Origin of the sequence: Enterobacter cloacae complex sp. IR5428 (assembly GCF_049238585.1) — a bacterium.
Lineage (GTDB): Bacteria > Pseudomonadota > Gammaproteobacteria > Enterobacterales > Enterobacteriaceae > Enterobacter > Enterobacter intestinihominis.
In genome coordinates, this window is the sequence record NZ_JBMKHV010000001.1 from 401,568 (window position 1) to 502,343 (window position 100,776).

The 100,776-nt window shown below is 53.2% G+C and carries 96 protein-coding genes and 2 pseudogenes (1 of these 98 cut by a window edge); 25 read left to right on the forward strand and 73 right to left on the reverse strand.

Annotated elements, in window-relative coordinates; genetic code table 11:
* Window positions 1-937, forward strand: the 3' portion of a protein-coding gene (gene ompC / locus ACOTXC_RS01820) for a porin OmpC (protein WP_022648258.1). It extends 191 nt beyond the left edge of the window; only the last 937 of its 1,128 coding nucleotides appear in the window; its start codon lies off the left edge, out of view; it ends in the stop codon at window positions 935-937.
* 33 nt (window positions 938-970) lie between these two features.
* On the opposite strand, the gene ACOTXC_RS01825 is transcribed toward ompC, so the two are convergent.
* The 3 genes from ACOTXC_RS01825 to ACOTXC_RS01835 form a co-directional block, all read right to left on the reverse strand.
* On the reverse strand, window positions 971-1,393 hold the full coding sequence (locus ACOTXC_RS01825; RefSeq protein ID WP_023300213.1) for a GFA family protein: 423 nt from the start codon (window positions 1,391-1,393) through the stop codon (window positions 971-973).
* Between the two features lie 3 nt (window positions 1,394-1,396).
* On the reverse strand, window positions 1,397-1,594 hold the full coding sequence (locus tag ACOTXC_RS01830) for a hypothetical protein (protein ID WP_022648260.1): 198 nt from the start codon (window positions 1,592-1,594) through the stop codon (window positions 1,397-1,399).
* A gap of 204 nt (window positions 1,595-1,798) precedes the next feature.
* Window positions 1,799-1,930 carry a hypothetical protein gene (locus ACOTXC_RS01835; RefSeq protein WP_421767356.1) on the reverse strand — a complete coding sequence of 44 codons (132 nt, stop codon included), beginning with the start codon at window positions 1,928-1,930 and terminating at the stop codon, window positions 1,799-1,801.
* Window positions 1,931-2,011: 81 nt separating this feature from the next.
* Between ACOTXC_RS01835 and ACOTXC_RS01840 the strand changes: the two are divergent.
* Window positions 2,012-2,197 (forward strand): annotated as a pseudogene (locus tag ACOTXC_RS01840) (tyrosine-type recombinase/integrase); the annotation flags it as partial.
* 48 nt (window positions 2,198-2,245) lie between these two features.
* Window positions 2,246-3,181 carry a tRNA 2-thiocytidine(32) synthetase TtcA gene (gene ttcA, locus ACOTXC_RS01845; protein ID WP_001186974.1) on the forward strand — a complete coding sequence of 312 codons (936 nt, stop codon included), beginning with the start codon at window positions 2,246-2,248 and terminating at the stop codon, window positions 3,179-3,181.
* Window positions 3,182-3,224: 43 nt separating this feature from the next.
* Here ttcA and dbpA read toward each other — a convergent pair whose 3' ends face one another.
* The 32 genes and pseudogenes from dbpA to ACOTXC_RS02005 all read right to left on the reverse strand — a co-directional run bounded on the left by dbpA (window position 3,225) and on the right by ACOTXC_RS02005 (window position 42,850).
* Complete coding sequence (gene dbpA / locus ACOTXC_RS01850) at window positions 3,225-4,598, reverse strand: ATP-dependent RNA helicase DbpA (RefSeq protein ID WP_032624171.1); 1,374 nt, start codon at window positions 4,596-4,598, stop codon at window positions 3,225-3,227.
* Window positions 4,599-4,655: 57 nt separating this feature from the next.
* Window positions 4,656-4,802: a hypothetical protein gene (locus ACOTXC_RS01855; RefSeq protein ID WP_369702450.1), complete on the reverse strand. Its 147-nt coding sequence runs from the start codon at window positions 4,800-4,802 to the stop codon at window positions 4,656-4,658.
* A 281-nt stretch (window positions 4,803-5,083) separates the two neighbouring features.
* The gene (zntB, locus tag ACOTXC_RS01860) at window positions 5,084-6,067 is read right to left on the reverse strand and encodes a zinc transporter ZntB (RefSeq protein WP_045308186.1); all 984 of its coding nucleotides are present in this window, start codon (window positions 6,065-6,067) and stop codon (window positions 5,084-5,086) included.
* Window positions 6,068-6,157: 90 nt separating this feature from the next.
* Window positions 6,158-7,288: a methyl-accepting chemotaxis protein gene (locus tag ACOTXC_RS01865; RefSeq protein WP_022648264.1), complete on the reverse strand. Its 1,131-nt coding sequence runs from the start codon at window positions 7,286-7,288 to the stop codon at window positions 6,158-6,160.
* A 313-nt stretch (window positions 7,289-7,601) separates the two neighbouring features.
* Window positions 7,602-8,090 (reverse strand): hypothetical protein, encoded by a 489-nt coding sequence (locus tag ACOTXC_RS01870; protein ID WP_165715961.1) that lies wholly within the window; start codon window positions 8,088-8,090, stop codon window positions 7,602-7,604.
* A gap of 25 nt (window positions 8,091-8,115) precedes the next feature.
* Window positions 8,116-9,447 (reverse strand): VasL domain-containing protein, encoded by a 1,332-nt coding sequence (locus tag ACOTXC_RS01875; RefSeq protein ID WP_421767357.1) that lies wholly within the window; start codon window positions 9,445-9,447, stop codon window positions 8,116-8,118.
* A gap of 23 nt (window positions 9,448-9,470) precedes the next feature.
* Entirely contained in the window at window positions 9,471-9,926 is a 456-nt protein-coding gene (gene tssE, locus ACOTXC_RS01880; RefSeq protein ID WP_126489914.1) for a type VI secretion system baseplate subunit TssE, read from the reverse strand.
* 419 nt (window positions 9,927-10,345) lie between these two features.
* Window positions 10,346-10,645, reverse strand: coding sequence for a hypothetical protein (locus tag ACOTXC_RS01885; RefSeq protein WP_233167255.1), 300 nt, complete (start codon window positions 10,643-10,645; stop codon window positions 10,346-10,348).
* 108 nt (window positions 10,646-10,753) lie between these two features.
* A pseudogene (locus ACOTXC_RS01890) lies at window positions 10,754-11,067 on the reverse strand (type IV secretion protein Rhs); the annotation flags it as partial.
* Between the two features lie 4 nt (window positions 11,068-11,071).
* Window positions 11,072-11,548, reverse strand: coding sequence for a type VI secretion system lipoprotein TssJ (gene tssJ, locus ACOTXC_RS01895; protein WP_417932811.1), 477 nt, complete (start codon window positions 11,546-11,548; stop codon window positions 11,072-11,074).
* Window positions 11,549-12,097: 549 nt separating this feature from the next.
* Complete coding sequence (locus ACOTXC_RS01900) at window positions 12,098-12,529, reverse strand: hypothetical protein (RefSeq protein WP_421767358.1); 432 nt, start codon at window positions 12,527-12,529, stop codon at window positions 12,098-12,100.
* 33 nt (window positions 12,530-12,562) lie between these two features.
* Window positions 12,563-12,982: a hypothetical protein gene (locus ACOTXC_RS01905; protein WP_233167257.1), complete on the reverse strand. Its 420-nt coding sequence runs from the start codon at window positions 12,980-12,982 to the stop codon at window positions 12,563-12,565.
* A 20-nt stretch (window positions 12,983-13,002) separates the two neighbouring features.
* Window positions 13,003-15,453, reverse strand: coding sequence for a type VI secretion system Vgr family protein (locus tag ACOTXC_RS01910; RefSeq protein ID WP_126489910.1), 2,451 nt, complete (start codon window positions 15,451-15,453; stop codon window positions 13,003-13,005).
* A 4-nt stretch (window positions 15,454-15,457) separates the two neighbouring features.
* The gene (gene tssJ, locus ACOTXC_RS01915; RefSeq protein WP_058677117.1) at window positions 15,458-15,982 is read right to left on the reverse strand and encodes a type VI secretion system lipoprotein TssJ; all 525 of its coding nucleotides are present in this window, start codon (window positions 15,980-15,982) and stop codon (window positions 15,458-15,460) included.
* A 35-nt stretch (window positions 15,983-16,017) separates the two neighbouring features.
* Window positions 16,018-17,100, reverse strand: coding sequence for a type VI secretion system baseplate subunit TssG (gene tssG / locus ACOTXC_RS01920; RefSeq protein WP_126489909.1), 1,083 nt, complete (start codon window positions 17,098-17,100; stop codon window positions 16,018-16,020).
* Window positions 17,064-18,833 (reverse strand): type VI secretion system baseplate subunit TssF, encoded by a 1,770-nt coding sequence (gene tssF, locus ACOTXC_RS01925; RefSeq protein ID WP_126489908.1) that lies wholly within the window; start codon window positions 18,831-18,833, stop codon window positions 17,064-17,066. Before tssF ends, tssG begins: the two co-directional genes overlap by 37 nt.
* Before the next feature lie 32 nt (window positions 18,834-18,865).
* Complete coding sequence (tssA, locus tag ACOTXC_RS01930; protein ID WP_058677120.1) at window positions 18,866-20,473, reverse strand: type VI secretion system protein TssA; 1,608 nt, start codon at window positions 20,471-20,473, stop codon at window positions 18,866-18,868.
* 19 nt (window positions 20,474-20,492) lie between these two features.
* A complete protein-coding gene (locus ACOTXC_RS01935) occupies window positions 20,493-23,864 on the reverse strand; it encodes an ImcF-related family protein (protein WP_126489907.1) in 3,372 nt (1,123 codons plus the stop codon).
* On the reverse strand, window positions 23,857-25,065 hold the full coding sequence (locus tag ACOTXC_RS01940) for a hypothetical protein (RefSeq protein ID WP_058677122.1): 1,209 nt from the start codon (window positions 25,063-25,065) through the stop codon (window positions 23,857-23,859). Before ACOTXC_RS01940 ends, ACOTXC_RS01935 begins: the two co-directional genes overlap by 8 nt.
* Window positions 25,066-25,067: 2 nt before the next feature.
* Window positions 25,068-25,331 carry a PAAR domain-containing protein gene (locus tag ACOTXC_RS01945; protein WP_058677123.1) on the reverse strand — a complete coding sequence of 88 codons (264 nt, stop codon included), beginning with the start codon at window positions 25,329-25,331 and terminating at the stop codon, window positions 25,068-25,070.
* A 106-nt stretch (window positions 25,332-25,437) separates the two neighbouring features.
* Window positions 25,438-25,806: a hypothetical protein gene (locus ACOTXC_RS01950; RefSeq protein ID WP_199033583.1), complete on the reverse strand. Its 369-nt coding sequence runs from the start codon at window positions 25,804-25,806 to the stop codon at window positions 25,438-25,440.
* A complete protein-coding gene (locus tag ACOTXC_RS01955; protein ID WP_126489905.1) occupies window positions 25,803-26,396 on the reverse strand; it encodes a hypothetical protein in 594 nt (197 codons plus the stop codon). The genes ACOTXC_RS01950 and ACOTXC_RS01955 overlap by 4 nt, the downstream gene beginning before the upstream one ends.
* Window positions 26,383-29,085 carry a hypothetical protein gene (locus tag ACOTXC_RS01960; protein ID WP_421767359.1) on the reverse strand — a complete coding sequence of 901 codons (2,703 nt, stop codon included), beginning with the start codon at window positions 29,083-29,085 and terminating at the stop codon, window positions 26,383-26,385. Before ACOTXC_RS01960 ends, ACOTXC_RS01955 begins: the two co-directional genes overlap by 14 nt.
* Before the next feature lie 14 nt (window positions 29,086-29,099).
* The gene (locus ACOTXC_RS01965; RefSeq protein WP_421767360.1) at window positions 29,100-31,541 is read right to left on the reverse strand and encodes a type VI secretion system Vgr family protein; all 2,442 of its coding nucleotides are present in this window, start codon (window positions 31,539-31,541) and stop codon (window positions 29,100-29,102) included.
* The gene (gene tssH, locus ACOTXC_RS01970) at window positions 31,538-34,186 is read right to left on the reverse strand and encodes a type VI secretion system ATPase TssH (RefSeq protein ID WP_421767361.1); all 2,649 of its coding nucleotides are present in this window, start codon (window positions 34,184-34,186) and stop codon (window positions 31,538-31,540) included. The genes ACOTXC_RS01965 and tssH overlap by 4 nt, the downstream gene beginning before the upstream one ends.
* Window positions 34,187-34,358: 172 nt before the next feature.
* Window positions 34,359-34,850 (reverse strand): type VI secretion system effector Hcp, encoded by a 492-nt coding sequence (hcp, locus tag ACOTXC_RS01975; RefSeq protein WP_009653685.1) that lies wholly within the window; start codon window positions 34,848-34,850, stop codon window positions 34,359-34,361.
* 5 nt (window positions 34,851-34,855) lie between these two features.
* Window positions 34,856-36,526 (reverse strand): OmpA family protein, encoded by a 1,671-nt coding sequence (locus tag ACOTXC_RS01980; RefSeq protein ID WP_126490297.1) that lies wholly within the window; start codon window positions 36,524-36,526, stop codon window positions 34,856-34,858.
* Complete coding sequence (gene tssL, locus ACOTXC_RS01985) at window positions 36,526-37,200, reverse strand: type VI secretion system protein TssL, short form (protein WP_058677129.1); 675 nt, start codon at window positions 37,198-37,200, stop codon at window positions 36,526-36,528. The genes ACOTXC_RS01980 and tssL overlap by 1 nt, the downstream gene beginning before the upstream one ends.
* Window positions 37,197-38,540 (reverse strand): type VI secretion system baseplate subunit TssK, encoded by a 1,344-nt coding sequence (tssK, locus tag ACOTXC_RS01990; RefSeq protein WP_126490298.1) that lies wholly within the window; start codon window positions 38,538-38,540, stop codon window positions 37,197-37,199. Before tssK ends, tssL begins: the two co-directional genes overlap by 4 nt.
* A 13-nt stretch (window positions 38,541-38,553) precedes the next feature.
* Entirely contained in the window at window positions 38,554-40,095 is a 1,542-nt protein-coding gene (gene tssC, locus ACOTXC_RS01995; protein WP_072202206.1) for a type VI secretion system contractile sheath large subunit, read from the reverse strand.
* A gap of 34 nt (window positions 40,096-40,129) precedes the next feature.
* The gene (gene tssB / locus ACOTXC_RS02000; protein WP_023300236.1) at window positions 40,130-40,621 is read right to left on the reverse strand and encodes a type VI secretion system contractile sheath small subunit; all 492 of its coding nucleotides are present in this window, start codon (window positions 40,619-40,621) and stop codon (window positions 40,130-40,132) included.
* Window positions 40,622-41,233: 612 nt separating this feature from the next.
* On the reverse strand, window positions 41,234-42,850 hold the full coding sequence (locus ACOTXC_RS02005; protein ID WP_022648286.1) for a peptide ABC transporter substrate-binding protein: 1,617 nt from the start codon (window positions 42,848-42,850) through the stop codon (window positions 41,234-41,236).
* Between the two features lie 183 nt (window positions 42,851-43,033).
* Between ACOTXC_RS02005 and mpaA the strand changes: the two genes are divergently transcribed.
* The gene (gene mpaA, locus ACOTXC_RS02010) at window positions 43,034-43,747 is read left to right on the forward strand and encodes a murein tripeptide amidase MpaA (protein ID WP_022648287.1); all 714 of its coding nucleotides are present in this window, start codon (window positions 43,034-43,036) and stop codon (window positions 43,745-43,747) included.
* Here mpaA and ycjG read toward each other — a convergent pair.
* A complete protein-coding gene (gene ycjG / locus ACOTXC_RS02015; protein ID WP_046619740.1) occupies window positions 43,738-44,703 on the reverse strand; it encodes an L-Ala-D/L-Glu epimerase in 966 nt (321 codons plus the stop codon). The two genes, mpaA and ycjG, sit on opposite strands and share 10 nt — an antisense overlap.
* 106 nt (window positions 44,704-44,809) lie before the next feature.
* Here ycjG and tpx point away from each other — a divergent pair, with 106 nt between their 5' ends.
* On the forward strand, window positions 44,810-45,316 hold the full coding sequence (tpx, locus tag ACOTXC_RS02020; protein ID WP_003856889.1) for a thiol peroxidase: 507 nt from the start codon (window positions 44,810-44,812) through the stop codon (window positions 45,314-45,316).
* 34 nt (window positions 45,317-45,350) lie between these two features.
* Here tpx and tyrR read toward each other — a convergent pair whose 3' ends face one another.
* The 3 genes from tyrR to ACOTXC_RS02035 form a co-directional block, all read right to left on the reverse strand.
* Window positions 45,351-46,892 carry a transcriptional regulator TyrR gene (tyrR, locus tag ACOTXC_RS02025; RefSeq protein WP_022648289.1) on the reverse strand — a complete coding sequence of 514 codons (1,542 nt, stop codon included), beginning with the start codon at window positions 46,890-46,892 and terminating at the stop codon, window positions 45,351-45,353.
* Between the two features lie 111 nt (window positions 46,893-47,003).
* Complete coding sequence (locus ACOTXC_RS02030; protein WP_023306373.1) at window positions 47,004-48,056, reverse strand: YcjF family protein; 1,053 nt, start codon at window positions 48,054-48,056, stop codon at window positions 47,004-47,006.
* The gene (locus ACOTXC_RS02035) at window positions 48,053-49,450 is read right to left on the reverse strand and encodes a YcjX family protein (protein WP_022648291.1); all 1,398 of its coding nucleotides are present in this window, start codon (window positions 49,448-49,450) and stop codon (window positions 48,053-48,055) included. The genes ACOTXC_RS02030 and ACOTXC_RS02035 overlap by 4 nt, the downstream gene beginning before the upstream one ends.
* Window positions 49,451-49,605: 155 nt before the next feature.
* Between ACOTXC_RS02035 and ACOTXC_RS02040 the strand changes: the two genes are divergently transcribed.
* Window positions 49,606-50,616, forward strand: coding sequence for a LacI family DNA-binding transcriptional regulator (locus ACOTXC_RS02040; RefSeq protein WP_022648292.1), 1,011 nt, complete (start codon window positions 49,606-49,608; stop codon window positions 50,614-50,616).
* Window positions 50,617-50,649: 33 nt separating this feature from the next.
* Here the strand turns inward: ACOTXC_RS02040 and ACOTXC_RS02045 are convergent, their stop codons facing one another.
* From ACOTXC_RS02045 to pspA, 15 genes are all read right to left on the reverse strand, one after another.
* Window positions 50,650-51,564 (reverse strand): OmpG family monomeric porin, encoded by a 915-nt coding sequence (locus ACOTXC_RS02045; protein ID WP_421767362.1) that lies wholly within the window; start codon window positions 51,562-51,564, stop codon window positions 50,650-50,652.
* Between the two features lie 66 nt (window positions 51,565-51,630).
* The gene (locus ACOTXC_RS02050; protein WP_022648294.1) at window positions 51,631-52,713 is read right to left on the reverse strand and encodes an ABC transporter ATP-binding protein; all 1,083 of its coding nucleotides are present in this window, start codon (window positions 52,711-52,713) and stop codon (window positions 51,631-51,633) included.
* 13 nt (window positions 52,714-52,726) lie between these two features.
* A complete protein-coding gene (gene pgmB, locus ACOTXC_RS02055) occupies window positions 52,727-53,392 on the reverse strand; it encodes a beta-phosphoglucomutase (RefSeq protein ID WP_022648295.1) in 666 nt (221 codons plus the stop codon).
* Window positions 53,382-55,661 carry a glycoside hydrolase family 65 protein gene (locus ACOTXC_RS02060; protein WP_421767363.1) on the reverse strand — a complete coding sequence of 760 codons (2,280 nt, stop codon included), beginning with the start codon at window positions 55,659-55,661 and terminating at the stop codon, window positions 53,382-53,384. The genes pgmB and ACOTXC_RS02060 overlap by 11 nt, the downstream gene beginning before the upstream one ends.
* Window positions 55,655-56,713 (reverse strand): Gfo/Idh/MocA family protein, encoded by a 1,059-nt coding sequence (locus ACOTXC_RS02065; RefSeq protein WP_154818338.1) that lies wholly within the window; start codon window positions 56,711-56,713, stop codon window positions 55,655-55,657. The genes ACOTXC_RS02060 and ACOTXC_RS02065 overlap by 7 nt, the downstream gene beginning before the upstream one ends.
* A gap of 11 nt (window positions 56,714-56,724) precedes the next feature.
* On the reverse strand, window positions 56,725-57,513 hold the full coding sequence (locus ACOTXC_RS02070) for a sugar phosphate isomerase/epimerase family protein (RefSeq protein WP_395036876.1): 789 nt from the start codon (window positions 57,511-57,513) through the stop codon (window positions 56,725-56,727).
* A 17-nt stretch (window positions 57,514-57,530) separates the two neighbouring features.
* Window positions 57,531-58,583 carry a zinc-dependent alcohol dehydrogenase gene (locus ACOTXC_RS02075; RefSeq protein WP_421767364.1) on the reverse strand — a complete coding sequence of 351 codons (1,053 nt, stop codon included), beginning with the start codon at window positions 58,581-58,583 and terminating at the stop codon, window positions 57,531-57,533.
* Between the two features lie 28 nt (window positions 58,584-58,611).
* Window positions 58,612-59,454, reverse strand: coding sequence for a carbohydrate ABC transporter permease (locus ACOTXC_RS02080; RefSeq protein WP_232934643.1), 843 nt, complete (start codon window positions 59,452-59,454; stop codon window positions 58,612-58,614).
* Window positions 59,441-60,322, reverse strand: coding sequence for a carbohydrate ABC transporter permease (locus ACOTXC_RS02085; RefSeq protein ID WP_022648300.1), 882 nt, complete (start codon window positions 60,320-60,322; stop codon window positions 59,441-59,443). The genes ACOTXC_RS02080 and ACOTXC_RS02085 overlap by 14 nt, the downstream gene beginning before the upstream one ends.
* Before the next feature lie 21 nt (window positions 60,323-60,343).
* Window positions 60,344-61,636 (reverse strand): ABC transporter substrate-binding protein, encoded by a 1,293-nt coding sequence (locus ACOTXC_RS02090; protein WP_421767365.1) that lies wholly within the window; start codon window positions 61,634-61,636, stop codon window positions 60,344-60,346.
* 13 nt (window positions 61,637-61,649) lie between these two features.
* Complete coding sequence (locus ACOTXC_RS02095) at window positions 61,650-63,347, reverse strand: sugar phosphorylase (protein WP_250116401.1); 1,698 nt, start codon at window positions 63,345-63,347, stop codon at window positions 61,650-61,652.
* 184 nt (window positions 63,348-63,531) lie between these two features.
* Window positions 63,532-63,756 (reverse strand): phage shock protein PspD, encoded by a 225-nt coding sequence (pspD, locus tag ACOTXC_RS02100; protein ID WP_006810818.1) that lies wholly within the window; start codon window positions 63,754-63,756, stop codon window positions 63,532-63,534.
* Window positions 63,757-63,768: 12 nt separating this feature from the next.
* A complete protein-coding gene (gene pspC, locus ACOTXC_RS02105) occupies window positions 63,769-64,128 on the reverse strand; it encodes an envelope stress response membrane protein PspC (protein ID WP_006810819.1) in 360 nt (119 codons plus the stop codon).
* Complete coding sequence (gene pspB / locus ACOTXC_RS02110; RefSeq protein ID WP_022648304.1) at window positions 64,128-64,352, reverse strand: envelope stress response membrane protein PspB; 225 nt, start codon at window positions 64,350-64,352, stop codon at window positions 64,128-64,130. Before pspB ends, pspC begins: the two co-directional genes overlap by 1 nt.
* Before the next feature lie 49 nt (window positions 64,353-64,401).
* On the reverse strand, window positions 64,402-65,070 hold the full coding sequence (pspA, locus tag ACOTXC_RS02115; protein WP_022651342.1) for a phage shock protein PspA: 669 nt from the start codon (window positions 65,068-65,070) through the stop codon (window positions 64,402-64,404).
* A gap of 151 nt (window positions 65,071-65,221) precedes the next feature.
* Here pspA and pspF point away from each other — a divergent pair, with 151 nt between their 5' ends.
* From pspF to sapF, 6 genes are all read left to right on the forward strand, one after another.
* Window positions 65,222-66,214, forward strand: coding sequence for a phage shock protein operon transcriptional activator (gene pspF, locus ACOTXC_RS02120; protein ID WP_421767366.1), 993 nt, complete (start codon window positions 65,222-65,224; stop codon window positions 66,212-66,214).
* A gap of 88 nt (window positions 66,215-66,302) precedes the next feature.
* The gene (sapA, locus tag ACOTXC_RS02125) at window positions 66,303-67,943 is read left to right on the forward strand and encodes an ABC transporter substrate-binding protein SapA (protein WP_022648307.1); all 1,641 of its coding nucleotides are present in this window, start codon (window positions 66,303-66,305) and stop codon (window positions 67,941-67,943) included.
* Window positions 67,940-68,905, forward strand: coding sequence for a putrescine export ABC transporter permease SapB (sapB, locus tag ACOTXC_RS02130; protein ID WP_421767367.1), 966 nt, complete (start codon window positions 67,940-67,942; stop codon window positions 68,903-68,905). The genes sapA and sapB overlap by 4 nt, the downstream gene beginning before the upstream one ends.
* Window positions 68,892-69,782 (forward strand): putrescine export ABC transporter permease SapC, encoded by an 891-nt coding sequence (gene sapC, locus ACOTXC_RS02135; RefSeq protein ID WP_003856843.1) that lies wholly within the window; start codon window positions 68,892-68,894, stop codon window positions 69,780-69,782. Before sapB ends, sapC begins: the two co-directional genes overlap by 14 nt.
* Entirely contained in the window at window positions 69,782-70,774 is a 993-nt protein-coding gene (sapD, locus tag ACOTXC_RS02140; protein ID WP_003856840.1) for a putrescine export ABC transporter ATP-binding protein SapD, read from the forward strand. Before sapC ends, sapD begins: the two co-directional genes overlap by 1 nt.
* 1 nt (window position 70,775) lies before the next feature.
* Entirely contained in the window at window positions 70,776-71,582 is an 807-nt protein-coding gene (gene sapF / locus ACOTXC_RS02145) for a putrescine export ABC transporter ATP-binding protein SapF (RefSeq protein ID WP_421767368.1), read from the forward strand.
* Here sapF and ACOTXC_RS02150 read toward each other — a convergent pair.
* On the reverse strand, window positions 71,579-72,169 hold the full coding sequence (locus ACOTXC_RS02150; RefSeq protein WP_022648309.1) for a TetR/AcrR family transcriptional regulator: 591 nt from the start codon (window positions 72,167-72,169) through the stop codon (window positions 71,579-71,581). The genes sapF and ACOTXC_RS02150 overlap by 4 nt on opposite strands.
* A 134-nt stretch (window positions 72,170-72,303) precedes the next feature.
* Between ACOTXC_RS02150 and ACOTXC_RS02155 the strand changes: the two genes are divergently transcribed.
* The 5 genes from ACOTXC_RS02155 (at window position 72,304) to pdeR (ending at window position 79,133) form a co-directional block, all read left to right on the forward strand.
* A complete protein-coding gene (locus ACOTXC_RS02155) occupies window positions 72,304-72,705 on the forward strand; it encodes a RidA family protein (RefSeq protein WP_063146366.1) in 402 nt (133 codons plus the stop codon).
* A 281-nt stretch (window positions 72,706-72,986) separates the two neighbouring features.
* Entirely contained in the window at window positions 72,987-73,775 is a 789-nt protein-coding gene (gene fabI / locus ACOTXC_RS02160) for an enoyl-ACP reductase FabI (protein ID WP_003856831.1), read from the forward strand.
* Window positions 73,776-73,928: 153 nt separating this feature from the next.
* On the forward strand, window positions 73,929-74,915 hold the full coding sequence (locus ACOTXC_RS02165) for an oxidoreductase (protein WP_032676207.1): 987 nt from the start codon (window positions 73,929-73,931) through the stop codon (window positions 74,913-74,915).
* Between the two features lie 88 nt (window positions 74,916-75,003).
* Entirely contained in the window at window positions 75,004-76,938 is a 1,935-nt protein-coding gene (locus tag ACOTXC_RS02170; RefSeq protein ID WP_023300251.1) for an exoribonuclease II, read from the forward strand.
* 206 nt (window positions 76,939-77,144) lie between these two features.
* The gene (pdeR, locus tag ACOTXC_RS02175) at window positions 77,145-79,133 is read left to right on the forward strand and encodes a cyclic di-GMP phosphodiesterase (RefSeq protein ID WP_032624132.1); all 1,989 of its coding nucleotides are present in this window, start codon (window positions 77,145-77,147) and stop codon (window positions 79,131-79,133) included.
* Here pdeR and ACOTXC_RS02180 read toward each other — a convergent pair.
* Complete coding sequence (locus ACOTXC_RS02180) at window positions 79,130-79,999, reverse strand: crotonase/enoyl-CoA hydratase family protein (RefSeq protein ID WP_022648314.1); 870 nt, start codon at window positions 79,997-79,999, stop codon at window positions 79,130-79,132. The two genes, pdeR and ACOTXC_RS02180, sit on opposite strands and share 4 nt — an antisense overlap.
* Window positions 80,000-80,190: 191 nt before the next feature.
* On the opposite strand from ACOTXC_RS02180, the gene ACOTXC_RS02185 reads away from it, so the two are divergent.
* From ACOTXC_RS02185 to osmB, 3 genes are all read left to right on the forward strand, one after another.
* On the forward strand, window positions 80,191-80,373 hold the full coding sequence (locus ACOTXC_RS02185; RefSeq protein WP_022648315.1) for a hypothetical protein: 183 nt from the start codon (window positions 80,191-80,193) through the stop codon (window positions 80,371-80,373).
* Window positions 80,374-80,410: 37 nt separating this feature from the next.
* Window positions 80,411-81,163, forward strand: coding sequence for a DNA-binding transcriptional regulator YciT (locus tag ACOTXC_RS02190; protein ID WP_022648316.1), 753 nt, complete (start codon window positions 80,411-80,413; stop codon window positions 81,161-81,163).
* Between the two features lie 262 nt (window positions 81,164-81,425).
* Window positions 81,426-81,644: an osmotically-inducible lipoprotein OsmB gene (osmB, locus tag ACOTXC_RS02195; protein ID WP_003856823.1), complete on the forward strand. Its 219-nt coding sequence runs from the start codon at window positions 81,426-81,428 to the stop codon at window positions 81,642-81,644.
* 104 nt (window positions 81,645-81,748) lie between these two features.
* Here the strand turns inward: osmB and yciH are convergent, their stop codons facing one another.
* The 5 genes from yciH to pgpB form a co-directional block, all read right to left on the reverse strand.
* A complete protein-coding gene (gene yciH / locus ACOTXC_RS02200; protein ID WP_045308898.1) occupies window positions 81,749-82,075 on the reverse strand; it encodes a stress response translation initiation inhibitor YciH in 327 nt (108 codons plus the stop codon).
* Window positions 82,075-82,812 carry an orotidine-5'-phosphate decarboxylase gene (pyrF, locus tag ACOTXC_RS02205; RefSeq protein WP_032624129.1) on the reverse strand — a complete coding sequence of 246 codons (738 nt, stop codon included), beginning with the start codon at window positions 82,810-82,812 and terminating at the stop codon, window positions 82,075-82,077. Before pyrF ends, yciH begins: the two co-directional genes overlap by 1 nt.
* 184 nt (window positions 82,813-82,996) lie before the next feature.
* A complete protein-coding gene (gene lapB, locus ACOTXC_RS02210; RefSeq protein WP_003856819.1) occupies window positions 82,997-84,166 on the reverse strand; it encodes a lipopolysaccharide assembly protein LapB in 1,170 nt (389 codons plus the stop codon).
* A 6-nt stretch (window positions 84,167-84,172) separates the two neighbouring features.
* Window positions 84,173-84,481: a LapA family protein gene (locus tag ACOTXC_RS02215; protein WP_006810839.1), complete on the reverse strand. Its 309-nt coding sequence runs from the start codon at window positions 84,479-84,481 to the stop codon at window positions 84,173-84,175.
* 148 nt (window positions 84,482-84,629) lie between these two features.
* A complete protein-coding gene (pgpB, locus tag ACOTXC_RS02220; RefSeq protein WP_032622464.1) occupies window positions 84,630-85,397 on the reverse strand; it encodes a phosphatidylglycerophosphatase B in 768 nt (255 codons plus the stop codon).
* 197 nt (window positions 85,398-85,594) lie between these two features.
* On the opposite strand from pgpB, the gene ribA reads away from it, so the two are divergent.
* Window positions 85,595-86,185: a GTP cyclohydrolase II gene (gene ribA / locus ACOTXC_RS02225; protein ID WP_013096372.1), complete on the forward strand. Its 591-nt coding sequence runs from the start codon at window positions 85,595-85,597 to the stop codon at window positions 86,183-86,185.
* Window positions 86,186-86,222: 37 nt separating this feature from the next.
* Here ribA and acnA read toward each other — a convergent pair whose 3' ends face one another.
* The 6 genes from acnA to topA form a co-directional block, all read right to left on the reverse strand.
* A complete protein-coding gene (acnA, locus tag ACOTXC_RS02230) occupies window positions 86,223-88,898 on the reverse strand; it encodes an aconitate hydratase AcnA (protein ID WP_023306390.1) in 2,676 nt (891 codons plus the stop codon).
* Window positions 88,899-89,063: 165 nt separating this feature from the next.
* Window positions 89,064-89,162 carry a small membrane protein YmiC gene (gene ymiC / locus ACOTXC_RS02235; RefSeq protein ID WP_032103392.1) on the reverse strand — a complete coding sequence of 33 codons (99 nt, stop codon included), beginning with the start codon at window positions 89,160-89,162 and terminating at the stop codon, window positions 89,064-89,066.
* Window positions 89,163-89,299: 137 nt separating this feature from the next.
* Window positions 89,300-89,464 carry a hypothetical protein gene (locus tag ACOTXC_RS02240; protein WP_162200559.1) on the reverse strand — a complete coding sequence of 55 codons (165 nt, stop codon included), beginning with the start codon at window positions 89,462-89,464 and terminating at the stop codon, window positions 89,300-89,302.
* Between the two features lie 8 nt (window positions 89,465-89,472).
* A complete protein-coding gene (locus ACOTXC_RS02245; protein WP_096168876.1) occupies window positions 89,473-89,613 on the reverse strand; it encodes a YmiA family putative membrane protein in 141 nt (46 codons plus the stop codon).
* 336 nt (window positions 89,614-89,949) lie between these two features.
* Entirely contained in the window at window positions 89,950-90,924 is a 975-nt protein-coding gene (gene cysB / locus ACOTXC_RS02250) for an HTH-type transcriptional regulator CysB (RefSeq protein ID WP_006810844.1), read from the reverse strand.
* Window positions 90,925-91,110: 186 nt separating this feature from the next.
* Window positions 91,111-93,708: a type I DNA topoisomerase gene (topA, locus tag ACOTXC_RS02255; RefSeq protein ID WP_022648322.1), complete on the reverse strand. Its 2,598-nt coding sequence runs from the start codon at window positions 93,706-93,708 to the stop codon at window positions 91,111-91,113.
* A 398-nt stretch (window positions 93,709-94,106) separates the two neighbouring features.
* Between topA and ACOTXC_RS02260 the strand changes: the two genes are divergently transcribed.
* Window positions 94,107-94,358, forward strand: coding sequence for a YciN family protein (locus tag ACOTXC_RS02260; protein WP_003856804.1), 252 nt, complete (start codon window positions 94,107-94,109; stop codon window positions 94,356-94,358).
* A gap of 35 nt (window positions 94,359-94,393) precedes the next feature.
* On the opposite strand, the gene sohB is transcribed toward ACOTXC_RS02260, so the two are convergent.
* Entirely contained in the window at window positions 94,394-95,440 is a 1,047-nt protein-coding gene (gene sohB, locus ACOTXC_RS02265) for a protease SohB (RefSeq protein ID WP_045621558.1), read from the reverse strand.
* 252 nt (window positions 95,441-95,692) lie between these two features.
* On the opposite strand from sohB, the gene ACOTXC_RS02270 reads away from it, so the two are divergent.
* Both ACOTXC_RS02270 and cobO read left to right on the forward strand, forming a co-directional pair.
* The gene (locus ACOTXC_RS02270; RefSeq protein ID WP_022648324.1) at window positions 95,693-96,454 is read left to right on the forward strand and encodes a YciK family oxidoreductase; all 762 of its coding nucleotides are present in this window, start codon (window positions 95,693-95,695) and stop codon (window positions 96,452-96,454) included.
* On the forward strand, window positions 96,451-97,041 hold the full coding sequence (gene cobO, locus ACOTXC_RS02275; RefSeq protein ID WP_421767369.1) for a cob(I)yrinic acid a,c-diamide adenosyltransferase: 591 nt from the start codon (window positions 96,451-96,453) through the stop codon (window positions 97,039-97,041). Before ACOTXC_RS02270 ends, cobO begins: the two co-directional genes overlap by 4 nt.
* Window positions 97,042-97,076: 35 nt before the next feature.
* Here the strand turns inward: cobO and rluB are convergent, their stop codons facing one another.
* Window positions 97,077-97,952, reverse strand: a complete 876-nt coding sequence (gene rluB, locus ACOTXC_RS02280; RefSeq protein ID WP_003856794.1) for a 23S rRNA pseudouridine(2605) synthase RluB — start codon at window positions 97,950-97,952, stop codon at window positions 97,077-97,079.
* A gap of 254 nt (window positions 97,953-98,206) precedes the next feature.
* On the opposite strand from rluB, the gene ACOTXC_RS02285 reads away from it, so the two are divergent.
* Window positions 98,207-98,506, forward strand: a complete 300-nt coding sequence (locus ACOTXC_RS02285) for a tyrosine-type recombinase/integrase (protein ID WP_232936025.1) — start codon at window positions 98,207-98,209, stop codon at window positions 98,504-98,506.
* Between the two features lie 262 nt (window positions 98,507-98,768).
* Here the strand turns inward: ACOTXC_RS02285 and ACOTXC_RS02290 are convergent, their stop codons facing one another.
* The 4 genes from ACOTXC_RS02290 to ACOTXC_RS02305 form a co-directional block, all read right to left on the reverse strand.
* Window positions 98,769-99,269, reverse strand: coding sequence for a hypothetical protein (locus tag ACOTXC_RS02290; protein ID WP_421767370.1), 501 nt, complete (start codon window positions 99,267-99,269; stop codon window positions 98,769-98,771).
* 86 nt (window positions 99,270-99,355) lie between these two features.
* The gene (locus ACOTXC_RS02295) at window positions 99,356-99,682 is read right to left on the reverse strand and encodes a DUF1493 family protein (RefSeq protein WP_032622440.1); all 327 of its coding nucleotides are present in this window, start codon (window positions 99,680-99,682) and stop codon (window positions 99,356-99,358) included.
* Entirely contained in the window at window positions 99,676-100,140 is a 465-nt protein-coding gene (locus ACOTXC_RS02300; RefSeq protein WP_421767371.1) for an STM2901 family protein, read from the reverse strand. The genes ACOTXC_RS02295 and ACOTXC_RS02300 overlap by 7 nt, the downstream gene beginning before the upstream one ends.
* Window positions 100,141-100,270: 130 nt before the next feature.
* On the reverse strand, window positions 100,271-100,531 hold the full coding sequence (locus tag ACOTXC_RS02305; protein ID WP_421767372.1) for a hypothetical protein: 261 nt from the start codon (window positions 100,529-100,531) through the stop codon (window positions 100,271-100,273).
* Window positions 100,532-100,776 lie beyond the last annotated feature (245 nt).

A 100,776-nucleotide genomic window follows, 5' to 3' on the forward strand; every position in this document is an offset into this window, starting at 1 on the left:
AACCCAAATCAACGACATGATGACCGGTTACGCGCAGTGGGAATACAACATTCAGGCTAACAACACCGAAGGCTCTGACAATCAGTCCTGGACGCGTCTGGCCTTCGCGGGTGTGAAAGTAGGCGACTACGGATCCTTCGATTACGGCCGTAACTATGGCGTCCTGTACGACGTAGAAGGCTGGACCGATATGCTGCCAGAATTTGGTGGCGACTCTTATACTTATGCCGATAACTTTATGACCGGTCGTGCAAACGGCGTGGCGACCTACCGTAACACCGACTTCTTTGGTCTGGTGCAGGGTCTGAACTTCGCGGTGCAGTATCAGGGTAATAATGAAGGTAATAACTGCGATGAGAATTTCTGCTCTACCAATGAAGGGACCAACAACGGTCGTGATACACGTCATGAAAATGGTGACGGTTACGGTATCTCCGCAACCTATGATTTCGGCATGGGCTTCAGCGCAGGCGCGGCATATGCTTCATCTGACCGTACTAACGATCAGGTAAATTACACTACTGCGGGCGGTGATACTGCGGATGCATGGACCGCAGGCCTCAAATACGATGCCAACAACATTTACCTGGCTGCAATGTATTCCGAAACCCGTAATATGACGCCGTACGGCGACAATGCAGATGCGGTTGCAAATAAAACCCAGAACTTTGAAGTGACCGCACAATATCAGTTCGATTTCGGTCTGCGCCCGGCTGTTTCCTATTTACAGTCCAAAGGTAAAGATCTGGGCAATGGACAGGACGATAAAGACCTGGTGAAATACGCTGACGTCGGTGCTACCTACTATTTCAACAAAAACATGTCCACCTATGTTGATTATAAAATCAACCTGCTGGATGAAGATGATTCATTCTACAAAAACAATGGCATCGGTACGGATGACATCGTAGCGTTAGGTCTGGTTTACCAGTTCTAATCCCGTTAGCCCGCAGCGATCTGCGGGCTAATTTTATCTCTGTTTCGCCTGTTCTTTGCGAAAAGAGAGATAGCCAATTACCCCGCTGTCGCCATCCATAGGGTGATTTATCCCATCCATTACCGCCACTTCCGGGAAGTCGAATGGCGTAACATTTTCCAGACAGGCGACATTCACACCATATTCATTGGGATTGGAACGTCGTTGATGGAACGTGTAAATACCGCAAACCGAGCAGAAGAAATGGCGCGCCGTGCCGGTGTTGAAACGGTACTCTGTGAGCGTGTCCGCGCCCTGCGTCACCTTAATACCCGTCAACGGCGCGGAAACCACTACTGCCCCGCGCATCCTGCAAAACGAGCAGCTACATCGCCGTGCGGTATTCAGGCCGTCCGTCAGCTCAACAGTAAATTTCACCGCCCCACAATGACACTGTGCATGACGAATTTCAGCCATCGCTTATACCCCTTTTCTCACTAACTCAGCCGCTTTTAAAAAGACCTCATCTTCGACACCATCCCCCTTCTGCCTGCCGAGCCTCACCAGCTCATCGACAATACTTTCACGGTTGATGATCTTCTGCGCTGAAACCAGCCCGATAACGGCGGCACCAATCGCCAGCCCAACTAATCCTGTCTGTTCGTCTTTATTTTTCATAGAAGCGCTCCCTTGTTCCCCTCAAAAGCGTAGCAGGAGAACTGTAAAACGTGCTGGAACGCGGGGAAGAGGTCGGTGCTTTATCTCACCTTCTCGTCCGGCAAAACAGGGGGTTCTGAGCGGGTATCGGAATATCGTGAATAGCGTTGCGCATAGCGAGGCCGTAATGGGTGTTAAAACCGCCTTCGTAAAGGCGGCTGGTCATTACTCTGGATCTTTATCGCCTGATTCAGGCGCTGAGCCAGGATCATCTTTCGGTTTTCTTCCATCCTTTCCCGGGTTATCCGGGCTGGGATTATAATCAGGATGGTCACCATTAACGGGACGGTCAGACATTTTCACCTCCGTTTTTACTGCGTAAGCTGTAAGTGTAGACAACCCGTTAGTCTTAACCAAACTTCTTTGAGGGGCTCATTTGTAAATCGTGCTGGCATTCGGCGCTGCAATCCGTACCATACACGACACACTTTCGCATGCTGGTTTTTACCGGTAGCCGCAAACCCGTCTTTTATCGCTAACCAGATGGGGCACGTAAATGCGCAGATGGTGTATGAAATCTATGCTACATGGATAGAAGAGATGAACACGAAGCTGACGCTTTGAAATCGTTTTCTCACCCTGTGCCCCATTTGAGATCTGAGTAACGAATAGATGCAACAAAATCAAGAGATTAACAAGAAAGAACAGTACAACCTGAATAAACTGCAAAAGCGACTGCGCCGTAACGTGGGCGAAGCCATTGCAGACTTCAACATGATTGAAGAAGGCGATCGCATCATGGTCTGCCTGTCGGGCGGTAAAGACAGCTACACCATGCTGGAGATCCTGCGCAATCTACAGCAAAGCGCACCGGTGAACTTTTCCCTGGTCGCGGTTAACCTCGATCAGAAACAGCCAGGATTCCCGGAGCATATCCTGCCGGAGTACCTTGAGAACCTGGGCGTTGAGTACAAAATCGTAGAAGAGAATACCTACGGCATTGTTAAAGAGAAGATCCCGGAGGGCAAAACGACCTGCTCGCTTTGCTCACGTTTGCGTCGCGGCATTCTGTACCGCACCGCAACCGAACTGGGCGCCACTAAGATTGCGCTTGGTCATCACCGGGACGACATTCTTCAAACACTGTTTCTGAATATGTTTTACGGCGGCAAAATGAAGGGAATGCCACCGAAGCTGATGAGTGACGACGGCAAACACATCGTGATCCGCCCACTCGCCTACTGTCGCGAGAAAGACATTGAGCGTTTCTCTCAGGCCAAAGCCTTCCCTATCATTCCGTGCAATCTGTGCGGTTCACAGCCGAACCTGCAACGTCAGGTCATTGGCGACATGCTGCGTGACTGGGATAAACGCTATCCGGGTCGCATTGAAACCATGTTCAGCGCCATGCAGAACGTGGTGCCTTCGCACCTCGCCGATGTTGAACTGTTCGATTTCAAAGGGATTAACCACGGTTCAGAGGTGGTGAACGGCGGGGATCTGGCGTTTGACCGCGAAGAGATCCCGATGCAGCCTGCTGGCTGGCAGCCAGAGGAAGAGGATGCGCAATTCGATGAACTGCGCCTGAACGTGGTGGAAGTGAAATAACCTGACTGCGTCTCAGACAGTGCTTCTGAGACGCTTTTTTCCCTTACTTCAGCAGCCGAACGCGGCAGGTTTTCCCTTTAATCTTCCCGCCCTGCAACTGTTTCCAGGCCTTATGCGCAACCGACTGGCGAACCGCTACATAGACATGTGCAGGATGGACCGTGATCTTGCCAATATCTGCCCCGTCGAGACCGATATCCCCTGTTAACGCCCCCAGAACGTCACCGGGTCGCATTTTGGCTTTTTTTCCGCCGTCGATGCACAGGGTGGCCATTTCCGCCGCCAGCGGAGCGATGCTGATATTACCTGGGGCATTCACCCAGTTGAGTTTCAGTTGCAGCATTTCCGCAAGAATGTTGGCACGCTGCGCCTCTTCAGGCGCGCAGAAGCTGATCGCGAGACCGCTGTTACCCGCACGCGCGGTACGCCCGATGCGGTGGACATGCACTTCCGGATCCCATGCCAGTTCGAAATTCACCACCAGTTCAAGCGATTTAATATCCAGGCCACGAGCCGCCACATCCGTTGCAACCAGCACGCGAGCGCTGCCGTTAGCGAAACGCACCAGCGTCTGATCGCGATCGCGCTGCTCCAGATCGCCATGCAGCGATAATGCGCTCTGTCCGGCATCATTCAGGGCATCGCACACCGCCTGACAATCTTTTTTGGTATTACAGAACACCACGCAGGACGCTGGCTGGTGTTGGCTAAGCAATTTTTGCAGCAGTGGAATTTTGCCCTGCTGCGACGTCTCGAAGAACTGCTGCTCAATCGCTGGTAACGCATCGACAGTATCGATTTCAATGGTCAGCGGGTTCTTCTGCACGCGCCCGCTGATCGCCGCAATCGCCTCTGGCCAGGTGGCAGAAAAAAGCAGCGTCTGACGTGTGGCGGGCGCAAAGCGGATCACGTCGTCAATCGCATCGCTGAATCCCATATCCAACATGCGGTCAGCTTCATCCATCACCAGCGTTTGCAGTGCATCGAGTGAAACGGTGCCTTTTTGCAGGTGATCGAGCAGACGGCCCGGCGTTGCCACAATGATATGCGGCGCGTGTTGAAGGGAATCGCGCTGCGCACCGAACGGTTGCCCGCCGCAGAGCGTTAAAATTTTAGTGTTAGGCAAAAAACGCGCCAGACGACGCAGCTCACCCGCGACCTGGTCGGCCAGCTCGCGCGTCGGGCAGAGTATCAGGGACTGGGTCTGAAACAGGGTTGCATCAATATGCTGCAACAGGCCGAGTCCAAATGCAGCCGTTTTTCCACTACCGGTTTTCGCCTGCACGCGCACATCCCGGCCTTCAAGGATAGCCGGCAGCGCGGCGGCCTGGACAGGGGTCATAGTGAGGTAACCCAACTCATTCAGGTTTGTCAGTTGGGCTTCAGGCAGAACGTTCAGCGTGGAAAAAGCGGTCACAATATACTCTCATGGTAATGATTGCAGTCAGATGGCGCGTATCCTCGCAGATCTCCGCTAACGATGCGACAATTTAATCGGTTCTTCGTCCGGTGGCGGATCCGGCATCGGCTGCGGACGCGGGATGGGATCGGGAATTGGGGTCGGATCGGTGGGCACCGGATCGGACTGCCATGTGTTCAGGCGTTGCAGGGCAAGTAGCATACTCATCTTTTCCTCCAGATTAGGGTGCTTACCCCTAAAGGGTAGACGCAGATAAACAGGAGGCAAAAAAAAGCCGACTATGAAGTCGGCGTCGTACGAATCAATTGTGCTATGCAGTAATTCAAAAAAAGGAAGTAAGACAATATGGAGCGCAACGCCCATCGCTTGACGTTGCATTCACCTGCGGGAGTCATATTGCACCTAACATGGTCTAAGTTTATTGACTTCGCTCAATTAAAATGTCGTTTTGAAGCAGTCGCTGCATTAGAAAATGCGTAAATTTACAGCCATTTACTACGATGCAACCACCATGCAACACCCCCAATCAAAACCACTAACATGATGCAAAACGTGGTGAAGCCATAGTGATATTCACCGCCGGGGATCCCCCCAAGATTGACGCCAAACAACCCGGTTAAGAACGTACTCGGTAAAAAGACCATCGCCATCAGCGACATGGTATAGGTTCTCCTGGCTAATGACTCCTGCATTACCTGTGCTATCTCATCCGCCATGACCGCCGTTCTGGCGATACACGAATCAATTTCGTCCAGACCACGTCCCAGCCGGTCAGCAATATCCTGCATTCTGCGACGCTGATCGTCATTCATCCAGCTCATGCGTTCGCTGGCCAGTCTCGCATAGACGTCGCGCTGCGGGGTCATATAGCGGCGCATAACAATAAGCTGTTTTCGCAACAACGCCAGAAAACCACGTGGGGGAATTTGCTGATCGAGCAGGTTGTCTTCCAGATCGATGATTTTATCGTGGAGTTCCTCAATAAACTCGCTGGCATGATCGGTCAGCGCATCACATACATCCACCAGCCAGCTTCCGCAATCCGTAGGCCCCGTGCCCTCTTTCAGATCGTTAATGACGTCATCCAGCGCCAGCACTTTTCGCTGACGGGTGGAAACAATCAATCGTTCATTCATATAGACACGCATTGCCACCAGCTGATCCGGACGCTCATCCGTACTGCCGTTTATGCAACGCAGTGTTATTAACGTCCCCTCACCCATCCGGCTGACGCGAGGTCTGAGACTTTCTCCCGCCAGCGCATCCCGAACGTTGTTGGGCAATAGCGGCGTGGACGCGAGCCACTCGGCGCTGTCCGGGTGCGTGTAGTTGAGGTGCAGCCAGCATGGGTGTTCGTTGTCGATGTGATCCTGATCTTCAAGCGGCCTTGCGCCCCCGCGCCCATCAAGTACCCATGCAAAAACCGCGTCAGGTACGTTAACTTCAGACCCTTTAATGCTCTCCACAGCGCCTCCACCGATTTATCTCTTTCGGTGTCAGTCTAGCTTTCGTCGAGGGTTAAGCAATAATTATGTGAGGCATCATCCTGAATATGCTCAGGAATTCACCACCCATTCGCGGCTTATTAACGCATTATCAGCCTGGTACTCGTTCTTCAGACGGAAATTACGTGTTCGTGTCTGAAGTTCAATCACCTGATTGCGCAGCACATCTGACGAACCGTTGAGTTCTTCAACCATCGACACATTGCTCTGTGTTACGCGTTCCAGCTCTGACAATGCCAGCGTGATTTGTGAAATCCCTTTTTCTTGTTCCGATGTTGAGGCGGAAATTTCATCCATCAGTCGGCTCACGTTGCCCGAGCCGGTAACGATGTCGTGCATGTTTTTTTCAGCTTCAGAGACTACGTTAACGCCCTGCGTCACGTTATGGCTGGTGACTTCAATCAATGACTTAATATTTTTTGCCGCTTCGGCGCTACGATGCGCCAGGCTTCTGACCTCACCAGCGACTACTGAAAATCCTTTACCATGGTCGCCCGCTCTTGCCGCTTCAACGGCAGCATTAAGCGCCAGTATATTGGTTTGGAAAGCGATACCGTCAATCAGCGAGATAATCTCTGTCATTTGCTGGGCGCAGTCGGTAATTGATTGCATATTGTTCGCGACCTGCCCCATTAACTCTCCGCCTTTACGCGCCTGCAACGTCGCGATATTCGCCTGTTCGCTGGCTAAACGGGTATTGTCGGCATTATTTTTTGTACTTGCAGCCATCTCTTCCATGCTGGCTGCCGTTTGCACCAGCGAAGCTGACTGCTGTTCTGTTTTAACGGAAAGCTGCGCGCTGCGTGAAGAAAGCTGATCTGACAGGGTCATCGCGGTTTGCGAGGAGGCGCGGATTTCACGGACCAGCGTTGCAATGTTGCTGGAGAGACTATTAATGCCCGGGATCAGTCGTCCCGCACAGTTGTTGCCGAATTCAGGGATCGACACGCCGAGATTGCCTGACGTCACTTCTTCAATACTTTTTTTCACAGTATTGATCGGCGTCACAAGATATTTTGTCATATACGCCCAGAGTAAAATTAAGGCGATACATTGTACGATAATGACTGCAATAAAAAGCGAAAAACTCCCTGAAAATAGCGCTATAACTCCATCACTTACCAAAAACACACATAAAAGGAAATAGACAATGAAGGTTCTGACACTAATATTTCTTAGCATAGTTTTTCCTACGACTTTATATTTTTGTGGGCTCTAAGGTTTATAGCATTGCCACAGTATTTTGTCCTCACGTTCGTCGTTGGTTTGTTGTTTTGCAGTTTGATTAGAGCAGTTTCGCTTAAGGCAGATAAAAAGCATGATATACGGTAAATATCCAGCTTGTAGTTTGGTTACCGCCCCCCCTTAAATATTAGCGCTTACCTATTTAAGAAGGAGTACCGTAGGGCAACATTGTTTAGTCATGCTTAATAAGTTAACGTAGTTAATATATATCAACTACGTTACCGTGACCTCCCACCAGGCTGGCTTACGTTCAGGCCAGACAGTCGACTGACTGGAAAAAATAGTCCTCCGTCATGAGAACATTCTCTTTCACACTTTGATGTCCGCGACGAATATACCAGCCTGTTTCAGGCGCCATGCTTAAATGGTATATCCTCTCCCCCGATATACTGCCGGGGGCATTAATGCACATTGTCATACACCCCTTCTCTGATCCCCTGATGATCTGTTCTGGCATAATGCTGACGCTGCGATCTCCATTTCGCAGAATGACAGTCGTGATGACATAACGACATATACTGCTACTGAGGCTGTAGCCGACCGTACTCAAATCGGTGATATGCTTTTGGGATAACAGGACTTCAATACCAGAACCCTCAAACCAAACAATAATTTGCTGTGCAAGATCATCCATCCGCTGACAAAAAACCCTGACTTCGGCTTCAGCCGAATTAATATGAATCGGTTTATTTACGTTATTCTGCTGCACTTTCTTAAAAAAACGCTCTCTTGCTGACATGTTAACTCCGTGTTTTTCGCCAGTCTTATTGTTCTTTTTTGTGCTTCAGCAGGGCGTAGCTGACAATCAACTTCTGAAGATGTTGTTCGACCTTGTTTTGCTGCGCTGCTGACCGGGGTTGCCCGGCAGGTAAAGTGGAAAGCAGACGAAGCTGCTCCTCAAGCGGTATGGTTTGGCTAAATGACTGCGACATGGCAAACACGTCTGATTTTAGTTCACTCACCGTTATGTACTTCCCCTTCTGTTCATCCAGTGCGTTCAGCTTGTTCGTCAACTGCTGCAACTGCGCCATACCCTGATGCCATCCATTCAGATCTAAATCTGCTAGCGCAGCGATACTCATCTGTTTCTGCCAATGTTGCGCCAGGGGTTTGGCCTCTTCCGGCCACAGCGTCAGCGCCTGCTGCACCAGACGGTCGCCGAAGCTCACTGCCCAGTCTGGTTTCAACTGTAAAAGCTGCGCTAACAGCTGTTGTGTCCTGCCAATCCCCGGTTCCGGTGACGGTGACGTTTGTTGCAGCGCCTCTAATTGCCCTGTAGATAGCCCTTGAGGTAGAGGAGCCAGAGCCGCGGCTAGCTGCGCTTGTGCCGAATCTGGCGCATGCAACATCTGCCATCCTCCTGCGACGACACTGGCTGCCACCAGCATGGTCAACATACCTGCAGCAAATGGCTTCCAGGGTTTCATCGACACCGGAGGTTCTTTAACCACCCCAACGTTCAGCACCGGCTCGGGCTCAACCACATAAACCCATTTACTACGCTCAGTCGGTCCGACGAGGTGAATTTCCGTAGCACCCAATGCGTCACCGTGCAGACTCATGTCCGTATTTTCGCTGTTTTCCAGACGCACTGCTGCGTTCTGCATCATCGTGCGCAGAGCATCAAGCTGAGTAGCATGCTTGAGTTCCATACGCTGCAAGACGTCCCCCAAAGCGCTCAGATGCTCTTCAGACTGATACAGCTGCCCTAAGTCAGCGTACGTCAGCGATAGCGTTCGTACTACCTGTTGCAGGCGCTTGCTGAGTGCACTAAGGATTTCGATTCGCGCATGGACAGGCTGTGGCCAGAGGTTTCCCCACTGGCGGGCTACCAGTGCAGCAAGTAACGCAAGCCCCTCATTCATACCGTACAATCCGGCCAGATGCGTACGGGCGAGCGTATACCAGGCAGCCGTTTGTAGCTCCACACCGTTATGCCCGAACAGTGACAGACAGAGCGTTTCCGCGTGTTGCCAGTTCACATCCGGGCGTGCCGGATGGGTGAGCTTGTTCATTTCTTCGCGCAAGGCAGCGTAACCCGCAAGCGTGCGCGGATCCCCGCCGGTTTTAAGTTGGCGTTCAGAATTTATTGTCATAACTGTTTTAACCTGAGTAATAACTAGATGGCGGCTCGTGCATCGAGGTATTGCTGTTGTTTCAGATGACGGATTAATACCCTGCCCTCGGGCATAAATTCCGTGCCGTAGCGCACCAGCCCCACCCCCTTCAGCTCCGCGTCAATGGCGTAGCGGAGTTCACCGGGCTGAATCTGTTCCTGCATCACCACGTTGATCCGGCTCAGGCGCGGCTCGTATTTCAGCAACACAGCCGACAGTGTGGTGATCAGCTGGTGGGCGGTCCCGGGCATTCCCTGGAGGATTTTTGTCATATCCGGCAGGCCGTAGTCTGGCAGGTGAGCCAGCGTACCAGCGCGGCAGTTGAGGATGCGCTGCATGTTATCGAGTACTGATAAAATCACCTGATTCTGTTCGCTGAACTGGTTGAGGTTCAGGCCACCTGAGAAATTGCCGCTCAGCATTTCATACAGCGATGGCGTATTATGTCCCTTTGGCATAAGTCATTATATAAACACATTCCGTTTGCAAAGCATCCATTGTTTAGACATTGACGGGTAGGGTTCAGCATTATTCCTGCTTATTTGCAGCTGCTATAACGCTGCCAGCCGCAATGTAATTCGCTGACTCACGCCTTATTTCCTTCGCGGCTTTAAGCCCAGTGACTGATTCAGGTGTAGCGAGTCCTGGTCTTACCTGTCTTTGTCATTACACTGGCCGCCAGAGCAACCTTTCAGTATTCACCTATTTGTTAAGATTTTATATTCATCCGTATCAGCGATTAGTATGACCGGATACTGATATGATCCTTACCGTACTTGCGGTAATAAGTCGCTATAGCCCATACTATTTCATTGCCTTAATCGCGTTCCCAGGTCAATTCTGACCAAGAGGGCGGAGGGAATTGGCATTTTAAACGTTAACCACACTCTGGAATTTTCCATCCAGCCCACCCTTCACTTGTTGGATACATTTCATATTGCCCGTGCCATTCTGGTGCAACTGAATCAGAGAACTGAGCTTGCCAAAAGTGCCATGCAGAGCTTTTTATTTTATTCCCATTGGAATCATATATAACAAAAAAAGATTGGTTGGAAAACAACCGTAATACTCTCCCGATACCACCATATGGTCGATAGTCAGGAATATAAGTAGTCAGTTCGCATTTATTATCTCGACTCCATATAGAATCATTCTTGATTGCGTTTTGATAAGCCATGATCTTAATCACCATTAGCAAAACACAAAAGAAGAAAACTGATATCAACATGAAGCAGCACGTTTTTTTATAAAGCTATGCATTTATATTCACCTCTTTCCAGTAAACATATTCCTCCAAATCTACCTTATTCAAATGAATGATAAGGTAGTGAGACTGGTCCTTTGAGGTGGTAGCCATTCCAGGCGGGTCACCATGCCGTGCACACTTTTGCCGCTCCGCATCCGGAAGGAGGCATATTTCATCAGCACCTGTTCCGGGGGGATGTTCGCCTGCCCGGAGGTGAACTCGATGTCCCAGCTGAACGGCTCGCTCAGTGCTTCCCTGCCGTAAAAACGCAGGACATCCGGCTTCACTTCACAGTCATTAATATCCAGAAAGTAACGGGTCTGTCCGTCAAAAAGCGCTGACCAGTTATCCATCACGTCACTCCTTTACCGGCACAAGACTGAGCCAGCCATCACCCAGTTCAATCGTGCGGGGCTTGTCCGGGTCGAGGTCGTCACGGGTCAGCACCAGGCGCCAGCGGTTGTCCTTCTGATCCGGTCGATTAAACAGCTCCACCACAGCCACGAACTGAGCGTCTTCATCCATTGGCATATTGAGCGTCACGCTGCCATTGGGCATCACCAGCAGCTCTTTTGATGCCAGTACGTCGTCTTTAAGTACCGTATCGGCCTTGCGCAGCAGCGTCTGGTAATCGGCGGCATCAACCGCTTTACGATCTTTGAGCTGCCAGACACGCACCATCGTCGCCAGCGGTGTCTGTGCGCCATCAGCGTTAATGGCCGTACGCGGGGTAAAATCCAGATACAGCGTTTTAATTTTCTTGTAGAAGATGGATTTGGTCATGCTGACGGGGCCATCAGTGACAGTCTGGGTCAGGCCGCAACCGGCGAGCAAATTTCATCAGTTATGTAACATTAAAAAATCTCTTAGCCCATTTGATATATTTTTTTGATGTAAATAAATCATCTTATCTTCTTCAGACAGAGCGTTCCAAAAAGGAGACCAATAGACATCCCACCAGAACTCTATATTTCCTTGCAAACTACCAAGAGACTCAAAATCAAAATCTGGAAAAACAACATCAGGTGCTGGTGGTTCAAGTTTTTCACACAGTATTTTTCTTATGAAATCAACATTATTTGTAATTATATCAATTACAGTCTGATCAAACTCCTCAAATTTAAAATAGTGCAGTGCTTTTCCCTTAAAGGAAATAAATTCCTTTTCCTGAGTTATTTCTTTGCAAAAAAGCGCTTTAACTGTGCCCTCTATTTTTTTAAGCCTTCAGGTTTAACCATAATTCTTGATGAATAAGCATATATATTATTCCTTTCTAAGGATCTAAAAAAAGGATATGAATACTTTAATTCAATCAGGGGGAAAAATGATGACCTTGGATAAATTTTTTGAAGAGCGTTTTTTTTCCTAAAAATACTTGATAAATTAATTTTCATCTATGTAATCCGCAACCCAATCTGCGCCGTAGTATCCGGCCACACCACATATTATCCCACCGATAAGCCCAGCAATTACGACACCAGGCCCTGTCTCCACCCCTACAGCCATACCGGTAGCGGTTCCTATTTTAGCTCCGGCCACAAATCCTCCCCACCCACCTACTTGCCTAATAACTTCTGCGCTGACAGGCTTTACACTTCCGGTTGTTATAGATTTTTCTGTTGCCTGCTCAAGATCATAAGCTGTTAACACAATCCCCACAACCTGAACCACTCGCCCTGCCTTTGCTATACCTTTTACAAATTTAAGCGATTCTGGTGTGAAGATAGCATTTGCAGGCACTTTCTCACCTTTAACCAATATTTCCTTATCTACATCTCTAACATACGCAGCAATTTTATCAATACGCTTTTCCAAGTGAGGGTTTTCTGCCTTGTATTCTTCAAATGCTTATAGTATTTCATCAGTTGTTATTAACTCCGCTCCTGATTTCAATGCTTTTTCAACATCAATATATATTGTTTTACCATCAAACCTGGGAGACCCTTCAGGAAAAGCTGAGCTTGTAGAAATATAAGGGGATTTATTATTACCCATAACATGCTCAGCAACACTAACTGCTGAATCAGTATTTTTAGGGATTAAGCCATATCTTTCAGGATCTGTCTCAGAAAGCATTCTGAGTGGTTCCAAGTCCATTTTCGAGAGGTAAGGATTAGCTGTCGATGCATATATTTTTCTTACTAAAAAACCATCTTTCCCTGGTTCATCAACAATTATAAAGAAAAACGCTCGAGCGGGCATTAATAACCCAGTTACATCGTACGTTGAATGTGGAGTTTCATTGGTTAAAGTTGATTGTTCAGTCATTTACCATTTCTCCAACGCTTCTATTCCCAGCCAGACGTAATCCTGGATGATTCCTTTGTAAAAACGCGTTTGCATAAACCTTGAGAATCGGTGACCCCTTTAAATGTTTCATTATATTCGTTACGGATAAAGTACGGGACGTTGACTAAAGGCTTGCCATTATCATCCAGCACTCGGAATTGTTCATCAAAGAATCCCGGTTTGCTTAAATCCTCAACTACATGCATTGTTTTTGAAGATGTTGACATTGTGGTTGAACTCGCAGCCATTGTCCTTTTCACCTTCCGCAGATACGTCGCTGTCGTGCCATACTCCACCCTCCCCGCCTCAAGCCGCAGGTAACTCCCGCCGCCAATCAGCGTGATGCGTTTTTTTCCGGCAAACGAGATATCACTTGCTGAACTCAGCGTCAGCTTCTTCTCTGCAAATAATCGCAGGCTGGCATTCTGCGCCTGCACCTCCACCGGCCCTTCTCCGGATTTCAGGCTCAGTTGACCGGTCCGGGCAAACAGCCCCAGCTTCTCTCCGGCCAGCGCTGTCAGATTGCCCATTGTCCCGACGCTGATATCGCCCCCGGCGTTAATGGCGACGTTTTTCGTGGCCGCCATTTGCAGGTGCTCGCCGCTGGTCAGCGCTATCCCTTCCGGCGCCGAGAAAAGCACGGCTTCGTTGAGCGGTTTCAGCCGTTGCTCAAACATCCTTATCTGGCTGTCGACATCCGCTTTCAGCGCCTGCGCCTTTTCTGCTGCCATTTCCAGTTTTTGCAGATGCTGATTGAGCCGGTCGATTTCCTTCAGCGCGGCGTTCATGTCCAGTGCGTCACCCTGCGCCTTCGCCTGTGCATCCGCACTGACAAACAGTCCCTTCCCGGCCCTCAGGGCTCCCCACTCGTCGGTGCGCAGCTCAGTGCCCTGGCCGCGACGTTGCCCCTGGCTGTCCACCAGATGCCCGCTGTTGAGCTGTGTCTTACCGTATTCTGTCGCGAGCTTGAAGTGCTCCTCACCACGCCTGTCTTCCATCCGCAGCTTATTGTTCGCGGGTGTACGCAGGATATTGCGGGTGTGGTTGTCCCGGTTAACGTGGTCCGGATGCTCAGAGTCGTGCAGCGCATACGCGATATAGGGCAGGTCAATATCGCCATTGCTGTACGCAACCGCCACTTCGGTCCCGTCGGTGAGCGGTGTGTGCCAGCCGAGTGTTTCACCGGCATATGGCTTCGCCATCCGCAGCCACAGGTAGCCGTAACCCGGCTCCGTCCCCTCCCGGTCGAAGTCCGGCTTCAACCGGTAGCGCCCCTGCTCATCCAGATGTGCGTAGATATCATTTTTCTCACGACTTTCAATCCGGGCCGGAAGTGTGCCGTGAATTTCCGGACGCGGGATTTCCACCGGGCGGTAACAATAGCGTTCGCTGTAAGGCAGGCCCCAGACCGACACATGCAGACGGGAATCCCGGGCGCCCCGGAAGGTCACCAGCGTGAGGAGGACGCCTTCTTTCAGGGCCGTAATGACATCCCCCTGCGGCTCCAACACCTGCCCCGGCGTAAGGTGGGCGGCATTGCTGAACAGGTGGATACGGGCTGATTTATTGAGTTCCCGCTCGTGATGAAGCCGGGCATAAAACGCGCCGGATTCGGTTTCCGGCTCAGGGCTGGCGTCATCACCCGCGTCACGATAAGGTGCGGCGTAGCGGTAATGTTCCCCGGTAGTGACCGCCTCATTACGCACGCTGACCGTCGCATCCATCGGCGTGGTGGCGGTCCGGTAGTTATAATCCCGCGTGGCGACGGTGCCGGTGGCAATGTTGTGCCAGGTTCGCACATCCCAGACCGATTCTGCCGCGCCGTCGAACAGACCCGATAGCTCGCTGTAGGGCAGGCGCACATCAAACCGGTAGTTCAGCTGGCTGTCGGCAAAAATGTACGTATCCAGACTGCGCACGTCGTCCATCTCCGTACGCCAGTAAATCCCCACCTCCGACAGAATGCGCCGGATGAACTGCAGGTCCGTTTCCCGCCACTGGGTGATAAGTTCACGCGCCGGGTAGCTGCGCTCCAGTCTGAATTCAAAATCAGCCCCGTCCAGTCCGTGTTTGCGCAGCACCTGCTCCACCACCTCCGGGACGGACTGGTTCTGAAATACGGTACACTGCCGGGTGTATCCCAGCAGCGCCAGCCGGGAACTGAGCGTGAGCCGGTAACGGGACTGGTCTTTTGATGTAGACAGCCATTCCAGGCGGGTCACCATGCCGTGCACATTTTTGCCGCTGCGCATCCGAAACGACGCATATTTCATCAGCACCTGTTCCGGGGGAATGTTCGCCTGCCCGGAGGTGAACTCGATGTCCCAGTTGAACGGCTCGCTCAGTACTTCCCTGCCGTAAAAACGCAGAACATCCGGCTTCACCGAACTGTCATTGATATCCAGAAAATATCGGGTCTGTCCGTCAAAAAGCGCTAACCAGTTATCCATCACGTCACTCCTTCACCGGCACGAGGCTGAGCCAGCCATCACCCAGTTCAATCGTGCGGGGCTTGTCCGGGTCGAGGTCGTCACGGGTCAGCACCAGCCGCCAGGCGTTGTCCTTCATATCCGGGCGGTTAAACAGCCCCACCACAGCCACGAACTGAGCGTCTTCATCCATGGGCATATTGAGCGTCACACTACCATTGGGCATCACCAGCAGCTCTTTTGATGCCAGTACGTCGTCTTTAAGTACCGTATCGGCCTTGCGCAGCAGCGTCTGGTAATCAGCGGCATCAACCGCTTTACGATCCCTGAGCTGGTAGATCCGCATCATGGTTGCCAGCGGGGTCTGTGCGCCATCGGCGTTAATGGCCGTGCGCGGAGTAAAATCCAGATGCAGTGTTTTAATTTTCTTATAGAAGATGGATTTCGTGATGCTGACCGTACCGTCCGTGACGGTCTGTGTCAGACCGCAGCCTGTGAGCAGACCACAGGCAATAAGCGTCAGCGCCCACCAGCGGGTTACTGTTGCCATTCAAAAGTTCCTTTATTGAGAATGTGAATATGTATTTAGTCGAAGCGGTAATGTCCGTCTTCAGCGGGAGGGAACGCAGAACACCGGAGCCCTTCATAGCAGCCCAGACTGACAGTCAGTGTTTCCCGGTTATCGCTGAGTCTGCCGTCCTTCAGTCCGAGCAAGCCGGTGCGCCCGAGCTGAATACGCTTGCCTTTGCCCAGGCGCGGCTCAGGCAACAACCACACGGGTACAGTGAGGCGCAGTCGGGCATTGCTGCGGTAACCAAGATAGACGCGCATCAGGACCAGCAAATCGGTATGGAGGATGCCACCGGGTAACCAGCCTTCGGCTTCGCCGGGATCTTCCGTGACCAGTGTCACCAGCACTCTGCTACAGGCTTCCCTGCCCGTTTTACCCAGCGTGGCCCGCTGTGAAAGACGGACGCAGTTTCCGGTACCCAGCCCACTGCGGTTATCAATATGGACCTTTACCGGATCCGGTTCGGTGATAAATACCCGGGTATTCGGTGCCAGCAGGCTCACCAGAGCACGGATGCCTTCAGCATTGCGGGTGGGCAATCGCATGGTCCCCAGCAGGGCCAGGAAGCGGGAAACCGGCGTTGCCACCCGATCAGCCGTGCCCGGTATACCGAGCCCCACCAGTCCCAGCAGACACTGCGAGGTAGCATCGTGACCACCCGCCTCAAAGGTGGCCGGATACGCGTATTTTCGCCAGATGCGGTAATACTGCGTGGTGATCCGGTGGCTGAAGATATCCAGAAACGAGGTGACCGCCTCATAGCCTTCCCGGCGCTGCGCAATGGCATCCAAATAAGACGTCGGCAGAGGGGAGTCCACGCCATACATCCCCAGAAATGTCGTGCGGACCGTTGGGGGCAATGTCGGGTGGTCTTCGTCGGTCTCAACCGCTTTCAGGGTGCTGACCGGGAAACCCATTCCCGGCCAGGGTCTGAAACGTACTGGGTCGTTGCCCGGATGGCTGGTGGTGCCCAGTTTTGGCGCGTCCGGATTTTCCTGCTCCAGCAACTGGCAGAAACGATAGAAATTGACCCGCCAGATGTCTTTATCAAGAGCTAACGTCAGCCCGGTACGTGCTGGCTGTGATTCTCGCGCCATCTCAGTCGTTTCCCTGTCGGTTGCAGTACCAGCGTGAGCTGGTTAAAGAGGTGAATATCGGCATAGAGCGCGAAGAATCGGTGCAGCATCTCGCCGAAGAGATTCACATCGCCCTCGCCTGCAAAATTGTCCATGTTCAGCGTGACCTCAATATCCACACCCCGGAGCATAAAGCCCTTCTCAAAACGGCGGATCAGAGTGTGTTTCACGGCGACGATTGCTTCAAGCCGACGGCGGTTCATTTCATCGTCGGTCCAGTCGTACAGCGCCAGCGTGCCCCGCAGGACCTCAGGATTGTCCATCATGCTGAGGAAGTTTGAGCCGAGGTGGCTCATCACTCGCCAGTGAAAGCGGTCGTTTGCAGGGGGATACAGCGGCATCGTCGGTGCTGTGAGGTTGAGGACCCTGACGGGCACCTTGCCGGATTTGACCACCCTGTCCAGCAAGGTACTTTCCAGTGCCTTACGCGGAAGCTGACCGTTGGTCCCGGTTATTCGCATCGAGAGTGACTCCGGTTTTTCGGACAACTGCTCCAGTTCAAACGAGCGGCCACCGAGAATTAACCAGGTGTCATACAGGCCAGAGGGACCGCGTTTCACGCGGGTGTGGTAATAACGTTCAGGGGCATCGTGGCGCATCATACCGCCCCGGTGTCGGAAGCTGGTGAACGGTACATAAGGATGCTTGCCATTCTTCACCGCGCCGTGAATATTATCGACGCTGTAAATCTCGGTGTGACCATCCTGAAGACGCAATGGCCTGAGCAGGTATTCGTTCTCCAGCGGGTTAAGCGTCAGCGGGTCAGCTTCCAGGGTAAAAAGGTTGATAACCGGCGCACAGTGCAGCCGGAAGTCTTCCGTCTCAAAGGGCAGATCGGATGACCAGGCTTCACTGAGTACAATGTCGATTTCAAACCAGGTGCTGGCCGCAGTGAGCCCGATAATGTCGAGACCGCGCAGCTCCACAAACATAAACTTTGGACGGAAGCTGAAATACTCCAGCAGCAACTGGTAACCACTGAAGGCCGTATCGGCTTTTTTCCACAGGCCGTCATTGTCATCGAAGCCCATGGGTTTGCACCAGCCATCAAACTGATGTCGTTCAGTATGCGTCCCGGCATGACGCGCATACATGGCATGTACACGCCGGGTCATTGCCAGATGCAGTGCAGAACTCACAGGACTCTCTGCGTTAAGGAATATGGCGACCTTGTCGATCCCGGCTTTACTCCAGTCCACTTTTTCAGGGCATTCGAAGCGCAGACGGATAGCAGAGCGGCCATCGGTTTCAGTATGCAGGTGGGCATCTGCAAGGTGCAGCGGTTGTAGCGGAACATCGCGAGTCGTCCGATACTGACAGGCGGTTTTATGCGGCCCGACAGGACGTGACAAAACGGAAAAGCCTTCAGCCAGCATTTCGGCCTGACGCAGACCACGCCAGTCAGGCGAAAACTCAACGATGCCCAGAGACGGGATAGTCCGCATATAGTGCGGCCACAGTAGACTCACCAGTCCTTCAGTCAGTTCCGGCAGATCATCATCCAGCTTTTCTCGCAGACGGCCCATCAGGAAGGCAAAGCCTTCTAACAGGCGTTCCACATACGGGTCCCGGGCTCCGGGCTTATCGAGATTGAGCATTGCCGCCCGGTCCGGATGTGCCCGGGCAAATTCTTTTCCTGCCTCGCGCAGATAGCGCATTTCGGCTTCAAAATAGCGCAGGGTTAAATCATCCATGCTCGGTATTCCTGATAGTTAACAGACAAAATTCAGCCACACAGCACCATGGCACGGGCAGGATCGATGGTAATCAGCCCCGCCAGCAGGGCATCCATCTCAGGCATCAGCCGGATTTTATCGGACTCGCTGCGACCGGCTTTCATGCGCAACAGTTTCAGACGGCGGGCCTGAACTTCGAACATCAGGCCCGGCTCCCAGTCCCCCATCGTCAACTGCGCCGCACCGGATGTCAGTTCAGCCAGCAGATGAAGCGCCATGTCGTTACGCCCGTATTGTTCCGCAACACGAGCCATCAGCAGACGTATCAGCCAGCGATTTCGCGGAGAGTCCAGTCCGGGGCGGGTCTGGAGCCACGTCAGAGCCGCTTCGGGCCCCTCACTGTCACCCTTCTCCATCGCCTCGGCCTCAAGTGACAGCACCTCATCCCCGTTTACCGCCGCGGACACGACCGGCTCGCTACCGAATGACAGCCCTTCCTCATTCACCTTTTCCGCAATCCATCCAGTTGTCACCTCATCGGCAAACGGGGTACCGTCATTCCAGGCCAGGCTTTCAAGCCCGGGCAGACGCCTGAGGAGGAACCGAAGATCCAGCAGGACTGACTCCGCCAGGTTCTCCCAAGGCTGTCCCGCATGGCTGAGTCCCTGCCAGAGGTACCACTGGAGATCGAGCCAGAAATGATTCACCCCTTCGCAGTACATCTGGCTGGCCTGCTCCACCAGCTCAGCCCAGTTTTTTTGCAGGTACAGACGCTTCAGCTGCGCCCGGTACTCTGGTTTAGGCGGAATCAGCCGGGTACGACCACTGCTGTCCAGCGGTGGAATTTGATCGACGGTATCCCAGCGAACGGTTTTCATCAGCCGGTGAGAGGCCAGCCACCCCTGGGGTTGTTCTCCGAGCCAGCGGGAGAGTACCTTTGCCTGATCCAGCAAATCGCGCCCCGACTTCACGTCCGTCAGCAGTGGCGACGGAGAAAAGGCAGCGTCATGCCCGGTATCCTGAGAGCTGCTGTTCTGGGGGATTAGCGCTGTCACCCCGCCAGAACGCGCCAGACGGTTTTCCAGCGCGCTACAAAGGCCAGCGAATGCGGGTTTTTCATTTTCAGGCCAGTCTGAGACCACCTTACTCAGCAGAGTGACCGCTCCGGCCGTCAGGCCGGCATCTTCCCGATCGACTTCCGGCCAGCGCGAGAACGTATCAAGTACTTTTGAACTGTTGAGCCACTCCAGCGCGGCTTTCCGGGCATTCGGGCGTAGCGGATGGCAGTGTCTGCCGTAGCGGGACAACATCGCGACCAGCAGCAGTATCCCTTCCGCCAGGCCTTTCTCGCCGTCACGGCTCAGCCGGGCCTGGGTATACCAGGTAACAACACGGATATCTTTGGCGTATTCACACAGTATTTTTTCCGCCAGCGTGCAGAGCAACTCCGGATCGGTGCCCGAAAGTTTGTTGATTTCTTCACGCATCAGTTGGAAATCATCGTCACAGGCCGGATCGTCACCCGTTTCCTCCCCAGGGCGGATCGGTTTTAACCAGTTCTCCCAGAGGGACAGGGTGCCGGAGGCGCTTTCAGTAAGGCGCAACTGCGCTTCGTGGTTAGTGGTGCATGCCGATAACAGGGCTTCCGGTGAACTCATGTTTTTCCTTGTCTTGTCTTTATTCGACATCTTCAGCGCTGGCCACAACCGTAAAGATGGTTTCAGGCAGCGTAAATCCCTGGAGCTTCAGCAGGGCAAGCGGACCGTCACCCAGCTCACTGCGCATAACAAACTTCAGCGGATTACCGTCGGGGGTGATCCAGACCAGCTGTGTGCGGCTTGCATCAAGAGGTGTAATTAATGCCTCATCCAGCAGCCGGATGAATCCCCAGTTCCCCTGGTTGCTGGTGTAGAGCTGCATCCCGCTGTTCACGCTGCGCCAGCGAAAGCTGACACCCGGGTAATACGTGTTTCCCGGCCAGGTAAAACTCTGCCAGCTTTCCATCTGGTTAAAGAAGTCCAGATTCTGCTCATCAAGCGTCAGCTGCATACGGGCCACATCGCGGGAAGGACGCGCCATTAATTCGAAGTGAACGCCCGCATCGCCCTGGGCAAAAACGATATCCGACAGTTCGGCCAGTTGGTTAATTGCCCGCAGGAAATCCGGGTTCACTTCCATTCCCTGGCTTGCAGAAGGATCCACCACCCAGCGATTCCCCTCCTGGTGGAGAATGCCGCCAAGGCTGGTTTTCAGGAACGTGGCGATGCGACCTGAATCGCCGCGCAGGAACTGAGCCAGCAGCGGTAAGGAGGCATCACTGCCGGTAGCTTTAAACGGATAGCGGCCGGCAAACGCTTTATTCCACTGTTCGACAATGGTCGTCTGCCAGCGGGTATTGAGGCTTTCTGCTGCCGGGGTCAGCACCTGCTGCCAGGCCAGATCCAGCGGCTGAACAAACAGTGACTGGCCGAACCCGCTCCACTCCTGGCCCAGACTCGCCGCCACCAGACTGCTGTAGTCACGCGTGTCGGTCAGGTCAATAGCCTTGCCCTGGAACACGGTCTGAGCCAGCATTTGAGACATCGCCTGTGGATCCGGCGCACTGGTGACCTGCTGGAGTTTCAGCCGTACCTGGGTAACACGGGCAAGCCAGGACTGAAAACTCAGGTTACCGTTACGTCCGGTCCCCTCTTTTCCCTCCATGAATCCCGTCAGCGGACCAAACACATCGTCCAGCGGACCGCGCGGCCCCTGCGCCTGTTCGATAAACTGCTTCACGTTCTTTTTCCGGCCAACCAGCTTTTTCGCCGAATCCACTATCGAATCCGCCAGCGCTTCCCCCTTCTCGCCGGTTTTTCCCTGCCATGCCAGGGTGTTCATCAGCGCCACAAGTGGCGACTGACGCACGTCACCGATCAGATTGAGCTGGGCGATCGCGTCAGAGAGCGAGGCCGCTTCGTGCCACTGGATGCTGTTGACCATATTCAGCCAGGCATTGCCGAAATCGGTAAAGTAACGTTCGGTCAGTCTGGACTTCAGCGCTTCCGGCGAAATATCGCTTCCGGGCTGATGAGTTTTATCCGTCAACACCCAGTCGATTTCATCGCGGCGGGTTTTAACCACCTCATCAATTTCATCCTGCACCTGTTCTTCCCAGGCCTGCCGGGTAAACATGCCCGGCACCACTTCTTCTGTACTGAAGACGGTGGAGGCATCCGTGTCGCCGGTCATATCGGCAAGCGTGAGATCCGGCCAGTTGCTGGCAACGCGCTTCAGCATGTCCTGATACAGCCCGGATTCAGCATTACGCTGGCCAATCTGTTTGAGCAGGATCTGACGTACCGTGCCGATTAATTCAGCATCGGGCTTAATTTTCCATTCCGGATGTGAAGGAAGATTCTGGGCGTAAAAGCCCAGCAGTTTGGGTGCCATTTCCTGCCACGCACCATCCGGCACATTCCGGCGTTTCGGCCAGGCTGCCAGCACGCTTTTTGCCAGCCAGCCCGCGTCCGCTTTGGCCGGTCTGACCAGCATCAGGTAACTTTTCAGCACATCGTAGGTACGCTGTGTGCCCTGTGCTCGGGCATCACTGGCCGGAGGAAGTTGCACAAAGGCATTCAGTTGCTGCCTGAGATGGTCTGCGGTGGCATCCCTCATCAGTTGCGCATTATTCTTCGCATACAGCGGCCAGAGCGCCGTCAGCATGTCGCTATCCTGGTTAAGACCAAAACGGGTGTACCACGGAGCGCCGGTCGCCTCACGATGTTGCAGGCGGGCAATGGATTGCTGTAATACGAGCTGGTTGTGCAGGCGTTCAACCAGGGGGAATGCCGTATCCGCTGCCTGCCTGGCCGTCTCCTGCGCCTGATAAATCTGGGTACGGTTAACGATGAGAGACAACAGTGTACCGGCCCCCCATAAGACCATCAGGGAAAGCAGGATTAACCGCAGCATCTTCAGCCAGCCGAAGCCCAGTTTCCTGGCGCTGACAGCTTCACAGTCATCAATAACGGCTTTCCATGTCGGTGTGTCGAGGTGCGTGTTCGGCACTGTTCCGGCAACGGCCAGTTCAGGGCTGAACATAACGCCGCGTAAACGCCAGGCCGCAGATCCCTGCATCAACCCGCTGAGAAAAACGGTCAGACTGGCTTTCAGTTCCTGCCGCAGAAGGGAAGACAACCGGAGCAGACCGAAATCAGCCGGATTATTCAGTACCTGTGCCATACCGGCTTTTTGCAGACGTTGCATCAATGTAGAAAATGCCTCGCCCGCCTCTTTTACAGTGCCTTCCGGTCCGAATATCACCCCTGCAGCAGTCGTTTCTGCGTCCTGCTGAGCACTCGTGGCTTTGTCAGTCAGCCACAGCCAGACAGGTGCCTGCCAGCCCAGCAGGTGGTCGGCTTTCTGGCGACAACGCAAAAAGGCATCCCGTTCGGTATCCGTCGGGAGGGCTGAGGTACTCATCACCTGAACGATGCCATCAACCGGCTGACCGGGACGCAGACGTTTCAGTTTTAAAAGAAAGATCTCATCCGGGAGTGACTGGGCGTCACCGCCATAAATCAGCACGTTACCGTCGCCTTCCTGCCAGAGGTCATGACACAGGCCCGGTGCTGCTTTCTGGACATCGTCCGTGTTGCCCGTTACCAGCAGGAGTCGCACCTTACAGTGCCAGCGGCGTCCATAGCGAAAGCGCAGGTGTTCGGAAATGGAGTCCTCGTTGAAGACGGGTTCATCGTCATCTTCTTCACTGGCAATAGTGTTCGTCACCGGAGCGACAATCTGAGCCTTTTTCTGCCCCCAGTGGAAATACAACCCGGATTTACCGGCGAAGTCGAAAGCCTTCTCTGTCAGCCAGCCGAGTAAAAACATTGCGGCAACCAGTATGGTGCAGAATGTGAGTATACGCTGGCCGTCATACGGCCCGAATCCAGTGGCCGAAGCCACGTTTTCCGGAAAGGCATAAAACAGAAATGCCACAATGACCGTCAGAAAAAACGCGACAGTCACAACGGAGCCGATGAGTGTTTTGACTTTTACCTTAGACATTCTTAGGCGATTCCTTGCGAACTTCTTCTTTGGTGATGACGGCGACCCAGATGTCGTCTTTGGCAGCGGCGGGTTGTGCGGCGATAACCTGCGGGCCATTACCGCTACAAGCAGAAGAGGCAAGAATAATAGCAAGCCAGGGGGCGGCGCGTTTGGCATATCCCAGAGCGGGATCAATACCATGATTGTCTTTTGACAAGCTGAATGTCACCCCGTTATCTTCACAAGCCATATTCCAGCCACTTCCGCTTGAAAGGATTGGTCCTGTATACCAGGCCGTTTTTAGTGCTTCAGGCGCTGTTGCGGCCCATAAAAGTGCCCTGCCCAGTGTTTTTACAAGCCGTGTTTCCTGGCCCCTTTCAGGGCGATGGAGACATACTGCATCAGGATAACCAACAGCTTTACGGTTGCTGAGCACCACAAGGGTAATAGCATCGGCGTCACCTTCATCAGGCTGAGCAGGCAATGAAAACGTCACTCCTGCAAGAATGCCTGGAGTGTCCCAGCGCTGGTCCAGCCAGGCATCAAACCCCGCAAGACCTTTGCCCGCAAGGAGTCTGAAGACCCGCCCGGTTCTGGCGATGAGTTCATTTCTGAAGTGCTCCTCCAGTCTGGGTCGGATATCGTCGTCACAGTCCAGCATCAGGCAGCAAGGAATATCCTTCGACAGGGTGTCGGTAATTTTTTGTACATGGGCGACAAGAGTTGACGTGGCGGCGATGAGTTCTGTATTCAGATCTGTCTGAAAACTGGCTAAGGCTGCATACCTGACAGCGGTTTTGGAACCACGTGGCGTTGAGGCCTCTGAAGCTGGAACGGTATAATTAAGTGCTCTCACTAGTGCACCAGGGCTATTTCCTGAAAAATGTTGAACGCATGTATCGAGTATCCAAGCACAGCGCTGACCCCGACAAATTTCGCGATCAATAAGCGTTTCGCGCTCCACATTCCGGGACTCGGCCCCCACCTGCTCTGCTTTGTATGCAAACCGGCGCAGGGAGAAAAGCAGTCCCCAAAGACAGAAAGGCAATCCCAGCGCAGTAAACCAGAAAATAAAGCCAGTGCGTTCTGTCGTCCAGTTCCAGAGCGTTAACGCAACCCCTCCTGACATGACAAATGCCAGGAACAGCAGCCAGCGGCGGGTATCAGGTCGTGGAACCTTCGCCGCCTTTTCAGGGATGGTATCCAGCAAGACTGGCATACTCAGGCAACCTTTGCTGGAGCAAAAGAACTGATCAATGTGCAGCCACAACCACATTTATGGCCGTGAAAGGCAACCGGGATCCCGTTATCAAGATAATCAGGGTTACCTTCAATAATGGTTGTCGGACCATGTCCAGGTATCGGACAGGAAACCATGTCACCTTTACGCGCCACGCCAATCCCACCAAATATCATGGTGCCAGAACAGGTCATGACTGAACCGCCGTGGGTAGTTTTGTCGCCTTTTCGAATAATTTGCAACATTTATATCTCCATCAATTTATTGTATACAGGGCAGAATAAATTAATATTTATTACTCAGGTAGTTTCAGAATCTTGACCAATGCAGCCAGAGGGTTGTTATGCCTGTTTACTGAATTAGCTTCATATAAAAGGTGAAAGGATATTTTTTATTCCCTGCTGCATTTGACCATATTCCTTTAAACTGCCCTTTCTCCAACAGACCATCAAACTTCTCCATTCCCTCAGGGACAGAGGCTGACAGCGTCAACCTATCACCGTCCCGACGACCAGTTACATTTATTTTTTTCTTCATTTTTTCATAAAAATAAAAACCAGAAGCATTATTATCATTATATTCGAGGTGCAAACCCATTCTAAATTTATCGTTCAACTTCCCGATATAATTAACTGAATCAAATTCTATATCACAACTACTTAAACAGCCAATATCATTCAAATTTATAGCATCAATATCTTTGCTATCAAGAGCAATCACAGAAAGCTGTTTTTTTCAACACCATCAGTAATTTGTGACAGATAAAATAAGATGTCATTTCCGGTATATTTATTTGGGCCGTATGATAGCTTATTTTGATTGACACATAATTCTGAAGCTACTTGTAATAGTAAGCCATCTTTTTTTTCAGGCATTTTCCCTGCTGATGTATCACATTCCTTGCCAGACCATTTCTTCACGTTGTTATTAAAATCAATAGAACTCTCAATGTAATAATAGTTTACAGGTGAAAGGTGTTTATTGTCATACTTAAACGAAATAAACTCTATAGCTTTGGTGCTATCAAGATACACTTTTGAAAAAACATATCTTTCTCCATACTTTTGCAAAGAGACACTTTCTGTTGTTTCATTCATATCAAAATAAGGGAATATGTTTTTCCCATTTTCAGCATCTGCCAATTCAACTTTGTAAGATATATCATCAACATTTCGTTCCATATTCAAGAAAACATCGCAAGAAATACTTTCCTTTAGAGAACAGTTCGTAACATCTAAGTCAGCGTTTGCATGTACATAAAAGGAACATACTGATAAAAGAAAACACCACACATTACTAAATTGTTTCATTTATTATCACCTCAAATAATTCAGCATAATCCTTAAACTCATCAGCCTTATCAGGAATACCATGTCGATAGCCATTGATGATTAACCTTGCATTAAAGTAATCCTTTTTACCTGATCCCAAATAAATATCTAATGTATGCCCGGCCCTGAAACCACCATCTTTCATACCTTTCATCATAATTGAAACAGCCGTGCTGAGCTCAAGACAGAGATCTGGACTAGTAACAATGTCTATACCTGTTATGGATTTAAATTTCTCATAGGAAATTTTCCATGTTAACTGAACTAAACCACGTCCGCGATATTTATACCCATCACCAATATTTGTATTGTGGTTCAACATAGCTCTTTGTCGGTTAGATGCCGTTGGACCTGAACCATAATCGACTTCCGCCTTGAAATATGAAATATTTTCACTAATTGGTTTAAAGAACAACCTTTGCCTATAGTCATAAGACTCTATTCTTATTGTAGCAAGCATATACGAGACAAATTTTTCATTAAAATCGTCAAAGTAATTATAATACTGTTTCTTCATTTCATTTAGAAGCTTTTGCAATGACTCTTCAGAGTCCTGAGTCAATGCTGGGATGGTTATTTTGTTTCCTCGATCATAGAACCCAAAAACTACAGAATGTTTTTCTTTATACTTTTGAATAAATTTTTCAATATCAAACCATTTAGATGAACTGTTCATCGCCTCCAAAAATACTATAGGATGCATATGCCACGGTTCCGGCCCCAGTGCCACATCCTTTTCGGACACTGCCTTCATCCATGTCATCTTATCCAGAAACGCTTCCAGGTACGTTTTCCATAACGGTGCGTCCGTGGTTAAAGTATCCAGGTATGTCTTCCAGAGCGAGTCATCCTTGCCGTAAAACCATTCACTGGCGTGCTTCGCTATCACACGGTACAGATGGTCGCGATACGACACATTATGAACCGCCTGAAGATACTCCTGCTCCCAGGAATGTCCATCCTGGTTACTGTCTATCAATTCCAGCAGCCGTTTATAGTTATACTTGTTCAGCGCGTGAGTGGTGCGGGTTTCCTCCTCTGCTGCTTTATACAACTGCTCCAGAATACCCTTCACCACGTTATTTGGTTGTTTTATCCCATCAATCAGGTCAAAACTTTCCGAAGCCTTATTCAGCGTAACAAATCCGAGCTCACCAAGCGCATATTGCGATACTTTCTGAACACTGGCTGCGGCCAGCCAGCCACCTTCAGGTCGTATCTGATAGTATGCCGCATCCTGGTTACTGGACAGCGTGTTCCCCTCAGCATCAACGCCTGGTACTTTTGCCAGTGTCAGAATACCCGGCCCCTTTGTTTTTCGACCGCCTGCTGTTATTCCGGTATCGCTCTTGTCAAACAACGGTGCATCAGCTTTCCAGGTCAGATAAACCGGCGCATCCTCTCCCGCCTTTCCAGGATTGGTGATGAACTTTTCCATATCATCCATGCTCAGGCACTCTATATGCACCTGGTAGCGCGAGCGTTTGCTATTTTCTTCCGGTAGCTGATAAAAACCCATATGCCCGAGACTGTCTCCGGCATTGACCGGTACAGGCGCTGAAGGTACATACACATCATCAAAAACGGGTTCACTACCGGATGCTGCCGGTGCAACCGACGTCAGACTGTCACCGTCTGATACTACCCATACCCGGTCGCCCTTTTTCAACTTATCCTTATCCCGGCCCAGAGTGACCAGACTGAATGTTCTTTCTGCATCACCGGAGTTCTTGCCGGGGCGGATGACCTGCTGTGCGGTATTACCGGGCTCGTATGAAAGCGGGAAATCGGCTACCAGACTGCCTGCATTTTTATATTGCAGAACATCGTCACTGCTCAGATAGTACGCCCAGTTTGTACGCGAAGTGCAGTTCACAACACCTTCTGACTCATTAGTGTAAGCCGGGGTACATTTTGCCCACCAGGACGGAACGGGCGCTGACGCCGCCGCTTTCAGAGAACCCCGGTCAGACACCGTCCAGACTTTCGTTCCTGCTGCAAGCGTTTCTCCTGCGGCATTTTTCGTCTCACTGGTAATGGTCACTTCAGTAAACTGACGCCCGTCGCTGCTGCGGGTCACTATGGCATCACTCAGCGTGACGGGCGTGTCTTTAGCCAGTTTTCCGGCTGCGCTCCCCGCCTGCAAATCTTCCGCGCTGGTGTAGTAACGCTGGACTCCTGCCACTTTTCTGTCTGACTGGCTTCCCTGCTGTTTATAAGCAACAAAGGGCGCCAGATTCATATACAGAGTGAAAAATGTCAGTCCACTTTCTTCTGTATCACCCGGCTGGATATAGTGTTTCACCAACACAAAGGATGTTGAAAGAAACAGTTTTTCACCGCGCCATTCAATCGCGGCCCCCTCATAATCCTTACAGACACGCCAGGCAACTATCTCACCATCAGCCATACAACGAATAAATTGCTCCCCTTTATAAGTTTCACGGCAATATTCTTTTTCGGGCTCACTATCTGTACTCAGGGCACACCAGGGAATGGTGGCATCAGTAATATGGATACCGCCATGCCACATTCCCTGGCTTCCCACCAGATATAGTCCCGACCTTTCGCGTTCAAGCTTCAATAATAGCTCTTCAGCAGAAGTAAACTCCTGACCTTTAGCATCTGAAGGGACGGGAAAACTCTGTTTAGGTATAACTGCTGCCATAAAAAACCTCCGTGTTAATCACATGCCCGTTTTGCAGAACCTTTGGCAGAATCGTTTTCAGGCTGATTCTGTCGATATTGATCATCATTTTTCGATGAGTCCGAATTATCCGTTCCTGGCTCGTTATTACTGTCTGGATTCAAAAAGGTTAAAGGAAAATCGGGAGTGTCGTAGGGAAGACTCGCAGGAGTACCGGGAACCAGATACATTGCCACTTTCATTATCATCATCCCTTCTGAGCCATGCTCTATCCCGTTCTGGTTCAGCCTCAGATACGACCCGCCGCCGTTCAGCGTCAGCGTTTCCGGGGTGCTGATAATGATTTCATCTTCGCTGCTCGTCACGGTCAGCTGCTTTTCAGAAAACAGGGCCATCGTGTTGTGCTGAGCCTGAATTTCAATATCTCCCTGATTCGCAACCAGCTTCGCCCCTTCTTTATGCACAAACAGTCCGAGGGCTTTTTCTGCCGTCACGGACAGATTCTTCATCGCACCGATATCAAGATGCTGACCGGTATTGATCATGGTGTTGCGGGTGCTGCTGAGCTGAAGGTGTTCACCTGAGATCAGTGCCACCCCCTGTGGAGCGCTACCCAGCAGGACCGCAGACTGGAGGTCTTTGATTTTGTCGGTCACAAAACTAATCTGGGTATTGATGTCAGAGACCAGGGCTCCGGCGGCTTCAGCGGCACTGTTCAGCGCCTGCATCTGGCTGTTGGCCTGGTTAATCTGGTTAATCGCAGGTGCCATTTCCAGCACTGGCCCCTGGGCTTTGGCCTGGGCATCAGCCGTCAGGAACAGGCCTTTTGCAGCACGTACAGCGCCATGCTCATCCGTTCGAAGTTCAAAACCGGCACCGCGCTTTTCACGCTGACTGTTGACCAGGTGTCCCATGTTCAGCTGCGTTTTGCCATATTCCGTTGCGAGCTTGATATGCTCTACCTGGCGCTTATCCTCCATCCGCAACTTATTGTTCGCCGGCGTGCGCCACACGTTCCGCGTATGATTATCACTGGTGACATGGTCCGGGTGTTCTGAATCATGCAGGGCATAAGCGATGTAGGGACGATCCGGGTCTCCGCCGTCAAAAACAACGGCCACTTCCGTTCCGTCGATAAGCGGTGAGTGGAATCCGTACGTATCACCGGCATAAGGCTTAGCCAGCCGCAGCCACAGATAGGCATAGCCCTGCTCAGCACTGTTGCGGTCAAAGTCCAGTTTTACCCGGTATCGCCCGTCCGGATCGAGCCAGGAATAGGTGTCACCTTTCTGTGTGCTTTCCACCCGGGCAGGCAACGAGCCGGATATCACCGGACGACTGAGCAGTGCCGGACGCCAGCAGACAGTTTCGCTGTAGGGGATACCCTCAAACCTCAGCGTAAAGCTACTTTTGCGTGAACCGCGAGTGCGCACCGTGGTGATGACGATGCCTTCCTTGACGGCATCGGGTAACGTGCCGTCCGTTTCCAGTACCTGACCCGGGGCCAGAAGCGGACTGGAAGAATGCCCGCTGACGCGATATTGCGCGTTCAGAATGCGTTCGTGACGTAGACGAGCGAAGTATGTCCCGGTCTCTGTACTTTCAGTATCACCTGCTGACAGGAAGGGTTCCGCGTAATGGTATGTTTCCCCGGTGGTGATCCCTTCCTTGCTGAAAATACTTTCGGCGCTGTCCTGAGGCGTCAGCGCTTCGCGGTAGTTGTAGTCACGGGTGACCACACTCCCGCTCACCACATTGTATGCGGTCTGAACACCCCAGATGCTCTCCTGGCCACTGTCACTCATCCCGGCCTGGCCGCGCAATGGCAGCGTGACGCCAAATTCATACTGCTGCTGGCTGTCCTGAAAAATCACCACATCCTGCTCAAGACGGCTGTCCATTTCATAACGCCAGTAAATACCGACTTCAGCCAGCAGGCGCTGAATAAATTTAAGGTCAGTTTCCCGCCACTGGGTGATGAGCTCCCGGGCCGGGTACTCCCTTGAGAGCCGGAACGCAAAGTCAGGACCTTCCAGGCCGTGTTTACGCAGTACCTGTTCAACCACTTCCGTGACCGACTGGTTGAGGAAAATCTGACTGCCCTTTGTAAAACCCAAAAGCGCGATGCGGGGAACGATCTTCAGTGCGTAACGGGTCTCGTCATTTGACGTGGAAATCCGGCGAAATGACTCCACCACCCCATAAACCGTCCGGACCGGCAGCGCCGGTGCCCCGTCAAACATCGGGGTCTGGAAGGTAAATGACGCCGGTTTCAGCAGTAACGTGTCGCAGGCAATATCCGCAGAAGAACAGGTGACTGTCACATCATACCGCCATGGCTGGCTAAGTGACTCAACCGCATTGTAACGCAGAACATCCAGGAAATCGCCGCATCCATGCACATCAACCCGGTAACGTGACAGGCCCAGCAGCTGCTGTACCGCATCGGTTGCCTGGTTGATCAGGGAACTGTTCATGGGGCTTCTCCTTCTGCTTGTTCGTCAAATGCCTGCACAATCCCCTCCTCCTCATCCCAGCCCAATGTAAGATGCTGCGGCTTCTGCCCCGCCGCCATATGGCTCAGCAGTTGCTGGCTCAGGACCGGCAGAATCTGCTGGTTCAGCAGGCTGTCAACATTGCGAGCCCCGGTGTCCGGCAGCAGGCAGGCGGCGGTCAGCGCGTCGTACAGGCTTTCGTGGATATCGGTCTTCATACCGTAATGCCGTGCCAGGCGCTGACTTACCTGGCCGAGCTTCATGCCGACAATCGTGCGCATCGCTTCCTGTGCCAGCGGACGGTAAATCACCGTCTGGAAGCGCGCCAGCAGCGCGGGCTGGAAGTGGTCCCGCAGGACAGGACGCAGCAGTTCATGCAGGTCCAGCTCTGTCGCCTCCGGTTGTTCCTCCAGCATCTGCATGATGAGGTCGCTGCCGAGGTTCGAGGTCATCAGAATCACCGTGTTACGGAAGTCAATTTCCCGCCCCTCGCCGTCGCGCATGAAGCCCCGGTCAAACACCTGGTAGAACAGGTTCATCACGTCCCGGTGTGCCTTTTCCACTTCATCCAGCAACACCACGCTGTACGGACGCTTACGGACGGCTTCGGTCAGAATGCCGCCCTGACCGTAACCCACGTAGCCCGGCGGTGAGCCCTTGAGCTGCGAGACGGTGTGTGGCTCCTGGTATTCCGAGAGGTTGATGGTGATAAGGGACTTCTCGCCGCCGAACAGTTCATCGGCCAGCGCCAGGGCGGTTTCGGTCTTGCCTGTGCCGCTCGGCCCCACAAGCAGGAACACGCCCTGCGGGCCGTTCTCCGGCGCCAGACCGGTTTTGCTGGCGCGCAGGCGCTGCGCAATGGCATTCAGTGCGCTGTCCTGGCCGACAACGCGTTTCGCCAGACTGTGTTCAAGGCTCAGCAGTTCCGTCTGCTCGTCCTTCATCAGGGAAGAGAGCGGTACGCCCGTCCAGTCGGCGATAACGGTGGCGACGGTACGCGCGTCCACATCCAGCCCCAGCAGCGGGGTATTCTGCTGCACGGCAGTAAGCTGCATCTGAAGGTCCGCAATCTCTCCCTGGCGGGAGATATCCGTGCGGCAGGCAAGCAGTTCTTCCGTGAGTTTCAGCTCCTGGCCGTACCGGGTTTCCCGTTCATCGAGCTGCAAAATGATGCCGACTTCTTCCTCTCCGATGGCGGCCAGACGTTCGCCGTGGGCGGTATTGCCCACCGCGATATCCTCCAGCAGCGCCTGTTTCTCCATGGCAAGTGCCGTGAGCTGCGCCTTCATCCTGGTCAGTGGCTCCGGCACCGTATCGAGGCTCATGCGGACACGGGCCGAAGCGGTGTCCAGCAGGTCAACCGCCTTGTCCGGCAGCTGGCGTCCGGTCAGATAGCGTCTGGAGAGCGTGACGGCCGCCCTGACCGCCTCATCGGTAATATGCACACCGTGGTGCTGCGCGTAACGTGGCTTGAGTCCCCGCAGCATCAGGCACGCGGTGTCGTCGTCCGGCTCGTCAACTTTCACCATCTGGAAACGACGCTCCAGCGCGGCGTCGCGCTCAAAGTACTGCTTGTATTCGCTCCAGGTGGTGGCGGCGATGGTTCTGAGCTCACCGCGGGCGAGCGCCGGTTTCAGCAGGTTGGCCGCATCGGCGCCCCCCGCCTGGTTGCCCGCACCGATAATGGTGTGCGCCTCGTCAATGAAGAGCAGAACCGGCAGGGGTGACTGCTGCACCGCGTCGATGATGTTTTTCAGGCGCTGTTCAAACTCACCCTTCACGCCTGCACCCGCCTGTAACAGGCCGAGGTCAAGGGTGCGTACCGAGACCGGCTTCAGCGCGTCCGGCACATTGCCTTCGGCGATGCGCAGCGCCAGTCCTTCCACGAGCGCGGTCTTGCCGACTCCCGGTTCGCCCACCAGAATCGGGTTGTTCTTGCGGCGCCGGGAAAGAATGTCCACCATCTGGCGGATTTCATTGTCGCGGCCATAGACCGGGTCGATTCTGCCCTCACGGGCGCGGGCGGTGACGTCGAGGGTGAACCTGTCCAGCGCATTCTGTAACGCCGGGTTCAGCTCTCCTTTTATATCCGCATTCACCGGACGGCCGACAAACTCCACCTCATCGCCCTGCGTAAGCTCCGCTTCCTGCTGCACCTCCGGGCGTTCATCCGACTGAGCATCCAGAAGCCCCCGCAGGCGCTCAAGCTGGCTCTGCGCCAGCGTCAGCAGCGGCCACAGGCCGTCGCAGCGCACCAGTTTCGGTTTGTCCACCAGGGCCATCAGGAGGTGAATGCTGCGGATGTGCTCTTCCCCCGACAGCGAGGCGTGCAGCCAGGCCTCCTGCATCAGAGCCCGGACACTGTCCGACAGCTGCGGACGGCTGCGCACCGAACATGGCAGGCTGTCCAGAAAACCCAGCATATCCTGCCATATCGTATCCATATCCCATTCGTAGCGCCGCGCCAGCACCGTCAGGTCGCCCTCACCCTGCTCCAGCAGCTTCAGCAGCCAGTGCTCGGGCAGGATTTCCGCATGGGCGCGGGTCTGGCACAGGGAAGCGGCCCCTTCCATCGCGCGGGCACAGTAAGGGTTAAGACGGCGTAACAGGATGGCTGGATTTTCCATGGGACTCTCTCTTTATCAGTTCCGGACACGCTACCGCCCGTCGCTGTTCCCTGTTATTCAGGAACCCAAAGCGCATCAGGTCGGGCAGGCAGATTGTGTTTTTCTTTGCACAGCGTCCGTGCATACAGACGCTGTGCAAAAAACTGCGGACAGGGCCCTGTCCGCATGCGACTTACGCGGTGGCGCGTTCGTTCCAGGAATCGGAATGAATGATGTTGCCGTCCTTGTAGGTCCAGGTGATTTTTTCGTAGCGCAGTTCAATCTGCTCGAGGTGGTTGTGCTTCTCGAACGCCGGATCTTTGATGTCGTGCATCTTCGGATTCACTTTCACCAGCTTCACGTTCTCAAGCTTCGTGTTGAAGTACTCCACTTCCTGGCCCGCGTCATTGATTCTGTACCACTTAAATTCCGCAGATTTCAGGGTCTGGCCGGTGGTCACCGCCTTGTACAGGTACGGGCTGGAGGAGTCGATTTCCTTGGTGAACAGGAACGGGGTGTGGATACGGGTACCGGTCAGCTTGCCGGTGTTATTGTCGGTCGGGATGTACAGGTTGTGCTCCTGGGCCACCACCTCGATGCTGCCTTCACGATCCTGAACGTCCACAGACCCTTTGATGTCCGCGCCGCCGTCGTCCTTCAGCCACAGATAGACTGGTATTGCCATGTTAATTACTCCGTTAAGTTGTTATCAGCGCCATCATCCTGCGATGACGCGGGGGTGTTGCCCGGCAGCTTGCAGGCGTTCGCCTGCGGCACCAGACTGATTTCGACACGGCGGTTCAGCGCGCGGCCTTCCGCCGTGTCGTTGGTGGCGACAGGTCGGCTTTCACCGTAGCCCTGCACCGCAAAACAGCTCTCCGGCACATCGCCGGTGTCCCGCATCCAGTCGCGCACCGACTCCGCACGCTTCAGGGACAGCACCTGGTTGGACTGGTCATCCCCGGTGCTGTCGGTATGGCCCGCCACTACAATCAGCCAGCCGGGCTTCGCCTTAATGCCCACCAGTGAGTTCACCAGCAGCTTTGTTGAGGCGGGTTTCAGCGCCCATTTGCCGGTATCGAACAGCGACATGCTGTCGAGGCGGATGATTTTCGGTACCGGTTCCATGGCGGGAGCCGGTGGCGGCACATACGTGTCAATCGCCTTCTGTAACGCCAGCCACAGACGCTGACCGGGGTAATAGCCCAGCGCATACCTGAGCGGTTCCCCCTGCCGCTGCCAGCGCTCCAGCAGAAGGGCGTCCTGTTTCAGTGCGGCAAGTGACTGCGCCTTCGGCTCATAATGGTTCATGGGGATGGCATACCAGCGCTGTAGATTCATTCCCACCTGGCGGATCAGCGCCGCGTTATTCATGGCAGAAAAACCAAGGGCAGCAAGAACGCAGGCCAGGACCCACACAATGAGACGGCGGGTGCGCTTCCCGCCCTGAACAGGTGCACAGTAAGGCTTGAGCAACGGTAGTACCGCATCAGGAAAACGACCGGATGCCTCCGCCATTTCGTCTGTCTGCGGCAGAAGCAGGTGTGTCAAGCGACAAAGCCAGAGTGCCCATAAAGACGTATTGCTGGCTGAAGCGCCGCCGCTTTTCAGAGCCACAGCAAACGGGTGGACCGGCGGAAATAACCGATCCTCTTTAGCCAGTTCATCCATAAGAAGGGTGCGCATAAAAGCAAAGCCTTCCCGCAGTACAGGCATCAGCGCCAGACGATTTGCCTGTTGCCAGTCGTCCGTAGCCTGTGGCGTCTCATCAACAGGGTAAACAACCGGTTTGTCACCATGGACAATAACCCACGGGGTTTCAGGGCCGGAAAACTCACCGCTCAGGATCACCGGCGGTGTGAATCCGGCGATCAGGCTCAGCTGTTTCATCTGCTGGCGCAACGCTTTCAGGGTCGCGCGCAGCACCGCTTCATCCTGGTGCCCGTCGGGGTGGGAAGCATACATAACGGCGATCTGTCCGGCCTGGCGCGGCTGCCGCTCCTGAATATCGCGCACGATATCAGTGAGCCAGCTGACGTCATTCACCCGCAGCCACCAGCCCTGCGCTGTTTTACGCAGAGCATGCTCCCCGAACAGGGCATCCAGTCTGTCTCCGCAGACAAGAACAACCGGACCCGCATCAGCAAGTACCGGCAGATCAAAACCAGACCCGCCATTGCCCTGAGCCTGGCTGAAACGGCTTTTTTGCCGGATCTGCCAGACGGCCAGCGCAACAATGCACAGCGTCATCACGCCTTTAAACAGCGTGCCTGCCGGAATGAAGCCCCACAGAAGCCATAAAAGCGTCGCGGCACCCGCCAGTACGTGGAATATCAGTGAAACCATGACCGATTTACGCATTACTGGGGCAACTCCGGTAACTGCGCGAACAGCAGAGCCTGGAGCCAGAGATGACCGCCCCACCATACGGCACCGGTAATTACCCCCGCCGCCGCGATCCAGAACCAGACAGAGCGCAGCAGGCTGTAACGTTGTTTTCCGGTCCTGCGAACCACCAGGGAAAGGCCAGCATCAAGTGGCGGAACCCGCTCAGCAAGCGCTTTCATTGCCTCTTCACGCTGGGTCTGGCTGACAGACCCCATGCTGTACAACCCCTGGAATCCCAGCGCGAGCACTCGGTGATAGCAGGTCAGAACGGCCATGTTTGGCGCTGGCTGGCGCAATACTTCCGCAATACGATCCCACAGGGCTTCACCGGCGTGCAGCGACCCGAAATAGCGCGCCTGTAGCGGCGCTTTTCGCCAGGCCACCTGGCCCGCATCAGCATCTGCCCCGTCATGCAGTTTTCTGCTCATCACCACTTCGTCAAGCAGCGCACACTGTGCATAAGAGATATGATCGATGCTGCTTTCATCATATCCTGCACGATCCAGCGCCTCGCGCACGCTTTCCACATGTTTGCAGCAGGTGTCGTACAGCACATTCCCGTCAGGCGTTGTTGCCCCCTGCTTAAGCAGGGCGACGGTGAGCCAAGTCTCCGCCATCAGGGCATCGATATCGGTTTCTTTTCTCATGATCGCAGTACCGCAAACAGTTCAAGTTCAAGCTGTCCCAGCAGGGCAGGCACATAGAACATACAGATCCCCTGCTCCAGCATGTCCCGTGCCGCAGCACTTTCCATGTCCAGCGCGAAGTACTGGTTCTCCATCCGCACCGGTAACGCAGCAGGCACGCGATTCACGGCAATGAGTGGGATCCCCTGCAGCGCAACGGTGGAAATCGCATTCACATCATCCGGGGAACCCGCCTTGCATAATGCCGGGAATTTCTCCGCCACCTGCCAGGCCGGAACGTCAGACCGGACAGAGAGCCAGAGATCGGCTTCTTCACGCAGCCGGATGTCGTGCAGCGAGGCTTTCCAGGTCTGGGCGTCAGGACGGGACATCTCCAGCGCTATCACACGGGACGGCAGGCTGGCTTCCAGTAAACCGGCGATCAGTTCAAACAGCGGCGGAAACGTCATTTCAGGCCGGGCGTGGTCATAGCCAGGGATTGCGTCCAGATCGCTGTCCAGAGAAAACGTCAGCATACTGCCCGCAAGCCGCGCAAGCTCCGCCCACACCTGTTCCGGATGGCGAGCCGGAAAACGTTCAAACTCCACCAGCACCCTGGCATGAGAGTTAAGCGCATTGAGAAGCCAAAAAAGAGAAACATCCGCCACAGCAAAATCCGCCAGGCGCTCATTACTTTCCCGACGCATGGACATCAACCGTTGGCGGCGGGAGCGAAGCTGGCGGTTCAGTAACACCAGCCTTTCCCGCATCGTCGGGCTGGCAGAAAACAGGGCCATAGGCGGAATGAATGCCGGATCATGACGCCAGCTCCCCTGCCCGTCCCGGATCAGCCGTGCAACCGGACAGCACTGCCACGACGCGTTATCCTCATGCTCAAAACGGATCGCCAGATTAAAGCGGGCAACGGCGACAGATTCCTCTTCGCTGCCAAACGCATCCTGAACATGAACCCACTCTTCACGGTAACGGAGCGGCCGATCGGCCACTGCCATTTCCTGGAGCACGTTATTTAACCCGGACTGCATCAACGGCAGGGCAATCACCACCGTAACCGCGTCTGAATGCTGCGATAAATCCAGCTCGCGCGGCTCCGGAGGCAGATCGCTGACTGACGTATCCACCAGCGTGCCATCCGGCAGCCAGACCCGCAGTTGTGTAATCTGAATCAGACCCGTACCCAGCAGCCTTTCATCAAATTCCACCTGCTCAACGCCCCACGCAAACGGCGAGGAGAGCGCTGCCACGCCTGTGCTGCGAAACGTTTCCCATTCGGACTGTTGCTGGAACTGTTGAGGGGACAGCAACGCCCCCTCGTTCCACAGCGGACGATAAATTTTCATCCCTGCTACCGCCTTACGCTTTCGCTTTCGGCATCTGGCTCACCAGAGACAGGTTCACATCCATGCCTTCCACCTGGAAGTGCGGCACCGCAAACAGCTTCACGCGGAAGAAGCCCGGGTTGTCTTCGATATCTTCCACCACCACCTTCGCGTCACGCAGCGGATGAGAAGCCTGCAACTCATCGCCCGGATCGGTCATTTCCGTCACCAGACTACGCACCCAGGTATTCAGCTCCAGCTCCAGCAGACGGCGGTCCTTGGTGGTGCCGATGTTCTCGCGCTGGATGAGCTTCAGATAGTGCGCAATACGCGACAGCAGGAAGATGTACGGCAGACGGGCATTGATGCGGCTGTTGGCCGTGGCATCTGCGGTGTCGTACAGCGCCGGTTTCTGCGCGGAGTTCGCTGAGAAGAAGCAGGCATAGTCGCGGTTTTTGTAATACGAGAGCGGAATAAAGCCGAGGTTGGCAAACTCAAACTCGCGGGTCTCCGGGATCATCACCTCAGACGGGATTTTCACCTGGTTGCCGGTACCCAAATCGTACAGATGAATAGGCAGATCTTTCACCGCCCCGCCCGCCTGCGGGCCACGGATCTGCACGCACCAGCCGTTATTGATGAAGCTCTTCACCATGTTTGACGCGAAGGAGAACGACGCGCTGGTCCACAGGTATTTCTCATGATCCGGGCCTTTCACCTGCTCAACGTAGTTAAAGCTGCGCACCGGTACGGTGTCCGGGCCATACGGCAGACGCCCCAGCACGCGCGGCATCACGAGGCCGATGTAGCGGGCGTCGTCAGTATCGCGGAAGGATTTCCACTTGATGTATTCAGCGCGGTCGAAGTAGTTGCCGATATCCTTAATCGCAGCAACCTCTTCCATAGAGTCTTTCAGGAAGAATTTCGGCCCGACAGAGCCAATAAACGGCATATGTGCGGCAGCTGACACTTTAGAGATGTTGCGCAGCAGCGCCACATCCTGGGGACTGGCGTCAAATTCATAGGATGAAATCACTGAGCCAATCGGCTCGCCGCCCGGGGTGTCGTATTCGGCGGTATAGGTGTGCCAGTAGAGGCCGCTCTGGATCAGTTCCGGTGCATCCTCAAAATCCTGGCGCAGGTCATCCTTGGAGACGTCCAGAATTTCGGTTTTCACATTCTGGCGGTAGTCGGTGTTGTCCACCAGCTGCTTCAGACCGCGCCACAGGGACTCCACCTTCTGGAACGCCTGGTGATGCATTACGGCATCCAGCTGACGGCTGATCTGGAAATCCAGTTCGGCGATATGGTGGTCAATCAGCGTTTTGTCGAGCTTCTCCACGGGCTGACCAGATTTGCGGATGCAGTCCATAAACACCTGCATCGCCGCCGTCAGGCGTTCACCCGCCGGCGCGTCAGAAAGCGCGGCATCATCCAGAAACGCATTGATATCACCCAGGCTGGAGGCCGGAGTCAGGTTGATTTTTTCAAACAGGGAGGCGTAAACGCCCTCTTTTTCCAGTACGATGGTCTGCCCCTGCGCGGAGGCGGTTTCACTATTCACAGACATCAGCATATTCCCGGTTAATCCATTAAATTACACATGCCGCTTATTTCGGGGCCAGTGCACTCATTTCGTCGCGTAATTCCTGAGACAGCGCCGGGTCTTTAAGAATTTTCTCGAGTTCTTTTCTGAAAGTGGCGTTATCAAGAAGATTGGATTTGAGGTCGCGTAATAAATTACGCATGGCCAGCATGGCGCGGAGCTGGGGGATCTGGCGGGCAACCTGTTCAGGTTCGAAATCCTTAATATCGGAGAAATTCAGTTTTATACTTTCCTCCGAACCATCGACAGCCATGGTGTTAGGCACCGTCAGATTAACCTCCGGGTTAAATTCCGAAAGTACGCTATTAAAGTTATTTTTGTTGACGTTGATTTTCTTCCTTTCGGACAATGGACGATTCTCTTTTCCATTACTGAAATCACCGACGGTGAGAAGTTTAAGCGGCAGTTCGACTTTCTTCTGCGCGCCGCCTGTATGCAGCGCCAGCTTTAAATTTATGCGTGCCTTGGGCACCTCATTCTGAAATGAATCGGCCATAGCAGTCCCTTTCTTTGCAAGAAATACGTGTTAAGTGAGTGACGGGTCTTTACAAAACCATATTAGAGCAAAAGCCCATTCATGATCAACTTTTCAGATCAAAGATCTGCATATGGATTTTTCTTAAGAATTTTCCACTAATCACTAGTATTTATAAATTCCAGATATAAGTGGCACGCAGAAAGTATTAACCATTTATTCACAATAGATTAGCAGGAACGTCTGCCTTGATAGAGAATATTGAATTCATTGCCACCTGTCGTTGAATAATTGATTTATATCAATGCTGATCTAAGCATCAGCTGCAAAATCGCAGAGACATATCATCTTATTCAATAAACCTCCTGAATATGGAAAAATCCTATATCGGACAAAAGTCAGGTTTTAAATAGCAGGAATTAAGCTATTACATGGAGGATGTATAAATGCTTGCACGCTTTTCAATAAACTGGAAAAGAGATGTCGCTCGAAGCATTCATCAAAAGAATAAATGATTTTTTATGAAAGGAATTTTGATAATAACTAGCCTGTAGGTACCATGAACCGTGTGTTCAGGCGCTTAAGCGATGTATAGCTATTTGCCAAAACCACTTAAGCGCCTTTCCTGTTTTTTTAATGCTTTTCAATATACATTGTACGACTGTACGCAACATCCTCTGGGTTATTTATCGGATACCCTTTAACCCAGGGCTTAATGAGGCGGCCATTGGTGTATTGATAAATAGGGGCTATCGGCGCTTTCTCGGCGAGGATCTTCTCGGCCATGTTGTAGTCTGCATTACGCGCTTTTTCAGTGGTTTCGAGCGTCGCCTGATGAATAATCTTATCGTAAGCAGGGTCGTTGAACCGTGAGATGTTGCCGGTGTGAGAGGACGTCAGCAGCGACAGGAATGTCGACGGCTCATTATAATCCCCTACCCACGACGCACGGATCACGTCGAAATTCCCGGTATTGCGGCTGTCGATGTAGGTCTTCCATTCCTGATTCTGCAACTTAACGTCAACACCCAGATTTTTCTTCCACATAGATGCGACGGCAATGGCGATTTTCTGGTGGTTTTCAGACGTGTTGTACAGCAGCGTTAATTTCAGCGGGCGCTGGGGACCATAGCCTGCCGCCTGTAATAACGTTTTCGCCTGAGCATTTAGCTCCTGCTGCGACATCTGCTCAAATGGCGAGATTTCCGGTGTAAAACCGGCAGTGACATCGGGAGTGAAATGCCAGGCCGGTTTCTCACCGGTTCCCAGGACTTTTTCCGCCATAATACGTCTGTCGATAGTCATGCTGAGCGCCAGACGTACGCGGGCATCCGCAGTTGGGCCTTTTTGTGTGTTAAACGCGTAGTAATAGGTCCCAAGCTGTGGCGGTGTATAAACCTGTCCCGGAATATCTTTAAGCAGCTTCTGGTACATGTTTTTCGGAAACGATTCTGTAATATCGATATCGCCCGCCAGATAGCGTTTGGTCGCTGAGGACTCCTGGTTGATTGGCACAAAGGTGACTTTTTTAAGCACCGTGTTGGCGTTATCCCAGTAGTGAGTATTCGGCTCAACCACCAGTTTTTCATTCACCACGCGATCTTTCAGCACATACGCACCGTTGCCGATGAGCGCGCCAGGGCGCGTCCATTCTTTACCGCTTTCCACGTTTGCCTTTTGAACAGGATAGAACGCAAAGCTAGCCGTGAGGTTGCTGAACCATGGCAGCGGTTTATCCAGCTGCACGCGCAGCGTTTTAGCATCGACTGCCGTCACGCCGAGCGTTTCCGGTGCAGCTTTACCATCGATAATGGCCTGCGCATTATTAATACCCGCCAGCGCTGCAAACCAGGCGAAAGGTGACGTAGTTTTAGGATCAACCAGACGACGCCAGCTGTAGACAAAATCTTGTGCCGTCACAGGGGTACCGTCAGACCACTTCGCGTTATCCCGCAACGTAAACGTCCAGACACGGTTATCGTTGCTCTGCCAGCGCGTCGCCACGCCGGGAACCAGCTCCCCTTTTTCGTTCTGATTCACCAGCCCTTCATAAAGGTCGCGGATCACCTGTATCTCGGGTAAACCCACCGCTTTTGCCGGATCGAGCGAGGCGGGTTCATCTTTAATGTGTCGAACCAGCTCCTGCTTTTGCGCCAGCTCCGTTCCCCTGGGAACCTCCGCGGCATATGAAAGTGAAGAAAACCCGCACAGCCACAGCGCAGTACAAAGAAGCGAAACAGGATGCTTCATACGATCCCCTTAATGATGTCAGGTAACAGGCAGATGCGTAATTATTTGTTTCGAAACGGAGAAATGCAAATGCTTCCTCAGGAAAGTTGATGTCAGGCAATTTTACACACAGACGGAAACTATTTGATTAAGCGCGGGTTTTGCACAACACTGCCAGAAGCGACTTCATCATCAGGGTTTATTATGGCAACCACCCGACCAAGAACGGAACGCGGCGCCTTCCCGCCCGGGACTGAACATTATGGCCGCTCATTTTTAGGCGCCCCACTGATCTGGTTTCCGGCTCCCGAGCCCGATCGCACAAGCGGCTTAATCATTGCGGGCACACATGGCGATGAAAACTCGTCCATAGTGACGCTTTCGTGCGCGCTACGTACGCTGGCCCCCGATTTACGACGACATCATGTGATTTTGACCGTCAACCCGGACGGATGCCAGCTTGGATTACGGGCGAATGCACGAGGCGTTGACCTTAACAGGAACTTTCCGGCAGCAAACTGGCGTGCCGGTGAAACGGTGTATCGCTGGAACAGTTCGGCGCAGGAACGAGATGTGGTCCTGCTTACGGGAGAAAAACCGGGTTCCGAGCCCGAAACCCAGGCGCTGTGTCAGCTTATTCATAAGATCCACCCGGCCTGGGTTGTCTCTTTCCACGATCCCCTCGCCTGTATTGAAGATCCTCGTCATACAGCGCTCGGGCAGTGGCTGGCGGATGCGTTTGCTCTACCTCTGGTAACCAGCGTCGGGTATGAAACGCCCGGGTCGTTTGGCAGCTGGTGCGCGGACCTCAGTCTTCACTGTATCACCGCAGAGTTTCCGCCTATTTCCTCGGATGAAGCGAGTGAAAAATACCTCAGAGCGATGACAGATCTTCTGCGCTGGCAGCCTCAAAGATGAAGTACGCCGGAGGTAAAACTCAGGGCGGGTGAAACGTCAACCGCCAGCCAGGTTGGGCCATCCAGATCGGCAAAACGCACGCTGTTCACCAGCGGGAGTGCAGCACCGATCGCTCTGGACGTACACAACATACAGCCCAGCATCAGGGAAAAGCCTTGCGCCTGGGCATCTTGTGCCAGTGCCAGGGCCTCGGTTAACCCACCCGTTTTATCCAGCTTGATGTTCACCATCTCGTAGCGGCCCTTGAGGGCTGACAGGCTCTCACGGGTATGACAGCTTTCGTCTGCACAGACGGGAAGCGGATGAATAAAATTCGCCAGCGCGGCATCGTCTTCTGCCGGGAGAGGCTGCTCCAGCATGGCAACGCCCAGATCGGCAAGCAGCTGACAACGGGCTGCCAGCCCTTCGCTGTGCCATGATTCGTTCGCATCGACGATAAGGGTGGCATCAGGTACCGCCGCACGAATGGCGACCATGCGTTCGCTAATCAGACGATCGTCGAGCTTCACCTTTAATAAGGTTGCACCGGTGGCATACAACGCCTGAGCGCTGGCGGCCATTTGCTCTGGTTCACCAATGACCACCGTTTGCGCGGTGACGATCAATTGCGGCAGCGTAACGTCCAGCAGCGAAGGTAGCGGTTTTTGTTGTTTCGCCGCTTCCAGACTCCAGAGTGCGCAGTCAATCGCGTTACGTGCCGCGCCGGCCGGCAACCTCTGCTGAAGAGCCTCACGCGTCAGGCCCGCCTGCAACTCGGGCACCACCGTCATAATTTGCGCCATGACTGACGCCAGGCTTTCTCCGTAGCGAGGATAAGGGGTACATTCCCCGACGCCTTTTACGCCGTCCTCTTCACATTCAACCACGACCACGCAGGCCTCATTACGGCTGCCGCGCGAGATCACAAACGGGGTGTGCAATGGCCAGGCTTCTTCATAGACCTTAACGCTTCTCATCACTGACTCCTTGCAGGCCGGAAAGGCAGAAAATTGGTTTGCCGTGCTAACTGCGGATGACATACACTAGCCACGACGTTAACTATTTGTAAACAGGAAGATATCTATGTCACAACTCGTTCATTTCCAGGGCAACCCGGTTGCTGTTGCAGGTTCCATCCCACAGTCTGGCAGCAAAGCACAGCCTTTTACTCTGGTGGCTAAAGATCTGTCTGACGTCACGCTGAGCCAGTTTGCTGGCAAACGTAAAGTCCTGAACATTTTCCCAAGCATCGATACTGGCGTTTGTGCTGCATCAGTGCGTAAATTCAACCAGCTGGCGACCGAAATGGACAACACCGTAGTGCTGTGCATTTCTGCTGACCTGCCGTTTGCCCAGTCCCGTTTCTGCGGCGCTGAAGGCCTGAGCAACGTCATCACCCTTTCCACTCTGCGCAGCCCGGATTTCCTGGAAAAATACGGTGTTGCCATTTCCGAAGGCGCGCTGAAAGGTCTGGCTGCTCGTGCGGTGCTGGTGATCGACGAAAACGACAACGTTGTTTTCAGTGAGCTGGTTAACGAAATCACTACCGAACCGGATTACACCGCTGCACTTGAGGCACTTAAAGCCTAAACGTAAAAAAGCCTCTGCAAAGAGGCTTTTTTATTTATTCGTCACCCTTCTTCTGATTTAACCCATACTCGCGCAGCTTATTCGCAATCGCGGTATGTGACACCCCAAGACGTTTAGCCAGCTTGCGCGTGCTCGGATAGCTGCGATAAAGCTGCGTTAACACCGAACGCTCGAAACGGCTGGTGATGTCATCCAGCGAGCCTTCCATTGCCTCTTCGCCTACCGAGACCGTCCCGGCATCGTAATCCGGCAACAGAATATCCTGAGGACGCAGTTCATACCCTTCAAGCTGAGTTAATGCGCGATAGACCGCATTTTTTAGCTGACGAATATTGCCCGGCCAGCCGTAACGCGTCAGCACGGTACCCAGGTCGGCAGAGAGCTTCGGACGCGGCACGCCCTGCTCGTCGGCAAAACGGGCGACGAACAGTTCCGTCAACGGCATGATGTCCTGCGGGCAATCGCGCAGCGGCGGAATATTGAGCGTCAGAACGTTGAGACGATAGTAGAGATCTTCGCGGAATACCCCTTTCTGCACCAGCTCCACCAGGTTTTTCTGGGTGGCGCAGATGACGCGTACATCCACGTGCACTTCATGATCTTCCCCCACGCGGCGGAACGTGCCGTCATTGAGAAAACGCAGCAGTTTCGCCTGCATGCGTGGCGACATTTCACCAATCTCGTCCAGCAACACCGAGCCGCCATTCGCCTGTTCAAAGAAGCCTTTTTTGCCTTCCGGCGCATGCCCGAACAGTTCACTTTCCACCGCATCTTCAGGAATAGACGCGCAGTTCAGCGCCAGATACGGTTTTGCCGCACGCGGGCTGGCCATATGCACAGCATGCGCCAGCAGATCTTTCCCCGTACCGGTATCCCCGGTAATCAGCAGCGGTGCCGTAAGATTTGCCAGCTTGCGCGCCTGGTCGAGCACATGACGCATCTTCGGGCTCACCGCAATAATCTGGCTGAATGCGCCGACGTCCTGGCTGGAAAGGTTCTGTAACTGGCGTCCCATGCGCACCGTGGAGCGCAGCATGATTACCGCGCCGGTGAGCACCCGCGCGGCATTTTCCCCTTTCAGGTAGACCGGCGTGATCTCCATCAGAAAATTCTGTCCATTGATGACGACGTGCTCGCTATGGGTATTTTGCGGGTTGCTGTCCAGCCAGCGCTGGAAATTAAAACCTGGGATCAATTGCGTGGCGTAATGACCGATAAGCTTTTCCTGAGTCTGCGCAAACAGCTGGCAACTGGCCTGGTTAACGCGCTCGACTTTGTTTTTCAGATCGAGAGAGAGAAACGGCTCCGGCATTGCTTCCAGCAGTGCGCTCAGCGCAAGGTGTTCCCGCTCGGATGGCATCCAGGGGATGGTGCGTACATCCGTAACGCCAGCGATACGGCGGATTTCGGCCATCAGGCTACTGAAGGTATTAAATTCAATTTCGGCAAAATTGAGGTAAATTCGCCCGACAGGGTCGATCTCTATGCCACGTAAATCAATGCTACGTAAAACAAGAAGATCGAGTAACTCGCGGGTCAGACCGAGACGGTCCTCACAAAAGACTTCCAGACGCATGGGAAATTCACCGTTTAAGCCAATAACAGTAAAATGATATGTCAGATCACGGTATTCGGGAAGGTGGCTGTCAACAAATATTGACAGCCCGCACGATTAGTAAACGAAACCTCACTGAGCAGGTTTTTTATTGAGCGTCTCTTTAAGCTGACCAATCAATTCGCGACGGAAATCCCCCAGCCGCGGCTTATCGCCATCGATCCAGGGGAGTGGACGACAAACCTCCATCGCTTTGATTCCTAAGCGTGCCGTCAGCAGACCGGCACCAATCCCCTGCGCCGCCCGGGCAGAGAGACGCGCCGCAAGATCCTGCGACATCCAGTCCATCCCGACCTCCCGCACCAGTTCGCTTGCCCCGGCGAAGGCGATATTCAGCAACACCAGTTTGAACAGGCGCAGTCGGCTGTAATAGCCAAGCTCAATGCCATACAGTCTGGCGATGCGGTTGATCAGGCGCAGGTTGCGCCAGGCGATAAAGGCCATGTCCACCATCGCCAGCGGACTGACGGCAATCATCAGGGTGGATTCCGCCGCCGAGCGGCTTATCTCACGACGAGCCTGCGCATCCAGTACCGGCTGAACAATGTGCGCATAGAGCGTGACCACTTCCTGGTCATTCTGGGTTTCGTGGATCGCCGCATACCAGCGCTGAAGCGCCGGGTGAGAGTGATCTATCCCGGCCTGAGCCGCAAGTTTTTCACAAAAAGCACGCCCTTTTCCGGTGCCGTGACTGTGCAGCAGATCCCGCGCTTCATCGCGTTCGTGCGCACGCTGACGCAGACGCCAGAGGCGACGCCACTCGGTCACGACCGAGCCGACGCCCGCACCAACGATCAACGCCCCAGCGGCGCATCCCCCCAGCGCTACCCAGTCCTGGGTTTGCCAGGCATTGACGCCCCACTGCACGCCCTGACCAATTACGCTCACGCCAAAAAGGGCTAACCCGGCGGTCACCATCTTACGCCACAGGCTGCGTTTCGGGCGCAGTGCCGCATCAACGACCGCTTCCGCCTGCCCCTCTTCAACCAACGGCTCCTCTGCCAGCACGGGAGCAAAGTTGTCGGCCTGCGGACCGCTGAAGGTTTGCGCTGTTTTAAACGCCTCATGCGGGGACTGCTCAAGCTGGCCGGTAAAATCAATGCGGGGCTTTAACGGTTCCGTCATCGTAATTTATCTCCAATTAAAAACTCCAGCGCGGCATCCAGACGGATATGCGGCAATGGCTGGTCAACGTTCATGCTCTGCGGACGGAAGTCTTCGAACTGAAAACCCTGGCTTTGCCAGAAAGCCTGGCCCGGCAGACGTGGGGGAACTTCGCCCGGATAGACCGTGAGCGGCTCACCGTCGCTGAGTCGGTTGCCCCGCAGGGCCGGAATTTTCTCGCCATTCACGTCAATCAACCCACTCTGCGTAGCCTGTACGGACGCCAGACCCAGACAATCCATACTAATCCCTTCGAACGCCGCGTTCTGCCAGGCATCCTGTACCAGCTGTTGCAGTAGGGATACCATGTTGGCGTGCTGATCGACCGTCACATGATCAGCTTTTGTGGCGGCAAACAGCAGCTTGTCGATGACCGGCGAGAATAAACGGCGAAACAGCGTACGCTGGCCATAATGAAAACTTTGCATCAGCTGCGTCAGCGCCAGCCGCATATCATTGAACGCCTGCGGCCCGCTGTTGAGGGGTTGCAGGCAGTCCACCAGCACGATCTGGCGGTCAAAGCGTAAAAAATGATTTTTATAAAAACCCTTAACCACCTTCTCACAGTAATAATTGTATCGCTCGCGGAGCATACCGGCGTTGGTGGTCTTGTCTGCCTGTGCCAGCTTCGATTCGCCGATGCGGTCAACGTCCGGCCACGGGAAAAACTGTAGCGCGGGAGCACCGGCTAGATCTCCCGGCAGAACAAAACGGCCAGGCTGAATAAAATGCAGCCCTTCCTGCTTGCACTGATGCAGGTAATCCGTCCAGGCCTGGGCTATGACAGCCAGACGGTTTTCATCCGCCGGTGCCAGCGGATCCAGCCCTTCGCAAAGCTGGCGCCATTTGGTCGACCACTCTGCCCGCTGCCCCTGCAACAGACCGGTCATCTGCCGGGACCAGCTCAGGTAATCCTGCGCCAGCATCGGTAAATCGAGCAGCCATTCTCCCGGATAATCCACAATTTCGAGATACAGCGTGGACGTTTCTTTGAAGTGACGCATCAGGGATTCATTCGAGCGAAAACGAAGCGCAAGGCGAATTTCGCTCACGCCACGCGTCGGGGTGGGCCAGGCGGGAGGCTCCCCGTATAACTGTGCCAGACCTTCATCATAGGTGAAACGGGGGATGCCAAAATCACGTTGCGGTACGCGTTTTACGCCTAACAATCGCTCCTCGCGCACCGCGCTAAGCAGTGGCAGGCGCGCCCCAGCATGCAGGTTCAACAGCTGATTGACCATCGCCGTAATGAATGCCGTCTTACCGCTGCGGCTCAGCCCGGTAACGGCAAGACGCAGATGGCGATCAACGCCACGGTTCACCAGAGAATTGAATTCGTTTTTAAGTCGCTTCATCGCCGTCCTTCATTGTCTGGAACCCTGAACAAAGTCACTTCAGAATACAGTAAATTGGGGCAGATCGTTGATTATCAATTCTTAATTATTGCTATTGCCGTTTTCTCTCCAGTAAGATGGACGCAATTGCTGTCCGTCTGGAGTGAGTAAGGTGTATGTCACCCACCATCTATGATATTGCCCGCGTTGCTGGCGTTTCGAAATCAACCGTGTCACGCGTTCTGAATAAACAAACGAATATTTCTCCTGAAGCGCGTGAAAAGGTGTTGAAGGCGATAGATGAGTTAAATTACCAACCTAATAAACTTGCCCGCGCACTCACCTCTTCTGGCTTCGACGCCATTATGGTTATTTCGACCCGCTCAACCAAGACCACTGCAGGAAATCCCTTTTTCTCAGATGTACTGCATGCCATTACGGCAAAAGCAGAAGAAGAAGGTTTTGATGTTATTTTACAAACGTCCAAAAGCAGTGAAGATGATCTGCAAAAATGCGTGGGTAAAATAAAGCAGAAGATGATCAAAGGCATCATCATGCTAAGCTCGCCGGCGAACGAGTCGTTTTTCTCGACGCTGGATGAATACGGTGTGCCCGTGGTCGTCATTGGTAAAGTGGAAGGAAATTACCAGAATATCTACTCTGTCGACACGGATAATTTCCGCGACAGCGCCATATTAACAGACTCGTTTATCACGCATGGCCGCACCAAAATTGCCTGTCTGCATGCCCCGCTCGATTATCACGTCTCTATCGATCGCCTGGCGGGTTATAAATTCAGCCTTGAGAAACACGGTATCGAAATTAACCCGACCTGGGTTATCGATGGCGGCTATACCCATGAAAGCGCGCTTCAGGCGGCCTGCCAGCTACTCTCCTCAGACAACCCGCCCGATGCGGTTTTTGCGACTGACAGCATGAAATTGCTGAGTCTTTATCGTGCCGCGGATGCGCTAAATCTGGCGATCCCGGAACAGGTCGCAATGGCAGGATACAGCGACCCGATGCTATCTCTCATTTTAACCCCTGCACCAGGCGGCTTTGATATCCCCACGAAAAAGCTGGGCGAAGAGAGCTGCGATTTGTTGTTCAGGTGTATTGCGGATAAACCTGCGCCGCATAAGGTATTGGTTGAAACACATTTTTCAGATGCAGCTTCGTTACGCTAAAAACCAGGGGCAAACGCCCCTGGTATAACGTCATCAGAACGCGTAATTGACGCCGACACCCGCATAGTGGAAGCGGTCGCTTTCGCCTTCGTCATGATTTTCCCATTCGTAGGCATACTCGAGCGTCATGGAAAGGCCAATCGCAAAGTCATAAGCATAGAGCAGACCCAGTCGATTGAAGTCATGCCCTTCACGAGTTGGATCGTCCTGCCAGTCCCAGTTTGACCAGCGATCGAGCCCCAGACGGGTGTAAGGTGTAAGCGTTGTCTGGCCTAATGAAACAGGCAGGTAGGCACGAATCTCCTGGGTGGAGAATTCACCGTTATTACGTGAACTATCCATATTGAAGCCACGCTCTAAATAGTAGTTAACTTTTGCAGAGACGGTTTCGTTTATTGTCCAGGTAAATCCGGTTTCCGTTTCGACGCGGCTGTCAGAATAACCGGTTTTTCCCAGGTCATTCGCAAACTGGTACATGGCAAACCAACCGCCAAAACGCCAGTCATCTGTTAATTTCACATCCCAGTCAGGCTGAATTTTATAGCGCTGCATATTAGCACTACCGTCTTTCGCACCGTGCTCATCTTTAAAATGATATCCATAATTACGGAATCCGCCCGTAAGACCCAGCGTAAAATCCTCTGTGCCAATGAAGCGATACCGTAATTCAAATTCAGGACGATCGAAATAGGTGCCGCGCGTCATGCTGCTGTAATCAACCGGGCCTTCCTGATACATCGCCAGTGAAATTGTCCACGCATCATACGTGGCGTTAAACCACACGGAAGGTTCATATAATCCATCTTTATCGTCGCCCTGCCCTTCGACGTTTTCAATTTCATACATGGCACCAATATTAAATTCCCACTGTTTGGTTGACTCTGTTGCTTGCGCGCAGCTTACCCCTGCGCACAAAACGAGCGCAGCACTTCTTAGTAGAGTACTCATTAAAATATTCCTTTATAATTAACATACAAAAAAACCGGAAACTTTCATTTCCGGCGAATACCTTTCTTATCTAATAGCTGCTTCAGTATCAGCATCGAAGAAATGGCACTTACTCATATCGAACTGGATGCCGATATTATCTCCTGCAACGTAATCATCCGCCGCTCCCGCACGGACAACCAGTTCATGCCCGCCCACGTTGGCATAAAGCATAAATTCTGCCCCAGTCAGCTCAGCGACGCTGATCTTCGCCGCGATGTTTTCACCGCTGCGCTGTAGCGTGAGAATGTCTTCCGGACGGATCCCAAAGACGACCGCTTTGCGCTGGTAACCTTGCGCATTCAGTACGGCCAGCTTCTCCTCCGGGATCTCCAGACGCAGCGTTTCCGTCACGAAGTATCGGTCGTCGATCGCGCCACGAATGAAGTTCATCGCAGGTGAACCAATAAAGCCTGCAACGAACATATTCGCCGGCTCGTTGTAAACCTGCTTCGGCGCGCCCACCTGCTGAATGATGCCGTCTTTTAAAATCACAATACGGGTCGCCATCGTCATGGCTTCCGTCTGATCGTGCGTCACGTAAATCATGGTGGTGTTGAGCTTCTGGTGCAGCTTGCTGATTTCAGCGCGCATCTGTACACGAAGCTTGGCATCGAGGTTTGACAGCGGTTCATCCATCAGGAAGACCCCTGCTTCACGCACTATCGCCCTGCCTAACGCCACGCGCTGACGCTGACCACCTGACAATGCGCCAGGTTTACGCTGGAGATAGTCGCGTAAACCCAGGATCTGGGCCGCCCAGCTAACACGTTCTTCGATGATGGAAGGTGCTATTTTTTGCATCTTCAGACCAAACGCCATGTTGTCGTAGACCGTCATATGCGGATAGAGCGCATAGTTCTGGAAGACCATTGCGATATCACGGGACTTGGCGGGAACATCATTCATGCAAACCCCGTCAATAATCAGTTCACCTGCGCTGATCTCCTCAAGGCCGGCGATCATTCGCAACGTCGTGGATTTCCCACAGCCCGATGGACCGACGAAGACGATAAATTCTTTATCTTCAATCTCGAGATTGAAATCCTTAACCACGTGGACCTGGTTATCATAGATTTTCTGAATGTGTTTCAGAGACAGTTGAGCCATTATTAATTCCTTATCAATACGCCCGGGATGCCCAGAACGCCGTCAGGCGTTCCCAGGTCAGTTCCTGCGTTGAATGAAGTTGTAATCCCGCATGGTTCAGGCCAGGCCCAATCCCGACCGACAGCATTCCTGCAGCGTTGATCGCATCTACCCCTGCGGCGGCATCTTCGATACCAATGGCCTCTTCAGGACGCACGTTCAGTCCTTTACAGGCTGCAAGGAAGATCTCCGGGTCCGGCTTTGAGCGGCAAATGCGCGAAGCATCGGCGCAAAAATCGAAAGCCTGATGAATGCCCAACGCGTGCAAAATCCCAGGGGCATTAAGCGATACGGATGCCAGCCCAATTTTGACCTTCGCGGCGCGAATATCCGCCAGCACGTCGCGAATACCCGGGAGCAGCGAATCCTGCGTCAGTGATGCCAGCGACTGGACGTAAAGCGCGTTTTTTTTCGTCGCCAGCGCCAGGCGCTGCTCGTCACTGAACATCCCCTCTTTCCCGCCATGTTTCAGAATGCGCTGGAGGGAGTCCATACGGCTTATTCCCTTCAGCTGTTCGTTAAATACTTCATCGAAGGTAATACCAATCTCCTCCGCCACGGCGCGCCAGGCCAGAAAGTGAAGATGCGCGGTATCGGTGATCACCCCGTCCAGATCGAATACAACAGCGTTAAGCGTCATGGCGCCCCTCCGTGGTAGCGGTCCCATTAACAGGTGCAAGAAAGTCCTTATGCGCGCAGACTTTTCGCCCTGATACGTGCAGCGTTTTACCCCACAGCGTCAACGTGACAGGTGCGGTAGTCTCAATGGTTAACTGGTCATTTTCACAGGTAATGTGCATTGTTGCGTCCCGCCACCGCAGCGGGAAGGCGAGTTTCTGCCAGTGAACAGGCAGTTTCGGTGCAAGATGCAGCTCCCCTTCGCTAATGTGCAGGCCAGCAAACCCCTGAATAGCGCCCAACCAGATCGCACCGGTGGCGGCGGCATGAATACCGTCATCACTGCTGTGTGGGTCGTCCCCCAGGTCGATGGCGATACCGTCACGCCAGAAGGCATACGCCCCCTCGGTGTCACCGCAGCGTGCGAGCACAATGCCGTGAATGGCTTTACTCAGGGATGAATCATGAATCGTGCGTGGCTCGTAGAACGCAAGATTGGCGGCACATTGCTGCGGCGTAAACCGTTCCGGCAGCAGGTAGTTAAGCATCACCACATCGGCCTGCTTCAGGATCTGCATCTCGTTCACTTCCGCGCGAGAGTAATCAAGCAGAATGGTTTGCTTACCCGCTTTGGCTTTATAGCGGCTCAGATCGATGGCAGGTTTTGCCATGAAGGTATCATCCTGCGGGATCACACCGTCTGCGTCGGCCTCTGGCAGCCACAGGCGCGCCAGGAACTTCCCGGCATTCTCCGTAAAACGCGCATCTTCACGGCCAAACATCGCCATAAACTGACGCGCGCAGGCAACGTTGTGCCAGGCCAGATAGTTGGTGTAGGCGTTGTTGTTGACATGCTCGGTGTATTCATCCGGTCCGATCACGTCATGGATCTCAAGACGACCATTGATTTCCGTCGCGCGTCCCATCCAGAACGAAGCGGTTTCCATCAGTAGCGTCAGCCCCTCATTCCGCATAAAGGCATCGTCGTGTGTTGCCTGCCAGTAAGCGACCACGGCCCAGGCGATATCAGCCACGATGTGATGTTCAGCGAGTGCGGAAGCCACCTTCTGGCGAACCCCGGTGCGGATGTTGATTGCCGCGAATTCTGGCGTCTCTTCCTGTCCGCTGGCCGCACTTTCCCACGGGAACAATGCACCCGGCCAACCGTTACGGCGCGCTTTTTCCCGTGCGCCTGCCAGATTAAGCCAGCGATAGCGTAGCAGGCTGCGGGCAATCTGCGGGCGGGTAAACAGATGGAACGGCAGCAGGAAAATTTCGGTATCCCAGAAGACGTGCCCCTTGTACCCCTCACCCGTCAGCCCTTTCGCCGCAATACTGCTTCGCTCATCATGAGCAGGCGTCATTGTCGTCAGATGCCAGACGGCGTAATCCAGCGCCAGCTGATCCTGTTGCTCTGTGGAAGTCACTTCCACACGTGCGTCGCGCCAGACATCTTTCCAGGCATACGCTGAGCTTTCAAGCAACGCCTCATAACCTCTTGCCGCACAGACTTTAAGATCGGCCAGCGCGTTGCGCGCGAATGACTCCTGCGACAGCGCTTTCTCGCTACGATGAGCCACCCAGACGATCTTTTCAAGCGTGACAGTGTCACCTCGAGCAATCGTCAGCGAATGATGCACGCTGAGACGGCGGTTTTTGGCGGTGAAACAGCTGTCGCTCTTCGTCGAGAGCTGGCAAAACGCCGAAACCACAATCTCAGACGCCCGGTCCTGCGTTTCATACACGCCCTGCATGTAATGCTGGTCAAAGACCCTGACCGAGATTTCATCCAGATGCTGCCTGCCGCTGTTCGTTTGTGTCGCATCTATGCCGGTTTTCAGCACGGCCTGAGCGTCGCCATCAAGCGGTGTGATCGAGAACTGCATTGCCACTAAGGGCAACTGGTCCAGCGAAACAAAACGACGGCTCTCCAGCCGATAACGTTTCCCGTCGGGTGCACGCCAGACAACGTTGCGATGCAGTTCGCCGTTAGCAAAGGCCAGCTCGCGCTGCCATTCAAGAATTTCGCCTGACAGGAGCGTGAAATTGACGCCATCAAGCTCAACATCAATACCGGTGATATCCGGCAGATTGACCAGCTCAGTAGTCTCGTTGCGACCCGCGCAATGATAAAGCCCCGCGAGATACATGCCTCTGGTCTGCTGGGTGTAATCTTCTTCATGCGTAGCGCGAATGCCCATGTATCCATTCCCGCATGTCATGACAGAGGCATATTTGTTCAGGCTGTGAGGACAAAAGCCCGGATCGTTTAATACAGACACGTTCAGCATAATGTCACGCTTTCCCCTGTTTCTGCTGATTCATAAAGCGCGGCAACAAGCTGTTGTATAACCAGACCCTGTTCTGCGTCAGCGATCATAACTTGCTCTCCCAGCACATGACGCACGAAGGCATCCATACTGCGCAGATGGCGCTGATCGTCCGCCTCTTCACGATGGATAAGGGTTTCTAAAACACCGGCTTCGTCGTTATAGATATGCGCCGGGAACAGCGTTGCGCCTGCCTTTTCACCGCAGAAAGAGACGTTCATGATGGACTGCTCGCGGATGTTAAGCGCAAAGGAGGTGTCCAGACGCAGAACGCCGCCGTTGCAGAATTCAATCGTGCCAAACAGGGCATCTTCCACGGTAAACTGCGTAGGATCCCATTCGCCAAACTGACCGTTGTGTTTCCGGTTCCCCAGTCTCTGGAAGCTGTGCGCGGTTACCCGCTTCACAGCCGGGAAGCCCAACACGTACATCGCAGCATCCAGCATATGAATGCCGATATCGATAAGCGGCCCGCCACCCTGGAGCGATTTATTGGTGAAAACGCCCCACCCCGGCACACCGCAGCGACGCAGCGCCTGCGCGGAAGTGAAGTAAATTTCACCGAGTGTGCCGTTCATTACCGCATCGCGCAGGAGCTGGGTGTCCAGGGCAAAGCGATGATGAAAATCATACGCAAGGACTTTTCCTGCCTTGCGCGCCGCGATGCGCATCTGGTCGGCCTGTTCCGGCGTCATTGCCGGCGGCTTTTCACACATCACATGGCAACCCGCTTCGAGAGCCGCCATCACATGTTCAAAATGGAACCGGTTAGGCGAACAGACGCTCACCACATCCGGTTTTACTTTCTGCAACATCTCGTGAGCGTCCTGCCATGCCGATGGAATGGCATAACGTTCCGCGAACGCCTGTGCCTGCTCAAGGCGGCTGTCCATGACAGCCACCATTTGAACATCACTGCGCGTGGCGTAATACGAGGCATGCACTTTGTCTGCAACCTGCCCGGCGCCAATGATGGCGACGCGCAGAGGCAAAGGTGTAGAAGCACTCATCACGCTCGTCATCCTTAGCATTCACGCAGGTAATTGAGTGAGTCCTGATAGGCTTGAGCCGGCTCGTCGGCACGAACCCGGCACTCGTACACCACATAACCCTGATAGTTATCAGCACGCAGCTGACCGAACAGGCTGGCGAAATCGAGGCTGCCGCTGCCCGGCTGATAGCGGTGGTTATCAGCAATGTGCACATGACCCAGCAGGTCGCGGTTGTGATGCAGCGCTTCCGTCAGTGAGTCTTCTTCAATGTTCATGTGGTAGAAATCACCGATGATCTGCACGTGCTTCAGGCCGTTCTCTTCGATATAACGACGCGCGTCGGCCAGGGTGTTGATCATATGATCCTGATAGCGGTTCAGCGGCTCCAGGTAGACGGTAGTACCGGTGCGCGCTGCTACCTCATCCAGCCAGCGCAGGGAAGCGCTGACCGCTTTGCGATCGCCATCCAGGCTACGTGGCGAAGTCATTGGCGGCAGACGGAAGGTAAACATCCCCCAGGCAGCCGGGACGATAATCCCTTTGCCGCCCACTTCTGCCAGCGCTTCCAGAATGCGTTCAATCTGCTGGAGACCGTTCAGGCGGCGTTCTTCGATGAAATCCCCGATCCAGCCATCGTATCCGCCACACGCCGTCGTAACCGGCAGACCGGTGGCTTTGATAGCGGCTTTCACTTCGTCGAGATGTTCAACCAGCAGCCGGCCATCTATTTCGTAGCCATCAAATCCCATCGCTTTGATGTATTTGAATTTTTCCATGATAGTGGTCGGGAAAAAGGCCTGGTTTTGTGTTGCGATTTTCATGATTTGCTGTCCTTAGCTTAAAAAGTAACGCCCATTTTGATACTGAGTTCCGGGTGCTGATCGACATACTTCATGTAGCTTTCCGGGCTGGTGGTGAAGGTGACGACCGGGTCGATCAGATCTTCACAATTGAGATAACCGTTCATCAGCAATTCCCAGCAGGTCTCTTCAATACGCTTGCGACTCCAGCGTGGATAATCCGGGTTGGGTTCACTGCATGCGCGGGAGAAGACAATCTTCGCGTTGTTGAAGTGTGCTTCGCGGCCCAGGTTGAAGCCTGCCGCAAAAGGTTTGGCGAAAGCCACGTAAGAGATCGTGCCGCCGTAGGCGAGTCCGCGCAGCGCAGATTGCAGCGCATCTGCAAAGCCGCTGGTTTCGATGATCACATCCGCGCCCTGCTTGCCGGTCAGTTTCTTAATTTCAAGACCGACATCGGTACCGATTGGGTTCAGGCAGTGGTCCGCACCGTGACGGCGGGCGATCTCACAGCGATGTTCAATAGGATCGACACCAATAACCACTGACGCGCCAGCTTTTTTCGCCAGCTGAATCGCAATCTGGCCAATAGCGCCCAGCCCGACAACTACAACGAAATCCCCTACGCGGACGTTAGCATCACGCACGCCGCTCATGGCGAACTGAGCCGGATCGTAACAAACGGCGTTTTTCCAGGATGCGCCCTGCGGCATTTTGCGCAGCTTATAGTTGTTCACCGCGTTGACGATGACCGTTTCCTGCAATGGACCGTAGCAGCAAACGCTGTCGCCGATCTGGTATTCCGTTACGTCCGCACCACATTCGATGATGTCGCCGACGATCATGTTTCCCAGCTGGAAATTACCAAATTCGATGCCGCGTGCTGCCCCCTCTTCACGTGGGGTAAACATCTGCCACTCGGCGTTAAACTCTTCATCAATGAACGGGCTTGCCGCGCGGAAATCCACAACTTCGGTGCCGTGTTTCGGGGCGCCATAACGGGCACGAATCTTCACTTCATGTGCTGCAACAGGACGATCTTCGTATTCCACCAGCGCCGCTACACGAGGCGCTGTCGCAACTAATTTTTTCATGACTCACTCCTTGTTAAAATCGGCCGCCTCAGCCCTTTACGCCGCCGGCGGTCAAACCACTTTTAATAAAACGTTCAGACAGGGCATACATAATGACAACGGGCAGTGCGGTCACCAGCGATGCCGCCATCATGCGACCCCAGATGTAATCTGGCGTACTGAAGAGCGTGTTCAGCCCCACCGGCAACGTGAAGTTGCTGGCGCTGGACAGGAAAATGGAGGCGAACAGGTAGTCATTCCACGCCACCATGAAGCAGTAAACGAAGACTGACACCAGACCCGAGATCGCCAGCGGCACGGTGATGCGGAAGATGATTTGCAGGCGGTTCAGGCCGTCCATCATCGCGGCTTCTTCTATCTCATCCGGGATAGTGTCGAAATAGCTGCGCAGCATAAAGACCGCAGTCGGCAACGTCTGCGTCACCATGGTGATGATCAGCGCCAGCTCGGTGTCATAAATGCCGAGCGCGGTGATGATTTTGAACAGCGGCACTACCAGCAGGATCCCGGAGAACATATAGACGGTGTAGAAGCTCGCATTGATCGTCGTGCGCCCTTTAAAGCGCAGTTTGGATAATGCATAAGCGCCCAGCGTACCGAGAAACACCGCAATGACCGAGGAGGTCAGTGACACCAACATGCTGTTACGGAAATAATCCACAAACGGGAAAATCAGCGGGTTAAAGATGTCGATGTAGTGCTGTAACGTCCACTCCTGCGGCAGGATAGTCGGGTGCAGTGAGATCGCCTCTTTCGCGCTTTTGAACGATGTCATCAGCATCACAAAAAACGGAAACAGCGTGATAATCAGGAATACCGCCAGTCCCAGATAAAAACCGATACGGCCCAGAACGCGTTTATTTGTTGCCATTGAGGTTTACCCTTTTTCTGGTCAGCAGAATGACAGCGAATATGATCACAAACAGCACAACGGAAATGGCGGCTGCTTTACCCAGGTCATTGAACGCAAAGGCGGTTTTGTAGAGATATACGCCCAGAATGTCGACCTTGGTGGTGAGCAGATAAACATCCGCAAACATGTAGAACATCCAGATGGTGCGCAGCGTGACCACCGTGGCCAGCACCGGCATGATGGCGGGCAACGTCACGATACGAAAACGCTGCCAGGCATTCGCCCCGTCCATCTCTGCCGCTTCGTACAAGGATTTATCAATGGTCTGTAGAATCGCGAGGAACGAGATAAAGGCATACGGGAAGTAACGCCAGATGGCGAACAGCACGACCAGGACAAAACTGCTGCCAGGGTTATCGAACCACAGCGGCGCCTGATCGTAGAGATGCAGCAGATCAACGCCAAGATAGTTCACAATTCCGTAGCCGTTGTTGAACATGTATTTCCAGGCAAATACCAGTGAAATAGACGGCGTCACATAGGACAGTATCACCAGTGAACGTGCCGTTTTCCGCATGCGGAATTCACGGTTAAAGAAGATCGCTACGGCCAGCCCCAGTCCGGTGCTGCCGATCACCACCAGCGCCGTATACCAGAACGTCATCCACAGGGAGTGCCAGAACGCAGCATCGCCCAGGATGCGAATGTAGTTATCCAGACCGACGAACACCGCATCAATACGCGGATTCAGCGGTAAACGTAAAAAACTGATTTCAATGTTAGAAATCATTGGCCAGGCCACCAGGCCCCCCAGCAAAATCAGGCTGGGGGCCAACAGCAGCATGGCGAAAGGCATATCTGAACGACCAGAAAACAACGTCTTCATAATTCCCTTCGCAAAGCGCTCCTATCGTTGTGATATCAGGTCAGTCAGTTTCTTCTGGCTGTTGCTTAACGTCGCATTGAGATCTTTTTGTCCCACCGTCACGTTATGCACCATGGAACTGATAATGCCGGACCCGGTAACATCTCCCATGCGGGTAAAGTTCTTGTCGCCCACGGCACCAAACACCTGGACGTTCGGGAACTGCGCAATCAGCTCGTAAGGCAGTTGACCAAAGGCCTTGATAACGTCGTTGTTTTTCCAGGAATCAGTGCCCACCACGAGTTTATTGACCGGTAGCGCGGCGCCCGGAGACATCATGACCCAATCAGAGGCGTTCTGAGCCTGCTCCATCCAGGTGACAAATTTCTCGGCGGCCTGCGTTTCCTCTTCGGTCTGGCCGGTAGTGATCGTCAAAGAAGTGATCATGCCGTACACGGCTGATGATTTTTCCGTCGGGACAACGAACCCCAGGTTGGCCGGATTGCCATCTTTGAAGACCGCGGGCAGGATATAGGTAGAGTAAACGGCCATAGGCGCAGAACCGTTCATGAAGGCGTCTTTGATCTCCATGACATCATTCGAGCCCGGCATGGTGTTCGCGGCCAGTGCCCTATAAAACTCCAGCGCTTTCGACATCTCAGGGGTATCGATTTTCACGCTGCCGTTTGCATCAAAGACGTTGGCCCCTCCTGACAAAGCAAATTGCGAGAAAGCCTGCTCCGTCATGACGCTTTCTGCGGTTGGAAGCGCGATACCGTAATGTTTTTTAGCCGGATCGTTGAGCGCCTGACTGGCTTTCAGCAGTTGCTCCCAGTTGTGCGGCTCTTCAATACCCGCTGCCGCGAGCGCATCTTTGTGATACCAGACGCCGGACAGCCAGGCGCTAACCGGCACCCCCGTCCATGCCCTGCCATCTTCCGTGCGAACAACGCGTAAAATACCGTCGTAAAATGTCTCCTCGCCCACCGCCTTGACGGCGCGGCCGATGGCGTCACGATCCAGCAACTGCTCTTTATCCATGACTTTGGCGTAGTCATGACTGATCTCTATCACCTCCGGTAGCGCACCGGTACGTGCCAGAGTAATAACCTTGGTGTTGTAGGCATCTTCTTCAACGGGTACCTGCTTCACCGTAATTGACGGGTTCTCTTTCTCGAATTTCTCGATCAGTTTCGTTATCACCGCCTGGCGTTCCTGTTCAACCGACGAGTGCATAAACTCAATGGTGACCTGAGATGCTTTATCGTCCTTACAGCCTGATAACAGGGCGCACGAAACCAGTGCTGATAACAGCACAATTTTGGGCATTTTCATTTTAGGGTCCTTTTTAGTTTTCTTTAATCCACATTACCTGCCATGGATTGAGGGTCAGATCCGTACCGCTAATATGTTGTCCTGATAGTAATTCCTTACCAGATAGCGTTTGCTCATAAACGGTCTGCATTTTATTGCTAAAATTAAATAATGCTGTAATACGTTCGCCATTTTCAGCAACACGGATAATTTTAAGAATTTGTTCACCTATTGCGTCGAAAACAGCCTGACTGTCTGGATGGAATGCGCTTTCCCCGCGACGAATAGCGATAAGCCCACTCAAACGAGAATAAATTTGAGAACGAATACTTTTCTTATTATTCAGTTCGCTATCGACCTGCCCCGCCATGTATTTTTTCCGGTTAATCGCGCGGTTATATCCGAGGCGTTCGACGCCTTCATAATCGTTCCGCGAACCAAGAATGCTCTGAATATAAACAGCCGGGACGCCTGGGAAACTTAACAACACAGCATGCGCGAGGAGGAACCTTGCAATACGTTCCTCATCTGAACTGTCTTGTAAACTTAACGCATCAAGATAGGTGACATTAATTTCATAAGGGCTTCGCGTTCCGTCAGGATTATTTTTCCAGTTGACCAGCGCGCCTTCCTGCTGAAGATTTTCGACCAACGAGAGGATCTCTGATTCCGGAAGAATGCCGCGCAGCGGATTCAAACCGATACCATCATGCGAGGCCAGGAAATTAAACCATGTAGTGTGTGAAGAAGGCAGTGCCAGCGACCCCGCCCATTGGCAAAGTGCTTTCACATCCTGACGATGAACGGCATGCAGCACCAGCGGAGGTAAGGAAAACTGATAGACCATCTGGGCTTCGTTTTCACCATCACCGAAGTAAGAGATGTTGTCTTTGTGCGGAACATTTGTCTCAGTAATGATCACCGTTCCAGGTGCCACGGCGTCCGTAATGGCGCGGAACAGCTGAATAAGGCAATGGGTTTGTTCCAGATGGATGCAGGTTGTTCCCGGGATTTTCCACATAAACCCGACCGCATCCAGACGAATATAACGCGCCCCTTCCATGAGGTAATGGAGCAGAACGTCAACCATTGCAATCAGCACCTGCGGCGAGGCGAAATTGAGATCGATCTGGTCATCGCTGAATGTAGTCCATAAATGACGTACGCTGCCATCATTAAGCGTAAACGGCGTCAACAGCGGTAAAGCGCGTGGGCGCGTCACCGCGGATAAATCGGTTTCCGGGTCGACAGAAATAAAGAAATCTTCATAACCAGGCTTCTGCGCCAGATAATTCGCAAACCATTCGCTTTTCGCTGACATATGATTGCAAACGAAATCAAACATTAAGCTGGCTGACTGTTTTAATTCCGCGACATCGCGCCAGTTTCCCGTTTCAGGTGCAACGGTATGATAATCAATAACGGAAAAACCATCATCTGATGACCACGGATAGAAAGGTAAAAGATGGACATGAGAAAAAGTACGAGAAAGCCACTCATTATAGAACCGGGTAAATACCGGCAATGCTTTCTCCCCTTTCGCGGAGATCTGATCGGCATAGGTAATCAGAACAACATCTTTTTCATCCCAACCTGACTTACGCTTCTCCGTAATATTAACCGCCGCCTGTTGAAGCTTAGTTAATAACACGTCAAGGTGTGCATCTGAAAATGATTCACCGTAAATATGATTGATAAGGTATTTAATTTTTGCGTTCACATTATTTTCCATGGTAGCGGTCCCACGGAGTGGCAATCTACTCCCATGAAAAATTTCTGTCAACGGACCTGGGGGCTGAAAAAGGCATTCTCAAAGCAGCGCAACGCAGTAATGTGAGCTGCCGCAAAGAAAGAGAAAAAGCAGAGGGGGAATTCATGCCCTCTCTCAGCGCGAGAAAGGGCTTATATGAGCGGGATTAGCGTGAAAAGTAGCGACGTGAAACGCGTTTTGCCAGTTTTTGTAACAGCGGCTCCAGGGCGACCGCCAGCAACATTCTGACCGGCTTACGGGCAACAGACTTGATCGCCCAGCCCGCCACACCAGCCGGACCATAACGTAACGCCGTCATCAGAACCAGTTTACCTGCGATTTTCAGGCCGGGTTTTACCTTCTGACCGGCCTGTTGCCAGTTTTGTTTCATGTAAGTTCTCTCTTAAAGCTGACGGAAACGACTTCTCAGCGTAAAGGTATCGGAGGTGACATAACGTTCCATCTCGCGCAATCGCTTCTCCCCTGCGCTCAGCTGTTCATCCACCGCGTTAAGAAGATCGCTGCTGGTTGGCGTGTTTTCCGCATCCAGCTCACCTTCCGGCATCGGATCAAGTACAAACGACAGAATGATGTAAGCCACCAGTGTAATAAAGGCCAGGCCAAAGAAAATCGACAATACGGTGACCACACGTACCAGTTTTACCGGGACATCCAGATAGTGTGCCAGCCCGGCGCAAACGCCCCGAACCATGCCCTGCTGCGGGATGCGCCACAGTTTTTTATTCAGATTTAGTCCAGCCATTAACGCTCCCTCCAGTTCGGGTGTTCCGCATCCAGGATGGCTTCCAGCGCCTGAATACGTTCGCGCATTTTGTTTGCCTCAGAAGAGAGCTGCGCCAGCCGCTGTTGCTCGCTTTGCGACAGCTCCCCGCGAGAAGAGCGGTTGCTGTAGTGCAGCCATAACCAGATGGGCAGAACAAACAGCACGAAAATTGTCAGGGGTATTGCCAGAAAAAGCGCGCTCATGTGTACTCCTTGTCTTGCGATGCGGCACGCTCAGGTGCCGCAGGATTTATTATTGGTTGTCTTGCTTCATTTTGGCTTTCAGCGCCGCCAGCTGCTCGCTAATTTCATCATCGGCTTTCAGGTCAGCAAACTGCTGATCCAGGGTTTTCTGCTTACCGATGCTGTGGCTTTCGGCTTCCGCTTCCATGTGGTCGATACGACGTTCGAACGATTCGAAACGCGCCATCGCTTCATCCAGTTTGCCGCTGTCCAGCTGGCGACGCACGTCGCGGGACGAACTTGCAGCCTGGTGGCGCAGCGCCAGCGCCTGTTGACGTGCACGGGTTTCGCTGAGTTTGTTTTCAAGCTCACCAATCTCTTTCTTCATACGCGTCAGAGTATCATCCACCAGCGTCACTTCATGTTCCAGCGTGGCAACCATATCGGTCAGCTTCTGCTTCTCAATCAGCGCAGCGCGGGCCAGATCTTCTTTATCTTTGCGCAGCGCCAGTTCAGCTTTTTCCTGCCACTCGTTAAGCTGGGCAGTCGCCTGCTCGATACGACGCGTTAACTGCTTCTTCTCTGCCAGCGCGCGGGCGGAGGTGGAGCGTACTTCAACCAGCGTGTCTTCCATCTCCTGAATCATCAGGCGCACCAGCTTCTGCGGATCTTCTGCTTTCTCCAGCAGCGAGTTGATGTTGGCGTTCACGATGTCGGCAAAACGAGAAAAAATACCCATAATTAAATCCTCATAGTTCTGTTATCGGGCGATGCCCTGCTGAGTAGTTAATACAAATCCCATGCCAACTTTTTATCTTATTGATTTTACTGAGTGTGATTGATATTTATCCATCCAGCGGCTATTCTCACCTGGTGAATATCACTAAGGAGTGGTTAATTTCATCATGGCTGAATATAAAGACAATTTGCTTGGCGAGGCAAACAGCTTCCTGGAAGTGCTTGAGCAGGTATCGCGCCTGGCGCCGCTGAATAAACCGGTGCTCATTATCGGTGAGCGCGGAACGGGTAAAGAACTTATCGCTAACCGTCTGCACTTTCTGTCTGGCCGCTGGGACGGGCCTTTTATTTCGCTTAACTGCGCGGCGCTGAATGAAAATTTGCTAGACACGGAGCTTTTCGGTCATGAAGCCGGCGCGTTTACTGGCGCACAAAAACGGCACCCCGGTCGTTTTGAACGTGCCGACGGCGGAACGCTCTTTCTCGACGAGCTGGCGACCGCGCCAATGCTGGTGCAGGAAAAGCTGCTGCGCGTCATTGAGTATGGCGAACTGGAACGCGTTGGCGGAAGTCAGCCGCTTCAGGTTAACGTTCGCCTGGTGTGCGCCACTAACGCCGATCTGCCCGCGATGGTGGCAGAAGATAAATTCCGCGCCGACCTGCTGGACCGGCTGGCTTTCGATGTCGTCCAGTTGCCGCCGCTGCGTGAGCGGCGCAGCGATATCATGCTGCTGGCCGATCAATTTGCCATTCAAATGTGCCGGGAACTGGGCCTGCCGCTCTTTCCGGGCTTCAGCGAACAGGCCACCGAGACCCTGCTCGGTTACCACTGGCCGGGGAATATCCGTGAACTGAAAAACGTGGTGGAACGGTCTGTTTACCGTCATGGCAGCAGCGAGACCGAACTGGACAACATTATTCTCGATCCGTTTCGGCGCGAGGTTAAACAGCCCCTTGCTCCGGCGGCGCGCCAGCATGATCCGGCGTTGCCGCTCGATTTACGCCAGTTCCAGCATCATCAGGAGCAGCAACTGCTGGAACGGAGCCTGAAAGAGGCGAAATATAACCAGAAACGGGCAGCTGAACTGCTGGGTCTGACCTACCATCAGTTAAGGGCATTGCTCAAAAAACATCAAATGCGCTGACATTATCAGCACTTACCCCCAGACATTTTTACGAAGCAGGCGTAAGTGCGATACACTTTGCAGATCGAATCTAAAAACCTTAAAAACTATGCGCCTGGTTTTATCATCCCTGTTTGCACTCGGTCTGTTCAGCAATCTGGCCTTTGCTGCGCCCGATCGTACTGCGCCTCCTGATATTCGTGATAGTGGTTTCGTCTATTGCGTCAGCGGGCAAGTTGATACCTTTAACCCGCAAAAGGCGGGGAGCGGCGTGATTGTTGATACGCTGGCCGCACAGATTTACGATCGCCTGCTCGACGTCGATCCTTATACCTATCGGCTGGTTCCGGAGCTTGCTGAAAGTTGGGAAGTGCTTGATAACGGCGCCACGTACCGCTTCCGTCTACGCGATGATGTGGCTTTTCAGCACACCCCGTGGTTTACCCCAACCCGCAAGCTCAACGCGGATGACGTGGTTTTCACCTTCCAGCGCATCTTTAACCGCAACCATCCGTGGCATAACGTCAACGGCGGAAACTTCCCCTACTTCGACAGTCTGCAATTCGCGGACACGGTGAAAAGCGTTCGTAAACTGGATAACCGCACGGTTGAGTTTCGCCTGACGCGCCCGGACGCCTCCTTCCTCTGGCACCTGGCGACGCACTACGCGTCCGTCATGTCAGCCGAATACGCGGATCAGCTGACGAAAAAGGATCGTCAGGAACGTCTCGATCGTGAGCCTGTGGGCACAGGACCCTTCCAGTTAGCTGAGTACCGCGCCGGACAATACATTCGCCTGCAACGACACGATCATTTCTGGCGCGGCAAACCGCTGATGCCGCAGGTTATTGTTGATCTGGGTTCAGGTGGAACAGGCCGCCTCTCCAAACTGCTGACCGGTGAGTGCGACGTCCTTGCGTGGCCTGCGGCCAGCCAGTTGACTATTTTGCGCGACGACCCCCGCCTGCGCCTGACCCTACGCCCGGGAATGAACATCGCCTATCTGGCGTTTAACACCGATAAGCCACCGCTGAATAATCCGGCCGTGCGCCATGCGCTGGCGTTAGCGATCAACAATCAGCGTCTGATGCAGTCGATTTATTACGGCACCGCGGAAACCGCCGCCTCTATTCTGCCCCGCGCCTCCTGGGCCTATGACGGCGAGGCGAAGATCACGGAATATAATCCGGCGAAAGCGCGCGAACAGCTTAAAGCACTGGGGGCAGAAAACCTGACGCTTCAGCTGTGGGTACCCACCAGCTCTCAGGCGTGGAACCCCAGCCCGCTGAAAACCGCCGAACTGTTGCAGGCAGATATGGCCCAGGTGGGCGTGAAGGTGATCATCGTTCCTGTCGAAGGCCGTTTCCAGGAGGCGCGTCTGATGGACATGAATCACGACTTAACGCTGGCTGGCTGGTCTACCGACAGTAACGACCCGGACAGCTTCTTCCGTCCGCTGCTGAGCTGTGCGGCGATCAACTCCCAGACCAACTACGCGCACTGGTGTAACCGGGAATTTGATGCTGTGCTGCAAAAAGCCCTCTCATCTCAACAGCTTGCTTCACGCATTGAGGCCTACGATGAAGCGCAAAATATTCTGGCCAGAGAGCTTCCCGTGTTGCCGCTTGCCTCTTCCCTGCGCCTTCAGGCCTACCGTTACGATATAAAAGGGCTGGTACTCAGCCCGTTTGGTAACGCCTCCTTCGCGGGCGTGACTCGTGAGAAAGAACAAGAGGTGAAAAAACCATGATTATATTTACCTTGCGGCGGCTGCTGTTACTGCTGGTCACCCTGTTCTTCCTGACCTTTGTCGGCTTTAGCCTTAGCTACTTTACGCCGCACGCCCCGCTTCAGGGCTCATCCCTCTGGGACGCCTGGCTGTTCTGGTTTAACGGCCTGTTGCACTGGGATTTTGGCGTGTCCAGCATCAACGGACAGCTCATCTCTGAGCAGCTGAAGATGGTTTTCCCGGCCACCATGGAGCTGTGTATACTCGCCTTTGGCTTTGCCCTCATGGTGGGGATCCCGGTGGGGATGCTGGCGGGAATTTATCGCAATAAATGGCAGGATAAATTCATCAGCGCGCTTGCCTTAATTGGCTTTTCCATCCCTGTTTTCTGGCTGGCGCTGCTGCTTACCCTCTTCTTCTCACTGACGTTAGGCTGGCTTCCGGTGTCTGGCCGTTTCGACCTGCTGTATAACGTGCAAACGGTGAGCGGCTTCGCCATCGTTGACGCCTGGCTTTCCGATTCAATCTGGCGCGACGAAATGATCGTGAGCGCCCTGCGCCATATGGTGCTGCCAGTGCTCACGCTGGCCGTCGCACCGACGACCGAAGTGATCCGCCTGATGCGCATCAGCACTATCGAAGTCTTCGATCAAAACTATGTGAAAGCCGCCGCCACACGCGGACTGTCTCGCCTGACGATTCTACGTCGCCATGTGCTGCACAATGCGTTGCCGCCGGTAATCCCACGGCTTGGGCTGCAATTCTCAACCATGCTGACGCTGGCGATGATCACCGAGATGGTTTTCAGCTGGCCGGGCCTTGGACGCTGGATGATCAACGCCATTCGCCAGCAGGATTACGCTGCGATCTCCGCCGGAGTGATGGTGATTGGCTCGCTGGTTATTATTGTTAACGTTGTTTCCGATATTTTGGGTGCCATGGCCAACCCGTTGAAGCATAAGGAATGGTATGCCTTACGATAACGTCTACAGCGAAAAGCGCACGCCTGGTGCGCTACGCACCGTGTGGCGTAATTTCTACGGCGACACCACGGCGATGATCGGCTTTTACGGCTGCATTGGCCTCGTGTTGCTGTGTGTTTTGGGTTCGTGGTTTGCGCCGTATGGCATCGATCAGCAGTTCCTTGGTTATCAGCTTTTACCGCCATCGTGGTCGCGTTACGGGGAGGTTTCGTTCTTCCTAGGGACTGATGATCTCGGACGCGACGTGCTAAGTCGTTTACTGAGCGGCGCCGCACCTACGGTAGGCGGCGCGTTCGTGGTCACCCTGGCCGCCGCGATATGCGGCCTTGCGCTGGGCATTTTTGCCGGCTCAACCCACGGGCTGCGGTCTGCCGTGCTTAATCATATTCTTGATACCTTGCTCTCGATTCCTTCGCTGTTGCTGGCGATTATCGTCGTGGCCTTCGCGGGGCCGCACCTCACACATGCGATGTTCGCCGTCTGGCTGGCCATTCTGCCCCGCATGGTGCGATCGGTTTACAGCCTGGTTCACGACGAACTGGAGAAAGAGTATGTCGTCGCCGCCCGTCTGGACGGTGCCACCACGTTTAATATTTTGTGGTTTGCCGTGCTGCCTAACATTGCCGCCGGGCTGGTGACGGAGATCACCCGCGCCCTGTCGATGGCGATTCTGGATATCGCAGCGCTGGGCTTCCTGGACCTGGGCGCACAGCTCCCCTCCCCGGAATGGGGCGCAATGCTCGGCGATGCGCTGGAGCTGATTTACGTTGCGCCGTGGACGGTCATGCTGCCGGGCGCGGCCATTATGGTGAGCGTTCTGCTCGTTAACCTGCTTGGCGACGGGATCCGCCGCGCAATCAATGCGGGGGTGCAATAATGCCGTTACTTGATATCCGCAACCTCACGATCGAAATTAAAACGGGCGAAGGCTGGGTTAAAGCGGTGGATCGCATCAGTATTACGCTCGCTGAGGGCGAAATACGCGGGCTGGTGGGCGAATCGGGTTCCGGTAAGAGTCTAATCGCCAAAGCCATTTGCGGCGTGGCAAAGGACAACTGGCGGGTGACCGCCGACCGTATGCGTTTCGACGACATCGATCTGTTGCGTCTCTCCCCACGCGAACGCCGTAAACTGGTGGGCCATAACGTCTCGATGATTTTTCAGGAGCCGCAATCCTGTCTCGATCCGTCCGAGCGCGTCGGGAAACAGCTGATGCAGAATATCCCCGGCTGGACCTATAAAGGCCGCTGGTGGCAGCGTTTCGGCTGGCGTAAACGCCGTGCCATTGAGCTATTGCACCGTGTGGGGATCAAAGACCATAAAGACGCGATGCGCAGTTTCCCCTACGAACTGACCGACGGTGAATGCCAGAAAGTGATGATTGCTATCGCCCTGGCCAATCAGCCGCGTCTGCTGATTGCGGACGAACCGACGAACGCGATGGAGCCAACGACTCAGGCGCAGATTTTCCGCCTGCTCACGCGTCTGAACCAGAATAACAACACCACCATTTTGCTGATCAGCCATGACCTGCAAATGTTGAGCAAGTGGGCGGATAAAATTGACGTGATGTATTGCGGACAAACGGTAGAAACCGCGCCAAGTGAAGACCTGGTGACGACGCCGCATCATCCCTACACGCAGGCGCTGATCAGGGCGATCCCTGATTTTGGCAGCGCAATGCCACACAAGAGCCGTCTGAATACTCTGCCTGGCGCGATACCGCTGCTGGAATCGCTGCCCATTGGCTGCCGTCTGGGTCCGCGTTGCCCGTATGCTCAGCGTAAATGCATTGAAACACCGCGCCTGACAGGGCCGAAAAATCATCTGTTTGCCTGTCATTTCCCGCTGAACATGGAGAGAGAGTGAAATGGTCGAAACCTTACTGGAAGTGCGTAACCTGAGTAAGACCTTTCGCTATCGCACCGGCCTGTTTCACCGTCAGACCGTCGAGGCGGTTAAACCGCTGAGCTTTACGCTGCGCGAAAAGCAGACGCTGGCGATTATCGGTGAAAACGGCTCGGGCAAATCGACCCTGGCAAAAATGCTCGCGGGTATGGTTGAGCCAAGCGGCGGTGAAATACTGATTGACGATCATACTCTGGAATTTGGTGACTACTCTTTCCGCAGCCAGCGCATTCGGATGATTTTTCAGGATCCGTCAACGTCCCTCAACCCGCGCCAGCGTATTTCGCAGATCCTGGATTTCCCGCTGCGGTTGAATACCGACCTGGAGCCGGAAGCGCGTCGCAAACGGATTGTCGAAACCCTGCGTCTGGTAGGTCTCCTGCCCGACCATGTCAGCTATTACCCCCACATGCTGGCTCCGGGCCAAAAACAGCGTCTCGGACTGGCCCGCGCGCTGATCCTGCGCCCGAAGGTCATTATCGCCGACGAAGCGCTGGCGTCGCTGGACATGTCGATGCGTTCGCAACTCATCAACCTGATGCTGGAGCTACAGGAAAAGCAGGGGATATCGTATATCTACGTGACTCAGCACCTGGGCATGATGAAGCACATCAGCGATCAGGTGCTGGTGATGCACCAGGGTGAAGTCGTTGAGCGCGGCAGTACCGCTGACGTGCTGGCCTCCCCGCTCCACGACCTGACAAAACGCCTGATTGCCGGACACTTTGGTGAAGCATTGACGGCCGATGCGTGGCGGAAAGATCGTTAGCCGTTGCGTAACCCGCTTGCCAGCAGAGTAAACACCTCGATGGCATGCGGCAGCGTCTTCTGCGGCTCGTCACTCGCGGCAATCATCAAGGCAGCATTCAGCGCAACGCCGTTCAACAGATGGGCTGCGACTTTCGCATCCATTTTTTTAAGCACGTTGCGTTCGATTAATTTTTCGATGGTCTGGCGGGTCGACTCAAGACAGCTGTTCTGGCTGGGCCATTGCGCCGGATCGCCCAGAACGGCCGGACCGTCAAGAAGCACGATACGCTGAACTTCCGGAACGAGCGCCATGTTGATGTAGGCGATGCCTTCCGCCAGCAGTCTCTCCCAATCATCGTCTGTGGCCGCGGCAACGGCTTTCGCGTTGCCCGCCATTTCGCTGTCTATCTGCGCGACCACCGCCGCCAGTAACCCTTTCTTATCTCTGAAATTATGATACAGCGCACCGCGCGTTAACCCCACGCTTGCCGTCAGTTCATCCATCGACGCTGCAGCAAAGCCTTTCTCAGCAAACGCCTTTCGCGCCGCATGAATCAATTTTTCGCGATTTTCCTGAGCTGTTTCAGCACGACGTTTTGTAGCCATAGAACTTCCTATAAAAGCGATATTTTTAATTTGACATACGAGGCGTATGTGAATTACATTTTTTTTCACATACATTGCGTATGTTACTTCTCTTAAGTAACCACAACAACGCCTCTGACAGAAAAGGAAATGCCATGCATCCACGTAATCCTGTCTTCCCTGCCAATCGACATGCCCTTTATGAGGAGCATGGCTATTCGGCTGCTATTCGCTCTGGCGATCTGTTATTTGTTTCCGGTCAGGTCGGCAGCCGCAGCGATGGCACGCCTGAACCTGATTTCGCCGCTCAGGTGCAGTTGGCATTCGATAATTTACACGCGACTTTGGCCGCCGCAGGATGCACTTTTGACGATCTGATTGATGTCACGACGTTTCATACCGATCCAGAAAACCAGTTCCCCGTCATCATGGAGGTGAAAAAACTGGTGTTTCCACAGCCACCTTACCCAAACTGGACGGCTATCGGCGTTAACTGGCTGGCCGGATTTGATTTTGAAATTAAGGTTATTGCCCGAATCCCCTCGCCAGCGAATTAATATCCGGCCGTCTTAGCGTGAAGCTTCTGGCCAACCTCTGGTTGGATGAGGCGAACCCAGCCCCCGGTGATATACTGCTGGAATACACACGAAATAGCCTGATAAAGAGTCAGTTCAACGTCTTTCGTGCGCCCAGTCACGGCACGTGAGCGAGAAATATCGTGACACAAGGGGCTGTGAGTGGGCTATAATTTCGAGCTAATTTCGAATGATTTTGAAATACTGCCTGTAACGCTATGAATTACAAGGCAAAATAAGCAATGAATATAAGGATTAAAGCTATGGGTTTTCTTTCCGGTAAGCGCATTCTGGTAACTGGCGTTGCCAGCAAACTGTCCATCGCATACGGCATCGCACAGGCTATGCATCGCGAAGGCGCTGAGCTGGCGTTCACCTACCAGAACGACAAGCTGAAAGGCCGTGTTGAAGAATTTGCCGCGCAGCTGGGTTCCAGCATTGTTCTGGAATGTGACGTTGCACAAGACGAAAGCATTGATGGCATGTTTGCTGAACTGGCAAAAGCATGGCCGAAATTCGACGGTTTCGTTCACTCCATCGGCTTCGCTCCGGGCGATCAGCTGGACGGCGACTACGTGAACGCGGTTACCCGTGATGGCTTCAAAATCGCTCATGACATCAGCTCCTACAGCTTCGTTGCGATGGCAAAATCCTGCCGCGCGATGCTGAACCCGGGCGCAGCCCTGCTGACCCTGTCCTACCTGGGCGCAGAACGCGCTATCCCTAACTACAACGTTATGGGTCTGGCGAAAGCGTCTCTGGAAGCCAACGTGCGCTATATGGCGAACGCAATGGGTCCTGAAGGCGTGCGTGTTAACGCAATTTCTGCGGGTCCAATCCGTACTCTGGCCGCTTCCGGTATCAAAGATTTCCGTAAAATGCTGGCACATTGCGAAGCGGTTACCCCGATTCGTCGTACCGTTACCATCGAAGATGTGGGTAACTCTGCGGCATTCCTGTGCTCTGACCTTTCCGCAGGTATCTCCGGCGAAGTGGTTCACGTGGACGGCGGCTTCAACATCGCTGCCATGAACGAGCTGGAAATCAAATAAGTCTGTTACTCTCTTCCCGCCTGGGAAGAGAGTTTTCTCCCCTCCCCGCACTTCGTTATTCCGTTCTGCTATTTGTTATCACCTAACAATATTTTTCCCCTCATCCGCCTTACGCCAGGATATTGATCGCCATTTTGAGATCAAGGAACGCCCATGGAACAACGCCGTTTTTCCGGCAAAGGCCACTGGTATCACGAAACCCAGTCGAATCATTCGCAGACGGACGTTCTGCCGCTGGTGCCTGAAGCCGCTAACGTCGACGATCGTTTTTTGCTCGATTTAGCCCTGCCTGACGACATTGCCGCAAGCTGTTGTGGGTGGCTTACGCCAGCCCGAACCTTGTGCCGCCTCTTATTCCCGCTCGATACTCCCGTAAACCGTCTGCACACGCTTAGCGCCTACGACAGACTGAGCACGGCGTTGACGGTTTCCCAGGCGTGTGGCGTCCAGCGGCTCTGTAACCACTACGCGGCGCTCCTCGCCCCCCTTCCGGGCCCCGACTCTTCCCGGGAAAGCAATCGACGCCTTGCAGAAATCACTCAGTATGCCCGCCAGCTGGCGAGCTCTCCGGACGTCATTGACGATAAAGCGCAAACTCAGCTTGATGAGGTGGGACTGACAACGTATGACATTGTGCTTATCAACCAGATCATCGGCTTTACTGGTTTTCAGGCGCGGGCGGTTGCAGTGTTTCAGGCGCTGCTTGGCCATCCGGTACGCTGGCTACCGGGACACCACATTCAGCCCCATACACTACCGCTGAGCTTTACCCGATGGACAGCCACCCAGCCCGTAGTCGAACTAAAATATGCCAGTGCGGTTCAACTTGAGGCGCTCTCACGCTGGCAGGCCGAACCTGCGCTTTCAGCGCTCACGCCGGTTCTCTGCCATGAGCCGATGCTGCTGAATCTGACGGGCGAGATACTGGTTAACCACCCACAAAGCGAAGCCCAGCCATCTGCATCGCTCTCAGCCGCCCATGCGCTGCTGCTTACGTCTCCCGATCGTTTTAGCGCCGCCCAGTTAACGCCTCTCACGGAGGCCGGTATCCCGCCGGGCAAGGCAATTAACCTGTTAACCCACGGCGCTTTTAATGGCTGGCTGGACCGTCTTCGCGTGGCGCTTGGCAAAGAGGAATAACCACACGCTTTACCTAAAGAGCGCTTGCTGTAGCAGTGAGAATCGCGTAAAACTGTCAGCCGCTCAATGGCTACGAAAATAGAACATTATGTTTCAGGACAACCCGCTGCTAGCGCAGCTTAAACAGCAACTACATTCCCAGACGCCCCGTGCAGAAGGGGTCGTAAAAGCCACGGAAAAGGGCTTTGGCTTTCTTGAAGTTGACGGACAGAAGAGCTACTTCATTCCGCCTCCTCAGATGAAGAAAGTGATGCATGGCGACCGCATTTCGGCCGTTATTCATACCGAAAAGGAACGAGAGTCTGCCGAGCCGGAAGCACTGATCGAACCTTTCCTGACCCGCTTTGTCGGGAAAGTGCATAAAAAAGACGATCGTCTTTCTATCGTACCGGATCATCCTCTCCTGAAAGATGCCATCCCTTGCCGCGCTGCGCGTGGCGTTGAGCATGACTTTGTCGAGGGTGACTGGGCGGTTGCCGAAATGCGCCGTCATCCTTTAAAAGGCGATCGTGGTTTCTACGCCGAGCTGACCCAGTTCATCACCTTTGGCGACGACCATTTCGTCCCATGGTGGGTGACGCTGGCGCGCCACAACCTCGAAAAAGAAGCGCCGGATGGCGTAGCGACCAAAATGCAGGACGAAGGTCTTGAGCGTCGCGATCTGACAGCGCTGGACTTTGTCACCATCGACAGCGCCAGCACCGAGGATATGGACGATGCGCTGTATGCCGAAGAGGCAGCGGATGGCAAAATGCATCTGACCGTCGCCATCGCCGACCCTACCGCATGGATTGTCGAAGGCAGCAAGCTGGACGAAATGGCCAAAGTGCGTTCGTTCACCAACTACCTGCCGGGCTTCAACATCCCGATGCTGCCGCGCGAGCTTTCCGACGATCTCTGCTCCCTGCGTCCCCATGAAGTGCGTCCGGTACTGGCCTGCCGCATGACCATCGCGGCTGACGGTACCATTGAAGAAGATATCGAATTCTTCGCCGCCACTATCGAATCCAAAGCTAAACTGGCTTATGACAACGTGTCCGACTGGCTGGAAAATACCGGCAGCTGGAAGCCTGAATCCGATAATATCGCTGCGCAAATTCGTCTGCTGCATCGCGTCTGCCAGAGCCGCAGTGAGTGGCGCCAGACCCACGCGCTGGTATTTAAGGACCGCCCGGACTACCGCTTTGTGCTGGGGGAAAAAGGCGAAGTGCTCAATATCGTCGCCGAGCCACGCCGTATTGCCAACCGTATCGTTGAAGAAGCGATGATCTCCGCCAACATTTGCGCCGCACGCGTGCTGCGCGACAAGTTAGGCTTTGGCATTTACAACGTGCACACCGGCTTTGACCCGGCTAACACCGAAGCGCTGGCCGCCCTGCTCAAAACCCATGACGTCCACGTCGATCCGGAAGAGGTGCTGACCCTGCCAGGCTTCTGCAAGCTGCGCCGCGAGCTGGACGCACAGCCGTCAGGTTTCCTTGACAGCCGCATTCGCCGCTTCCAGTCCTTTGCGGAAATCAGCACGGAGCCAGGCCCGCACTTCGGTCTCGGTCTTGAGGCTTACGCCACCTGGACCTCCCCGATCCGTAAGTACGGCGACATGGTTAACCATCGTCTGCTGAAAGCGATCATCAAAGGGGAATCTGTTGCCCGCCCACAGGATGAGACTACGTTGCAGATGGCAGAGCGTCGCCGTCTGAACCGTATGGCGGAGCGTGATGTCGGCGACTGGTTGTACGCGCGTTTCCTGAATGATAAGGCAGGGACTGACACCCGTTTCCCGGCTGAAATCATTGACATCAGCCGCGGCGGTATGCGCGTGCGTCTGGTGGATAATGGCGCCGTTGCCTTTATTCCTGCCCCGTTCCTGCATGCCGTTCGCGACGAACTGGTTTGTAGCCAGGAAAACGGGACCGTGCAAATTAAAGGCGAAACGGTTTACAAAGTCACTGACGTGATTGATGTAAACATCGCTGAAGTCCGCATGGAAACCCGCAGCATTATCGCGCGCCCTGTCGCCTGATAACCGCGTAGACTCCCGGCCGTTCCGTTCAGGGATGGCCGGGAGTTCTCCCCAGTATTATCTCTCGCAAAATCATCGTTTTTTCTCACACTTTTCTGTTTCCTACCGCCACATTTCGCCAGAATTATCTACAGTAAAAAGAGCCGTCATAGTCGACTGCAAATGAATAATTTGTGCGCTACTCAGCAGCCGCGGGAGAAAACGGGATGGACGATCTGGAGCAGAATTTGCTGTTTCGTTACATGGGTACGCATAGCCCCTGGTGGCGACTAACAGCAGACAGCAATGCTCTGCATCTTGCTGCCAGTGAAAGCGCTGACATCGTTCAGGTGGTTGCGCTGGACGATGAGCAGGCTGCTCTGATTCGCCAGCTCACCGTTATCACCGCCAGCATTGCCATGACCCTTCCCTTGTATGGTTTGGACGTTCCCGTCCATCTTGTCGGTCGTAAAATTAACAAAAATGAGTGGGCGGGAACGGCATCAGCATGGAACGACACGCCTTCCGTGGCGCGCGATCTGGCGCAGGGACTCTCCTTCGCCGAACAGGTGGTGTCCGAAGCTAACTCCGTAATTGTCATCCTCGACCAGAACGGGAATATTCAGCGCTTCAACCGTTTAAGTGAAGAATATACGGGCCTGAAGGAACAGGAAGTCATCGGGCAAAACGTGTTTAAACTGTTCATGAGCCGCAGCGAAGCCGCGGCCTCAAAACGCAACATCACCGGTTTTTTTCGTAACGGCAGCTCCTACGAAGTCGAACGCTGGATCAAGACCCGCAAGGGGCAACGCCTGTTTCTCTTCAGAAATAAATTCGTTCACAGCGGCAGCGGGAAAAATGAAATTTTCCTCATCTGTTCGGGTACCGACATCACGGAAGAGCGTCGGGCCCAGGAGCGCCTGCGCGTTCTCGCCAATACGGATACGATTACCGGTTTGCCTAACCGAAATGCCATCCATGAGCTGATCTCCGACGCCATCACCTCCCGGGGTGAAACGCAGGTGGGCGTGGTTTATCTCGATCTGGATAACTTTAAAAAAGTGAACGATGCCTATGGGCATATGTTTGGCGACCAGCTGCTACAGGCCGTTGCGCTGGCGATCCTGAGTTGCCTGGACGACGGACAAACCCTGGCGCGCCTGGGTGGGGATGAGTTTATCGTGATGGCCACCGATACCTCGCAGGGCGCTCTGGAAGCTATGGCGTCGCGCATTCTGACCCGACTGCGGCAGCCTTTCCGCATCGGGCTGATAGAGGTTTACACTGGCTGCTCGCTTGGTATCGCGCTTGCGCCCCAGCACGGTAACGATCGGGAAAGCGTCATTCGCAATGCCGACACCGCCATGTACACCGCCAAGGAAAATGGCCGGGGTAAATTCTGCGTCTTCTCGCCAGAGATGAACCAGCGCGTATTTGAATATCTGTGGCTGGATACCAACCTGCGTAAAGCGCTGGATAACGATCAGCTGTTAATTCACTACCAGCCAAAAATGACCTGGCGCGGCGAAGTCAGAAGTCTGGAGGCGCTGGTGCGCTGGCAGTCACCAGAGCGTGGCCTGATCCCGCCGATGGAATTTATCTCCTATGCAGAAGAGTCAGGGCTGATAGTGCCCCTTGGCCGCTGGGTTATGCTCGATGTGGTGCGCCAGGTGGCAAAATGGCGCGACAAAGGGATCAACCTGCGCGTCGCGGTCAACGTCTCCGCCCGTCAGCTGGCGGACCAGACCATCTTCAGTGACCTGAAGCAGGCGCTGAAAGACCTGAATTTTGAATACTGCCCGATTGACGTGGAATTGACCGAAAGCTGTCTCATCGAAAATGAAGAGCTGGCCCTGTCAGTGATCCAGCAATTTAGCCGCCTGGGGGCGCAAATTCACCTTGATGACTTTGGTACGGGGTACTCTTCCCTGTCGCAGCTGGCGCGCTTCCCTATCGACGCCATCAAGCTTGACCAGTCCTTCGTCCGGGATATCCATAAGCAGTCCATTTCACAGTCGCTCGTGCGCGCGATAGTCGCCGTGGCACAGGCGTTGAATCTGCAGGTCATTGCTGAAGGGGTGGAGAGTGCAAAAGAAGACGCCTTTCTGACGAAGAATGGCGTCAACGAACGGCAGGGTTATCTTTTTGCTAAGCCCATGCCCGCAGCCGCATTCGAGCGATGGCTAAAGCGCTATCAGGCCAGGAATGTCCGTTAGCTGGCTTTGCGTAAGCCCGTCGCCTGATGGCGATTTTGCAGCATAACCAGCCGCTCCATGTAGGCGATATCCTTCGGTTCAAGGCAGAAGGCGGCATCCACCCAATCCTCTGTAATGTCCATCAACTCGCTTCGCGGAAGTGGCAGAACACGCGTACGCGCGCGCAGCATGGCCCTTACGCCGTTCAGCTTCGGCTGTAGCGTGTCGATAAACGTCCGTACCGAAACATAGCTCTGTAACGGCTCGAATAAGAGATCCACAAGACCGTGTTGTTCATACCATTCCGCCGTATGCGACTCACCTTTATAAATCAGCGCCTCTGCCATTTTCATGCCGGCACGACGCGCCACCAGTGAATAACCGCCCATGCCCGGGAACAGATTGAACGCGATTTCCGGAAAGCCTAATCGGGCATCGCGCTGGGCCAGAATGAAATGATGCGCGAGCGCGGCTTCAAACCCGCCCCCTAACGCGCTTCCTTCCACCATCGCCAGCGTGACAGCACCGGTATCGAACCCTCGTGAGGCGGCATGAACGCAGTCCACACAGGCCCGGGCATAGGCGCGTAACGCTTCGCGTCGGTTGTTTTTGATGCACTCAACGAAGAATTGTAAATCACCGCCGGTATTGTAGATGTCAGGGACCAGCGATCCGGTGACCCAAAAATCAACGACATATCCGGACTGGCGAACCAGCCAGGAGAGATTCATGATCTCCTCGATCAGCGCATGATTGAAGCAAGGCCGTGGCGTGGCACGTAACATCATCCACACCGTGCGCCGTTCGGCCTCATAATAAGCCGCCAGTTGAGTGAATCGTTCAGCATCAGTAAACAATGTGCAGGTTGTCTGGTTGATAACTGTCATAGTCGAATTCCTCTTATAAAAAAGCGCGTTGCGCGCAGTTTTAGACTAATCTACCCCTACAACCCGCAGCATACGGGGGTTAAATTTGTCACTTTCATTTATGAACTTTGGTTATTGCATTTTTTACCTTCTCTTTTGAATCAATTTTCTGCATCATTGATAATATTAACTTTTCGCTTCAGGGTGAGCTTATGTCTAACATTGATGCAACAGCCGTGGCACAGCGTATTGATACTGTGCTGGATATTCTTGTCGCGGGCGATTATCACTCTGCTATCCGTAATCTTGAGATCCTCAAGTCTGAACTGCTGGCTGAGAACGGCACTGATAACGCATCAGAATCCACTCAACCAAAAGCCCCGTGGGAAGTGTAACCACGTCGTTTTCGCCCTTGCCTTTTAAATGGATGCTATGAATTCCCGACAACAAATCATTTTGCAGATGGTGATCGATCAGGGACGCGTAAGCGTAGTCGATCTCGCTAAAGCTACCGGCGTTTCTGAAGTCACCATTCGTCAGGATCTGAATCTTCTGGAAAAACAGAGCTACCTGCGGCGTGCGCACGGATATGCCGTTCCACTGGACAGCGACGACGTTGAAACCCGCATGATGAACAATTTTGCGCTCAAGCGGGAACTGGCGGAGTTTGCTGCATCCTTAGTGAATAACGGTGAGACCGTCTTTATTGAAAATGGCAGCAGTAACGCCCTTCTGGCGCGCACGCTTGCCGATCAAAAAGACGTTACCATCATTACCGTAAGCAGCTATATCGCCCATCTGTTGAAGGAAACTCGCTGCGAGGTCATTCTGCTGGGCGGCATTTACCAGAAGAAAAGCGAAAGCATGGTGGGGCCATTAACGCGTCAGTATGTTCAGCAGGTTCACTTCAGTAAGGCATTCATTGGCATTGACGGCTGGCAGCCCGACACCGGCTTTACCGGTCGCGACATGATGCGTTCAGACGTGGTGAACGCCGTACTCGCCAAAGAGTGTGAAGCGATTGTGCTGACCGATAGCTCTAAGTTTGGCGCCGTACACCCTTATACGATGGGTCCGGCTTCGCGCTTCAGCCGTGTGATCACGGATGAGCGTTTACGCGATGAATATCGCCAGCAATTAGAACAAGACGGCCTGACTGTCGATATTGTGAAAAAAACGGCCTGATTATCCTGCAGCGCCCGAATAATGGGCGCACTTAAACCTTTCTCTGAGAGTATTCCGACCCTTCCTTTAAGAGTTTTTACCTGTTGAAACTGTTCTAAACACGTAAAATTAATATTAGCGATATAACAGGAAGTGACTATCACCTGCGTGATGATGTAACGCCTGCGCGACCAGCTTTCACGGGAACAGAATTTAAGTATGGATATTGTCTATACTTAAAGTGCATTCCTTTCCGTGAATCGATAATTCAGGAGAAAGTATTATGACCTTTACCAGCAAAAAATTAGCCGCCGCTGTTCTGGCAATCACTGTAGCAATGTCTCTGAGCGCTTGCTCTAACTGGTCTAAACGTGACCGTAACACCGCGATTGGTGCCGGTGCTGGTGCGCTTGGTGGTGCAGTATTAACGGATGGTAGTACGCTGGGTACATTAGGTGGTGCTGCCGTAGGTGGTATTATCGGTCACCAGGTGGGCAAATAATCACCATAACGGCTCTCACCGGTATAATAATATATTTTGTATTTTCAGGTCTGACTTACGCACGTAAAAAAAAGAGCCACGGCAATGTCCGTGGCTCATTTATTTTAACCGCCCGCCAGTTTGACTTTCATACCTTTGGCTTCCAGGAGCGTTTTAATTAAATCCCGCTTATCGCCCTGAATCTCAATTATGCCGTCTTTTAGTGCCCCACCGCATCCGCACTTCTTTTTAAGCTCAGCGGCGAGCTTTACCAGCTCTGCATCATCCAGATCAATGCCGGTGATAAGGCAAACGCCTTTCCCTTTTCTGCCACTGGTCTGGCGCTGAATACGCACGATTCCATCACCTTTCGGACGTTCAACTTTCTCTTTTGGCTCTTCAATGCGCCCGGTATCTGTTGAATAGACCAGACGAGTGTTGGCATCACGCATTATGCCCCCTTTTTCAGTGATGCATTAATCGCTTTCAGAGTCTCTGCCGGATAAGCGGATTGCGTCACCGGGCGACCAATTACCATATAGTCTACCCCCGCGCTCAGCGCCTGCTCTGGCGTCATGATGCGTCGCTGATCCCCTGACTCGCTGCCTGCCGGACGGATACCTGGCGTCACCAGTTTAAATTCGCGGCCTAACTCAGATTTGAAGCGAACCGCCTCCTGAGCTGAACAGACCACGCCATCAAGCCCACACTGTTGCGTGAGGCGCGCCAGACGCTCCGCATGTTCGGCAGGTGACAACGTCACACCCAGGTCACGAAGGTCAGATTCATCCATACTGGTCAGCACGGTGACGGCGATAAGAAGCGGAGCGTCATTGCCAAACGGCACCAGCGCTTCGCGCGCAGCCGTCATCATACGTGCCCCACCGGAGGCATGAACGTTAACCATCCACACACCCAGTTCAGCCGCCGCAGCAACGGCGTGGGCAGTGGTATTCGGAATATCGTGGAATTTCAGGTCGAGGAAAACGTCGAAACCACGCTGGTGCAGATCGCGGACGATTTGCGGACCGAACAGCGTAAACATCTCTTTGCCTACTTTAAGACGGCAATCCCGGGGATCAATACCATCAACAAAGGCCAGTGCGGCGTCACGGTTATTGTAATCCAGAGCAACAACTACAGGAGAATCGGTAACTACGCGGGAAGTGGAGGAAGTAACAGACGTCATGACCAGCCCTTTTCGTCTATGGGCGCGCAGCGGCGCGGAACAGATAAACGGCGTGCATTCTACCTGCCCTCGGGGTAAATGAACAGAATCGAATGCTTTTCCTGCTGAACCACAGACCGCATGGTGCTGAAAGAAATAATGCACTCTTTAGTATGTTGTAACTAAAATGGAGTGTTTTAAAAAATCACTGCCCGTCCAGACCACGAATTGGCTTGATGGTGGACCAGGCCCGGCAGGAAGGGCAATGCCAGTAGAGCGAATAGGCGGTGAAGCCGCATTTCTGGCAGCGATAGCGCGGCTTGCTCCGCACCTGTTCACCGACCATGTCTCGCAGCACCATCAGGCTCTCTTTAGCGCGCCCTTCTTCTGCATCGTTAAGATGATAATCCATCAGCTTGTGGAAGACGCGCATCGTCGGATGGCGCTGCAACTGACGGGTAATGTATACCTGGGCGGTATCACTCCCTTCGTGCTCTTCGACGACATCCGACAGCATCAGCTCGGCTGTGGCACCGGTGTTTTCTTCAACACAGCGGCGCAGGAATGCAACCCACTCGTCCTGCTTACCTAACTGCTGATAGCAGGTTTGCAGCATTTCCAGTGTTTCGCTGACCAGCTCTTTGTCCTGATCGATAACGCGAAGCAGGCTTTCCACGGCTTTGGCGTAATCACCATTAGCCATAAAGACCCGCCCCATCATTATCGAGATGCGGGCGCTGTTGCGATCGGCCGCGGCGCCTTTTTTTAGCAATGCCATGGCCTTATCCATGTCATCGCTACCCATTTGCTGAAGGGCCAGCTCGCAGTAAAAATGGGCAATTTCGACGCGCTGTTTGTCTTTGCCGAGTTTGACCAGCCGTTCGGCGGTATCAATCGCTTTTTGCCAGTCGCTGGTTGCCTGGTAGATTTGCAGAAGTTGCTGAAGCGCACCGATACGGAAATCGGTCTCATCCACCAGCTGAGAGAACATATCTTCTGCGCGATCGTACAGGCCCGCCGCCATGTAATCTCTGCCCAACTGCTGCACGGCCAGCAACCGTTGCTCATAGGTCAACGATGCGCTTTCCATCAGGGTCTGGTGGATACGGATGGCACGGTCAACCTCTCCGCGCGAGCGGAACAGGTTTCCCAGGGTGAGATGCGCCTCTACGGTGCCGGTATCCTCTTTGAGCATGTCGAGGAACAGATCGACCGCTTTATCCTGCTGATTGCTCAGCAGGAAGTTCACCCCCGCAACGTAGTCACGGGAGAGTCGGTTTGCTTCATCCTGTTTTGTTTGTTGCGCGCTTCTGCGGCCCATATACCAGCCATAGGCTGCGGCGACAGGCAAAAGCAGAAACAACAACTCCAGCATATTCGATTATTCCTTGACTACCGGCACACCAGAGCTCGCCGGAATGTCAGTCGCAGGCGTAAGTTGATGTTCAAGTCGTTTAATTTTACGTTCAGCGCGAACAAGGGAAACACGAACCTTAAGCCAGAACAGGCCACATACAAGCCAGCCGATGACAAAACCCGCTGCGAATAACACAGCCAGCAGGCTCGACACCCGGTACTCGCCCTGCGCCAGCAGATAGTTGAAACTTACCTGTTGATCGTTTTGCGCGCCCAATGTGACTGAAATGACAAAAATCGCCAACACCAGTAAGAAAATGAGTAAATATTTCACATGACTTCCCGTTATGTGGTTCGAGCGTATAAAGCGTGTTCAACTCACTGCAATCAGCCTTATAAGCTACCATTTTAGTGGCGGGCGCGAAACGGAAAAAGTAATGCGCCCTTCATGGATTTATGGTCAAAATGCGGAATATCAAGCTTCAGGTTCCGCCAGACTCCCTTTCGGCTATTTCTTCCTTCTCTTCCTGCGGTGGCGTCAGAGGCCCACAGAAACGTTGTGCAAGCCAGGTCGCCAGCGTAACCAGTACCCACGAAATCAGCGTAGCCACCACCAAATCACGCGGCCAGTGCATCCCCAGCAGCATCCGGCTGCCCATTACGCCTGTCGCCCAGACCAGCAAAATCGCAATCGTGAGGGTACGTCGACGTGGCCAAAGCAGCCCCACGCCGAGTAGCGCCCAGCTGGCAGCAAACATCGTATGTCCGGAAGGAAACGCAAAGCCGGTCTCTTTTTGCCAGTGTTTGCGTAAAAATGTCGGGATATCCTGCTGTTCCGCAAGCTGTTCTTTCACCAACGCCCCGCGATCCTTACGCTTTAAAGTGTAGAACTCATCTACCGGAATATGGTGCGTTTTTTCCAGCCAGATAACAAAGGGACGGGGTTCCTGCACGCGATCTTTCACCCACGACTTCACCCCCTGCCCGACAAGAATGGCGCCTCCGAGAATGGCAAATAATACCAGCGCCGCGCGAAGACGAAAGCGCAGGCACCACAGGAACCAGGCACAGAGCAGCACGTGCGTTATAATCCCCCAGGGCTGGGTGACCGTCTCAGTTATCCAGTATAAGGCTTTCAGCCACGTCTCGTTTTGTCCGGGCTTCCACATCCAGCCGGAGAACCAAACGATCAGGGGTATAACAAGCAATACGGCGGCGCCTGCGGCCGTGCGTCTGGCAATTGAAAGCATGTCCTCTCCTTTTTCACTAAGCACCACAATCATAACTGAATTTCCACCTTCTGGTGGATATGTCGGATCGTGCGTTTAACGTCCGTATAGCGTGGTGGTGATTAGGTGAAGTAGCCGGGCTTGTGGCAAAATAGTCCAATACAGAAAGCAAAATGGGGCAAAGGCACGAAACGTGTCAGCCTGGTATGGAGAATCACATGCAGCTTAAACGTGTGGCAGAAGCCAAACTGCCAACCCCATGGGGCGATTTCCTGATGGTGGGTTTTGAAGAACTGGCAACCGGACAAGATCACGTCGCCCTGGTATACGGTGACATTTCGGGGCAGACGCCGGTACTGTCCCGCGTTCATTCTGAGTGTCTGACCGGTGACGCGCTCTTCAGCCTGCGCTGTGACTGCGGTTTCCAGCTCGAAGCCGCTCTTTCTCATATCGCAGAGGAAGGACGTGGCGTGCTGCTGTATCACCGCCAGGAAGGACGCAATATCGGTCTGCTGAATAAAATCCGCGCCTACGCGTTGCAGGATCAGGGCTATGATACCGTCGAAGCCAACCATCAGCTCGGCTTTGCTGCTGACGAGCGCGATTTCACCCTCTGCGCAGATATGTTCAAGCTGCTGGGCGTGGACGAAGTGCGTCTGTTGACCAATAACCCGAAGAAAGTGGAGATCCTCACTGAAGCGGGCATCAATATCGTTGAACGCGTGCCGCTGATTGTTGGCCGCAATCCGAAAAACGCGCACTACCTCGATACCAAAGCTGCAAAGATGGGGCACCTGCTGAGCGAGTAAACGCAAAACGCCCGGCACTTCTGCCGGGCGAGATTTATCAGTCCAGCATTTTACGAATCACATAATGTAAAATGCCGTCATTCTGGTAATAGGTTAGCTCTGTTGCCGTATCAATACGACACCGACAATCCAGCACTTCTGTTGTACCATCTGCCCGCGTTAACTTCACCGGAACGGTTTTACCCGGTTGCAGATTTTGCAGACCGCTGATATCAATCTGCTCTTCCCCGGTCAGACCCAGCGTTTTACGCGTTATGCCCTGCGGGAACTCCAGCGGCAGGATCCCCATCCCGATCAGGTTTGAGCGGTGGATACGTTCAAAGGATTCGGCAATCACCACGCGAACCCCGAGCAGACGTGGACCTTTAGCCGCCCAGTCGCGACTGGAACCAGAGCCGTACTCTTTACCGGCAATAACGGCCAGTGGCGTACCCTCCTGCTGATACTTCATGGCTGCGTCATAAATTGAAATGACCTCTGTATCTGGCAGGTGGCGCGTCATGCCCCCTTCCACGCCCGGGACCATTTCATTACGAATGCGGATGTTAGCAAATGTCCCGCGCATCATCACTTCGTGGTTACCGCGGCGCGAACCGTAGGAGTTAAAATCGCGACGTTCCACGCCACGGCTTTGCAGATACCGACCTGCCGGACTGTCCGCTTTGATGCTCCCCGCTGGTGAGATATGGTCAGTGGTGACGGAATCGCCCAGCATCGCCAGAATGCGCGCGCCGTGAATATCTTTCAGCGGTGCAGGCTCCGCCAGCATCTCATCGAAGAAGGGCGACAGACGAATATAGGTGGAATCATCCTGCCAGTCATAGGTATCGGAACCCACCACGTCGATCGCTTTCCATTCCGCTGTACCTTCGAACACTTCCGCATACTCTTTGCGGAACATCTCGGTGGAAACTTTCTCTACCGCGCGCGCAATTTCACGCGATGATGGCCAGATGTCTTTCAGATAGACAGGTTCGTTTTTGCGATCGTGACCAATCGGATCGGTCGCCAGGTTAATGTTCATGTTTCCGGCCAGAGCATAGGCTACAACCAGCGGCGGCGAGGCCAGCCAGTTGGTTTTCACCAGCGGATGAATACGCCCCTCAAAGTTTCGGTTACCGGAAAGTACCGCGCCAACGGTCAAATCACCCTGCTTGATCGCCACTTCAATAGGCTCAGGCAGTGGACCAGAGTTACCGATGCAGGTCGTACAGCCGTAGCCCACCAGGTTAAAGCCCAACTCGTCGAGGTACGGCGTGAGTCTGGCCTGCGCCAGGTAATCGGAAACCACTTTCGAACCAGGCGCCAGCGACGCCTTAACCCACGGCTGTGGCTTGAGCCCCAGTTCTACCGCTTTTTTCGCTAGCAGCCCGGCTGCCATCAGCACACTCGGGTTGGACGTGTTGGTACAGGAGGTGATAGCGGCGATCACCACGGCGCCGTCAGGGAGCTGATACTGATGCCCGTTCAGAACATAGTCCACAGGACGGTGATCTTTTTGCGCGGCGTTAACCTCCAGCTCATTGCTGGCGGCAAAGGCTTTCGGAACGTTGCTCAGGGCGACGCGGTCCTGCGGTCGTTTCGGCCCTGCGAGGCTTGCCTCAACGGTGCCCATATCCAATTCCAGCGTGCTGGTAAATACCGGCTCGTCACCCGGGTTACGCCACATGCCCTGCGCTTTGGTGTAGGCCTCTACGAGCGCCACCTGCTCCTCGCTGCGACCACTGAGGCGCATATACTCAAGCGTAACGCTATCAATCGGGAAAAAGCCGCAGGTCGCACCATATTCCGGCGCCATGTTGGCGATGGTGGCCCGGTCCGCCAGCGGCAGTGAATCCAGACCATCACCATAAAATTCAACGAATTTACCCACCACGCCATGCTTACGCAGCATCTGGGTGACCGTCAGAACCAGATCCGTGGCGGTAATGCCTTCGGACAATTTACCGGTCAGCTTAAAGCCCACCACATCGGGAATGAGCATCGATACCGGCTGGCCGAGCATGGCCGCTTCCGCTTCAATACCACCGACGCCCCAGCCCAGAACGCCAAGGCCGTTAATCATGGTCGTGTGTGAATCGGTGCCCACCAGCGTATCCGGGTAAGCCACCCACTCTTTATCCTGCAATTCACTCCAGACGGCTTTGCCGAGATATTCCAGGTTGACCTGGTGACAAATGCCGGTGCCTGGTGGAACAACGCTGAAGCGGCTGAACGCCTGCTGACCCCATTTGAGGAAGACATAGCGTTCATGGTTACGTTCCATCTCCAGACGGACGTTTTCACCGAAAGCATCGTCGTCGCCGAAGTGGTCGACGGTGACGGAGTGGTCGATGACGAGGTCTACCGGTGAGAGCGGGTTCACCTTAGCCGTATCGCCCCCGAGACGCTTAACAGCTTCACGCATGGCGGCCAAGTCCACAACCGCCGGCACGCCGGTGAAATCCTGCATCAATACCCTGGCCGGGCGGTAGGCAATTTCTTTGTCTGCATGAGCATTTTTCAGCCACCCTGCCAGAGCCTGGATATCCTCCTCGGTAACCGAGTCGCCATCTTGCCAGCGCAAGAGGTTTTCCAGTAGTACTTTCAACGACTTGGGTAACCGCGAAATGTCCCCAAGCGTCCTGGCAGCCAGCGGTAAGCTGTAGTAGCGCCAGGTTTTATTTTCCGCCTGTAATGTGTCCTTACTGGCTTCGCGTAGGGTTAACGACATAAGCTCCTCCTTAAAAACAGGGATGTCCTGACAATCATCAGGGCTGTAATTAAAGATAACACAAAGATGTCGTAACGTTTTGATAACAACCCAAATTGATAAATTTAGGAATGGTCCAACGCGAGGGATTAAACAAAAAACCCCGCCGTGGCGAGGTTTTACGATTTAGTGTAAGGCCAGCCAGAGGAGCTGACACCAGAAGAGGATCGACGCTGAGAATACGCCGAGCCATGACCAGTATTTTACGGTTGTCATGTTATTCATCATAGGGACACCAGACTTTAATTATTTAAGGATGCGAGGTCTGCCCTCGTTCTATATTGCTGATGTGTATTTATTAAGGAGTACAAAAGTGCACAGTCTTTATTCAGACTATTTGCATCATTACGCAAAAATCAAAATTATTGTTTTTTGGGTTCGTCTTCTGCGAACACATCAATAAAGGCCTGCTGCTGTGGCGTCAGTTGCCAGGAGGCTGGCACGCTGGTTCCTGGCGCCTTACGCGCTTTGTGAGCATTGTCACGAAGCTGACACATCTCTTTTCTCGCGTCAGTACGCACCGTCATGACCATATTCAACCCCAATATTTCCAGACGAGAAGAGCAACAACCACCCAGAACAGGGCAGAGCCGAGAAAGACCGCCAGCCAGGCTTTACGCTTAAGCGCGGGATCCCTTTGCGGTTCTTCACTTCCTGACGGCATTGCTAACCTCATACAATCGATATCGCTTATCATTTAGAGACCAAACAATTGGCACAAGTAATCATCTGATGAGATAAATCCTAAAGAAACTTTAGCCGAAAAGCCAGTGAATTTACGAATCTGAGCCTGGGAAAATTCAATCTTTTGACCAGAAATAAATAATTGAAAAGAATAATTTGCACACCTGTAAATTAGTTTCTACTTTTGTCGCAAATTTGCGACAGTAAAACCCTATTCATCAAATGGGTTATGACGATATATGACAGTAGGCGCAGATGAGGTTAATTCTAATTTAGATTTAAAGGGGGAAACCGGTATCTTTCCAGAAGAGAAAGATACCGGGTGTAATTATTTGGCAGGAAGTTTGATGTCTTTAAACATCTCTTCGATGTCTTCATTGGAGCGTAACGCCACGGCCGTGTCGACCACGTCACGTGTTAAATGCGGTGCGAAGCGCTGAATAAAATCATACATATAGCTGCGAAGGAACGTGCTGCGACGAAAACCTATCTTGGTGGTGCTGTGGCTGAAGATATCATGCGCGTCCAGACGCACCAGATCCGGGTCTGATACAGGATCCACCGCCATGCTGGCAATAACGCCTACGCCCAGACCCAGACGCACGTACGTTTTAATGACGTCCGCATCCGTTGCAGTGAAGACGATCCGTGGCGTTAATCCGGCGCGGTTAAAGGCGGTGTCTAGCTCAGAACGGCCCGTAAATCCGAACGTATAGGTAACCAGCGGGTATTGCGCCAGCTCTTCGATTGTCACTTCGCCCTTCCCCGCCAGCGGATGATCGGGGGTCACGACAATAGAGCGGTTCCAGTGGTAGCACGGGAGCATGACCAGATCATCGTACAGATGAAGAGCTTCCGTCGCGATGGCAAAATCAGCATTGCCTTTAGACACGGCCTCTGCGATTTGCGTCGGTGAGCCCTGATGCATATGCAGGGAAACGCGGGGATAGCGTTCGATGAAACCTTTGATCACCCCGGGAAGCGCATAACGCGCCTGCGTGTGCGTGGTGGCAATATAAAGGGAGCCTTTATCCGGCCAGGTATGTTCCCCGGCGACGGATTTAATGGCGTCGACTTTGGAAAGCACTTCTCGTGCGATGCGAATGATTTCCTGCCCTGCCGGCGTGACCTGAGTCAGGTGCTTACCGCTGCGGGCAAATATCTGAATACCTAATTCATCCTCCAGCATACGCACCTGCTTACTGATGCCAGGCTGCGAGGTATAAAGACCTTCTGCGGTGGAAGAGACATTGAGGTTATGATTGACGACCTCAACGATATAGCGAAGCTGCTGTAATTTCATGCCAGACCATCCGATTTAGCGCATGCGTCAATCGCTTAATACGATTTGATAATAAGAAACGGGTTAACTATAACCACTATATCATTTATAGCCAGGCTGTATAGTACGGAACAAAAAATAATAACAACGTAATAAAAAAGGGCCGGAAGTCCGGCCCTTTCAAAGGTAAGTTACGGTAAGTGAAGATTATTTTTTACCTTCAACCCATTTCCCGTCGACAAAGAAGGCTGACCAACCGGTCGCTTTACCCTCTTTCTCTGCCGCCACGTACTGCTGCTTCGTTTTACGGCTAAAGCGCACCACGGTTTTGTTGCCTTCCGGATCCTGCTGTGGCGCATCGGCCAGGTAACGCAGTTTCTCCGGCAGACGGTCGCGGAAGCGGTACAGCTCTTCTACCAGCGGCGCACGGGTTTCGCGCGATTTCGGGAAGGTGTTGGCCGCCAGGAATACCCCGGCAGCGCCGTCACGCAGCACGAAATACGCATCTGACTTCTCGCACGGCAGCTCAGGAAGCGGAACCGGATCTTCCTTCGGCGGCGCAACTTCACCGTTACGCAGGATCTTACGCGTGTTTTTACAGTCGTCGTTGGTACATGCCATGTACTTACCGAAGCGTCCCATTTTCAGGTGCATTTCGGAACCACATTTCTCACACTCAACGATCGGACCGTCATAGCCCTTAATGCGGAACTCACCTTCTTCGATCTCATAACCGTCGCAGGTTGGGTTATTACCGCAAACGTGCAGTTTACGTTTTGGATCGATCAGGTAGCTGTCCATCGCCGTGCCGCATTTCTTACAGCGGCGCTTGGCGCGCAGTGCGTTGGTCTCCGCATCGTCACCTTCCAGCACGTTGAGAACTTCGTTCTCCGGCACGAGGTTGATAGTAGTTTTGCAACGCTCTTTCGGCGAAAGCGCATAACCAGAACAGCCGAGGAACACGCCCGTGGTTGCGGTACGGATCCCCATTTTACGGCCACAGGTTGGGCAGTCGATGCTGGTCAGTACCATCTGGTTAGGCAGCATGCCGCCTTCTTCAGGATCTTTCTCAGCTTTCTCAAGCTGGTTGGTAAAATCGCTGAAGAAGCTGTCGAGAACTTTCTTCCACTCGGCCTTATGGCTGGCAACCTCATCGAGACTGTCCTCCATCTGCGCGGTGAAGTCATAGTTCATCAACTCACGGAAGTTAGCTTCCAGACGGTCGGTAACAATCTCACCCATTTTTTCAGCATAGAAACGACGGTTCTCAACGCGAACGTATCCACGATCCTGAATGGTCGAAATGATTGACGCATAGGTAGACGGGCGACCGATGCCGCGTTTTTCCAGCTCTTTTACCAGCGACGCTTCGCTGAAACGCGCAGGCGGCTTGGTGAAGTGCTGGGCCGGTACCAGATCAACCAGCGACAGCTCGTCGCCTTTGTTGACGGAAGGCAGCGTTCTGTCTTCATCACCTTTACGCAGCGCAGGCATCACTTTTGTCCAGCCGTCGAAACGCAGAATGCGGCCGCGCGCTTTCAGGCGGAAATCACCCGCGCCAACGGTCAGCGTAGTGGAGTCGTATTTCGCTGGCGTCATTTGGCAGGCCACGAACTGGCGCCAGATCAGCTGATACAGCTTCTGGGCGTCCGCTTCCATATCTTTAAGAGATTCCGCCAGAACGGAAACGTCAGAAGGACGGATCGCTTCGTGCGCTTCCTGAGAATTCTCTTTGCTGGCGTACTGATTAGGACTGTCCGGCAGGTATTTCTTACCGAAGTTGTCCTCGATATAGCCACGCACCATGCTGACAGCGTCCTGGCTCAGGTTGGTGGAGTCAGTACGCATGTAGGTGATGTAACCCGCTTCATACAAACGCTGGGCCATCATCATGGTTTTCTTCACGCCGTAACCCAGACGCGTACTTGCCGCCTGCTGAAGCGTTGACGTGATAAACGGTGCGCCAGGCTTGCTGCTGGTCGGTTTGTCTTCACGATCCAGAACCTGATAACGCGCTTTTTCCAGCAGCGCTACGGCGGCCATGGTCTGATCGCGATTTTCAGGACGGAACGGTTTGTCGTTGTGGTGGCTCACCTGCAACGGCAGCGCATCGCCGCCCGGCGTGGTGACATTCGCATCCACTTCCCAGAACTCTTCCGGGACAAACGCTTTGATCTCGCGTTCACGTTCGACAACAAGACGAACAGCCACAGACTGCACACGCCCCGCAGACAGGCCGCGAGCGACTTTTTTCCATAGCAACGGCGAAACCATGTAGCCTACAACGCGGTCCATAAAGCGACGCGCCTGCTGAGCGTTAACACGGTCGATATTCAGTTCACCCGGCTTTTCAAACGCCTGACGAATCGCATTCTTTGTAATTTCGTTAAACACTACACGGCTGTAGCGTTTGTCATCACCCCCAATCACTTCCCGCAGGTGCCATGCGATGGCCTCCCCTTCGCGGTCAAGGTCGGTTGCGAGATAAATGTGGTCTGCTTTTTCAGCAAGCTGTTTCAGCTCGTTAACGACTTTTTCTTTGCCTGGCAGCACTTCGTACTGTGCATCCCAGTTGTGCCATGGGTTAACACCCATGCGGTTGACAAGCGCGCTACGTTCATCCTTTTTAGGCTTTTTAGCCCCTTTGGTGGAGGTAGAGTCTGCGCTCTTTTTGCTGGCTGAGCCACTTGTCGGCAAATCGCGAATGTGACCAACGCTGGACTTAACCACGTAGTCATTGCCCAGATATTTATTGATCGTTTTGGCTTTTGCCGGGGACTCAACGATGACGAGAGCTTTACCCATATTCACCTTTACCTAATTTAATTCTTCCAGGAATACGCCGCACGTTGATTTCCCTTCCGCTGACGACGAGCCATTGATATTGCGACGTCGTCAGCGGATATCAACCCCTTTGTCTTACCGAACGTCAGTATGGCGACATCCAGGTCATTGAGTTTTCGGGTATTTTTCTCACATCAAAGTTCATTCGTGACGAATTCCCGGTCGAATGTCAAGCAATTCTGTTGCCAGAATGACGAAAGCGCACACTGTACCTGATAAAATTCGTTACGCAACTTTATTAGCATGCAAAAGCAAATCCCGCCAGCCAGCCCCTGTTCCTTATACCCGCGAATAGCAGGGAAAATTTGCCCCCGAAGCGACCCAGGCGTAGACTATTGTCACTGTTTAAGGAGTGGAATATGCAGAATACGACCCAACCCATTGACCGAGCTTCACTGCTTATCGAAGCAAACAAACTCATTCGCGACCATGAAGACACCCTGGCGGGGATTGAAGCGACTGGCGTGGAACAACGTAATGGCGTGCTGGTGTTCAGCGGTGAATACTTCCTTGATGAACAAGGGTTACCAACCCCGAAAAGCACCGCCGTGTTTAACATGTTTAAATACCTGGCGCATACCCTCTCAGAGAAGTACCACCTGGTCGATTAAAACGAAAACGCGAGGCATCTGCCTCGCGTTTTTCTTTACAGCAGCGGCTTTTGTCCGCGCTGCAACCAGCGTATCAGCAGGCGATCCGCGCTTTCTGCCGCACTATTGGTTAAACGGTCGAGCAGGCGCTTACGTCGTGTGAAGCGCACCCCCACCAGCTCACGACCTTCCATCAGGTTGAGCAGGAGGTCGTCGCTGGTACCCACTTCATCCACCAGCCCTTTCTCCTGCGCCTGCGTGCCGTACCAGTGTTCGCCCGTAGCCACCTGCTCAATGTCCAGCGTTGGGCGCATGCGGTGCACGAAATCCTTGAACAGATGGTGGGTTTCGTTCAGATCTTCCCGGAACTTCTGCCGTCCCTCTTCGGTATTTTCGCCGAGCAGCGTCAGCGTACGTTTGTACTGACCCGCCGTATGCAATTCGATGTCGATCTCTTTATTTTTCAGGAAACGATTGAAGTTAGGGATCTGCGCAACCACCCCAATCGAGCCGATAATGGAGAACGGTGCTGCGACGATTTTATCCGCCACGCACGCCATCATATAGCCGCCACTCGCCGCGACCTTATCTACCGCCACGGTGAGCGGGATCTGTTTATCCCGCAGACGTTGTAACTGCGAAGCCGCCAGTCCATACCCATGCACTACGCCGCCCGGGCTTTCAAGGCGTACCACCACCTGATCCTGGGCTGTCGCCACGGCCAGCACCGCTGTCACTTCCTCACGCAGAGAGGAGACTTCATGCGCATCCATGCTACCTTTAAAATCGAGCACATAGACGCGCGGTTTTGCGTCAGCCTGTGGCGTGGCGAGCTTAGCTTTCGCCTTCGCGGCTTTGGCGTCCTGCTTATGTTTTTTCTTCTGGGCTTTTAGCCACAGCTTCTGTTGATGATCGTCAAGCAGCGCCAGAGACATCTCTTCCCGCATCTCTTTATACTGCTCGCTCAGGCGGGTAATGCGTAACTCACCACGCTGACGCTTACGCTGCGTCAGGTTGACAATCAGGACGGCAATCACCGCGACAGCAATAACCACCGTCGCGATTTTGGCCAAAAACAACCCATACTGAGAAAGTAATTCCACGCGTTCCACCTTGATTTAACCACGAATCTTTCACGCCAGTGTACAACAGCCCTGCGCAGGCGTCTCGCTCTGGACATTAGCTCTGCGAGGCGGCTTCAGGAATCCCCCGTTTCTGGTTTAAATCTTTGCAAATTGTTAATTTCCCAGCGTTCTGTCCTGTAGACTGATTGAATTCTGACGCGGTTTCGGGCATAAAGCCGAAAAGTCATAAATAAAGGTGCAAGTCACGCCCAATGCGCCTGAGGAGCCACCGTGCATTATCAGCCACAAAAAAACCTTCTACAGAACCGCATCATTCTGGTTACCGGTGCCAGCGACGGGATTGGTCGCGAAGCGGCGCTGACTTATTCTGAATACGGTGCGAGCCTTATTCTGCTGGGACGTAATGAAGAAAAGCTCAAAGCCGTTGCCCGTGAAATCGAAAACGCCGGCGGTACCCCCACGCCCTGGTATACGCTCGATCTGCTGACCTGTACGTCAGCGTCATGTCAGGCCCTTGCCCAGCGCATTAGTACGCATTATTCGCGTCTGGACGGCGTACTGCACAACGCGGGGTTACTGGGCGAAGTGCGCCCGATGGATGAACAGGATCCGGAGATTTGGCAGCAGGTGATGCAGGTTAACGTCAACGGGACGTTTTTCCTGACCCAGGCCTTGCTTCCTTTATTACTTAACTCAGATTCCGGTTCGCTGGTGTTTACCTCCTCCAGCGTGGGGCGTCAGGGTCGTGCGAACTGGGGGGCTTACGCCGCCTCAAAATTTGCCACCGAAGGAATGATGCAGGTGCTGGCCGAAGAGTATCAAAACCGCCATCTGCGGGTTAACTGTATTAACCCTGGCGGTACGCGCACTAAAATGCGTGCCAGCGCGTTCCCGACAGAAGATCCGCAAAAGCTTAAAACCCCGGCCGATATTATGCCTCTTTATCTGTGGCTAATGGGTGACGACAGCCGTCGTAAAACCGGAATGACATTCGATGCTCAGCCAGGCCGCAAACCGGGGATATCGCAATGAATGAAGACCGTCATCAGCAGCGCCAGCAGCGTCTCAAAGAACAGGTTGATGCACGCGTGGCGGCCGCTCAGGACGAGCGCGGGATCCTCATCGTGTTCACCGGCAACGGCAAAGGCAAAACCACCGCCGCATTTGGGACCGCCACCCGCGCAGTCGGGCACGGTCAGAAAGTGGGCGTGATCCAGTTTATCAAGGGTGAATGGCCCAACGGCGAGCGTAATCTGCTCGAACCGCATGGCGTTGAGTTTCAGGTGATGGCGACCGGTTTTACCTGGGATACCCAGAACCGGGAAACAGATACCGCAGCCTGCCTCGCCGTCTGGGAGCATGCCAAAAGAATGCTCTCTGACCCGTCGCTGAACATGGTGTTGCTGGATGAGATCACGTATATGGTGGCCTATGACTACCTGCCGCTGGAAGCCGTGCTGGAGGCCCTCAGGAACCGCCCTGCACACCAGACGGCGATCGTCACGGGGCGCGGGTGTCATCGGGACATTCTGGAGCTGGCCGATACCGTCAGCGAGCTGCGTCCGGTTAAGCATGCGTTCGATGCGGGTATCAAAGCGCAAATTGGGATTGATTACTGAAGAAAATAGCCCGGTATATTCACCGGGCTTTTAGATTAACCGTTGTTATTACGACTGCCAGAGCGGCGATTGCTGCTAACCTGGCTGTGACGTTTAACCGCACGGCGGATCTGATTCGCCTTCATACGACGACGATCTTTCTCTACCGCCACTTTCGATGTGGTTTCTGGCGTCAGGCCAACCAGATCGCGCAAGTAGTTGGTTTGCGTCAGATCCAGCTCGGTATAGCCGCCACGTGGCAGGCCTTTCGGCAGCAGGATGTCGCCATAGCGGACACGAATCAAACGGCTTACCTGGACACCGACCGCTTCCCACAGACGACGCACCTCGCGGTTACGTCCCTCTGTCAGGGTAACGTTGTACCACTGGTTAATGCCTTCACCACCGGTAAACTTGATGGTTTTGAACGCCGCTGGGCCGTCTTCCAGCTGAACGCCACGCGACAGATCGCGCAGTTTGTTCTCATCAACCTGACCGAAGACGCGCACGGCGTATTCACGTTCCACTTCACGACTTGGGTGCATCAGGCGGTTTGCCAGTTCACCATCGGTGGTGAACAGCAGCAGGCCACAGGTATTCACGTCCAGACGCCCTACGGCAATCCAGCGGGCGCCACGCAGTTTTGGCAGACGGTCGAACACCGTCGGGCGGCCTTCCGGGTCGTTGCGGGTACACAGTTCGCCTTCCGGCTTGTAGTAAGCCAGTACGCGGCAGATCTGTTCAGCAGACTCTTTCACGGAGATAAGATGGCCGTCAATGCGGATCTTCAGCCCCGGTACGATTTCAACGCGGTCACCGAGCGTGGCGATTTTACCGTCCACACTCACGCGGCCTGCTTCAATAATGGCTTCGATTTCACGGCGCGAACCGTGGCCGGCGCGCGCCAGCACTTTCTGTAACTTCTCGCTCATTGAGCTTCCTCAGGTGTCGCCTTCACAGGCGTCTGGTATACTTTCTAAAACAACGAGTTAGCTAATACATCGACTTAACTCACTGATCTGTAACTCTTTCATGGTACACAGCATGGCAAACAACGTGTCACACAAGCTGTCACACACAATGATTCGTGGGCGCACATACTACACTAACTTTAGACTAAATGATTCAACAAGTTTTGTGCGTCTGAGTCTCGGTACTGATAGAGACACAGCTTCGCGGCGTGGATATGCGATCCTGGCGCTGGGATGAACTGGACATTGGTAGCAAGGTATTGCGTATCACCCACGACAAGACCAAAGAAGCGGTAGAAGTGGAGTTGACGGAGACAGCAAGGGAGGTGCTCAAGGCTCGTTATAACGAGCGCGGGGATAACGTGTATGTATTCCAGAATGACAGCAACCGGACCAAGGGTAAGCCGATTAGCCGTTCCAAAATCCATGCTGAGATTGAGTATGCAGTGGACAAGCTCAAAATGCGGGGGCTTGCTTCCACAGGAAGCAGTGATCAGTATGCACTCGTCACGTAAGACCGTGGCTGCTATCGCTCACGCCCACGGCGAAGATCTTGAGGTGATTAGTAAGATGTTGGGGCATCGCTCCACCGAACATACCCGCGCCTACCTGGGGATTACTCAGGCCAAAGTAGACGCACTACGAACGAAGTATTCAACGGGCATTAAGAGAGGGACACGCACTTAGGGCATTTCATATTGATATCATGAGTGCCCAATGTTGGTAATTGAGATGGTATAATGCATACCAAATAGAATAAGACTTCGTGGAGTGTATTTATTTCACTGCAATACTCTGGATTAAAGACGTAAATTTTGAATCCAATCTTTTATTATTTGCTTTTAATCTCTCCAATTCAGAGTTAAAAACCTTATGATACTCCGCAATTTCATCTTCACTTAATGTATCAAAGTTATCTATTAATTTTAGACAAGTTGCTTTGGCGTCAAGCACACACTGTTTATAGAATGTGTCACGCTGTGAAATCAACTCATTCAAAATTACATTCTTTGGCTCTGCAAAGAGCCTGTTATTTCCTTGCAATTCTTTTATAAAGCCATCTATCTTATCATATGAATCTTGAAAAGCAATTTCAAATTCCCGCGCCTTGAGTAAGGTTTCCGTCTTAAATTTATAAAGAGCATCTTTGTCGTTCTTCTTTTTTACTAATTTACTGTTCCTATAACTCATGAAAGATAACACTAATGCAGCTAAGGAAAAAATCAATCCAATATTATTTACAATGAAGTTAACAACCTCTGATGCCAACTCAATCATTTCTTAATCTCCTTTTAATCAATATAAAGAATTCTTAATTTTATTACGGCTAAATAAGTCAGCATTTACTGGGGGCGGTGCGCCCCTCATTCGTACAACCATCTTCCGGCTTTAGCTGATTCGATCAGCATACCAACATTGAAATCTGGTACAGGAGTAGGCTCTGTTTTCTTAAATGGATTCCATGAAACAGGCTGGTCAGGATAGTAAGTTTCTATTTTAAAGTTTCCCCGTTCAACCTTGAACGCATCGAAAAACTTATCCATTAACTCACCAGCTTCAAGCTCATCAAGACTCAAATCAGTATCAAGATCCGTTTCAGGTGTTAGCTCTACTTTCTTGAACTTGAATAGGTACGTGCCAGCGTAAGGCCGTACAAGCTCATAAACGCGCTGCTCAACATTGTTTACCATAACTTATCGTTACCCCGCGCTATAGCGTTGTAGTCTCGGATAGTGCGATAGGTGATATGAGAGATATCAGAAGCTAAGATAACCCACCCCACGACAGGAATAGCCCTGCCCGTAAAGGTTCCAATGTTAGCTACCGCCCTGATTCTGATTGTAGAAGGTGGATAACCCCCAATAACGGAAGGTAGTTTGATACCGAAAGGGAACTGCGCTTTTTTGAACACTTTTCGCGAGGCTTTAGACGCATAGGATGTTCCCTTTTCAGCGCCGTTTGGTTTTGCCCTTGTAGGGAGAGTATTACGCCCAGATACAATGGCAACTACAGCACCGAAATCAACAAGACCTAAACCAAGTTGATCAACAACATTTTCACAGAAGACCATGAAAAATAGCTCGGAGGCGGTGAGGTTTGAACGCCCCGCATAGAAGTATGTTCCGTTGAGTTCCTCGACTGTATCCACGTCTCAATCCTTTTGACTCTGAATGTATTGCAATCATAACGGCTGATCTACAGACAGTCACCCCTAAAACATGGCGTTAGCAGTATGGGTTAAGAAGGCAATACGAGGGAGCGTAATGCCCCCTTTTCAATTATACATCCCACGGATTTGTTTTAATTTTTCTCATTTTGTATTCGATGCCACACACGGTGAAAGTGAGTTTCTCAGTGTCGATCACTCCCTCAACTTCTTTGTAGTCGAATGGGAATTTCACTTTATTGTCATTGATTTTGTATAAACCGCCTGGAATGTTGGGACCATGGTTGACATGCAAATAATCGCCCTTGACTGTCCAACGCCCTTCTACGTGGTATTCAATGGCACTACCATGATCAGTGAAGTAAATGCTCATGATGATTCCTTATGGTCAGAGTTTACCTTTCAGTGGATGTTCTCTCGTCAATCCCGCAACACTACGTGATGTCACATAACAAATAAGTAGATCAGCGGAAGAGCGCGAAGTGACAAACTGAATCGCCACGGGTTTAACAGACACCTCAGAGTCATTTAAGATGACTTAAAGAGAGGTGCCCATGAGCGGTAAGCGTTATCCTGAAGAGTTTAAAATTGAAGCAGTCAAACAGGTTGTTGATCGTG

Coding starts and splice junctions, on each gene's coding strand:
- ACOTXC_RS02290 (WP_421767370.1), bottom strand. CDS start 99,269: ATGATTGAGTTGGCATCAGAGGTTGTTAACTTCATTGTAAATAATATT.
- tssH (WP_421767361.1), bottom strand. CDS start 34,186: ATGGAAAATCCAGCCATCCTGTTACGCCGTCTTAACCCTTACTGTGCC.
- mpaA (WP_022648287.1), top strand. CDS start 43,034: ATGGCAACCACCCGACCAAGAACGGAACGCGGCGCCTTCCCGCCCGGG.
- sapC (WP_003856843.1), top strand. CDS start 68,892: ATGCCTTACGATAACGTCTACAGCGAAAAGCGCACGCCTGGTGCGCTA.
- ACOTXC_RS01835 (WP_421767356.1), bottom strand. CDS start 1,930: ATGTCTGACCGTCCCGTTAATGGTGACCATCCTGATTATAATCCCAGC.
- topA (WP_022648322.1), bottom strand. CDS start 93,708: ATGGGTAAAGCTCTCGTCATCGTTGAGTCCCCGGCAAAAGCCAAAACG.
- cysB (WP_006810844.1), bottom strand. CDS start 90,924: ATGAAATTACAGCAGCTTCGCTATATCGTTGAGGTCGTCAATCATAAC.
- acnA (WP_023306390.1), bottom strand. CDS start 88,898: ATGTCGTTAACCCTACGCGAAGCCAGTAAGGACACATTACAGGCGGAA.
- hcp (WP_009653685.1), bottom strand. CDS start 34,850: ATGGCAATACCAGTCTATCTGTGGCTGAAGGACGACGGCGGCGCGGAC.
- yciH (WP_045308898.1), bottom strand. CDS start 82,075: ATGCGTGATGCCAACACTCGTCTGGTCTATTCAACAGATACCGGGCGC.
- ACOTXC_RS01830 (WP_022648260.1), bottom strand. CDS start 1,594: ATGAAAAATAAAGACGAACAGACAGGATTAGTTGGGCTGGCGATTGGT.
- ACOTXC_RS02005 (WP_022648286.1), bottom strand. CDS start 42,850: ATGAAGCATCCTGTTTCGCTTCTTTGTACTGCGCTGTGGCTGTGCGGG.
- ACOTXC_RS01960 (WP_421767359.1), bottom strand. CDS start 29,085: ATGGCAGCAGTTATACCTAAACAGAGTTTTCCCGTCCCTTCAGATGCT.
- ACOTXC_RS02085 (WP_022648300.1), bottom strand. CDS start 60,322: ATGAAGACGTTGTTTTCTGGTCGTTCAGATATGCCTTTCGCCATGCTG.
- fabI (WP_003856831.1), top strand. CDS start 72,987: ATGGGTTTTCTTTCCGGTAAGCGCATTCTGGTAACTGGCGTTGCCAGC.
- ACOTXC_RS02095 (WP_250116401.1), bottom strand. CDS start 63,347: ATGGAAAATAATGTGAACGCAAAAATTAAATACCTTATCAATCATATT.
- ACOTXC_RS01825 (WP_023300213.1), bottom strand. CDS start 1,393: ATGGCTGAAATTCGTCATGCACAGTGTCATTGTGGGGCGGTGAAATTT.
- ACOTXC_RS02190 (WP_022648316.1), top strand. CDS start 80,411: ATGAATTCCCGACAACAAATCATTTTGCAGATGGTGATCGATCAGGGA.
- ACOTXC_RS02030 (WP_023306373.1), bottom strand. CDS start 48,056: ATGACGGAACCGTTAAAGCCCCGCATTGATTTTACCGGCCAGCTTGAG.
- ACOTXC_RS01855 (WP_369702450.1), bottom strand. CDS start 4,802: ATGCTACTTGCCCTGCAACGCCTGAACACATGGCAGTCCGATCCGGTG.
- ACOTXC_RS01965 (WP_421767360.1), bottom strand. CDS start 31,541: ATGAACAGTTCCCTGATCAACCAGGCAACCGATGCGGTACAGCAGCTG.
- ACOTXC_RS02075 (WP_421767364.1), bottom strand. CDS start 58,583: ATGAAAAAATTAGTTGCGACAGCGCCTCGTGTAGCGGCGCTGGTGGAA.
- ymiC (WP_032103392.1), bottom strand. CDS start 89,162: ATGAATAACATGACAACCGTAAAATACTGGTCATGGCTCGGCGTATTC.
- pgmB (WP_022648295.1), bottom strand. CDS start 53,392: ATGACGCTTAACGCTGTTGTATTCGATCTGGACGGGGTGATCACCGAT.
- lapB (WP_003856819.1), bottom strand. CDS start 84,166: ATGCTGGAGTTGTTGTTTCTGCTTTTGCCTGTCGCCGCAGCCTATGGC.
- ACOTXC_RS02245 (WP_096168876.1), bottom strand. CDS start 89,613: ATGAGGTTAGCAATGCCGTCAGGAAGTGAAGAACCGCAAAGGGATCCC.
- ACOTXC_RS01910 (WP_126489910.1), bottom strand. CDS start 15,453: ATGGATAACTGGTTAGCGCTTTTTGACGGACAGACCCGATATTTTCTG.
- ACOTXC_RS01980 (WP_126490297.1), bottom strand. CDS start 36,526: ATGCGTAAATCGGTCATGGTTTCACTGATATTCCACGTACTGGCGGGT.
- ACOTXC_RS02260 (WP_003856804.1), top strand. CDS start 94,107: ATGCAGAATACGACCCAACCCATTGACCGAGCTTCACTGCTTATCGAA.
- pdeR (WP_032624132.1), top strand. CDS start 77,145: ATGGACGATCTGGAGCAGAATTTGCTGTTTCGTTACATGGGTACGCAT.
- ACOTXC_RS02035 (WP_022648291.1), bottom strand. CDS start 49,450: ATGAAGCGACTTAAAAACGAATTCAATTCTCTGGTGAACCGTGGCGTT.
- ACOTXC_RS02180 (WP_022648314.1), bottom strand. CDS start 79,999: ATGACAGTTATCAACCAGACAACCTGCACATTGTTTACTGATGCTGAA.
- sapA (WP_022648307.1), top strand. CDS start 66,303: ATGCGCCTGGTTTTATCATCCCTGTTTGCACTCGGTCTGTTCAGCAAT.
- ACOTXC_RS01885 (WP_233167255.1), bottom strand. CDS start 10,645: ATGGCTTATCAAAACGCAATCAAGAATGATTCTATATGGAGTCGAGAT.
- ttcA (WP_001186974.1), top strand. CDS start 2,246: ATGCAACAAAATCAAGAGATTAACAAGAAAGAACAGTACAACCTGAAT.
- pspD (WP_006810818.1), bottom strand. CDS start 63,756: ATGAAACAAAACTGGCAACAGGCCGGTCAGAAGGTAAAACCCGGCCTG.
- ACOTXC_RS01935 (WP_126489907.1), bottom strand. CDS start 23,864: ATGTCTAAGGTAAAAGTCAAAACACTCATCGGCTCCGTTGTGACTGTC.
- pgpB (WP_032622464.1), bottom strand. CDS start 85,397: ATGCTTTCAATTGCCAGACGCACGGCCGCAGGCGCCGCCGTATTGCTT.
- sapF (WP_421767368.1), top strand. CDS start 70,776: ATGGTCGAAACCTTACTGGAAGTGCGTAACCTGAGTAAGACCTTTCGC.
- ACOTXC_RS01865 (WP_022648264.1), bottom strand. CDS start 7,288: ATGCTAAGAAATATTAGTGTCAGAACCTTCATTGTCTATTTCCTTTTA.
- ACOTXC_RS02295 (WP_032622440.1), bottom strand. CDS start 99,682: ATGGTAAACAATGTTGAGCAGCGCGTTTATGAGCTTGTACGGCCTTAC.
- ACOTXC_RS02080 (WP_232934643.1), bottom strand. CDS start 59,454: ATGGCAACAAATAAACGCGTTCTGGGCCGTATCGGTTTTTATCTGGGA.
- ACOTXC_RS01945 (WP_058677123.1), bottom strand. CDS start 25,331: ATGTTGCAAATTATTCGAAAAGGCGACAAAACTACCCACGGCGGTTCA.
- ACOTXC_RS01955 (WP_126489905.1), bottom strand. CDS start 26,396: ATGAAACAATTTAGTAATGTGTGGTGTTTTCTTTTATCAGTATGTTCC.
- tssL (WP_058677129.1), bottom strand. CDS start 37,200: ATGAGAAAAGAAACCGATATCGATGCCCTGATGGCGGAGACTTGGCTC.
- rluB (WP_003856794.1), bottom strand. CDS start 97,952: ATGAGCGAGAAGTTACAGAAAGTGCTGGCGCGCGCCGGCCACGGTTCG.
- ribA (WP_013096372.1), top strand. CDS start 85,595: ATGCAGCTTAAACGTGTGGCAGAAGCCAAACTGCCAACCCCATGGGGC.
- ACOTXC_RS02040 (WP_022648292.1), top strand. CDS start 49,606: ATGTCACCCACCATCTATGATATTGCCCGCGTTGCTGGCGTTTCGAAA.
- ACOTXC_RS02050 (WP_022648294.1), bottom strand. CDS start 52,713: ATGGCTCAACTGTCTCTGAAACACATTCAGAAAATCTATGATAACCAG.
- ACOTXC_RS02155 (WP_063146366.1), top strand. CDS start 72,304: ATGCATCCACGTAATCCTGTCTTCCCTGCCAATCGACATGCCCTTTAT.
- ACOTXC_RS02240 (WP_162200559.1), bottom strand. CDS start 89,464: ATGACGGTGCGTACTGACGCGAGAAAAGAGATGTGTCAGCTTCGTGAC.
- ACOTXC_RS01870 (WP_165715961.1), bottom strand. CDS start 8,090: ATGTCAGCAAGAGAGCGTTTTTTTAAGAAAGTGCAGCAGAATAACGTA.
- tssJ (WP_058677117.1), bottom strand. CDS start 15,982: ATGGCAACAGTAACCCGCTGGTGGGCGCTGACGCTTATTGCCTGTGGT.
- tssC (WP_072202206.1), bottom strand. CDS start 40,095: ATGCTGATGTCTGTGAATAGTGAAACCGCCTCCGCGCAGGGGCAGACC.
- ACOTXC_RS02165 (WP_032676207.1), top strand. CDS start 73,929: ATGGAACAACGCCGTTTTTCCGGCAAAGGCCACTGGTATCACGAAACC.
- ACOTXC_RS02070 (WP_395036876.1), bottom strand. CDS start 57,513: ATGAAAATCGCAACACAAAACCAGGCCTTTTTCCCGACCACTATCATG.
- ycjG (WP_046619740.1), bottom strand. CDS start 44,703: ATGAGAAGCGTTAAGGTCTATGAAGAAGCCTGGCCATTGCACACCCCG.
- osmB (WP_003856823.1), top strand. CDS start 81,426: ATGACCTTTACCAGCAAAAAATTAGCCGCCGCTGTTCTGGCAATCACT.
- tssK (WP_126490298.1), bottom strand. CDS start 38,540: ATGAAAATTTATCGTCCGCTGTGGAACGAGGGGGCGTTGCTGTCCCCT.
- ACOTXC_RS01905 (WP_233167257.1), bottom strand. CDS start 12,982: ATGACTGAACAATCAACTTTAACCAATGAAACTCCACATTCAACGTAC.
- ACOTXC_RS01940 (WP_058677122.1), bottom strand. CDS start 25,065: ATGCCAGTCTTGCTGGATACCATCCCTGAAAAGGCGGCGAAGGTTCCA.
- ACOTXC_RS02060 (WP_421767363.1), bottom strand. CDS start 55,661: ATGCTGAACGTGTCTGTATTAAACGATCCGGGCTTTTGTCCTCACAGC.
- ACOTXC_RS02150 (WP_022648309.1), bottom strand. CDS start 72,169: ATGGCTACAAAACGTCGTGCTGAAACAGCTCAGGAAAATCGCGAAAAA.
- tssE (WP_126489914.1), bottom strand. CDS start 9,926: ATGCCAAAGGGACATAATACGCCATCGCTGTATGAAATGCTGAGCGGC.
- tpx (WP_003856889.1), top strand. CDS start 44,810: ATGTCACAACTCGTTCATTTCCAGGGCAACCCGGTTGCTGTTGCAGGT.
- pyrF (WP_032624129.1), bottom strand. CDS start 82,812: ATGACGTCTGTTACTTCCTCCACTTCCCGCGTAGTTACCGATTCTCCT.
- ACOTXC_RS02285 (WP_232936025.1), top strand. CDS start 98,207: ATGCGATCCTGGCGCTGGGATGAACTGGACATTGGTAGCAAGGTATTG.
- tssB (WP_023300236.1), bottom strand. CDS start 40,621: ATGGCCGATTCATTTCAGAATGAGGTGCCCAAGGCACGCATAAATTTA.
- ACOTXC_RS02185 (WP_022648315.1), top strand. CDS start 80,191: ATGTCTAACATTGATGCAACAGCCGTGGCACAGCGTATTGATACTGTG.
- tssG (WP_126489909.1), bottom strand. CDS start 17,100: ATGGCGCGAGAATCACAGCCAGCACGTACCGGGCTGACGTTAGCTCTT.
- ACOTXC_RS01875 (WP_421767357.1), bottom strand. CDS start 9,447: ATGACAATAAATTCTGAACGCCAACTTAAAACCGGCGGGGATCCGCGC.
- sapB (WP_421767367.1), top strand. CDS start 67,940: ATGATTATATTTACCTTGCGGCGGCTGCTGTTACTGCTGGTCACCCTG.
- sapD (WP_003856840.1), top strand. CDS start 69,782: ATGCCGTTACTTGATATCCGCAACCTCACGATCGAAATTAAAACGGGC.
- ACOTXC_RS02090 (WP_421767365.1), bottom strand. CDS start 61,636: ATGAAAATGCCCAAAATTGTGCTGTTATCAGCACTGGTTTCGTGCGCC.
- pspC (WP_006810819.1), bottom strand. CDS start 64,128: ATGGCTGGACTAAATCTGAATAAAAAACTGTGGCGCATCCCGCAGCAG.
- cobO (WP_421767369.1), top strand. CDS start 96,451: ATGAATGAAGACCGTCATCAGCAGCGCCAGCAGCGTCTCAAAGAACAG.
- ACOTXC_RS02305 (WP_421767372.1), bottom strand. CDS start 100,531: ATGAGCATTTACTTCACTGATCATGGTAGTGCCATTGAATACCACGTA.
- pspB (WP_022648304.1), bottom strand. CDS start 64,352: ATGAGCGCGCTTTTTCTGGCAATACCCCTGACAATTTTCGTGCTGTTT.
- tssF (WP_126489908.1), bottom strand. CDS start 18,833: ATGGATGATTTAACCCTGCGCTATTTTGAAGCCGAAATGCGCTATCTG.
- ACOTXC_RS02170 (WP_023300251.1), top strand. CDS start 75,004: ATGTTTCAGGACAACCCGCTGCTAGCGCAGCTTAAACAGCAACTACAT.
- tyrR (WP_022648289.1), bottom strand. CDS start 46,892: ATGCGTCTGGAAGTCTTTTGTGAGGACCGTCTCGGTCTGACCCGCGAG.
- pspA (WP_022651342.1), bottom strand. CDS start 65,070: ATGGGTATTTTTTCTCGTTTTGCCGACATCGTGAACGCCAACATCAAC.
- tssA (WP_058677120.1), bottom strand. CDS start 20,473: ATGAGTTCACCGGAAGCCCTGTTATCGGCATGCACCACTAACCACGAA.
- ACOTXC_RS02045 (WP_421767362.1), bottom strand. CDS start 51,564: ATGAGTACTCTACTAAGAAGTGCTGCGCTCGTTTTGTGCGCAGGGGTA.